Annotated in this window: 85 protein-coding genes (1 of these 85 running past the window's edge); 38 read left to right on the forward strand and 47 right to left on the reverse strand. The window is 67.8% G+C overall.

The window, feature by feature from the left end:
- Positions 1-260 (forward strand): hypothetical protein (locus D187_RS57215; RefSeq protein WP_043432495.1); only part of this gene is annotated, 260 nt, incomplete at its 5' end.
- 148 nt (positions 261-408) lie between these two features.
- On the opposite strand, the gene D187_RS32165 is transcribed toward D187_RS57215, so the two are convergent.
- Positions 409-1,593 (reverse strand): hypothetical protein, encoded by a 1,185-nt coding sequence (locus D187_RS32165; protein WP_155893735.1) that lies wholly within the window; start codon positions 1,591-1,593, stop codon positions 409-411.
- Positions 1,594-2,095: 502 nt separating this feature from the next.
- Between D187_RS32165 and D187_RS32170 the strand changes: the two genes are divergently transcribed.
- The gene (locus D187_RS32170; protein WP_155893737.1) at positions 2,096-2,749 is read left to right on the forward strand and encodes a hypothetical protein; all 654 of its coding nucleotides are present in this window, start codon (positions 2,096-2,098) and stop codon (positions 2,747-2,749) included.
- Between the two features lie 122 nt (positions 2,750-2,871).
- Here the strand turns inward: D187_RS32170 and D187_RS32175 are convergent, their stop codons facing one another.
- Positions 2,872-3,483, reverse strand: coding sequence for a DUF2243 domain-containing protein (locus D187_RS32175; protein ID WP_245591875.1), 612 nt, complete (start codon positions 3,481-3,483; stop codon positions 2,872-2,874).
- A gap of 315 nt (positions 3,484-3,798) precedes the next feature.
- On the opposite strand from D187_RS32175, the gene D187_RS32180 reads away from it, so the two are divergent.
- A complete protein-coding gene (locus D187_RS32180) occupies positions 3,799-4,047 on the forward strand; it encodes a hypothetical protein (RefSeq protein ID WP_043432498.1) in 249 nt (82 codons plus the stop codon).
- Between the two features lie 106 nt (positions 4,048-4,153).
- Here the strand turns inward: D187_RS32180 and D187_RS32185 are convergent, their stop codons facing one another.
- Positions 4,154-5,836, reverse strand: a complete 1,683-nt coding sequence (locus D187_RS32185; RefSeq protein WP_002627900.1) for a type 2 periplasmic-binding domain-containing protein — start codon at positions 5,834-5,836, stop codon at positions 4,154-4,156.
- A gap of 655 nt (positions 5,837-6,491) precedes the next feature.
- Here D187_RS32185 and D187_RS32190 point away from each other — a divergent pair.
- Positions 6,492-7,658: a glycoside hydrolase family protein gene (locus tag D187_RS32190; protein ID WP_155893739.1), complete on the forward strand. Its 1,167-nt coding sequence runs from the start codon at positions 6,492-6,494 to the stop codon at positions 7,656-7,658.
- 152 nt (positions 7,659-7,810) lie between these two features.
- Complete coding sequence (locus D187_RS32195; RefSeq protein ID WP_245591876.1) at positions 7,811-9,676, forward strand: AbfB domain-containing protein; 1,866 nt, start codon at positions 7,811-7,813, stop codon at positions 9,674-9,676.
- A 121-nt stretch (positions 9,677-9,797) separates the two neighbouring features.
- Here the strand turns inward: D187_RS32195 and D187_RS32200 are convergent, their stop codons facing one another.
- The 4 genes from D187_RS32200 to D187_RS32215 all read right to left on the reverse strand — a co-directional run bounded on the left by D187_RS32200 (position 9,798) and on the right by D187_RS32215 (position 18,668).
- Positions 9,798-10,301, reverse strand: a complete 504-nt coding sequence (locus D187_RS32200) for a DUF2243 domain-containing protein (RefSeq protein ID WP_002627904.1) — start codon at positions 10,299-10,301, stop codon at positions 9,798-9,800.
- Complete coding sequence (locus tag D187_RS32205; protein ID WP_043432502.1) at positions 10,291-10,527, reverse strand: hypothetical protein; 237 nt, start codon at positions 10,525-10,527, stop codon at positions 10,291-10,293. The genes D187_RS32200 and D187_RS32205 overlap by 11 nt, the downstream gene beginning before the upstream one ends.
- Positions 10,528-10,605: 78 nt before the next feature.
- The gene (pbpC, locus tag D187_RS32210) at positions 10,606-12,969 is read right to left on the reverse strand and encodes a penicillin-binding protein 1C (protein WP_002627906.1); all 2,364 of its coding nucleotides are present in this window, start codon (positions 12,967-12,969) and stop codon (positions 10,606-10,608) included.
- Positions 12,969-18,668, reverse strand: coding sequence for an Ig-like domain-containing alpha-2-macroglobulin family protein (locus D187_RS32215; RefSeq protein WP_002627907.1), 5,700 nt, complete (start codon positions 18,666-18,668; stop codon positions 12,969-12,971). Before D187_RS32215 ends, pbpC begins: the two co-directional genes overlap by 1 nt.
- A 308-nt stretch (positions 18,669-18,976) precedes the next feature.
- On the opposite strand from D187_RS32215, the gene D187_RS52845 reads away from it, so the two are divergent.
- From D187_RS52845 to D187_RS54240, 8 genes are all read left to right on the forward strand, one after another.
- Positions 18,977-19,558 (forward strand): DJ-1/PfpI family protein, encoded by a 582-nt coding sequence (locus D187_RS52845; protein WP_002627908.1) that lies wholly within the window; start codon positions 18,977-18,979, stop codon positions 19,556-19,558.
- Positions 19,531-20,250: an RNA methyltransferase gene (locus D187_RS32225; RefSeq protein WP_002627909.1), complete on the forward strand. Its 720-nt coding sequence runs from the start codon at positions 19,531-19,533 to the stop codon at positions 20,248-20,250. The genes D187_RS52845 and D187_RS32225 overlap by 28 nt, the downstream gene beginning before the upstream one ends.
- Positions 20,251-20,396: 146 nt before the next feature.
- Complete coding sequence (locus tag D187_RS32230) at positions 20,397-20,609, forward strand: hypothetical protein (RefSeq protein ID WP_245591877.1); 213 nt, start codon at positions 20,397-20,399, stop codon at positions 20,607-20,609.
- Positions 20,610-20,653: 44 nt separating this feature from the next.
- Positions 20,654-21,469: a pseudouridine synthase gene (locus D187_RS32235; RefSeq protein ID WP_002627911.1), complete on the forward strand. Its 816-nt coding sequence runs from the start codon at positions 20,654-20,656 to the stop codon at positions 21,467-21,469.
- A 284-nt stretch (positions 21,470-21,753) separates the two neighbouring features.
- On the forward strand, positions 21,754-23,868 hold the full coding sequence (gene fusA / locus D187_RS32240) for an elongation factor G (protein ID WP_002627912.1): 2,115 nt from the start codon (positions 21,754-21,756) through the stop codon (positions 23,866-23,868).
- A 149-nt stretch (positions 23,869-24,017) separates the two neighbouring features.
- Positions 24,018-25,478 carry a DEAD/DEAH box helicase gene (locus D187_RS32245; RefSeq protein ID WP_002627913.1) on the forward strand — a complete coding sequence of 487 codons (1,461 nt, stop codon included), beginning with the start codon at positions 24,018-24,020 and terminating at the stop codon, positions 25,476-25,478.
- Positions 25,479-25,520: 42 nt separating this feature from the next.
- Complete coding sequence (locus D187_RS32250; RefSeq protein ID WP_002627914.1) at positions 25,521-27,449, forward strand: ABC-F family ATP-binding cassette domain-containing protein; 1,929 nt, start codon at positions 25,521-25,523, stop codon at positions 27,447-27,449.
- A 581-nt stretch (positions 27,450-28,030) separates the two neighbouring features.
- Positions 28,031-33,034: an SIR2 family protein gene (locus D187_RS54240; protein ID WP_020918420.1), complete on the forward strand. Its 5,004-nt coding sequence runs from the start codon at positions 28,031-28,033 to the stop codon at positions 33,032-33,034.
- 512 nt (positions 33,035-33,546) lie between these two features.
- On the opposite strand, the gene D187_RS32255 is transcribed toward D187_RS54240, so the two are convergent.
- The 5 genes from D187_RS32255 to D187_RS32275 form a co-directional block, all read right to left on the reverse strand.
- Positions 33,547-34,959, reverse strand: coding sequence for a serine/threonine protein kinase (locus tag D187_RS32255; protein WP_043432504.1), 1,413 nt, complete (start codon positions 34,957-34,959; stop codon positions 33,547-33,549).
- A gap of 217 nt (positions 34,960-35,176) precedes the next feature.
- On the reverse strand, positions 35,177-35,758 hold the full coding sequence (locus tag D187_RS32260; RefSeq protein WP_043432506.1) for a hypothetical protein: 582 nt from the start codon (positions 35,756-35,758) through the stop codon (positions 35,177-35,179).
- Between the two features lie 1,538 nt (positions 35,759-37,296).
- Positions 37,297-38,211: a fructokinase gene (gene mak, locus D187_RS32265; protein ID WP_002627918.1), complete on the reverse strand. Its 915-nt coding sequence runs from the start codon at positions 38,209-38,211 to the stop codon at positions 37,297-37,299.
- Between the two features lie 34 nt (positions 38,212-38,245).
- Positions 38,246-38,731: a hypothetical protein gene (locus D187_RS50685; protein ID WP_002627919.1), complete on the reverse strand. Its 486-nt coding sequence runs from the start codon at positions 38,729-38,731 to the stop codon at positions 38,246-38,248.
- A 336-nt stretch (positions 38,732-39,067) separates the two neighbouring features.
- Positions 39,068-40,555: a hypothetical protein gene (locus D187_RS32275; protein WP_043432508.1), complete on the reverse strand. Its 1,488-nt coding sequence runs from the start codon at positions 40,553-40,555 to the stop codon at positions 39,068-39,070.
- Positions 40,556-40,743: 188 nt separating this feature from the next.
- Here D187_RS32275 and D187_RS32280 point away from each other — a divergent pair, with 188 nt between their 5' ends.
- The gene (locus tag D187_RS32280; RefSeq protein WP_002627921.1) at positions 40,744-41,505 is read left to right on the forward strand and encodes an SDR family oxidoreductase; all 762 of its coding nucleotides are present in this window, start codon (positions 40,744-40,746) and stop codon (positions 41,503-41,505) included.
- Between the two features lie 50 nt (positions 41,506-41,555).
- On the opposite strand, the gene D187_RS32285 is transcribed toward D187_RS32280, so the two are convergent.
- Positions 41,556-41,774, reverse strand: a complete 219-nt coding sequence (locus tag D187_RS32285) for a hypothetical protein (protein WP_043432511.1) — start codon at positions 41,772-41,774, stop codon at positions 41,556-41,558.
- A 375-nt stretch (positions 41,775-42,149) separates the two neighbouring features.
- Here D187_RS32285 and D187_RS32290 point away from each other — a divergent pair, with 375 nt between their 5' ends.
- The 3 genes from D187_RS32290 to D187_RS32300 are packed head-to-tail and all read left to right on the forward strand — an operon-like array spanning position 42,150 to position 47,332.
- Positions 42,150-44,465: a family 2 encapsulin nanocompartment cargo protein terpene cyclase gene (locus tag D187_RS32290; RefSeq protein ID WP_043432513.1), complete on the forward strand. Its 2,316-nt coding sequence runs from the start codon at positions 42,150-42,152 to the stop codon at positions 44,463-44,465.
- 3 nt (positions 44,466-44,468) lie between these two features.
- Positions 44,469-45,881 carry a family 2B encapsulin nanocompartment shell protein gene (locus tag D187_RS32295; protein ID WP_002627926.1) on the forward strand — a complete coding sequence of 471 codons (1,413 nt, stop codon included), beginning with the start codon at positions 44,469-44,471 and terminating at the stop codon, positions 45,879-45,881.
- Positions 45,882-45,922: 41 nt separating this feature from the next.
- Positions 45,923-47,332 (forward strand): family 2B encapsulin nanocompartment shell protein, encoded by a 1,410-nt coding sequence (locus D187_RS32300; protein ID WP_002627928.1) that lies wholly within the window; start codon positions 45,923-45,925, stop codon positions 47,330-47,332.
- 66 nt (positions 47,333-47,398) lie between these two features.
- Here the strand turns inward: D187_RS32300 and D187_RS32305 are convergent, their stop codons facing one another.
- Positions 47,399-47,971 (reverse strand): TetR/AcrR family transcriptional regulator, encoded by a 573-nt coding sequence (locus tag D187_RS32305; RefSeq protein WP_002627930.1) that lies wholly within the window; start codon positions 47,969-47,971, stop codon positions 47,399-47,401.
- A 227-nt stretch (positions 47,972-48,198) separates the two neighbouring features.
- Between D187_RS32305 and D187_RS32310 the strand changes: the two genes are divergently transcribed.
- The 3 genes from D187_RS32310 (at position 48,199) to D187_RS32320 (ending at position 52,653) form a co-directional block, all read left to right on the forward strand.
- Positions 48,199-49,509: a glycosyltransferase gene (locus D187_RS32310; RefSeq protein WP_020918422.1), complete on the forward strand. Its 1,311-nt coding sequence runs from the start codon at positions 48,199-48,201 to the stop codon at positions 49,507-49,509.
- Positions 49,510-49,540: 31 nt separating this feature from the next.
- Positions 49,541-51,280, forward strand: a complete 1,740-nt coding sequence (locus D187_RS32315; RefSeq protein WP_002627934.1) for an MDR family MFS transporter — start codon at positions 49,541-49,543, stop codon at positions 51,278-51,280.
- Between the two features lie 71 nt (positions 51,281-51,351).
- Positions 51,352-52,653, forward strand: coding sequence for a UDP-glucose dehydrogenase family protein (locus D187_RS32320; protein WP_002627935.1), 1,302 nt, complete (start codon positions 51,352-51,354; stop codon positions 52,651-52,653).
- On the opposite strand, the gene D187_RS32325 is transcribed toward D187_RS32320, so the two are convergent.
- The 3 genes from D187_RS32325 to D187_RS32335 form a co-directional block, all read right to left on the reverse strand.
- Entirely contained in the window at positions 52,650-53,300 is a 651-nt protein-coding gene (locus tag D187_RS32325) for a hypothetical protein (protein WP_002627936.1), read from the reverse strand. The two genes, D187_RS32320 and D187_RS32325, sit on opposite strands and share 4 nt — an antisense overlap.
- A gap of 176 nt (positions 53,301-53,476) precedes the next feature.
- Positions 53,477-54,484, reverse strand: a complete 1,008-nt coding sequence (locus tag D187_RS32330) for a hypothetical protein (protein ID WP_155893744.1) — start codon at positions 54,482-54,484, stop codon at positions 53,477-53,479.
- A gap of 77 nt (positions 54,485-54,561) precedes the next feature.
- Entirely contained in the window at positions 54,562-54,975 is a 414-nt protein-coding gene (locus D187_RS32335) for a winged helix-turn-helix transcriptional regulator (protein ID WP_002627938.1), read from the reverse strand.
- Between the two features lie 168 nt (positions 54,976-55,143).
- Here D187_RS32335 and D187_RS32340 point away from each other — a divergent pair, with 168 nt between their 5' ends.
- Positions 55,144-56,766 carry an ABC-F family ATP-binding cassette domain-containing protein gene (locus tag D187_RS32340; RefSeq protein WP_002627939.1) on the forward strand — a complete coding sequence of 541 codons (1,623 nt, stop codon included), beginning with the start codon at positions 55,144-55,146 and terminating at the stop codon, positions 56,764-56,766.
- A 27-nt stretch (positions 56,767-56,793) separates the two neighbouring features.
- Here the strand turns inward: D187_RS32340 and D187_RS32345 are convergent, their stop codons facing one another.
- Complete coding sequence (locus tag D187_RS32345) at positions 56,794-58,164, reverse strand: FAD-binding oxidoreductase (RefSeq protein ID WP_002627940.1); 1,371 nt, start codon at positions 58,162-58,164, stop codon at positions 56,794-56,796.
- Positions 58,165-58,208: 44 nt separating this feature from the next.
- Between D187_RS32345 and hflX the strand changes: the two genes are divergently transcribed.
- Positions 58,209-59,690, forward strand: coding sequence for a GTPase HflX (gene hflX / locus D187_RS32350; protein ID WP_002627941.1), 1,482 nt, complete (start codon positions 58,209-58,211; stop codon positions 59,688-59,690).
- 6 nt (positions 59,691-59,696) lie between these two features.
- Here the strand turns inward: hflX and D187_RS32355 are convergent, their stop codons facing one another.
- Entirely contained in the window at positions 59,697-60,563 is an 867-nt protein-coding gene (locus D187_RS32355) for a hypothetical protein (RefSeq protein WP_438356969.1), read from the reverse strand.
- A 280-nt stretch (positions 60,564-60,843) separates the two neighbouring features.
- Between D187_RS32355 and D187_RS32360 the strand changes: the two genes are divergently transcribed.
- From D187_RS32360 to D187_RS32380, 5 genes are all read left to right on the forward strand, one after another.
- Positions 60,844-66,120 carry a trifunctional serine/threonine-protein kinase/ATP-binding protein/sensor histidine kinase gene (locus D187_RS32360; protein ID WP_002627943.1) on the forward strand — a complete coding sequence of 1,759 codons (5,277 nt, stop codon included), beginning with the start codon at positions 60,844-60,846 and terminating at the stop codon, positions 66,118-66,120.
- A 225-nt stretch (positions 66,121-66,345) separates the two neighbouring features.
- Positions 66,346-67,074, forward strand: coding sequence for an SDR family NAD(P)-dependent oxidoreductase (locus D187_RS32365; RefSeq protein ID WP_002627944.1), 729 nt, complete (start codon positions 66,346-66,348; stop codon positions 67,072-67,074).
- A 194-nt stretch (positions 67,075-67,268) separates the two neighbouring features.
- Positions 67,269-68,276: a gluzincin family metallopeptidase gene (locus tag D187_RS32370; RefSeq protein WP_155893745.1), complete on the forward strand. Its 1,008-nt coding sequence runs from the start codon at positions 67,269-67,271 to the stop codon at positions 68,274-68,276.
- The gene (locus D187_RS32375; RefSeq protein WP_002627946.1) at positions 68,273-68,794 is read left to right on the forward strand and encodes a hypothetical protein; all 522 of its coding nucleotides are present in this window, start codon (positions 68,273-68,275) and stop codon (positions 68,792-68,794) included. The genes D187_RS32370 and D187_RS32375 overlap by 4 nt, the downstream gene beginning before the upstream one ends.
- On the forward strand, positions 68,791-69,522 hold the full coding sequence (locus D187_RS32380; protein ID WP_002627947.1) for a hypothetical protein: 732 nt from the start codon (positions 68,791-68,793) through the stop codon (positions 69,520-69,522). The genes D187_RS32375 and D187_RS32380 overlap by 4 nt, the downstream gene beginning before the upstream one ends.
- An 89-nt stretch (positions 69,523-69,611) precedes the next feature.
- Here D187_RS32380 and D187_RS32385 read toward each other — a convergent pair whose 3' ends face one another.
- Entirely contained in the window at positions 69,612-70,940 is a 1,329-nt protein-coding gene (locus tag D187_RS32385; RefSeq protein WP_162159723.1) for an APC family permease, read from the reverse strand.
- A gap of 350 nt (positions 70,941-71,290) precedes the next feature.
- On the opposite strand from D187_RS32385, the gene D187_RS32390 reads away from it, so the two are divergent.
- Positions 71,291-72,886 (forward strand): hypothetical protein, encoded by a 1,596-nt coding sequence (locus D187_RS32390; RefSeq protein ID WP_020918423.1) that lies wholly within the window; start codon positions 71,291-71,293, stop codon positions 72,884-72,886.
- Positions 72,887-72,935: 49 nt separating this feature from the next.
- Here D187_RS32390 and D187_RS32395 read toward each other — a convergent pair whose 3' ends face one another.
- The 7 genes from D187_RS32395 to D187_RS32425 all read right to left on the reverse strand — a co-directional run bounded on the left by D187_RS32395 (position 72,936) and on the right by D187_RS32425 (position 80,920).
- Entirely contained in the window at positions 72,936-73,277 is a 342-nt protein-coding gene (locus D187_RS32395) for a polysaccharide deacetylase family protein (protein WP_051256642.1), read from the reverse strand.
- A gap of 256 nt (positions 73,278-73,533) precedes the next feature.
- Complete coding sequence (locus D187_RS32400) at positions 73,534-73,809, reverse strand: hypothetical protein (RefSeq protein ID WP_002627951.1); 276 nt, start codon at positions 73,807-73,809, stop codon at positions 73,534-73,536.
- Positions 73,810-73,827: 18 nt separating this feature from the next.
- Complete coding sequence (locus tag D187_RS32405) at positions 73,828-74,403, reverse strand: redoxin domain-containing protein (protein WP_002627952.1); 576 nt, start codon at positions 74,401-74,403, stop codon at positions 73,828-73,830.
- Entirely contained in the window at positions 74,403-74,990 is a 588-nt protein-coding gene (locus D187_RS32410) for a protoglobin domain-containing protein (RefSeq protein WP_002627953.1), read from the reverse strand. The genes D187_RS32405 and D187_RS32410 overlap by 1 nt, the downstream gene beginning before the upstream one ends.
- A gap of 231 nt (positions 74,991-75,221) precedes the next feature.
- Positions 75,222-77,864 (reverse strand): TonB-dependent receptor, encoded by a 2,643-nt coding sequence (locus tag D187_RS32415; protein WP_051256643.1) that lies wholly within the window; start codon positions 77,862-77,864, stop codon positions 75,222-75,224.
- Positions 77,865-77,958: 94 nt separating this feature from the next.
- Positions 77,959-79,647 (reverse strand): amidohydrolase, encoded by a 1,689-nt coding sequence (locus D187_RS32420; RefSeq protein ID WP_002627955.1) that lies wholly within the window; start codon positions 79,645-79,647, stop codon positions 77,959-77,961.
- Positions 79,648-79,762: 115 nt separating this feature from the next.
- Positions 79,763-80,920: a hypothetical protein gene (locus D187_RS32425; RefSeq protein WP_002627957.1), complete on the reverse strand. Its 1,158-nt coding sequence runs from the start codon at positions 80,918-80,920 to the stop codon at positions 79,763-79,765.
- A gap of 235 nt (positions 80,921-81,155) precedes the next feature.
- On the opposite strand from D187_RS32425, the gene D187_RS32430 reads away from it, so the two are divergent.
- Positions 81,156-82,211: an Rpn family recombination-promoting nuclease/putative transposase gene (locus D187_RS32430; protein WP_076606269.1), complete on the forward strand. Its 1,056-nt coding sequence runs from the start codon at positions 81,156-81,158 to the stop codon at positions 82,209-82,211.
- Between the two features lie 266 nt (positions 82,212-82,477).
- The gene (locus tag D187_RS32435) at positions 82,478-82,756 is read left to right on the forward strand and encodes a hypothetical protein (RefSeq protein WP_002627959.1); all 279 of its coding nucleotides are present in this window, start codon (positions 82,478-82,480) and stop codon (positions 82,754-82,756) included.
- Positions 82,757-82,885: 129 nt separating this feature from the next.
- On the opposite strand, the gene D187_RS32440 is transcribed toward D187_RS32435, so the two are convergent.
- From D187_RS32440 to D187_RS32455, 4 genes are all read right to left on the reverse strand, one after another.
- The gene (locus D187_RS32440) at positions 82,886-86,155 is read right to left on the reverse strand and encodes an alpha-L-rhamnosidase-related protein (protein ID WP_051256644.1); all 3,270 of its coding nucleotides are present in this window, start codon (positions 86,153-86,155) and stop codon (positions 82,886-82,888) included.
- Positions 86,156-86,231: 76 nt separating this feature from the next.
- Positions 86,232-86,651 (reverse strand): sterol desaturase family protein, encoded by a 420-nt coding sequence (locus D187_RS52865; protein ID WP_002627961.1) that lies wholly within the window; start codon positions 86,649-86,651, stop codon positions 86,232-86,234.
- 331 nt (positions 86,652-86,982) lie between these two features.
- A complete protein-coding gene (locus D187_RS32450; protein ID WP_281171805.1) occupies positions 86,983-88,206 on the reverse strand; it encodes a sensor histidine kinase in 1,224 nt (407 codons plus the stop codon).
- 5 nt (positions 88,207-88,211) lie between these two features.
- Positions 88,212-89,018, reverse strand: a complete 807-nt coding sequence (locus tag D187_RS32455) for an alpha/beta fold hydrolase (RefSeq protein ID WP_002627963.1) — start codon at positions 89,016-89,018, stop codon at positions 88,212-88,214.
- A 530-nt stretch (positions 89,019-89,548) separates the two neighbouring features.
- On the opposite strand from D187_RS32455, the gene D187_RS32460 reads away from it, so the two are divergent.
- Genes D187_RS32460 through D187_RS32475 form a run of 4 tightly spaced genes read left to right on the forward strand, consistent with a single transcriptional unit; the run spans position 89,549 to position 93,223 of the window.
- Positions 89,549-90,208: an HAD family hydrolase gene (locus D187_RS32460; protein WP_002627964.1), complete on the forward strand. Its 660-nt coding sequence runs from the start codon at positions 89,549-89,551 to the stop codon at positions 90,206-90,208.
- Positions 90,209-90,216: 8 nt separating this feature from the next.
- A complete protein-coding gene (locus D187_RS32465; protein WP_043432571.1) occupies positions 90,217-91,020 on the forward strand; it encodes an STM4013/SEN3800 family hydrolase in 804 nt (267 codons plus the stop codon).
- The gene (locus D187_RS32470) at positions 91,017-92,333 is read left to right on the forward strand and encodes an STM4012 family radical SAM protein (RefSeq protein ID WP_002627966.1); all 1,317 of its coding nucleotides are present in this window, start codon (positions 91,017-91,019) and stop codon (positions 92,331-92,333) included. The genes D187_RS32465 and D187_RS32470 overlap by 4 nt, the downstream gene beginning before the upstream one ends.
- Positions 92,330-93,223: an STM4011 family radical SAM protein gene (locus D187_RS32475; protein WP_043432572.1), complete on the forward strand. Its 894-nt coding sequence runs from the start codon at positions 92,330-92,332 to the stop codon at positions 93,221-93,223. The genes D187_RS32470 and D187_RS32475 overlap by 4 nt, the downstream gene beginning before the upstream one ends.
- On the opposite strand, the gene D187_RS32480 is transcribed toward D187_RS32475, so the two are convergent.
- Genes D187_RS32480 through D187_RS32535 form a run of 12 tightly spaced genes read right to left on the reverse strand, consistent with a single transcriptional unit; the run spans position 93,190 to position 107,162 of the window.
- The gene (locus D187_RS32480; RefSeq protein ID WP_002627968.1) at positions 93,190-94,314 is read right to left on the reverse strand and encodes an STM4014 family protein; all 1,125 of its coding nucleotides are present in this window, start codon (positions 94,312-94,314) and stop codon (positions 93,190-93,192) included. The two genes, D187_RS32475 and D187_RS32480, sit on opposite strands and share 34 nt — an antisense overlap.
- A gap of 12 nt (positions 94,315-94,326) precedes the next feature.
- Positions 94,327-95,691 carry a WGR domain-containing protein gene (locus D187_RS32485; RefSeq protein ID WP_002627969.1) on the reverse strand — a complete coding sequence of 455 codons (1,365 nt, stop codon included), beginning with the start codon at positions 95,689-95,691 and terminating at the stop codon, positions 94,327-94,329.
- Between the two features lie 24 nt (positions 95,692-95,715).
- Positions 95,716-97,137 carry a hypothetical protein gene (locus D187_RS32490; RefSeq protein WP_002627970.1) on the reverse strand — a complete coding sequence of 474 codons (1,422 nt, stop codon included), beginning with the start codon at positions 97,135-97,137 and terminating at the stop codon, positions 95,716-95,718.
- A complete protein-coding gene (locus D187_RS32495) occupies positions 97,134-98,189 on the reverse strand; it encodes an AAA family ATPase (protein WP_002627971.1) in 1,056 nt (351 codons plus the stop codon). The genes D187_RS32490 and D187_RS32495 overlap by 4 nt, the downstream gene beginning before the upstream one ends.
- A complete protein-coding gene (locus D187_RS32500; protein WP_002627972.1) occupies positions 98,186-101,428 on the reverse strand; it encodes a DUF8586 domain-containing protein in 3,243 nt (1,080 codons plus the stop codon). The genes D187_RS32495 and D187_RS32500 overlap by 4 nt, the downstream gene beginning before the upstream one ends.
- Positions 101,428-101,694 (reverse strand): hypothetical protein, encoded by a 267-nt coding sequence (locus D187_RS32505; RefSeq protein ID WP_002627973.1) that lies wholly within the window; start codon positions 101,692-101,694, stop codon positions 101,428-101,430. Before D187_RS32505 ends, D187_RS32500 begins: the two co-directional genes overlap by 1 nt.
- Positions 101,687-103,804 carry an AAA family ATPase gene (locus tag D187_RS32510; protein WP_002627974.1) on the reverse strand — a complete coding sequence of 706 codons (2,118 nt, stop codon included), beginning with the start codon at positions 103,802-103,804 and terminating at the stop codon, positions 101,687-101,689. The genes D187_RS32505 and D187_RS32510 overlap by 8 nt, the downstream gene beginning before the upstream one ends.
- Positions 103,801-104,367 carry a hypothetical protein gene (locus D187_RS32515; RefSeq protein WP_002627975.1) on the reverse strand — a complete coding sequence of 189 codons (567 nt, stop codon included), beginning with the start codon at positions 104,365-104,367 and terminating at the stop codon, positions 103,801-103,803. The genes D187_RS32510 and D187_RS32515 overlap by 4 nt, the downstream gene beginning before the upstream one ends.
- Before the next feature lie 6 nt (positions 104,368-104,373).
- A complete protein-coding gene (locus D187_RS32520) occupies positions 104,374-104,865 on the reverse strand; it encodes a hypothetical protein (RefSeq protein WP_002627976.1) in 492 nt (163 codons plus the stop codon).
- Positions 104,862-105,911: a hypothetical protein gene (locus tag D187_RS32525; protein ID WP_002627977.1), complete on the reverse strand. Its 1,050-nt coding sequence runs from the start codon at positions 105,909-105,911 to the stop codon at positions 104,862-104,864. The genes D187_RS32520 and D187_RS32525 overlap by 4 nt, the downstream gene beginning before the upstream one ends.
- Positions 105,908-106,510, reverse strand: coding sequence for a 4Fe-4S single cluster domain-containing protein (locus D187_RS32530; RefSeq protein WP_043432575.1), 603 nt, complete (start codon positions 106,508-106,510; stop codon positions 105,908-105,910). The genes D187_RS32525 and D187_RS32530 overlap by 4 nt, the downstream gene beginning before the upstream one ends.
- Positions 106,511-106,556: 46 nt before the next feature.
- Positions 106,557-107,162: a Uma2 family endonuclease gene (locus D187_RS32535; RefSeq protein WP_002627979.1), complete on the reverse strand. Its 606-nt coding sequence runs from the start codon at positions 107,160-107,162 to the stop codon at positions 106,557-106,559.
- A gap of 97 nt (positions 107,163-107,259) precedes the next feature.
- Here D187_RS32535 and D187_RS32540 point away from each other — a divergent pair, with 97 nt between their 5' ends.
- Positions 107,260-107,901, forward strand: a complete 642-nt coding sequence (locus D187_RS32540; protein WP_043432522.1) for a GNAT family N-acetyltransferase — start codon at positions 107,260-107,262, stop codon at positions 107,899-107,901.
- 15 nt (positions 107,902-107,916) lie between these two features.
- Here D187_RS32540 and D187_RS32545 read toward each other — a convergent pair whose 3' ends face one another.
- Positions 107,917-108,522, reverse strand: coding sequence for a Uma2 family endonuclease (locus D187_RS32545; protein WP_051256645.1), 606 nt, complete (start codon positions 108,520-108,522; stop codon positions 107,917-107,919).
- Between the two features lie 127 nt (positions 108,523-108,649).
- Between D187_RS32545 and D187_RS32550 the strand changes: the two genes are divergently transcribed.
- Complete coding sequence (locus tag D187_RS32550) at positions 108,650-109,966, forward strand: DUF418 domain-containing protein (RefSeq protein WP_002627982.1); 1,317 nt, start codon at positions 108,650-108,652, stop codon at positions 109,964-109,966.
- Positions 109,967-109,975: 9 nt separating this feature from the next.
- Here D187_RS32550 and D187_RS32555 read toward each other — a convergent pair whose 3' ends face one another.
- Both D187_RS32555 and D187_RS32560 read right to left on the reverse strand, forming a co-directional pair.
- Positions 109,976-110,362 (reverse strand): VOC family protein, encoded by a 387-nt coding sequence (locus D187_RS32555; RefSeq protein ID WP_002627983.1) that lies wholly within the window; start codon positions 110,360-110,362, stop codon positions 109,976-109,978.
- 66 nt (positions 110,363-110,428) lie between these two features.
- The gene (locus D187_RS32560) at positions 110,429-111,043 is read right to left on the reverse strand and encodes a hypothetical protein (protein WP_002627984.1); all 615 of its coding nucleotides are present in this window, start codon (positions 111,041-111,043) and stop codon (positions 110,429-110,431) included.
- A 354-nt stretch (positions 111,044-111,397) separates the two neighbouring features.
- Here D187_RS32560 and D187_RS32565 point away from each other — a divergent pair, with 354 nt between their 5' ends.
- Positions 111,398-113,182, forward strand: a complete 1,785-nt coding sequence (locus D187_RS32565; protein WP_002627985.1) for a M20/M25/M40 family metallo-hydrolase — start codon at positions 111,398-111,400, stop codon at positions 113,180-113,182.
- A 21-nt stretch (positions 113,183-113,203) separates the two neighbouring features.
- Here D187_RS32565 and D187_RS32570 read toward each other — a convergent pair whose 3' ends face one another.
- Complete coding sequence (locus D187_RS32570) at positions 113,204-114,739, reverse strand: Do family serine endopeptidase (protein WP_002627987.1); 1,536 nt, start codon at positions 114,737-114,739, stop codon at positions 113,204-113,206.
- Positions 114,740-114,829: 90 nt separating this feature from the next.
- Between D187_RS32570 and D187_RS32575 the strand changes: the two genes are divergently transcribed.
- Positions 114,830-115,343 carry the 5' portion of an alpha/beta hydrolase gene (locus D187_RS32575; protein ID WP_043432525.1) on the forward strand. 125 nt of this gene lie beyond the right edge of the window, so 514 of the gene's 639 nt are visible here — the first part of the coding sequence; the start codon lies at positions 114,830-114,832; its stop codon lies off the right edge, out of view.

Raw genomic sequence — 115,343 nt, forward strand, 5'->3', positions numbered from 1 at the left:
CTGGCGCACACGAGTCGTCTGACACCCATCTTGGCTTGCGCCCCCGGTCCAAGGCCACCGTCGACGGAGACAACACCTCGCGACTCACCGCTCCCGCTCCCCGAGCACATACGCTCCATGACGCGGACCGTGCACAGCGGCGGCTCGGCTTTCGCTGCCGCACCGACTTCGCCGCGGTGCTCGACGCCCTCCGCGAGGACCGGCCTCTGCCCTTCGCGCACGACCCGTCCTACGTCTCGCCCGAGGAGCCGAGCCGGTGAGCGCACCTGCCTGGAACCTGTGGCCGAAGTGGAACCACGTCCGGGTGCCACACGCGTCCCACACCCAAAAAGCCCACCGCGCCCGTGTACACCGGCGCGCCGATTGGGTCGCCGTGGGGATGGGGCGGCTCACGTCGGTCCGAAAGGGTCATTCGCAGAGGCCGCGCGTGATCAGACTCGGAGGAACCAATTGAACTTGCACGCTGACGGCCACGGGCTTCGGGGATGAGGGGAAGGGAAGCTTCCGCACGCGGTCGAGGACGCATGCGCGGACCTCGGCGCTTTGCGTCTGGTCTTCGCCGAGACACGCGTCCGCCGTGCGGCCAGTCCTGCCCATCTTGAGCGACAGCGTGACGCGTCCTCCGAGTGAATCCGGCGGAAGCTTCGCAGCGCAGGAAGCCACCTCCTGCCGGATCTCATCCGAGACGCGGGCAACGGTCGCGGGGTCGTATCGACCGGGCACCGTCCAATAATGCTCGCCATTCTCGCAACGTCCGGGTTCCTCGACGAAGCCATCAGGCTCCCGAGCGTTGACCCATGTCGCGGGGACGTGGTCGTCTCGACCGAGGAAGACACCAAAAACGACCGGGCCCGCTGCGCCATCGGTCCAGTCGAGGACGTCGCGGACGCGATCGAGCGGCACGTCACGTTCCGCCGTGACGATCACCGCGTCAGCGTTCGGGATCATACCGCGAACGACGTGGAGATTCTTCTCATCGATGGTCGTTGCCGGGCCCTCACTGATGCCCTGGTTTGTGGCTATCGAGAAATAGATGGCCTTGTCCGTGACGGAGACAACCGGGACGATGCCGAGGCGAATCCGTTGCGGCAACGGGCTCAGCGCGACGAGCATGGACCCGTTCCCGACGACCCCGAACGGCGTCGCGAGCGCGACACGACCGATGAATGGAGCCGCCTCGTCGAGGTCGATGGGGGCCGTCTTCACGAGCGACGGCGTGAGGTTCGCCTCGAGCCGGTAGCGCCCGTCGGCCCCCGCACGAAGCCCGCAGCGCGCGTCGGAGGCTCGCTCACTCGCCTCGACTTCCGCCGCGCTGGCGACGAGATCACCGAACGTCGCCGCGTCCGGCAACTCACGTGTCCTCGCGGCGCGCGCCGTCGTCGTGGAGGCAGTCGGGCTCGCCATGGAGACCACCGGGCCGCCACCCTCCGAAGCAGGTGTCGGCATTTCTACCCGAGCTCGCTCGAGCGGTGGCGCGGACGTGCCGTGCTCGGTTCTGCATGCGAGCAACGCCGTCAGTGTCCAGGCACTGCGGGTCAAAAGGCGACGCGTCATGCGGCGCGCGCGGTCCAGGGTCGGCACATGTATCATCATGACTCAGGGCTCTACGCGAGATTGAACTCGGACCAAAGCTAGCATAAGGCGGGTTAGCGTTCGAACCCATCGAGGCGTTTCAAAACGCGTCCCGCGACAAGTTCCTCGAACGCGGGGATGGCACCGGGAGGAGGATAGCCCGCGCGACCATCGCCATCGACGCGAACGGATTGCGCCGGAAACAAAGCTACCTCATCGGGATCGTCACACAGAATGGCCAGCCGAAAACCGAGCGGCGCTGTCCACCTCGGGGAGAGCTTTTCTGCCGGCTTGCTCGGGCGCATGGCGAGCCTGGCTCTCGGGCTGGGCGTCGCCTTCGACCAGCAAAGACAGCGCTGACTCGGTCCGCCACCGCCTTGCTCGGTGCGCTTCGAGATGAGCGATACGCCCTGATCTCTCCCACTTACCGGGTGATCGGCGGGTCGACGAGGCTCTCGTAGACAGTCCGAAGTGACCAGGATAGAAGCTCCCGATGATGCCATTTCATGTCGGGATTCGCTCCATGCAGCCGAGGATGCCGCGCCTCCTGTTTGCAAGCGCTGTGGCCATCGTGGTGGGCGCCTGCACACCGTTCGCCACGACCCAGGCGGGGAAGGACTACACGGCAAACTACAACCGGGCCGTGGCAGGTGAGCAGGCCACCGACGCCTTGACACTGCGCGAGGCCTATCGAGCCTCACGCCAGTGTGGCGAAGCCGACTACGCCGTCAGGGAGCACGCTGGTGAGCAGCTGTCCACCGTGAGTGGCCCCCTGACGATGAAGGCCGCCTCCCAGCGGTGCCAGGCCCTCACCCAGCAGCTCCGTCAGAAGCCGATCCAGGGGTGCGGAACTCGCGAATTCACCGTGTTCAGCAAGATCCAGGGGGACGGAACCTGGACCCCTCCTGCTGTCCTCTTCTTCTCCAAGAGCGAAGAGAAATCGTATGTCCCGGTGGCGTGCCCCGAGGTGCCTCCGCCGCCTCCTCCTCCGGTCTCCGAGCCCGGATTCGACAAGGTCGTGGCGGCCCTGCAGGAGAAGTGCGGACCCGAGGCCCAGATCCACATCCCCGGCGAGTGGTCCCTCAGGACGAACGAGAGAGGGGTCGTCGTTCGCCGGGAACGGACGGTCGACTGCTTCGTCAAGGGCACTCGTTCGGATTGGTGGCTCGAGCCTTGATGGCAAGAGACGCGCTCCTCTCCTCCCATGGGACATCCGGGCCGGCGTGGTGGCAGGCCCCCCTCGGCGGCGTCGCACCCCGGACTTAAACACCCAGCGCGCGTCCAGCATCAGGCCGTCGATCAGCGCCGCCGGACGCAGCGACGGCGCCTGCTCGGCCGCTCGCGCGATGCAGCGCGCGTCGGCGATCGCCGCCATCCGGTTGGTGCGAGGAGCGTCGACCACCGCGCGGTAGGCGAGCGCCTCGGCCTGCGCGCGCCGCCCGAGCAGCCGCGGCCCGCGCGCACGAGCGCACCGCCTCCCACGATGAGCAGTGCCCCGAAGAGCAGGAAGCCGATGTCCCAGGCCCGCTGTCCCTCCCCCGGGTGCACGTGGTGGATGCCGAGGAGCTGATGGTCGATGAGTCCCTCCACCACGTTGAACGCGCCCCAACCGATGGACAGCGAGCCCAGGAAGGTGCGCGTCGACCAGGGCACCTCGGGGCGCTGGCCCGCGCGCCACAACATGCCCAGGCCAATCGCCGTCATCAGCCAGGTGAAGGCGTGGAACAGGCCGTCCCAGAACATGTTGATCTTCATCGGCACCAGTTCCGTGGGCGGCAGCCGCGACGAGAGCATGTTGTGCCACTGGAGGATCTGGTGCAGGAGGATTCCGTCGACGAAGCCGCCCATCCCCGTGCCGAGCAACACGCCCGCCGAGATGAGCGCTCCTTGATGCCGTGCCTCACCCGCCATGCTCCTGCCCTCTCCCTCCACTCGGCCCCCATCCCTCCTATACGCAAAAAACATTTGAGAGCTTGGACGGCGTTCGGCGTTCGAAGGCAGCGGAGATGGCTGGTCAAGTGACAATCAAAGCGGAGATCCTTGGGTCCGGTGGGAATCCCAAGACCGTGATCGACGCGAGCACGAATTCAAGTCTTCAGCGATGGCTGAGCACGCTGAAACAGACTCTGTCTGGTTCATCAGCTCCGCCAATTCTCGTGCGGCCGGGGACAAGAGGCACACCGAGTCCAGGCGTCACGGTAGAGTAGCAGGTGTGGGAGGCAACCTGTGATTTCAAACTTGAAAAGTAGAAACGCGCTCTCCGCCATCAATGCCGTCTTGGTCTTGGCGAGGAGCATGGCTCATGAGGGGAGGAGTGGTGATGTCGCCGCGGTGCTGGACGTTGCGGAGTACCTGCCGATGCTGATGCTGGAGCCCGCCGATCGAACGGAGGAATTTCGTAATCAGCTGGCCGATCTAGCTCAGCGCGACTCGGCATTCGCGCTCGCCCTCGCCCGTTTCGATTCGACAGAGTGAGCTGCACGCAGACCACGCGTTGTTCCCGGGAGTCCGTCTCGCTGGAGTGGCCCCCGCGCTCGCGTCAGGACAGCTCGTCGCCGTCCTGCGCGAGCACGTGGGGGAACTAGGGCTGGGGCGTCGCCAGGTCGGGCAGCATGGGCACGCGGCGCGCGCCGGGGCCGTTGGGCGTGGCGGCGCTGTTGTTCGTCACCCGCCGCAGCAGCGAGCGCAGCTTCGCCGCGTCCTTGCGGAGGTTGGCCGCGAAGGTCGAGGGCGCCGTCGGCTCCACGTAGAAGGTCACCGCCCCCACTGTCGCGTCCGTCACGTAGGCGCCGTGGTCCTGGAGCGCCTGCGCCACCATCTTCCCGTCCGCCGTCAGCCCCTGCGCGTTGATGTCCACGGAGGGCGGAATGGCGAAGTACGCCCCCATGGGGACGTTGCCCTTGTAGTTCCACTCGCTGTTCCAATCCTGCTCGGTGGCGGGCCAGACGTAGCCCTTCGCGGTGCCGTAGCCCTTGGAGTCGTAGCCGCTGGACCCGCCGCTGTAATAGAGCTGCGCGCGGTCCACGGCCAGGGCGATGGCGTGCTGAATCTTCCCCGTGTACTTCGGGTGCGTGGGCGTCGTCTCCCACGCGCGGATGAGGCCGCCCACCGCGGCGCCGCCGTAGGCGCGCACGCCGTTCTGCGGGCCCAGGCCGCTGCCGTAGAGGTCAATCTTGTGGTGGCGCCCCACGGTGTACGCCGTGGTCGACTGGCGCGTGGTGGCCCAGGCCTCGTCGATGTACGTCCGCGAGGGGTTGACCACGTGCATGTGCTTGTCGCTGCCGTTGGCGATGGTCGCGGTGGCGGGCACGTTGTAGGTGCCGTTGCGCGACGAGTCGTTGAAGTCCGACACCGTCGCCAACGGGTCCGTGGTGGACGCGAAGCTGATGGGGTGCGAGTACTCGTTCCAGTTGGCCCAGGCGTTGATGGTCCGGTTGTCGAACCAGGTGGCGAGGAAGTCGCGCGTCGCCGGGTCCGTGGTGCTCGCGTACACCGCTTCCTGGCCGATGGGCAGGTTCCACACCGAGTTCGAGGTGAAGGGCTGCAGTGTGGCGTCACGCGTGCCCTGCGTGTAGACCTTGAACTCGTCGAAGCGCGCGAGGTTGTCCTGGCTCGCGAGCAGGCCGACGCGGGTGGCGTACTGGTGCGAGGCGTCGTTGACGCCTCCCTTGTGCACGCCGTTGATGTACACGTCGATGCGGGTGCCGGACGTGCGCACCTCGAGCACGTCCCCCGCGACGGGCGCCTGCTCGATCTGCAGCGGGAAGTACTGCGTGTAGCCCTCGTACTTCGTGAGGAAGTACTTCCGCGCGCCGAGGTCCGTCGCCAGCTTCCAGCAGTTGCCGCGGTCGACGTGGCGGAAGGTGAGGCCGGAGAACTCGCCCAGCGCGGCCAGCGTCACCATCACCCGGACGTTCGCGCTGCCGGGCACCGTGGCGTAATGGTCCATCCAGGTGCCGTCGTCCTTGGAGAGGTACGCGCGGCCCGACATGATGCCCCAGGCGCTGCCCCAATAGGGATTCGGGGTCCACGCGTGCACGCCCTGCTCGAGGCTGTACAGGCGGGAGTCGTGGTTGGCCCGGGTGAACGAGTCATACAGGTTGGCGTCCGAGGCGCCCTGCTCCTGGGTCATCACGGGCTCCTCCCGCGTGTCGTCCAGGGGCGGCTCGCCACAAGCCGACCCCAGCCACAGCATGGGGAACAACGCCGGGAGGAGGGCGGCACGCGCCGCCCGCTGAGTGCGTCCAGAGGTGCTCTTCATCATCGCTTCTCCTTGTTGCCGCGACTGGGAACTCCAGCGCGGCCGACAAGAGTACAGGTGAAGAATGTAATTCATGAAACATCAGAATTCAATGAATTTTCAATATTCCAGCGGCTGGGGGGCCGGGGATGATGTCCGGCGATGTCGGGGTCGACGTCACCCCTCGCGCTGGCGCGGCAACACCCGAGACTGGACACCGGCTGGTCCTGTCCGCCTCAACCCCTCCCAGCACTCCACCCCTGCCGTGCCTTCATTTCGGCTGACTACTTGAGTCAGCTTCTCGCGACAACTCCGTTGACACTCACGATCGAAACCCGGTTCAGCATCGCAAGCTGGCGCGCGGGGATGAAATGGCTTGCGCCGCCTGGCTGGGTGCCGATCGCGCATTGACGCGCCTCGCGCGGCGACCGGCTCGGGTCCGAAGCCATGTCGCGCGTTCCAAGATCGCCGTCACATGAAAGCGGCTTATAACATCAAACACTTTATTCCTTTGCTGGCCCGGTCGGTGTATAATGTGCCGTCCGACCTGCCCCGGCTGCCCTGGCGACGGGCGGAAGCGCCTTGAGCGACGGTCAGGCTGGCCGGTTGCTGGCGGTGCACACAAGCGCGGCGGCTGCATGGCGCGCAACAATATGGAGGGAATGTCATGCGAAGGATCATGAACGAGATGATCAGGCGAATGGGGATTCGGCGCGGTTTCGCCCGCGCACTCGTCCGGGTGACGTGGCTGGCGGCGGGGCTGGCGCTGATCGGCATGACGGGCTCCGCCGCGCAGGCGCAAACGCTGCTCACCGCCTATGCCAAATATCCGCGCATCCGCCTGTTGCCGAGCGGTGAGCTGATCGCGTCGGTCCTCGCGTTCGACGGCGGGGTCGAGAAGGTGAAGATCTTCTCCAGCACCAACAACGGCGCTTCTTTCACCCATGTCGGCACGATCAACGACGCGAATTTCACCGCGCTCGGATCGAGCAGCCCCAGCCTGTTCTACGTGGAGCAGCAGGTGGGCACCGCGCTGCCGAAGGGGACGCTGATCCTGGGGATCGTGGTCGACAAGAAGGAATGCACTTCATGTCGCGCCAGGATCAATATCTACAAGAGCACCGACACGGGCCGGAGCTGGACCTTCCTGAGCGAAGCGGTTCGCTCCGCCACCTCCGGTGGCCTGTGGGAGCCCGATTTCTCGCTGGCCAAAGACGGGTCCATCGTGATGCATTACGCAGACGAGAGCAGCCCCTGCTGCGACCAGAAGCTGGTGCGGCGGCGCACCTCTAATGGCGTCGAGTGGGTGGGCCATAGCAATACGGTCGCCCTCGGCACATCGTCCAAGGATTATCGGCGGCCCGGCATGCCGGTGGTGTCGAAGCTGAACAACGGCAACTACCTCCTGACCTACGAGATCTGCGGCGCGGGCCACAACTGCGACCATTACTACAAGATCTCTTCCGACGGCTGGGACTATGGCGCGACCGACACCGAAGGCACACGGATGCAGGATGCGCTCGGGCGCTATTTCACCAACACGCCCGTGAACAAGGTGCTGCCGGGCGGAGCGATCCTGTGGATCGGACAGTATCTTCGGGTGCAGAATGGCAACGCCTCCAACAATAACGGGCTGACCATCTTCAAGAGCGCGAACGGCAGTCCCAACGGGCCCTGGACGGAAATTCCGGCGCCGGTCACGCTGCCCAATCCCGTCACCGACGGTTGCGAGGGCTTCACGCCGGGGCTGCAATGGGTGAATGGCGGCGCCACCCTGGTGCAGTTGCAAACCCGCGCCGAGAACGGCACCTGCAACGTCTATTTCGGCACCGGCCCCACCAACTGAGGGCGCTCACCATAACCAGGAATTCGATTCTTCCGGCGCGTCCCCCCCAGAAGGAAGCACGCATGCCCCCCACTTCGAGAACCCGGCGCCTTTCGCCCATTCCCGTGCCGTTACTGTTGCTACTCTCGAGTCTTCTCCCCGGGCTTCTTCCCATGGCGAGCGCGGCCACGGGGGATGGCTCCCCGAGCGATCCGAACATCGTGTATGTCGGACGTTGGGACAAAGGCAACGCGAGCGTCTATCGCAGCAATTGGTCGGGAGCCTACTTCCGGGTCGACTTCACCGGCACGAGCGTGAAGCTGCGGCTGGCCGCGGCTGCCCACGTCTATGTCAGCATCGACGGTGGCGCCGAAGCCAGCTACCCCGGTGCCACCGGGACGATCAACCTGACGCCCACCGCGTTGGCCTCGGGACGCCACACCCTGCGGGTCGCCAGCCGGGAGCAGGATCTCATTCAGTTCCAGGGGTTGGTGCTCGACGGCGGCGCGAGCACCCTGGCGCCCGTCCCCCGCGCGAAGCGGCTCGAGTTCATCGGAGACTCCATCACCGCGGGGTGCTGCGCATTGAGCCAGGGCGCGTTGAGTGACTACGCCTGGCTGGTGGGCGAGTTCCTCAACGCGGACCACACCCGCGTCGCCTATTCCGGCATCTGCTTGGAGAATGTCTCCTCCTGTAAGGGAGGCATCGGGATGAGCCGGCAATACTTCAAACTCCAGACGGTGGAATACCCGTCCTCTCCCGACTGGAACTTCAGCCAGTACCAGCCCGACGCGGTGGTGATCAATCTCGGCACCAATGACCAGCACTTCGGGGTCTCCGATGCCGCGTTCCAGAGCACCTACACCACGTTCCTCCAGAACGTCCGGGCCCGCAATCCCAATGCCTTCATCTTCGTGCTGCGCACCTTTGGTGGATTCAAGGTCGCGCCCACCCAGGCGGCGGTGAGCGCCCGGGTCGCCGCGGGGGACAAGAAGCTGTACTACGTGGACACGGCGGGCTGGGTGACGGTGGGCACCTCGGATTACTCCGACACCGTGCACCCCTCCAACAGTGGCCACCTGAAGATCGCCCGCTTCCTGGCGCCCTTCATTTCCAAGACCGCTCGTTGGGAGAGCCCCTTCGCGGATGACTTCAATGATGGCAACGCCACGGGCTGGCAGGCCTATGGAGGAGCCTGGTCCGTCGTCAATGGACAGCTCGCCGTCGGGGCCGATGCGGGCGCCAAGGCTCTCGCGTCCGGCTCCCTGTTCTCCAACTTCACGTACGACGCCGACATCACTCCCGGCCCGTCCGGCAACCCCGGGCTGCTGTTCCGCGCCAGCCGTCCGACCACGGGGGTGGATTCCTATCAGGGCTACTACGTGGGCATCGATGGCAACCAGGTGCGCCTGGGCAAGGCCAACAGTGGCGCGTGGACGCAGCTCGCGGTCGCGGCCCTGCCATCCATGACGGGCACGTCCCGGCACCTACGCGTCGTGGCCGTGGGCTCCTTGCTCGAGGTCTATGTCGACGACCTCGCGACCCCCAAGCTCTCGGTGACGGATGGCTCCTATGTGTCCGGTGCCATCGGCGTGCGGACCTACCAGTCCCAGGCGAGGTTCGACAACCTGTCGGTCCGCGCCTTCTCCCGCTTCGAGTCCCTGATCCAGGGCTCCTTCATACGGCATCGTAAGGCGCGGGGACGCATCGATCACAGCCTCCTCACGGCGGAGGACGCGGAGTGGAGGGTCCTCCCCGGACTGGCGAACGCCTCGGCCTTGTCGCTGGAGTCCACCAACTTCCCGGGCTACTTCCTGCGGCATCGCAACGGCGAGGTGTGGCTGGACCTCGATGATGGCTCCAGCCTGTTCAAGGCGGATGCGACCTGGTGGAGACGGGCGGGACAGGCCAACAGCGCGCTCATCTCCTTCGAGTCCTTCAACTTCCCGGGCTACTTCCTGCGTCACCGCGAGGGTCTGCTCTACTTGAATGGGCTTTCCACGAGCACGGATCGGAGCGACGCGACCTTCCGTGAGTGAGTGAGCGGCGGAGCGGTTCTTCCACCCTCCGGAAGGATTCATCCAGAATCATCCTCGCGCCCCTACTTCACGGCCTGTTCGAGCCTCGACCGCGAGGATTCCGGCGAGGGCCTTCCGTGCCTCAGAGCACGGGCGGGACGACGCCTCGCGGCAGGGTGTCCTCGCGGCCCGCGCGCACGAGCGAGCCACCTCCCACGATGAGCAGTGCCCCGAAGAGCAGGAAGCCGATGTCCCAGGCCAACTGTCCCTCTCCGGGGTGCACGTGGTGGATGCCGAGGAGCTGATGGTCGATGAGTCCCTCCACCACGTTGAACGCGCCCCAGCCGATGGACAGCGAGCCCAGGAAGGTGCGCGTCGACCAGGGCACCTCGGGGCGCTGGCCCGCGCGCCACAACAGGCCCAGGCCAATCGCCGTCATCAGCCAGGTGAAGGCGTGGAACAGGCCGTCCCAGAACATGTTGATCTTCATCGGCACCAGTTCCGTGGGCGGCAGCCGCGACGAGAGCATGTTGTGCCACTGGAGGATCTGGTGCAGGAGGATTCCGTCGACGAAGCCACCCATCCCGGTGCCGAGCAACACGCCCGCCGAGATGAGCGCGCCTTGATGCCGTGCTTCACCCGCCATGGTCTTCTCCTTGCCGCCCCGTCAGGCCCACTCGGTACAGCAGCGCGCTGAGAAAGCCGATGAGCAGGAAGGGCACGCACACCATCACCAGCGCGTCCACGAACCCGACCTCGACAATCGCGCGCCGCACCACCCGGCTGGTGGGGCAATCCGGACAGGCGGACGCGATCGTCGTCACCACGAAGCTCCCCCAGGCCGCGAGGGGAGGAAGTGAGCGCAGTCTCATGCCGCCCAAGCTAGAGCCTCCCCACTTCGAACCTCCGGCGAACTGGAGCCGAACGTCTGGGAGTGTCCAGTCGCGGGCCTACCGCCGCTCGCGCACCTTCAGGATTCGTCGGGCAGTGAGCCCCCGGTCATCCGAGACGACGATCTCATGCGTCCCCTCGGAGGGCGCCCACCACACCCGCTCGTCCGCTCGCGCCGAGGCCAGGAACTCCCCGTCCACGAACCACGCCAGCTCGCGGTCTTCCTCCGACTCGGCCTCCAGCGGCACCTCCTGTTGATCCGCCGGGAGGCCGGGAATCAACAGCGTCACCTGCCCCGCTCCGGGCGAGATGATCTGCGGAGCCCGCCGCGCGCCGCCGGGCTCGCACCCGGGCGCGAAGGCGGGAGGCTGGGGCAACAGCCGGTGCTGCTCGTCCAGCCACCGCCGGACGCTCGCCGGCCAGGAGAGGAACACCCTCATCTCGGTGCGCCGCCCGGCCCGGCACGCCGGACTCACCGCCAGCCCCGTGGCCACCTCCACCTCCACCTGCTGGTGATAGGGACAGACCGCCGTGGGCACGTGGCTGCGCTCGGCGTACACGAGCTTGCGCTGGGTACAGGCCTCGGTGGGCAGGTGGCCCGACCAGGCGCAGACCTCCACCTGGGTGAGATCCGGGGGCACGGCCAGATCGGGATCCTCGGTGCGGCCTCGGGGCGCGAGCCCCTCGAGGATGTCGAACAGCAGGGGCCCCGACGTCTCCGCCCCCACCAGGTGCACGCTGGGCGAGTTGTCGAAGTTGCCCGTCCACACCACCGCGGTGTGCCGAGGCCCGGAGCCGGCCGCCCACGCGTCGCGGTGGCCGAAGCTCGTCCCCGTCTTCCAGTGCACCTGGGAGGGCAGCCCCGTGAGCTGGCGCCGCGCCGGGAAGTCCGGTCGGTCCCTCAAGGACAGCGCGCGCCGGGTGAGCCACGCCGCCCCGCGCGAGAAGAGCTCCTGGGCCTCCCCGGGCGCGTCCTCTGCCAGCACCCTCAGGGGCCGCGCCTGGCCGTTCTCGGCGAGCGCCAGGTAGAGGCCCGCCACCTCCAGGGGCGTGAGCTCGATGCCGCCCACCGACGCGGACAGGCCGTAATGCCCCGGCTCCGGATTCAAACTCGTCACGCCCGCGAGCCGCAGCGTGCCGAGGAAGCGCTCCACCCCGAGTTGCTGCAACAACTTCACGAAGGGCAGGTTGAGCGACTGCGACAGCGCGCTCTCCAGCCGCACGAGCCCCTGGAACTTCCCATCGAAGTTGCGCGGCGCGTAGGTGCCATACGCGGCCGGGATGTCGGCCACGCGCTGCTCGGGCCCGGCCAGCCCCTCGTCGATGGCCAGGGCATAGATGAAGGGCTTGAGCGCCGAGCCGGGTGAGCGCGCCGTCGCGAAGCCCGGAATCTGTCCGCCATGCGCGGTGTCGAAGAAGTCGAGGCTGCCCACCAGGGCGACCACCTCGGCGCGCTCCCGGTCCACCACCACCGCCGCGCCGTTGTGGATGGCCTGGGCACGAAGCCCGGGAGCGGCCTCGCGCATCACCCGCTCCGTCAGCCGCTGCGAGCCCGCGTCCAACGTCGTGCGCAGCACGAGCTGTCCCGGCCGCTGGGCGCGCAACCACGCCGCCGCATGGGGCGCCTCGCGCGGAAAGGGCATGAGACGCGACGGCAGGGGCGTGGCACGCACCTCCGCCAGCACGGCCTCGGGCGTCACCCGCGCCTCGGGCGACCCGAGCGGCAGTGCCCCGGCGTCGAGCAACCGGCTCGCCACCGAGTCCCGCGCCGCCTGGAGCCGCGCCACGTTCGCCGGAGAGGGAAAACGCCGGTTGGGGTTCTGCGGCACCGCCAGGAGCGTGGCCATCTCCGCCGCGCTCAGGTGAGTGGCCCGGTGGCCGAAGTACGCCAGCGCCGCCGCCTCCACCCCTTCCATGTTGCGCCCATAGGGCACGAACTGAAGATAGGCCGAGAGGATCTCCCGCTTGGACAGCCGCAGCTCGAGCTGGGCGGCGCGCAGGGACTCGACGAGCTTGGACGAGAAGGTGCGCGGCCGGGGCTCGAGCACCCGCACCAGTTGCAGGGTCAACGTGGAGGCGCCGGACACCCGCCGCCCCCGGAGCACGTTCGTCATCGCCGCGCGCACCACCGCCAGGGGATCCACCCCGGGGTGCCACGCGAAGCGCTTGTCCTCCAGCGCCAGCAGGGCCTGGACATAGGCCGGGTCCACCTCCTCCAACACGGTGGGGACCCGCCAGCGCTCGTCCGGCGCCAGGAAGACGTGCGCCACCGTGCCGTCCCGGTACTCCACCACCACCGAGTGCTGCTCGAGGAGGCGCTCGGGCAGCGGCACCCACCACGCCGCGGCGAGCGCGGCGAGCAGGAGGGACAGCACGGCGAGAGCCCCCTGGAGGGCCCTCTTCCTGGAGGGACGCGGAGCCATCAGAGCAGGAAGTCCGCCCAGGGTCCGGAGATGAGCACCGAGCCACCCGCCTCGCGCGCCCAGATGCGGGGGTCGTACATCGCCTCCGCCTCCACGGGGGGCAGCGTGAACGCACCGGACGTCACGGCGCGCACCGCGTACACCACCGTCTTCGACTCGCCCGCGTTGAGCGCGCCGAACACCTCCACGCGGTCATCCCGGAGGTTCACGTAGTCCGCGGCCCACTGGTTGTCCGCGGAGGCCCACTCCACCGAGCCTCCCCGTCCCAGCCGCGCGTTCTCGATCTCCCAGCCCGCGGGCAGCCGGTCCACCAGGGCGATGTTCTGGATGCGCTCGCCCGAGTTGTTCTTGATGATCACCTCCACGTAGACGAGGTCCGCCAGGTTCATCTGGCCGCCCTTCACGTCGAGCACGTTGCCCTCGAGGTTGCGGTACTGGCGCGTCAGGGAGAGCCCCTGGCCCCCGGTGCGGTACACGCCGTCCGCGCGCACGCCGTCGCTGGCGAGCACCAGGTACAGCTTGCCCTCGCCCTTCTCCGGGACCTTGAGCGTGAGGCCCTTGCGCTCGCTCGCGCGCACCAGCGCCCACGTCCGGTCGCTCGCGCGCTGCTTCGTGCCCACCTGGGGCGCCAGCTCCTTGCCCTCCGCGGTGAGCACCGGCGGCGAGAACGAGGAGGCCGCGCCCGCCACGCGCTTGCCCAGGCCGGTGATGCCCCAGACCAGCTCCTGCGTGGTGTAGTACTCGCTGCGCTCGTGCTGGAGCGCCTCGGCCACGCGCTGCGCGAGCGGCTCGCCGGCGGCGTCATTGCCGAACAGATCCTGGAACGTGCTCAGCATGAGGCCGCGCCGACGCCGGTCCGAGTAGAAGGACCAGGAGTTCCACCGCTCCTCGGTCACGGCCGAGACGTCGGGGTTGCGCAGGTCCTTCTCGTAGCGGCGATCTCCGGCCAGGTACAGCGCGGCCTTGAGGAGGTAGTCCTGCTCGGCGCGCTGGTTGGCGCTGTAGAACTTCCGGCTGCCCAGCTCGTCGATGAGCTTCTGCACGCGCGCCTTCTGGCCCTTGCCCGCGAGCGCCAGCACGTATTGCACGTAGGCCTCCGAGCCGTCGTCGTAGCCGTAGTGGTTGAGCCGCTCGGGGTGCTTGGCGGCTTCCGTCATCCACTTGATCGCGTCATCGAGCCGGTCCTGCGGCACCTCGTACTTGCGCTTCTGCGCGTCCAGCAGCATGTGCGTGGCGTAGGCCGTGCCCCAGGCGACGGGCTCGGACTGGCCCGGCCAGTAGGCGAAGCCACCCGAGGACGTCTGCATGGAGAAGACGCGCCGGATGCCCGAGAGCACCATGTCCTCCACCTTGGCGTTGGCCGTGAGGCTCGGATCCACGCTGTCGACGAACTCGGAGACATAGAGCAGCGGCCGGGTGGAGGACGTCGTCTGCTCGATGCAGCCGTAGGGGTAGCGCACGAGATAGGACAGGTGCTGGAAGGACTGGGCGTAGGGGTTGGTGGTCACCCAGAACGAGGAGCGCTCGCTCGTGGGCAGCCAGCCCTGGAGCAGGGGCGCCAGGTCCAACGTGCCCGCCGCCAGTTCAATGCGCTGCACCTTGCGCTCGCGAGGACCCGAGGGGAGGAAGGGTACGTCGAGCTGCTCGAACGAGGTATGCCCCCCGCCCTCGGCCGTCACCTTGAGGCGCGCGGCGCCCACCGCCTGCACCGCCTTGCCCTGGAAGACGAACGTGCCCGCCTTGCCGTTCTCCAGCCGCATCCGGCCCTCGCTCTTGCCGAGCAGTTGCAGGGGCGAGGCCTGCGCGCCGGCGGGCATGGCCATGCCGGGCACCGGGAGGTTCTCCGCGGACAGGGACACCTTCACGTCCTGCGCCTTGCCGGACAGGTTGGTGACGAAGACGGGGATTTGAATCTCGTCGCCCTGGCTGAGGAAGCGCGGCAGCGTGGTCTGGAGCACGAGCGGATCGCGCACGAGCACCTGCTTGCTGGCGTGGCCGATGCGCTTGGGGCCGCTCGTCACCACCATGACGCGCACCGCGCCGCGGTACTGGGGCAGCTGGAAGGGGACGCGCAGCTTGCCGGAGGCCGGCACCGGCAGCACGCCACTCCACAGGGCCACGGGCTTGACGGGCTGCACCCGGCCCGAGGCGCCTCCGTCACCGTCACCGCCCGTGGAGCGGCTGGCGCCCGCGGGAGGGATGAGCAGCGTCCATCCGAGCGTCTCGTAGGTCTGCACGCCCAGGGCGCGCTTCTTGAACAGCTCGGTGATCGGATCCGGGCTCTCGAAGCGCGTGAGCGAGAGGATGCCCTCGTCCACCACCGCCACGGTGGCGAAGGTGTTCGGCTCCACCGCGCCCAGCTCCAGCTCCACCGGCAGGGAGTCGTTGGAGCGCACCTCGCCGGGGACCTTCAGGGTGACGGCCTGGGTGTAGTCCACCGGCGTCACCTTCACGCTGGCCACACCGAAGGCGCGGTCCGGCATGAAGGCCTGGGCGGACTCCAGATGGGGGTCCTTCACCAGGAAGGCGCTGACGTACACGTTGGGCGCGAAGGCCGAGGGCGTGAAGCTCCACGTCGCCTCGCCCGGCTCCACGGCCTTCCACTCGGCGGCCTGCACGCCGTCGGTCTCGGCGGTGAAGAGGATGCGGCCGCGGTAGGGCACCTTCACCTTCACGGCGAGCGCCTCGCCCACCTTGGCGGCGGCGGGCAGCTCCAGCACGAGCGAGGTGGGCCGGGCCGGACGCGGCGTCTGATCCACCCGCGAGGCCCCACCCCACCAGGCGTAGCGGCCCTGGCCCTCCAGTTGGAGATCCGTCTGCGCGGCGCCGGAGCGCACCCGCACCACGTAGCCCGCGGAGTCCGTGGAGGGCGTCACCTGGACGGTGAACTTGCCGCCCTCGGGCTTCACGGTGGCGCGGCCCTCGCGCACGGCGCGCAGGTGGCGCTGGTAGCGCTCCTCACCCGACTCCTCGTCGTAGAAGTAGCCGTACTCCTCGTCCAGCCGCAGGTACTCCACCTCGAGCGGCTTGATCTGCTGGCCATACGGCGCGCCCTGCCAGTCCACCACCACGCCGGAGACGCTGAAGGGCTGACCGGCGCGCACCTTCTGCACGTTGGCCTGGAGGCCCACGTAGTAGGCCTCGGGATGCACGGGCACGCTGGCCGAGCCCACCGTGGAGCGGCCACTGCCGGCCTCGAAGACGCTCGCCAGGGCCACCAACTGCGCGGGGCCCTTGAAGCCGCCCACGGACTGCTGCGCCGGGCAGCGCACGAGCACCTGGCCCTTGTCATCCAGCTCGCCCTTCACCTGCCCGAGCACGCTGCCCTTGGCCTCGGACTCCTCCGGGCGCCACACGCCATAGGCGTACTGGCCGTTCTCCTTGGGGCGGAAGACGGACGGCTCCAGGCGGCACGTCACCTCCACGGGGCTGCCCTCGGCCGAGCCACCGAAGAGGTAGGCGGCCTGAACCGTCACCGGCACCTCCTGGCCCTGCACGTACCCGGGCTTGTCCGCCTGGGCCGTCACCTTCATGCGCTCGGGGACGAACTCCTCCACGTTGAGGCCGTAGGTGGCCACCTGCTTGTCGCCCACGCTGAGCACCACGCGGTAGGCGCCCGTGTCCTGGTAGGCCTCGAAGGGCACGTCCAGCGACACCAGGCCCGCCTCGTTCGTCTTGAGCGTCAGCTTGCGCAAGTCGCGCTCGCGCGGGTCCACCACCTTGAGCTCCACGGGCACGCCCGCTGGCGGCGCCACGTCCTCCTGGGTGCGCAGCAGCGCGACGACGTGGGCGGTGTCACCCGGGCGGTACACGCCCCGGTCCGAGTACAGCGCGGCGCGGTAGGGCTGCTGCGCGCGGTACGGCTCGCCCTGCACGTCCGAGTTGGCGATGTCCGTCTGGAGCTCGCTGTACTTGAGGTAGGTGAACTCCTCGCCCTTGCGCGCGAACAGGGCGAAGGGCTCGGCGGTGTCCACGGTGTCCACCGGCACCGAGAGCTTGCAGCCCTCCGCGCCTCCGGTGGTGCAGCGGGCCACGACCTGGCCGCTCTTCTTCACGAGCGACACCTCGACGCCCGACAGCGGCTCGGTGTTCTCCATGCCCAGCGCCCACGCCCACACTTCCTCCTTGGCGTTGGAACCCTTGGGGGCCAGGCCGCGCTTGGCCACGAGGCTCAGGTCCGTGAGGAGGATGCGGGAGGCGGCCGACTTGGCGCCGCCCTGGGCGGTGATCTCCACGAGCCCGCGGGTGGTGGCGGGCACGAGCGAGCCCACGTCCAGCCAGGTGGTGGCCAGGCTGTCCTGGGGGCCCTGCACGGGCAGCGACTTGCGCGCGATGATGTTGGAGGTGCGCTCGTTGGCGGCCTCGCGCTCGTCATCGCTCATCCAGAAGAGGAGGTTTTCCTGGGGGACGTGGCGCACCACGAGCTCCACCGCGTCCAGGTTGAGGTGGTTGAGGGGGAGGTTGCGCCAGGCGGAGCGCGGCAGGTAGCGGCCGGTGGAGCCGAAGCTCAACTGGGCGCTGCGCGCGGAGATGGAGAAGGACTTCTCGTAGGTGGACAGCAACGTGCCGCCCGCGTTCGAGGTGGCGCCCGCGTCGATCGTCATCGCGTAGGTGCCGCGCTTGAAGTCGCCGAGGATGCGGAAGCCCCAGCGCGAGGCAGACACGGAGAAGGCCACGGGCGGACTGAAATGGATGGTGTCCGCGGCCGAGTCCTCGTCGAGGCTGCAACGGTCGCCCGTGTTGCCGTAGTAGTAGTACTCCTCCTCGCCCTCCTCCTCGCTGGGCGCATCCTCGCCGGCGCGCTCGCGGCAGCGCACCTCGATGTAGTGCCCGGTGGTGCCCTCCTGGACATAGGCGCTGGTGATGTCCAGGCGCTTGCCCACGTGCAGCGAGAACGAGCCGGAGCCCGCGGCGGCCGGAGCGCTCTTGGAGCCCGAGGGCAACAGGCCCGCCTTGAGGGAGAAGCCCACCTCGGCGCCGGGGCGGAGGCTCGCGCCGCCGAGGGTGGCGGTGACGGTGTGGGGGTTGTTGGGCTGGGAGCGCAGCTTCACGTCGGACAGGGCCTTGCCGTCCACGGAGAAGGAGGCGAGGCGGCGCACGTTGTTCACGTCCACGGGACCGGAGAAGACGAGGTCCACCTCCACCTTGCCCTTGCGCGCATCCACCTGCCGGGGCGCCAGGCGCAGGAAGGCGAAGGCGGGCGTGGTGAAGGTGCGGCTCCACTTCCCGGAGGCGGAGGGCTTGAGGACGGTGCCGTCCTGCAGCTCCAGCGCGTCGAGCGAGACGGTATAGGAGGTGTTGAAGGCGAGCGGCTTCTGGGGGGTGAAGACGAGCGTGGAGGGGCCCTTGAAGCTGAGCAGGCCGGGCACGCTGGGCTCGACGGTGACGACGGTGCCCTTGCGGACCTCCTGGTCATCGGGCCGCACGGCGCGGGGGAATTCGATCACCACCTCGCGCGGCAGCATGCCCTGGGGGCCGAGCTCATAGAGGGTGGGCAGGAGGGACTGCGCGGTGGGCGCGGGGCTGGACGGGGAGGCCGGGCCCGGAGCTCCGGGAGTGGGGCTCGTCGTGGAGGGGGGCGGGGCCTGGGGCTCGTCCTTCTTGCAGGCGGAGAGCGTGCTCACGAGCAGCGCCGCCAGCAACCAGCGCGAGCTGCCCGCGCGGGGTGGAAGAGGCTTGGGGACGGACTGCGGATTCATGGTTTCTCCGAGAGGGGTGCGGCGAGTGATTCACGCGGCATGCCAGGGGGGCCGCGTGGGGGGAGCTGAGAGGAATGGAAGGGAAGAACCGGGGCCCGAGCGCGTCCCCAGCGCGGCCGAGCGCCCACACGGTGGCCAGCGAGCCACGGACACATCCGGAAGCCAGGCTGGACGGGTGAGACCTGTGGGCAACCCTAGGAGGGCATCCGGGCGGCGGTCAATGACGCCCCCTGGCGCCACCCCACGGCCCGCGGCGCGGTGGGGCCCGGCTCCAAGGACCGCGCGGCCCGCCGGAGGGCCTGGGGAGGTTGTCCGAACAGCCGGATGAAGACCCGGCGCATCCGCTCCGGATCCGAGAAGCCAGCATCGACCTGTCCCATGCCGTCCTCGACGAGACCTATCTGGCGGCGATCCGCCGGCTGGCCTCCACGGCGCGCGATGTCACGTCCGTGTGCTCGGGCTCGTTGATCCTCGGCGCCGCGGGGCCGCTCGAGGGGCGGCGCGCGGCCTGCCACTGGCTCATGCGCGAGAGCCTGACCCTCTTCGGCGCCATCCCGGATCCGGGCCGCGTGGTGCGCGACGGCAACATCCTGACGGGCGGCGGGGTGACGGCGGGAATCGACTTCGCGCTGACGCTCGCGGCGGAGCTGGCCGGGCAGGCCGTCGCACAGACGCTCCAGGTCGGCGTGGAAGACGCGCCCGAGCCGCCCTTCAACGCCGGGCGGCCCGAGACGGCGCCCGCGGAGTGCGTGGCCTTCGTGCGGAGCATGGAGCCGCCCGAGCACCGTGCCTGGCTCCAGCGCGCGGCGGAGAGACTCCACCCAGGCCCGTCCCGCCTGAAGCGAGTTAAGGTGCGCGGCCCATGTCCCTGCCCATCCGGCTGGTGTTGATGCGCCCGCGCAACGCGGAGAACCTGGGGGCCGCCGCGCGGGCCCTGAAGAACTGCGGCCTGGCCGAGTGGACCTGGGTGAACCCCGAGGCGGAGGACCTCGCCCCCGCACGCCGGCTCGCCGTGCACGCCGAGGACGTGCTGGAGGGCTCGGGCCGAGCGGACTCGCTCGACGCGGCGGTGGCGGACTGCGTGTGGGTGGTGGGCACCAGCTCGCGCAAGGTGGAGGGCAAGCGGCGCCTGTCCCCGCGCGCCGTGGGCGAGGAGCTGGTGCGGCGCGCCGCCCAGGGCCCCGTGGCGCTCGTCTTCGGGGACGAGCGCAGTGGCCTCACCAACGCCGAGGTCGAGCGCTGTCACGATCTGTCCGCCGTGCCCACCGCGCCCGAGCAGCCCTCCATCAACCTCGCCCAGGCGGTGCTGCTCTACGCCTACGAAATCCGCATGGCCAGCCTCGCGGCCGCGCCGCCGCCGCCCGCGCCCCTGCCCGTGGCCGCCACGGACACCGAGCTGACCCAGGTGGAGTCCGCCCTGGAGGCGGCGCTCGTCTCCGGCGGCTTCCTCGTGGACGCGCACACCCGGGGCCGCCCCGCCCTGCGCGAGCTGTTCGCGCCCCTGCGCCGCTCCCGCCTCACTCATAAGGAGGCACGGCTGTGGCTCGCCGCCCTGCACACCCTGACCAAGCGGCTGCGATAGCCCAGGCGGCCAGCCATCCGCCGTGAGGCCCCCTCCCCCACCCTCCGGAGGGAGGTGCCCGAAAGGAGCGCTCCACCCGGCGCGGTCCCCGCTTCCGCCCGCGTCCCTACATTGAGGGGACATTCCATCGCGGAAAGGAGCGAACCATGAGTCACCAGCCCGATGAACGAAGGGCCGTGAGGAACGGACCCCAGGACGCCACGGAGAACGCCCCCTCGAAGGACGCGGCCTCGCGGGGTGACCACGCGCGCACGCCCCAGTCCGCGGAGGGACTCGACGGCGAGGAGCGCCAGGTGCCCCAGGGCGAGCCGGGCCCCACGCCGGGCTCGGCCGAGGGTGAGGACTTCGACGAGGAGTAGTCCTCGCGGCACCGAGGCGCCGCCGCTACAGTGGCCCGCTCGCCATGTCCCGAAAACCCCCGCCCCGCCGCACCGCGCCGTCCCTCGCCAAGAACGCCAACCCGGGGCGCTGGGAGGGCAAGGCCAAGCCGGACTGGCTCTCCCGGGCCATCGCCCGCGCGGGGGTGATGCCCCAGGACGAGGCCCAGGAGGCCATCCAGGCCGGCCGGGTGACGGTGAACGGCCGGGTCGTCAAACAGCCCCTGGCCCCCGTGCCCCCCGGAGCGACGGTGCGCGTGGACGGCGCGGCCCTGCCCACGGCGGCGCCCACCCGGGTGCTCGCCTTCCACAAGCCCGCGGAGTTGCTCACCTCCACCGTGGGCCAGCACCGCGTGGGCACCGTCTACGAGGTGCTCCTGCCCCAACTGCCGCCGGACCTGGCCCGCTTCACCTGGCACGCGGTGGGGCGGCTGGACCGGGGCACCACGGGCCTCTTGCTCTTCACCAATGACGAGAAGCTCGTGGCGCACGTGACGTCCCCCGACACCCGCCTGCCCAAGCGCTACGTGGCCACCGTCTTCAGCGAGGCGGACGAGGAGAAGGTGGAGCCGCTGCGCCAGGGCCTGAAGCTGGAGGATGGGCCGGTGCGCCCGGCGACGGTGAAGCTGCGCGACGCGCACACGGTGGAGGTGACCGTCACCGAGGGCCGCAACCACCAGGTCAAGCGGATGCTCGGCGCGGTGGGACTGCCCGTGCGCGCCCTTCACCGCGAGGCGGTGGGCGGCGTGCAACTGGACGTGGCCGAGAGCGGCTACCGGCTGCTCACCGACGCGGAAATCGCCGAGGGCCTGCGCTACCCGCCTCCCGACGCCCCGGGGTAGGACACGGGCCCCCGCCACCCCGCCCGTCCCCTGGACGGCCCCCGGCGCCCGGGTGGGGAGGCCGAAGTTTTCCCGTCACCGGGCCGTTACACCCCCCGATGTAGGCATCCCGCCTCCAGCAGCTACCTGGCCCTGGGGGGCTTCCCCTCGGGCCCGAGAGGGAGTAGACGGCTGCCCGGCTCCATGCCGAATTGGCTGGAAACTCAAAGCTTCGGGAAGTAAGGGCGCCCCCTGCCCTGTTCCCGCTGGACTTTCAATCAGCACAAGAAGAAGGACCGACTCACGTGGCCTCCCAAGTTCCCATCGAAAAGGTTCGCAACATCGGTATCTCCGCCCACATCGACTCGGGCAAGACGACGCTCTCCGAGCGCATCCTCTTCTACACGGGCCGCATCCACGAGATTCACGAGGTTCGTGGCAAGGACGGCGTGGGCGCGAAGATGGACTCGATGGACCTGGAGCGTGAGAAGGGCATCACGATCCAGTCCGCCGCCACCTACGCCATGTGGGGCGAGTACAACATCAACCTGATCGACACCCCGGGACACGTCGACTTCACCATCGAGGTGGAGCGCGCCCTGCGTGTGCTCGACGGCGCCATCCTGGTGCTCTGCTCGGTGTCCGGCGTGCAGTCCCAGTCCATCACGGTGGACCGGCAGATGAAGCGCTACAAGGTTCCGCGCATCGCGTTCGTCAACAAGATGGACCGCGCGGGTGCCAACTATCAGCGCGTGGCCGCTCAGCTGAAGGAGAAGCTGAACCACCACCCGGTGCGCCTGCAGCTGCCCATCGGCGCCGAGGAGAAATTTCACGGCCTCATCGACCTCATCCAGATGAAGGCGTTCTACTTCGACGGTGAGTCCGGCGAGAACATCCGTGAGGAGGAGATCCCCGCCGAGCTGCTCGAGCAGGCCAAGGCGGACCGCCAGGAGATGATCGAGAAGGTCGCCGAGGTCGACGACGCGCTCGGTGAGCTCTTCCTGTCCGACAGCGCCATCACCAACGAGCAGATCAGCGCCGCGGTGCGCCGCGCCACCATCGCCCTGAAGATGACGCCGGTCATGTGCGGCTCGGCCTACAAGAACAAGGGCGTGCAACTGCTGCTCAACGCCATCTGCGCCTACCTGCCCAACCCCGCCGAGGTCACCAACGAGGCGCTGGACCAGAAGAACAACGAGGCGAAGGTCATCCTCGAGTCCAACGCGGACAAGCCGTTCGTGGGTCTGGCGTTCAAGCTGGAAGATGGCCGCTACGGTCAGCTGACCTACATGCGCGTCTACCAGGGCAAGGTGAGCAAGGGCGACTTCATCTTCAACCAGGCCAACCAGAAGAAGGTCAAGGTCCCGCGCATCGTTCGCATGCACTCGAACGAGATGAACGACATCAACGAGGGCTACGCCGGCGACATCATCGCCCTGTTCGGCGTGGAGTGCGCCTCGGGCGACACGTTCACCGACGGCACCGTGCAGTACACGATGACGTCCATGTTCGTGCCGGACGCGGTCATCTCGCTCGCCGTCTCCCCCAAGAGCCGCGACGCCCAGGCCAACTTCTCCAAGGCCCTCAACCGCTTCACCAAGGAAGACCCTACCTTCCGCGTGAACCGCGACGAGGAGTCCGGTCAGACCATCATCCGCGGCATGGGTGAGCTGCACCTGGAGATCTACATCGAGCGCATGAAGCGCGAGTACAACTGCGAGGTGGTGGCCGGTAAGCCCCAGGTGGCCTACCGCGAGACCATCTCCCAGAAGGGCGAGTTCGCCTACACGCACAAGAAGCAGACCGGTGGTTCGGGTCAGTTCGCGCGCGTGTGCGGCTACGTCGAGCCCCTGCCCTCCGACGCGGTGCAGCAGTACGAGTTCGTGGATGACGTCGTGGGCGGTTCCATCCCCCGCGAGTTCATCCCCGCGTGCGACAAGGGCTTCGCCGAGGCGGTGAAGAAGGGCTCGCTCATCGGCTTCCCCGTCGTGGGCATCCGCGTCGTCATCAACGACGGCGCGTTCCACGCGGTGGACTCGTCCGAAATGGCGTTCAAGACCGCCGCCATCATGGGCTTCCGCGAGGGTTACGCGGCCGCCAAGCCCATCATCCTCGAGCCGATGATGAAGGTGGAAGTCAGCGCGCCCGAGGACTTCCAGGGCTCGGTGGTCGGTCAGATCAACCAGCGCCGTGGCACCATCCTCGAGTCCGGTACGGCCGAGGGCTACGTGACGGTGGTGGCCGAGGTGCCGCTGAACACCATGTTCGGCTACTCCACGGACCTGCGCTCCGCCACCCAGGGCAAGGGCGAGTACACGATGGAGTTCTCCAAGTACACGCCGGTGCCCCGCAACGAGGCCGAGGCCCTCATGGCCGCGTACAAGGAAAAGCTGGCGGCCGAGCAGGCCGCGCGCAAGTAATACTCCGCGCGCCATGGCCTGACAGATCAGGCTGTTGAAGGAAGGCGCCTCCCCCGGAGGCGCCTTCTTTGTTTTTTCCCGGGTCCGGCGGGCGCACCGCCTGGTTCGCCCGGACCCTCCGGGGACATTCCCCCCATTCTCGAGAATCCATGACTTTCGAAGACCTGAAGCTCGCCGAACCCCTGCTGCGCGCCGTGAAGGAAGAGGGCTACAGCACGCCCACCCCCATCCAGCAGCAGGCCATCCCCTACGTGCTCGAGGGCAAGGACGTCCTCGGCTGCGCGCAGACGGGCACTGGCAAGACGGCGGCGTTCACCCTCCCCATCCTCCAGCGGCTCTCCGTGGGCCGCCCCCCTCCGCCCGCGCGGGGCCGTCCCATCCGCGCGCTCGTGCTCAGCCCCACGCGTGAGCTCGCCGCGCAGATTGGCGACAGCGTGCGCGCCTACGGCCGCTACACCGGCCTCAACTCCGCCGTCATCTTCGGCGGCGTGGGCCAGAACGCCCAGGAGCAGACGCTCCGCCAGGGCGTGGACATCCTCGTGGCCACCCCCGGCCGCCTGCTGGATCTCATGAACCAGGGCTTCGTGTCCTACAAGGCGCTCGAGGTGTTCGTCCTCGACGAGGCGGACCGGATGCTCGACATGGGCTTCATCCATGACGTCAAGCGCGTCATCGCCGCGCTGCCCCGGCCCCGCCAGACGCTGTTCTTCTCGGCCACCATGCCCCCGGAGATCCAGGGCCTGGCCAACAGCATCCTGGTCAAGCCCGTGCGCGTGGAGGTGGCCCCGGTGTCCACCACGGCGGAGACCATCGATCAGCGGCTGTACTTCGTGGAGAAGGAGCAGAAGCGCGGCCTGCTCGTGCACCTGCTCAACAGCGATCAGGGCATTCAGCGCGCGCTCGTCTTCACGCGCACCAAGCACGGCGCCAACCGCGTCGCGCGGCACCTGGAGTCCGCGGGCATCGGCGCCGAGCCCATCCACGGCAACAAGAGCCAGAACGCGCGCGAGCGGGCGCTGGCGGCCTTCAAGTCCGGCGCGTGCCGGGTGCTGGTGGCCACGGACATCGCCGCGCGGGGCATCGACATCGACGGGATTTCGCACGTCATCAACTTCGATCTGCCCAACATCCCCGAGACGTACGTGCACCGCATCGGCCGCACGGGCCGCGCGGGCGCCGCGGGCATCGCCCTGTCCTTCTGCGACACCGAGGAGCGCGCGTACCTCAAGGACATCGAGCGCACCATCCGCCGGCGCGTGCCGGTGGTGGAGGCCGGGGTGCACCGCTCCGCCCTGGTGTCCCCGCCCGAGTCGGACGAGCGTCCGCCCCGGCGCGACTCCCCTCCCCGCCAGCAGGCCCGGCCCGTGTCGTCGGGAGGCGGCTCGCGCCCCAACAGCCCCCCCCGGGGTGAGCGCGGCGCGGACAACCGCAATGGCGGCGGCCGGGGTGGTGGCCGCCGGGGTGGACGAGGCGGCGGTGGCGGCGGTGGCCGGAGCCAGGAGACGCGTTCTCCTCTCCGCAACGACCGGCCCCAGCAGGCCCAGCCGGAGCAGCGTCCCGCCGCGCCTTCCGCCACTTCTCAGAGGCCACGCCCCTCCAAGTGGTTGTAGAAGCACCCGCGACGAGAACCCCTCTCTGCACCCGAGACACCCGTGACCCTGCTCCGCGCCGCCGACGTCCAACTGTCCTTCGGCAGCCGTACCGTCTTCGAGGGGCTGACCTTCACCATCGAGGAGGGTGAGCGGGTGGGCCTCGTCGGGGTGAACGGCTCCGGCAAGTCCTCGCTGATGAAGATATTGGCGGGGGCGGCGCGGGCGGACGCGGGGGAGCTGCAGCTGCGCCGCGGCTCACGCGTCACCTACCTGCCGCAGGAGCCCGAGTTCGCCCCGGGCGCCACGGTGGCCTCGGAGCTGAGCGTGGCCCAGGGGCCGCTGAAGGAGGCCCTGGCCGCCCAGGCCGAGCTCACCCGGCGCCTGGAGTCCGCGCCCACCGAGGCGCACGAGAAGTTGATGGAGCAGCTCGCCGCGGTGTCCGATCGCATCGAGCAGCTGGGCGGCTGGGACACGGAGCACCACGCCAAGACGCTGCTGGACCGGCTCGGCGTGAAGGAGTGGGACCGGCCGGTGGCGGAGCTGTCCGGCGGCCTGCGCAAGCGCGTGGCCATTGCCCGGGCGCTGCTCACCCGGCCGGACCTGCTGATGCTGGACGAGCCCACCAACCACCTGGACGCGGACACGGTGGACTGGCTCGAGGACGAGCTGGACAAGCTGCCCGGCGCCCTGCTGCTGGTGACGCACGACCGCTACTTCCTCGACGGGCTGGTGGATCGCATCGTGGAGATCCAACCCGGCGCGGGCCTCACCTCGTACCCGGGCAACTACGAAGCGTACGTGGAGCAGAAGCTGGTGGCGCAGGAGCAGGCGGGCCTGGCGCAGCACAAGCGCGAGCGGTGGATCGCCCAGGAAGTGGCGTGGTTGCGCAAGGGCCCCGAGGCACGGCGCACCAAGAGCAAGGCGCGCATCGAGCGGGCGCGCAAGCTGATGGAGGAGAAGGGCTTCCAGCGGCCCAAGGTGGCGGGCCTGCAGGTGATGCAGGCGCCCCGGCTGGGACACACCGTCATCGAGGCCGAGGGCGTGCAGAAGTCCTACGGCGAGCGCAACGTGCTGCGGGGCGTGAACCTGCTTTTGCAGCGCGGCGAGCGCGTGGGGCTCGTGGGGCCCAACGGCGTGGGCAAGACGACCTTCCTCCGGGTGCTGCTCGGCGAGCTGCCGCCGGACGCGGGCAAGGTGGTCATCGGGAAGAACACGAAGGTGGCGTACTACGATCAGACGCGCGCCTCGTTGGATCCCGAGCAGACGGTGTACGAGGCGGCCTCGCCGCGTGGGGATGACTGGGTGGAGCTGGGAGACCAGCGCGTGGCGCTGCGCGACTACCTGGATGATCTGCTCTTCCCGGTGCCCATGCAGCGCATGAAGGTGAAGGCGCTGTCGGGAGGCGAGCGCAACCGGCTGCTGCTCGCGCGGCTGTTCCTGGAAGGCGCCAACGTGCTGGTGCTGGACGAGCCGACGAACGACCTGGACATCGTCACGCTCAACATCCTCGAGGGGCTGCTGCTCAACTTCACCGGCAGCGTGCTGCTGGTGACGCACGACCGGTACTTCCTCGACAAGGTGGCCACCTCCATCCTCGCCTTCGAGGGCGAGGGGAAGGTGACGCGCTACGAGGGCAACTTCGGGATGTACCGGCGGCTCAAGGAGCAGCAGCAGGCGAAGCTGGCCGCCGCGGCGTCCGCCCCCGCCGCGAAGAAGTCCGAGCCCGTCGCGACGGCGGAGCCGAAGCAGGCGCGCAAGCCGGGGAAGCTCTCGTACAAGGAGCAGCGCGAGCTGGACGGGATGGAGGCGGCCATCGAGGCGGCCGAGACGCGCAAGAGCGCGCTGGAGGCACAGCTCCTGGATCCGGCCGTCTACTCGAGCGCGACGAAGGCGGCCGGGGTGCAGAAGGAGCTGGAGGCCACGGCGGCCGAGGTGGATCGCCTCTACGGCCGCTGGCAGGCGCTGCAGGACATGGCCGCGGGCGGCTGAGCTCGGTGCAGCGCGGGGACTTCAGGATACGCTCCCGCTCTCGGATGATCTCCAGGATCGTTGCCTCCGTCTCCCGAGTTTTCTCGACGAGATGGAGAGGGAGCAGAGGATGACTGCCTAGTGGCAACAGGGTCGTAAGCAGTACCGTGTTGGTCCATTGGGGCTTACTCACGCGCTGGCCCTGTACCAGAAGTGAAGCGGAGTGCCTGGACGAGTTGATGGGATGGCGGTTAGAGCAGGGGTGAGCCGTAAGGGCCTACATGGCCAGAGTAACCGGCACGACACATGGCCCGATTGTCAACCCGCAGCGATACTCCTCTTATCCTCCTCCGCAGCAGTCCTCCGACAGCAGGAGGGAAATAACCCGCAAAGCTATGGCGAGAGATGAACCTAGGGGTCAAACGGCGAAAATCCTTCCCGCCCCTCTAAACGTAGGACCAGATACGACATTGCCCAGTAATTAGAGAGACGGGACACTCAAGTAGGTCGATTCATCAACAAACCATGTGTCGGCAAACCGCCAGAACAACTCTCACTACGCACTCGTGTCCACCAACGCTCTGCACTCAAGAGGTACTCACGTGTCCGACAACAACAGCACCCCTAACTTCAGTTTTCCGCAAGGGCTTCTAGAAGCACGAGAGCAAGGACGCCTCATTCCATTCATTGGTGCAGGAGTGTCAATGGCGGTGCAGGGCCCAAACGGTCGACTGTTCCCCAACTGGAAAGAGTTGCTCCTAGCAGCAGCAACCAAACTCGAAGCCGAATCATTAAAAAATGAAGCCACCCTTGTGCGAGCCAATCTTGGAATCACGCCTCCCAATTACCTAGAAGCAGCCGGATTTGCACGAAAATTCTTAAAATCACATTGGGCAGCATTTCTTCAAGAAGAACTCGACCCTGATTTCGAATCAGTCAAATCAGACAGCTTGGAGCTTGCGCGTTCGATTTGGAATCTAGGCTCTAATTTCATCATAACAACAAACTACGATCGCGTCCTGGAGTGGGCTTGTCCGCGACCGAAAAACATTCGAACACTCGACATCGAGTCGCCCACGCAATTCAACGAGGTGTTAAAAAACGCGGTGAAACACCCCACTGTCTGGCATCTACATGGACATATAGGAGAACCCACAAGGATCGTACTAACACCTGAAAGCTACAAGGAACTTTACCCAGAGAAAGATAATTCCACCACTAATTACGATGCAGCGTTACATACGCTACGCTCTCTAGTCTCAAGCCACACGTTTTTGTTCATAGGATTCAGCCTAGACGACGAACATGTAGTTTCCGAGATAAAGAGGATTGCCGAAATATTCAGTGGAACGGGAAGCACACATTACGTATTAGCGCGGACAGCGGAAATTGCCTTGATGCGTAACACTATCGGGCAGTTACCCATTCAAGCCATCGAATTTTCAGATTTCGGAGAGCCTCTCCTGGCATTGCTTCGAGCCTTGGGCGGAAAGATCACACCACCGTCGTCCGGAGGATCTACGCCAACTCCAAGTTCCGGCAAAACTCCTTTCCAAGAGCAAACATCACCCGATGGGCCACTAGGCCTTGATGCTGATTTAAAATTAAACCAAGCCTCCGAGGCGCTACTTACTTGGCCTCAGCTTCTACCTGGAAATCACTGGCTAGAACGTCCAGAAATGAACCGAATAATAACGACACTCAAAACAAAAACCAACAGTCAAACTGTACTGCTTGGCCCACCTGGAAGTGGCAAGTCCGCACTATTGTCTCGGCTGGCGTCCAAATTAAAAGAAGCAACCAGGACGTTTATCTTGGCAATAAAAGCGGACATGGTTCCCGTGGAGGTGGACTCCCTCATCAAGCTCCAGGCATCACTTAACTTGCCAATGGAGCCAGCAACTTACTTGGAGCGCTTAAGATATTCCCATCGAATCGTATTGATTATAGATCAACTGGACGCGCTAAGCGACCTTATCGATCTCAAAACCAAGCGACTCGATGTCCTCCTTTCGTTAATAAAAGCGCTTACAGGAAAAGACAATATTCACATATTAATTTCATGCCGAGAGTTCGACTACCACCACGACACTCGCCTGCGAATGCTTGCCGCAGACGAAATTGTTTTTCAACTCCCCTCATGGACCGAGATTGAACCACTTCTACAGCAAAGAGGTTTTGCGACAACAGGTTGGCCCCAAAGCTTCCGCGAAATACTGCGCACACCACAGCATCTTAAAATCTTTCTCGCTCAGAGTAGAGACAGTGGGGCATTCGAATCGTTTGACTCCTACCAAGCAATGCTTGAGGCTCTTTGGCAGCGCAATGTGCTCAATGACAATGGCCTACCAGGTCGAGCCCAACTGGCTGCCGATTTGGCATCCACGATGGCGGACCAGGAGACTCTTTGGCTTTCTGCGGCTCGTTACGACAAACAGCGCTCCGAGCTAATGCAACTCGTGTCAGCAGACATATTGCGTCTAGACAACTCAGGGCGCAGTATTTCTTTCTCCCATCAAACGCTTTTTGATTTTGCGCGTGCACGCGCGTTCGCAGCAGGAAGCGGACACCTTTCTGAGTACGTCTTGGCTCGACAAGATGCGCTCTTTGTAAGACCGAAGTTGTGGAGTAGCTTGGTGTATTTACGCGGAGCTGAGCCTGCAACATATCGTTCTGAGTTCTCCAAACTCTGGAACGAGCCATCGCTTAGGGCACATATCCGTTCGCTCCTGGTAGAATTTCTTGGACAACTACATACACCCAATGAACAAGAAGCGGCATGGCTCCTTCCTCTACTAAGCACTCCTTCTGAACGCTCAAAAACCTTGCGTGCGATGCAGGGTAGCCGCGGATGGTTCGAACGATTGTCTAGGCTTCACCTTCCAGCACTCATGGCGGAAGAGCCTGAGCTTGCAAGCGGAGTGCTGTTTATAATTCGCCACGCATGGATCTTTGATCGAGAACGCATACTTCGGCTCATCGAGGAATACTGGATTCCTTATCAAGAGAAAAGCCACTTGGCATGGAGAGCATTCGAAAGCTTGACCATATGGGATGAGCGCGCTGTTAGCAATGCTGTGAAGCTCATAAAAACTGCAGGTATTACTCTTTTTGCAGCAAACCGACTCACATCCATAATTGCAGCGACTTCTCCAGAAATGGCGCCTAAACTAGTCCGTGCGTTCCTGGAGCAGGCAGTTGACAAGAAGCATCTTGAGGAAGTCACACTCTCTACAGAGGCCGAATCAAAAGCGGGATCAACCGAAACAAGAGAGGACTCAATTCGAGCTTCTCTGGAACAAGCTTTCGATGATTCACAGAGCGAGAACATCACTCCTATAGAAGAGAGCCGGATTCAGCACCAAATAGATCGCCATGAGTCTTACTCAAAAATAATAAGCGATTCAGACTGGTACGGAATTCGCGATATTGCTGCGGCAAGCCCCAAGAGCTTTCTTCTTGAGGTCTGGCCCTGGCTCGCCAAGTTCATAGAGACACTCACAGACAAGCACCCCTCTCTCACTAACAGATACAACAAATCTTCTCTGATCGCATTCGAGTCCGATCTGGGCGATGATTTCGAAGATGACTTTTTATCAGCTATTGCCGATTCAATCGCCAGCCTAGCCAGAAACGAACCGCAATACTTCATTAACTTTATTGGCGACTGGATGAATACTGAATGCTTGGAGATTCATCTATTCCTATCGCGTGGGCTGATCGAACTGGCAGATACTCATCCAGTAGAAGTTTTGAATTACCTACTCAAGGACCCGCGGCGCTTCGCTCTCGGCAATTCACAAAATGAGCATCGCACAACTCAGGAGTTGATAGGAAGAATCGCTTCAAAGCTAAACAGCAACGATCTGATTCGGCTAGAGAACGCCATCATTAATTGGCATTACTATACCTCTATTCCCAAGGAAGTCACAGGCGCAAAGGCATTGATGTGGAGAAAATGGAGCCGACAACATCGACTGCGTCTTATGCACGCAATGCCTGAATCACAAAGGAGCAACCGATTCAATCGCCTTGTTCAGGAGGAAGTGTTGGCCCTTCCGGACTACGAAAGCGAAGATTGGAGTGTGAACGTCGGCTTCATCAGAAGCCCGATGTCCTCCGAGCAAATGCTAAAGGCGAAAGACGAGGACATACTACGGCTTTTTGAAACTCTCAAAGATGAGAAAACTGTTGTAATGGAGGCCGCTCGCGAATTTGGCAAGCTTGGCACTCAAGAACCACAGCGCGCTCTAGAACTCATAAACAAGCTCTCTCCTGGAAGCCAAGAACGCCCAATAGCAGAATTTCTTGATCAAATCACCGAGATTGACAGCAGTACCCTATCCCACATTATTGCTCTACATCAGCGCGGATTCCATTCGGATAGATTCCATGAATCAGCAGCTAGAGCGCTGACCAAGCTTGCCCGGCATTCACAGGGCCTTCCTGATCATGCAATACCTCTACTGACGAGTTGGCTAAAAATCACAGCCAAAAACAAAGACACCACTCCCCAAGAAAAAGAAGACAAGAAAACAGACAAAACGAGACCTATTTTATGGCCTCCATTCATCCCGAGTTCGATCCCCCAGGGTAATTACCCAATACTGGAGGCGGTTTACTTCGGTTTGATGCTACGCACGCCCCCAGAGGCAAGTCGGACTTTAGATATTTTCGTGAAGCATCTTGAGCAAGATAACGAACCTGCCACTTGGAAATATATATGTCGTTCGCTGCTCGCTCCGATACTAGCCAGAGTGGAGCAACAGCGTGCCGTGGTTTTCCTTGAGAGGCTTTTTCAGAAAATTCCAGATGTTTTTTATAGCAAGGAAACGGTGGTATTCATCGCCAAATCTTGGCGATGGCTGCCCGTCGAGAAACTTCGATACTGGCTCTTAAATTTCAAAAACTCCCACTGGCCTGCAGGGAAACAAGCTTTTGGCGAATTGCTGGGCCTACTACTCGCCTCGCCAGACAAACATTGGACACAAAGTCAAATCCAAGTCCTCATTAGCGACCCCAGCATCCACAACGAGAGCGAACTCAGTTCGATGCGCATGGGATTGGCTCATGCTGCGGTTTACGAGCTTTGGAATCAGCCGCACCTCCGGGGAATCGCCGCTAACACCTTGATTCAACTAATGCCTGTCGCCAACTTCGAGCTGGCAAAAATAATAACGAAAGCCTTCCGCATTTCGGACACACAGCCGAACGACAAGCATCTACATTCTATGCTGCGGGCAATCAAAGAGCACCCAACCGTCTTGCTCGCATGCGACTTCCGCTTCACCGAAAATCTATGTGACTTGGTTGATGCACACCCTGACATGGTGCTTGACTTGAGCAACTCATTAATCGAAAGATGGAAGAATGCTAGCGATGCCGAACGGCGATTCGCACAACTCAACACAGCACATCTGGTCGATATAGCTATAACGCTTCAGCGCCTGGAGCCCACGAGAGTTGCAGGCCTTTCTCTCTTCGAAAAATTGCTCGACCTCTCAATAGATGAGGCCCAAGCCGCACTTTTCGAACTGGATGCGCGTCCGCATCAGTGGACTGTACCAACCCCCCGTAGAGTAAGTCGACAAAAGCGTCCATCCTAATCCTAACTGGTTGGCACAGGGCGGGAGGGCTTCGGCACTGACCAGAGGCATTTGCCTTTGTATGCGACCATCTGTGGTGGGCAATTGGGCGGCCATCGCTCAAGTGAAAGCCAGCACACACCGGACAGCTCATCTTTAAGTCATTCGGTACAGGGAGCCAGCTTCTGATTTCTCGCTGGTAGGGGAGCTTGTTCGAACCGGGACTGTGCTAGGTCGACCCGCACATCCGTGACCCGCTCCTCATCGGGAGCAGGGACACTCTGCCTGACTGGTGAAACTCGCGCCACAGGCAGCAGAATCAGAAGCACCGCCGTGGTGAGCACGAGACTCCTGAACCAGTGACTCCGCCGCTCTACCTGCAGAGAAGCGGCAGGCGTAGCACGGCAGGAGGGCTTGTTTCGGGGGCCAAAGGATATGGAGCATGGGGATGCCATCCTCATGAGTCGGTGGAGGCTCGATAGAGACCACCTAGCCATCATTGCGGCACTACTCCCATCGCTCTGTCCTCCTACTCATTTCGCATCGGGAGTCCCGCCATCCACGCTCGTCGGAACAGGACGGGATTTTGGCACTGGCAAGAGACATTGGCCTTTGTACGTGACGGTCTGCCGTGGGCATTCTGGAGGCCGTTGCCTAAGTGAAAGCCAGCACGCGCCGGACAGTTCCACTTCAAGTCCTTCCGTACAGGGGGCCAGCTTCTGATTTCTCGCTGGTAGGGGAGCCTGCTCATATCGAGACGGTTCCGGGTCGACCCGCACATCCGTGACCCACTCCTCGTCTGGCGCATGGACACCCGGCGCGACTGGCGGAACGCGCGCCATGGGCAGCAGGAGCAGCAGCACCGCCGTGGCGAGCACGAGACTCCTGAACCCGTGGCTCTGTCGCTCCACCTGCACGGGAGCGGGCGGCGGCGCAGTCCAGGAGGGCTTGGGTCTCGGGGGCCGGAGGAGGTGGCGCTCCGGGGTGCCCCCCTCCTGAGTTGGCGGCACCTCTTCCCACTCGAAGATGCTCGCGTCCCACGCCGCATCCTCATTGGAGAGCGCCGCGACCAACGCCGCGTCGAGCGCCGCGCCACTCGGATAGCGCTCCGCTGGGTTTTTCGCCAACAGCCGCACAATCACATCACTCAGCGCCCGAGGAACCCGAGGATTGACGAGCACGGGCGCCAACGGCTGCACGTGAACGATGGCCAACTGCAACATGTCCAACGGCAACCACTCGGAGAAGGGGTAATGACCGGTGGTGGCTCGGTAAAGACAGATGCCCAGGGCATACAGATCATCCGTGGATTGAAAGGCATAGTGAGTTCCAGGACGCTCGGAACTGCGCCACAGGAAGCTCACCGCCTCGGGGCTGAGCTGAAACAGGGTCGCCGGAGGCAGGGGGCCAGTGGTGAGGGGAGCCGCCCCCTCGTACCAGGCCACGCCGAAGTCGAGCAGCACGGGTTGCCCATCCGACTCCCGAATGAGGATGTGCTCGGGCTTGAGGTCACGGTGCAGAACCCCTCGGTCATGCAGTTCGCCCAGGGTGCGAGCCATCGTGGCGCCCACGGTGGCGAGTTGCCGGAAGGTGGTGCCGTCCTTCTCCGCCCACACGTCCAGGGCAAGGCCAGGCACCCAATCCATGACGAAGCCCAGCCAGCCCTTCCGGGGGTGAGGCCAGCGGGCACAGCCATGAAACCGCACCACATGGGGATGCGCCGCCCGGGTCATCATCAGAGCCACCTCGCGCTCGGCCCGCCCGTCGCGGGCATACAACGCGAGCTTGAGCGCGTAGAAGTCACCGGGGCGGTCGATGTCCTCCACGCGGTAGACGGCGCCCTGGCCACCCACGCCCAACTGCTCCACCACGCGCCAGCGGCCCACCTGCGTCCCCGGTGGTAATGCGTCCGGGAACAGCCTCTCCGCACCAGGGTTCGTGGACACCCTCGCACCTCCGCGTTGGTCCGACCGACAGGACGCGACCCTATACTACGAGAGCAGGGCGGAAGTAACCTCGGATGTCGGGCCATGTCACCAGGGAAAGGTGACACGGAAGGTCACATTGGAAGGAGCAACCGAACGGATCAGGACACCTGGGGCAGACGTGGCACGAAAGCACTGATCCCGACTCCTCTCCCCTCTGTCCCCAGGTAACGTCGTGTCACGGGATGCTACTTGGCGCGTTCGTGAAAAGCGTATGGAAGAGCGTGGTTTCTGGAGGCTCGATCAATCCGGCGAAGAGAGGCACGGGCGTTTCCGCGATCTCGCGAGAAACCGCGCTGAAGCCAAACATCTTCTCGATCGTCCTGGCGACCACCTGAGCTGGCCAGGACATATCGGGCGGAGGCTGTTCGAAGCTGGCTTCATGATTCCGCAAATGACTCTCGATATAATCATACTGCACGCCGTACACGAAATAAACGGGCGCCAATATACTCACACAGCCCACAACAGCCCAGTTGGATGCCGGCGGCTCTAAATCCTTTAGCGGGTAGACCATGCAGCGGAGTCCGCCATCATCCGTTGAGCCCGTCTCCCCGATGTTGAAGTCAGGAAGCACGCGCCTCAACTCGGCTCTGAATGCCTTCCAGGGGCCCATGTTCTCAATCATCTGAGTCCACAGTGCTTGACGCCGCTTTGTCTCCGGGCCCGTCTCGGCCGTCGAAAGAAAGTCGTTACTGGACTCATAATATCTCCGGACGATGGCAATCAGGTCTTCTTTTGAAGGAGTCATGGAGGCCATTCAATCAATGTCCAGGTGCTGGAACGCCAAAAACAACTGGTTTCGCCCTGGGGTCGCAAGTAGACCTTACTCGAGAGCCTGGAACGGCGGCACGAAGCCTCAAGTCATATGCGGCTCTGACACTCCTACACAGGGTGTAGAGTGGTGGCGGGGGTGGCTCGGTCATCGCGGAGAGTACGGAATATGCGGCGTCATTGGCGCAGTCCGCCGCGATGCGCTGGGCAAGGGGGGTGGATATGGGGCCGCCCCTGCTTTCAATTGGCATCTCAACGCCGATGATGCAAGAGTATGGCTCCCTTGTATCTCCGTTGGTGATCTGCGCGTGAACACACGCCGCGCGCCATCCGCCCTCGCCGGGTTCTGTGTGCGGTACAATCGTGGTAAATTGGAAGTGCGCGGGTTCTATCCTACCTGTTACGGCTGACGCGCACCCAAAAGACAGAAGGGCCAAGGGTAGAAATGCGGTCAGTTGCGCAAGCCGTTTGGACGCGACTGCCGCGCCGCTCCATCGTAAGCGCAAGGCCGCGGCAACAGTCCGGTGATTGGGCTTGAATGCTGCGATACAGATGTAGGTGATCCTCGGGGCCCGAGCTACCGGCTCTTTCGGACTCGGCTCCGTCCGCATACCGGCTGCGCTGCTCGCTTGAAAACGCATGCCCACCTCTTACGGCAGGAGGATTCCTCCGTTCAAGAATTGAACGGAGGAATGTAGGATGATGTCAGCACGAATTGATGGCGAAGATGATCCGTGCGTGCCGACGTCCATTGGTCCGGTCTGAACGTACGGCGGAGGATGTGAGTACCCGTCCGAAGTCTTCATCCAACTCGGAATGATTGACCTCATGCTCCGGCGCATCGCCTGACTGCTCCACTTCAACACCCTCTCAGAAGTAGGACTGGCCTTCCAGTTTGGTCTCTCCATACGGACCCAGGTAACTGACGAAATAATACGCCTGGGTGCTCACGGGCTTCTCGACCCATACCGAGAAGCCCGTGTCGTAGCCTGCGCAAGAGCCAGCAGCATAGACATCGGCACGAGTCTTGACCTGGGAGACCGGGAGAACAGCCAACCTGGTACGGGGACCATTGAGGCTCGTCGCATAGTAGATGGCGACACTCGTCGGAAGCACGCCATAGTCATTCAGACCTGGACGAACGCAGGCCCATCCATGAAAGCCTAGCGTCGTCGTTGGCCCGGCGATGGGACCCGGGTACGTGTGAGTATCAATCAAGTCGACCCACCCGCGTTGAGCCGCGTCCAGAGGCCAAGCATACGAAAGCTGGGGTCCGAGGAGAACGACCGCGCCAACACTGCCCGCGAGAAAACCCTTGAGACTCATGCGCCACCATTTCCTTTATTCGGAACACACGAGAAGTCACATCAACAACACTCGCAGCATGCATGACCTTCAGGCGCGCCGTCCACCCTCAACTTGCCTTTGAACGGTCTGGCGGGTGCTATGCCTGTTTCCACGTGTGCATACCAAGCAAGCGCTCATGCGAGCGTTGGGTTTCTCTTTCATCACCCGAGGCGAGGCCTACGAGCCAGCCGCCTCACCGGGCCGCCACAGCCAGGCGGCGCCGCGCACGCCACTCGAGTCGCCGTGCAACGCGGGGCGCAGGGGCGTGTCGACCTCTCCCCCAAAAACCCAGCGAGGCAACTGCTCTGGCACCAGCCGGTACAGGGCGGCGACATTGGACATGCCTCCGCCGAGCACGATGACGTCCGGGTCCAGGATGTCGATGACGTGGGCGAGGCCGCGCGCCAGCCGGTCCGCGTAGCGCTCGAGCGTGGTGAGCGCGGCGGGCTCACCGGCCTCGGCGCGCGCGGCGATGTCCGGCCCCCGGAGGCGGGTCCCCGTGAGCCGCGCGAAGTCATTCTCGAGGCCCGTGCCGGACACCCACGTCTCGAGGCAGCCCCGCTTGCCGCAGTAGCACTCCGGGCCGGGAGTCTCCTCCGGCGTCGCCCAGGGCAGCGGGTTGTGGCCCCACTCGCCCCCCACGCCGTTGCGGCCCTCGTGCGGGCGCCCGCCGAGTGCCACGCCCGCCCCCGTCCCCGTGCCCAGGATGGCGGCGAACACCACCGCCTGACCGGAAGCGGCCCCATCGCTCGCCTCGGACACCGCCAGACAGTTGGCGTCATTGGCCAGCCGGACGGGACGGCCCAGCACCCGGGCGAGATCCTGGTCCAGGGGACGCCCGTTCAACCACACCGAGTTGGCGTTCTTCACCCGCCCCGTTCGCGAGGAGAGGGTGCCCGGAATGCCCACGCCCACGCTGCCGCGCTGGCCCGTCTGCTGCTCCAGGCGCGCGCACAGCCCGGCGATGGTCTGGAGGATTCCCTCGTAATCGTCACGCGGCGTGGGCACCCGGTGGCGCCCCAGCTCGCGCCCGTCATCGGCGAGGGCGAGGGCCTCGATCTTGGTTCCGCCGAGGTCGATGCCAATGCGCACGTCCTGTCTCCCGGGGCAGGTGGATGCCGTGACTTCAAGGCGGACCCGTTCTTATCACCCACGGAGGAATGCATGACGAGCGCGTCCCCGCTCGGAAATCGAAGGAGATCGCCCAGCCGCGCAGCGGGAGGGGGATGTACGTCTGGAGCTGGCCATCGGCGGCGGGGCCTCGCGGATGACGGCCGCGGGTGAGGAAGCCCTGCGTCTCGACCAACACCCTGCGCTCCGGACCATCCATGCGGGTCCTCGGAATCAGCACCGTGAAGAGGAGCTCGCCCGCGTCGGCCTCCGGCTCGAGTGTCACGGTCACCAGCGTGCCGAGCTCCGTCTCCACCTGACGAATCTCCTCTCCCCTCACGTTCACCTTCCGGCGGCAGTCCTGGTAGTCGAACCGCGGCTCCCCCGTGAAGCTGGTCATCGAGAAATGGACCGACGCGTCCCAGCCCTCCAGCTCGAAGTCGTTGGGCGTGAGGGGCTCGAGGGGTGTTTCTGGCTGGGCGTGTACGGATACGGCTTGCATGGTGCTCCTCCTTCAAGGCCAGCAGGGTGCGGCCCGGGGGCCGCGACAGAGAGGGAGGAGTCCTTTCCGAAGTGTGACGAGACCGCCCGCTCGCCGGCCATTGAAGGCATCGCACCGGAAATCGTCACAACGCGCCCGAGCCCCATCCATCCGGATGAGACTCGCCACGAAAGACACGGGATGCGGTGTGGGGTGCGGAGGTGGCCGTGAGCACGGGGCGGGTTGACCTGGGGAGCGTGGGGTCGTGGCGCCCGCCCTCGCGAGCCTCAGCACGAGTGGGAACGGCCCGTCGCCCGCCCGGGTGGTGGACGGCGGAGCCGCTTCCCGCTCGGGCAGTCAGCGCAGGTCCACCCGGAGACCACCAAAGGTCATCAGGTCCGTGCGCCCCCCGTCTCCCGAGTGGGTCATGGGCGCGTCCGCGAGCCCCACCGCCAGCACCGTGTCTCCCCTCACCTCCACACCCAGCAGGTGGAAGTGCCGGTCCGGACTTCCGGTGGACAGGCGCCGGCTCAGCACCTGGCCGCCGTCCTCCGGAATGAGCGCCAGGAAGGGCTCGGCGGCGCGCGAGACGCTCATGCCACTGTTCCACCGGTCCCAGCCCGTCGCCCCCACGGCGAGCAGCCCCTCCTCCGTCCAGCGCAACGCCGCGACATGGTCTCCCCGGCCCTCGGAGACATCGAGCGCGCGCGTGGAGCGGAGCGCACCCGTGGCCACGTCGACCACCGCCACGTAACCATCGTAGGGAACCATGAGGGCCGGCTCGCCGGGCGCGGGGGGGTAATAGGGCAGGTTCTCGTCGTCCCGTGGGCGCACGGAGGCGGTTCCCCCGAGCGCGAGCTCGCCGCCCCGCAGGGCCATGTCGAACACGAGGAACTCCTCCATCTCTTCCGGTGCGAGGACCCGGGTGCCCTCGCGTGCCCCCGTGGGCGAGAACGCGGTGTAGGCGAAGGGCACGTACCGATGCGGCGTCCCCCGCTTCAGACGGGAGCACTCCTGGCTCGAGATTTCCTGGAAGACCCGCGCGAGGGCGCCGCAACGCCCCGCCCCCAGGCCCCTTCCCACCACCACCCGGCCTTCCGGACTCACGGCGAGCAGGGGCTGTGTCGCCGCATCCCGCCAGTGGAACTCGTCGTACTCCCAGGACACCTGCAGCAGGGCATGTTCCGAGTCGACGACGCGCGTCCACTCCTCCCCATAGTGCTCGCCCGACCACCGCGCCGCCATCACCCCGGAGACCAGTTTTTGATAGCCGAAGTCTCCGTCGGGCACGTCCACGAACGTGAGGAACGCGAGGACCACATCCTCCCCGCGCGCCTCGAGTCGCAGCCACGGCAGCCACTTGTCCACGAGCCCAGCCGTCGGCTCGGACCGCATGAGGAAGGGAGCCGTGGGAAGCCCGACCAGGTCGGACGCGGGCAGGGTCTCGGCCCGGGGCACCGGCTGCCGCACCCGCACCGTGCCCTCGGCCGACAGGCGCACGAGGTCATAGGTCTCCCGGGCATCCGCCGTGCGCTCGACTCCGAGGGACACGTCTCCGGAGGGATGCACGGTGAAGTCGGTGAAGCGCTCCTGGGGCTGCTCATCGAGCCGCCAGAGCACCTGCTCCGACTCCCCATAGGCCACGAAGCGGCGGGACTCCGTGGAGTCCGGGCGACGGGTGATCTCCAACACGTACGTGCGCTCTCCACTCGCGCGCAGCTTGAGCCCGGCGTAGCCCTCACGGGGCGTCGCCCGATGCGCCAGCGTGCCCTGCCCGAAGGCACGAACGAGGCTCGCCTCCCCGGGAGCGGGCTCCGGTTCGGAACGGCAGGCGGACGTGAGCACGAGCGTCCAGATGGCCACTGAGAGTAGGTGTAAAGATAAAGGGTGAGAGGAACGTGACATGGGTAGGAACCAGAGGGTCTTGCTTCGCGGAGGACCAACGGGCGAGGCCGCTTGAACAAGCTTCGCCGCCGCGCGGCGCGGGATAGAGTGCGCGCGCATCCCATTATTCAATCCATGAGGAGTGTCGCATGAGTCGTTCACTTTCCGGCCAGGTCGCCCTGGTCACCGGCGCGGCCGCCGGCATTGGCCGCGCCACGGCCCTGGCCTTCGCCCGGGAGGGTCTCAAGGTGGTGGTCTCCGATGTCGACGCGGCCGGCGGTGAGGGCACCGTCGCGCAGATCCGCGCGGCCGGCGGCGAGGCCCGCTTCATCCGCTGCGACGTCACCCGGGAAGCCGAGGTCCGCGCGCTGATCGAGGGCACCCAGGCCGCCTATGGGCGTCTGGACTACGCCTTCAACAACGCCGGCATCGACATCGAGAAGACCAAGCTGGCCGATGCCCAGGAGTCCGAGTTCGACGCCATCATGGGCGTGAACGTCAAGGGTGTCTGGCTGTGCATGAAGTATGAAATTCCCCTGATGCTCGCCCAGGGCGGCGGCGCGATCGTCAACACGGCCTCCGTCGCCGGACTGGGCGCGGCACCGAAGATGGGCATCTACTCCGCGTCCAAGCACGCGGTGATCGGTCTGACCAAATCCGCCGCGGTCGAGTACGCGAAGAAGAACGTGCGCATCAACGCGGTCTGCCCGGCGGTGATCGACACCGATATGTATCGCCGCGCCATCGAGGCCGAGCCGCGCAAGGCCGAGTATGCCAAGACCGTGCATCCGATCGGCCGGGTGGGCAAGGTGGAGGAGATCGCCGCGGCGGTGCTCTACCTGTGCAGTGATACGGCGGGCTTCACCACGGGCATCGCGCTGCCGGTGGACGGCGGCGCCACGGCCGTCTGAGGGTCGCCAGGGAGCCCCTGCCACCGTGCTCCCTGGCCCCTGCCTTCCATCTACTCCTGGGAGGGATTGAAACAGGCCCGGATCTGCGTGCACGACCCCGCGCCCCGGCGCGTGCAGTCCAGGGTACTCGAGCACTGCGAACAATCCACGGTGCAGTACCCCGAGGCAAACTCGGAGTCCTGGGACGTCCACGTCGAAGCCAAGGCGCCCACGCTGGCCGCCATCAACATGGTCACGACGAGGGATGCACTCTTCACCATCTTCTTCATGTCGCCTCCTGGGTTCGCGGGTCTCGAGACCCGGCAGGGAGACAGCCTACATGATGGCGGCGGGCTGGCTCCGACAAAGTCCCCTGCCCCCCCTCGTCGCTCTCCTGGCGCGCCATGAAGAGCCGATGCCGATTGACGTGTCGGTTGACACGCCAGCGGACATGTCAGCCCGGCACCTGGTTCTCTCCACGGGGCATCTGACACCCCACCGTCACATCCTGGAGACAAAGCGTATCCGGGCACGGCCCTTGCTGTTCATGCGGCTCGTGCCGACACCGCATCCAGATCGTCTCGAGAAATCAAATCGGAGTTCAAGAATTTGTGGCCTCGTGACTCCCACCCTACAGTTGTTGAATGTCAAACAGGGGGCAGCACATGGCTGAAGAACACAGGAAACAACCCTTTGAGCTGCCCGCGTTCTATGTCCCCTGGCCGGCACGCCTGAATCCCAACCTCGAGGGAGCCCGGACACATTCCAAGGCCTGGGCACGAGCGATGGGCATCCTGGATCCTCCCAAGGAGGAGGCCAAACCGGAGATCTGGACCGAGGCGAAGTTCGACGCCCATGACTATGCCCTGCTCTGCGCGTATACCCACCCGGAAGCGCCAGGTCCGGAACTCGACCTGGTCACGGATTGGTATGTCTGGGTTTTCTTCTTCGACGATCACTTCCTCGAGGTCTACAAACGCCCCCAGGATCAGGTAGGCGCGAAGAAATATCTCGACCGGCTGCCCTCGTTCATGCCGGTGGACCTCTCCGCCACTCCGCCGGAGCCGACCAACGCGGTGGAGCGGGGTCTGCTGGACCTCTGGAACCGGACGGTCCCCACCAAATCCCCGGAATGGCGCAAGCGCTTCTTCGAGAGCACCAAGGCCCTGCTCGAGGAGTCGACGTGGGAGCTGTCCAACATCAGTGAGCACCGCGTCGCCAACCCCATTGAGTACATCGAGATGCGCCGCAAGGTGGGGGGCGCGCCCTGGTCGGCGGATCTCGTCGAGCACGCCGTCTTCGTCGAGGTTCCCGCCCGGATCGCGGACACCCGGCCCATGCGCGTGCTCAAGGACACGTTCGCGGATGGCGTGCACCTGCGCAACGATCTCTTCTCCTACGAGCGGGAGATCCTCGAGGAAGGAGAGCTGTCCAATTGCGTCCTGGTGATGGAGCGCTTTCTCGACGTCGATACACAACGCGCCGCCAACCTGACCAATGACATCCTGACGTCCCGGCTCCAGCAGTTCGAGAACACCGCCGTGACGGAACTTCCCTCCCTGTTCGAGGAGTACGGCCTGACCCCGGACGAGCGCGCCAGCGTGCTCGTCTACATCCGGGGGCTCCAGGACTGGCAATCCGGCGGCCACGAGTGGCACATGCGCTCGAGCCGCTACATGAACCGTGGTGGCGAGAGTTCGGCGGCGGCCGCCTTTCCGCTCGGCCCGACGGGCCTGGGGACCTCGGCGGCGCGTCTGGCGCGGTTGCCCGGCACCCTGGGCTTGGGGCGATTCAAGAGCTTCACCCACGTGCCCTACAAGCCCGTGGGTCCGGTGACGCTGCCCCAGTTCTACATGCCGTACACGACGAGCGTGAACGCCCACCTGGATGCCGCGCGGAGAGATTCCAAGGCGTGGGCTCGCCGGATGGGGATGCTGGATTCCCTGCCCGGCGTTCCCGGTGTCTACATCTGGGATGATCACAAGTTCGATGTCGCGGACGTGGCCCTCTGCGGAGCGCTGATCCATCCGGCGGCGTCCGGCTCCGAGCTCAACCTGACGGCGGGCTGGCTCGTCTGGGGAACCTACGCCGACGACTACTTCCCGGCGCTCTTCGGCAACACCCGCGACATGGCCGGCGCGAAGCTCTTCAACGCCCGGTTGAAGGCCTTCATGCCGGACGATCCCTCCACAATGACCACGGTTCCCACCAACCCGGTGGAGCGAGGTCTGGCCGACCTGTGGGCGCGGACGGCCAGCCTCATGACCCCGAGCGCGCGGAATCTCTTGCGCCAGGCCCTCCAGGACATGACCGGGAGCTGGCTGTGGGAGCTCGCCAATCAGACGCAGAACCGCATCCCGGATCCGGTCGACTACGTGGAGATGCGCCGGAAGACGTTTGGCGCGGATCTCACCATGAACCTCTCCCGGCTGTCCCTGGGCGACGAACTCCCCCCCGAGGTGTTCTACTCCCGGCCGATACGGGGACTCGAGAACTCGGTCGCCGACTACGCCTGCCTGACCAACGACGTCTTCTCCTATCAGAAGGAGCTCGAGTTCGAGGGTGAACTCAACAACGGCGTGCTCGTCATCCAGCGCTTCCTCGACCTCGACAAGGCGGGAGCCGTCGAGGTCGTCAACAAGCTGATGACGGCCCGGATGCAGCAGTTCGAGCACACCGTCGCCATGGAACTGCCGGCCCTCGCCGACAACTTCGGCCTGGACGCGAGCGCCCGGGAGAAACTGCGCGGCTACGTCAAGAGAATGCAGCAGTACATGGCCGGCGTGCTCCGTTGGCATCAGGCCGTGGATCGCTACAAGGAATTCGAATTGAAAAACACCCGGAAGCCCGGTCAGCCCTCCCTTCGCCCCACGGGCCTGGGGATGTCCGCCGCGCGCATCGCCTCGCTGTTCGGCGGCACCCGGTCCAGCATCGACAACCGTGAGAAGGACGCTGTTCTCCAGCTTGAGAGGAAGAGGTAGGCCATGACGAATCCAGTGAAGCCGGGTGGTGAAGAGGAAAAGCAGCAGTTGAGCCTCGCGACGCTCGCGGCGCGCCAGCTGACGACGACGACCAAGTCCGTTCCGCAGATGCAGGGAATCTCGTCCCGGTGGCTGCTGAAGCTGCTGCCGTGGGTGCAGGTCTCGGGCGGCACGTTCCGTCTCAACCGCCGCATGAGCTACACCGTGGGCGACGGCCGGGTGACCTTCTTCAACACCGGTGCGAAGGTCCAGGTCATTCCCCAGGAACTCCGTGAGCTGCCGTTGCTGCGCGGCTTCGAGGACAACGAGGTACTGACCGCCCTGGCCAACCGCTTCGAGCAGAAGGAGTTCAAGCCCGGTCAGGTGATCACCGAGGCCGGCAAGGAGGCCGACTCCATCTGCCTCATCGCCCACGGCAAGGTGAACAAGATTGGCAAGGGCAAGTACGGCGATGACACCGTGCTCGAGACGCTGGCGGATGGCGACCACTACAGCTACGAGGTGCTGCTGGAGTCGCAGGACTACTGGCAGTTCACGACCAGGGCCGTCACCGCCTGCACGGTGCTGATCCTCAAGCAGTCCGACTTCGAGTCGGTGCTCGCCCTGTCTCCGTCGCTCCAGAAGCACGTCGAGGGCTTCAAGGCCCTGAGGAAGAAGAAGACGGACAAGACGGGCGAGGCCGCCATCGAGCTGGCCGCGGGCCACCACGGCGAGCCGACGCTGCCCGGGACGTTCGTCGACTACGAGACCCATCCCCGCGAGTACGAGCTGAGCGTGGCCCAGACCGTGCTCCAGATCCATACCCGTGTCGCCGACCTGTTCAACGACCCGATGAACCAGACCGAGCAGCAGTTGCGTCTGACCGTCGAGGCGCTCAAGGAGCGCAAGGAACACGAGCTCATCAACAACCGGGAGTTCGGACTGCTGCACAACGCGGATCTCAAGCAGCGCATCCACACCCGCGGCGGGCCTCCGACGCCCGACGACATGGACGAGCTGCTCGCGACGGTCTGGAAGGAGCCCTCGTTCTTCCTGGCCCACCCGCGTGCCATCGCCGCGTTCGGTCAGGAGTGCAGCCGCCGGGGCATCTACCCGACCAGCATCGACGTGGGCGGCAACATGGTCCCCGCCTGGCGCGGCATCCCCATGTTCACGAGCAACAAGATCCCCATCAGCGAGACGCGGACCAGCTCCATCCTCCTGATGCGCGCGGGTGAGAAGAACCAGGGCGTCGTCGGCCTGCATCAGGCGGGCATCCCGGACGAGATCGAGCCCAGCTTCAATGTCCGGTTCATGGGCATCAACGAGAAGGCGATCATCTCCTATCTCGTCAGCACCTACTTCTCCGCCGCCGTGCTGGTCCCCGACGCGCTGGGCATCCTGGAGAGCGTCGAACTCGGCCGTGCCCACGAGTAGGCGACTCACCCACAGCTCAGACACGATCCAAGGGACACCTCATGGCGAATACGACGAATCCAGCGGGCGGTAGCGACGCGGAACAGCATCAGTTGAGTCTGGCGACGGCCGCTGCCCGCCAGTTGACGACGACGACCAAGTCACAGCCACAGATGGAGGAAATCACTCCCCGGTGGCTGCTGCGGATACTGCCCTGGGTCGAGGTGTCCGGCGTGTATCGCGTCAACCGCCGGTTGACCTATACGGCGAGTGATGACCGCCTCGAATTCAGCAACATCGGCGCCAAGGTGGAGCTCCATCCCCAGGAGCTGAACAAGCTGCCGCTGCTGCACGGCTTCGCGGACGTCGACAACCTGGTGCTGAGGGCCCTGGCGAACCAGTTCGTCCAGAAGGAGTTCAAGGCCGGTGAGCTCATCGTCGAGGCGGGCCAGCCCGCCGAGCATGTGATCCTGCTCGCCCATGGCAAGGCCCACAAGCTGGGCGCGGGCAAGTATGGCGATCAGGTCATCCTCGATTCACTGGCCGACGGCGACCACTTCGGGGATCAGGCCGTGGTGGAGTCGAACGACCGGTGGCCCTTCACGGTCAAGGCGCTCACCTCCTGCATCGTGCTGATGCTGCCGCAGCGGCTGTTCGAGGGGGTGATCATGCAGTCCCCCGCGCTGCACGCGCACGTCGAGCGCTACAAGGCGCGCTTGAGGAAGCCCCAGGACAAGCAGGGGCAGGCCGCCATCGAGCTGTCCGCGGGCCACCACGGCGAGCCGACACTTCCCCAGACGTTCGTCGACTACGAGATCAAGCCCCGCGAGTACGAGCTGAGCGTGGCCCAGACCATCCTCCGGGTGCACACCCGCGTGTCGGATCTGTTCAACGATCCGATGAACCAGGTGGCGGAACAGCTCCGGTTGACCGTCGAGGCCATCCGCGAGCGGCAGGAATACGAGATGATCAACAACCGGGAGTTCGGGCTGCTGCACAACGCCGACCTCAAGCAGCGCATCAATCCGCGCAGCGGGCCTCCCACTCCGGACGATCTGGACGAGCTGATCAGCCGGCGCAGGAAGTCTCGCTACCTCCTGGCCCACCCGCGCACCATCGCCGCGTTCAGCCAGGAGTGCAACCGCCGCGGCATCTACCCGACATGCGTCGAGGTGCAGGGCAGACCGGTCATCGGCTGGCGCGGTGTTCCCCTCCTGCCCTGCGACAAGATTCCCATCACCAAGGAGCGCACCAGCTCCATCATCGTGATGCGCACGGGCGTGGACGATCAAGGCGTCGTCGGCCTGCACGAGACCGGCATCCCGGACGAGATCCAACCTGGCCTCTCGGCCCGGCGCATGGAAGTCAACGACAAGGCGATTACCTCCTATCTCGTCAGCGCCTACTACTCGGTGGCCCCCCTCGTGCCCGACGCGCTCGGAGTCCTCGAGAACGTCCAGCTCGGGCGCTGACCGCGACCACCGGGCGGACGCGGGAGCCCTCCCCGCGTTCTCCCCCCACGTCCGCTGACGCGTCCCTCACTTCCTCCTGTCGGGCGCCAGTGCGCCCAGCAGGAGCAGATCGGCCAACTGGACGAGAAAGCCCTCGTCGACGTCCTGGCGCTCCATGAAGAGCCGATGCTGGAGCGCCCCCGCGAGGGTCTTGAAGAGCAGCATGCTGTCGAAGCCTGGCACGAACTCGCCCCGGGCCCTCGCGGCCTCGATGACGGGCAGCGGCAAGGCATCCATCGATTCGCGCAGCTGCTGGGCGATGTCCGTGAACTCCGGGTTGCGCTCCTCGGCGATGAGGATGCGCCGGAGCGCCTGCCCTTCCGCTGAACCCATGACCATGGCCATGTGGCGCCCGATCCCGAGCAGATCGCCCCGGAGCGAGCCCGTGTTCGGAGGGACGACCCGCTCGGCGGTGACCGACCGGAGCGCCACCGCCACCAGTTCCTGCTTCGTTGGCCAGCGCCGGTAGATGGTGGTCTTGTTGACCCCGGCCCGCGCGGCCACGTCCTCGATGCGCAGCGCCCCGTAGCCGACGGAGGCGAGCTCCTCGCGCGTGGCCTCGAGAATGCCTCGCACCACGGGCTCTCCGCGCACGAGCATTCGCTTCTTGCAAGCTTTTCGTTTTGCTCCCACTTGACCGCTCACTCGGCGACCACTGCACCACACCGCTCCACCTCCAGCAACCCTGGTTTCCAAGAGATTGGAACATCGCAACTTCCTGTTGCGATGCGCCAGCGGGGAGTCTATATCCATCGCAACTAGAAGTTGCGGTTTATCGCGTACAACGCGCGATTCCTCCCTCCCCCTGATTCCAAGACGGAACGAGCATGACCTCGACGACTGATGCTTCCCGAAAGCCCGCGACGTTCCTGCTGACGAGCACGACCGCGCCGGGACACTTCCTGCGTGTCCTCGATCTCGCGCAGCAGCTCACCTCCCGCGGCCACCGGGTGCTGTTCAAGGCGAAGGCCAACATGGCGGCCGAGGTGAAGGCCGCTGGCGCGGAACTCCTGCCCTACGAGCACATTATTGATCTCCAGGACTTCGCGACTCTCACTCCCCACGCCAGCCTGCCGGCCTGGATGCCGACGATTCCGTTCGGCTTCGCGCACGTCCGCCGCCTCATCCTGGCGAACAACGTCCAGCTCGCGATGGAGCTCGAGCCCGTCCTGCGGCGGGAGCAGGTGGACTGCGTGGTCTACGACTTCTTCGAGGTGGGCGCGGCCTGGGCCGCGGAGCGCGCCGGCATCCCCTTCGTGAGCGCCGGAAACATGGGCAGCACCGTCAACCGGGACGAGCTGCCACTGATGTTCAGCGTGCAGCCGAAGATGCGGCACATCAGCCGGATCCCCGCGCTGGCGCACGGGCTGCTCGGCCAGTTGTTCTCCCTGCGTGAGCCAAGAGCGAAGCTCGGACTGCCCCCCTATACCGGCCGGGCAGCGGACATGGTCCAGGGAATGATCTCCCCCCGACTCCACATCGTCATGGGTCCCCAGGGCCTGGCCGGGGACATCCCGCTGCGCGACCGTCAGCTCTTCGCCGGGCCGACGACCTTCAACGTGCCCTCCAAGAACCAACCGCCGCGAGAGGCAGTGCGCATGGAGCCCGGCACGGTGGTCATCAGCACGACGACGACTCCTGGGGACAACGGCCTGTTCCGGCGCGTGCTGGAGGCCGTCGCGCCGATGAACGTCCCCGTGCTCGCCACGTCCGCGGGCGCCCAGGACATCCCCTCCGGACTCGGTTCCCATATCCGCATCGAGCGCTACGTCCCCCACGACGAGGTGTTCCCCCAGGCCCGTGCGCTCGTCACCCACGGCGGATGGGGCACGGTGGGACGCGCGCTGACCTACGGGCTGCCCCTGCTGGTCATTCCTCTCTTCGGCGACCAGTTGTTGAACGCGGCGCTGGTGGAGCGCGCGGGGCTCGGGCGCTACCTGCCCCTGGACAAGGCGACGCCCGAGACGATCCGCGCCGAACTCCAGAAGCTCCTGGCGGACGAGGGCATCCGCAACCGCATGAAGAAGATCTCCGCGGACATCAAGCAACTCAAGAGCGAGCAGGTCGCCGCGCAGGCGCTCGAGAAGATCGCCTTCGAGGGCAAGGTGGACGTCAAGGCCCGCGCCACCGCGGCCTAACGCTGCCCCTCTCCCTGGACACACACCACCCATGAGCACCCTGACCGCCACCGCCCCCGCGACGATGCCCGGCGAGCGCATCGACTACGCGAGCACACTCACCCCCCGCACCAAGGCGCTCGTCCTGGCCGGCGTGATGCTGGCCCTGTTCCTGGCCGCGCTCGATCAAACGATCGTCACCACGGCCCTGCCGCGCATCGTCTCCGAGCTCCAGGGCATGGAGTTCTTCGCGTGGACCTCGACGTCCTACCTGCTCGCCAGCACCACCCTGATACCCATCTACGGCAAGCTCTCGGACAGCCTCGGCCGGAAGACCATCATCCTCGCGGGCATCGCCATCTTCCTCGTGGGCTCGGTGTTGTGCGGCCTGGCGGACTCCATGCTCGCGCTGGTGGTGTACCGGGGCATCCAGGGCATGGGAGCGGCGGCCATCACCTCCACCGCCTTCGCCGTCCCGGCGGACCTGTTCGTTCCCTCCGAGCGGGCCCGTTACCAGGGCATCTTCGGCACGGTGTTCGCCGTGTCCAGCATCGTCGGCCCGCTGCTCGGGGGCACGCTCACCGACACGGTGGGCTGGCGCTGGGTGTTCTTCATCAACCTGCCGCTGGGTGCCATCGCGGTCGCGTTCATCTGGCTCAAGATGCCGCGTCTGCACAGCGGCGTGGCCAGCAAGGTGGACTGGCTCGGCGCCCTGCTGCTCATCGTCGCGACGGTGCCCTTCCTGCTCACGCTCCGGGGTGATCGGCCGCTCGCGGCGTGGCTGTCGCCCGGGGTGCTCGGGATGCTCGCCCTGTCGCTCGTGGGGCTCGTGCTGTTCATCGTCGTGGAGCGGCGCACCCCGCATGCCATCATCCCGTTCACGCTGTTCCGCAACCGCGTGTTCTCGCTGGTGAGCCTGGCGTCGGTGTGCAACGGCGCGGCGTTCTTCTCCGCCCTGCTCTTCCTGTCGATCCTCGCCGTCAATGGACTGGGGGCCACGGCGAGGGAGGCGGGCATCGCGATGATGCCGCTCACCGCCGCCGTGGTGCCGACGTCGCTCGTGACGGCGCGCTGGGTGAGCCGCACGGGACGCTACAAGGTGGTCATCGTGAGCGGCTTCGTGTTGATGTGCCTGAGCCTGTTCCTGCTCGGCCGGCTCACGGCGGAGAGCACCCTCTGGGACATTGGCGTGTGCACCTTCATCTTCGGCTGCGGCATGGGCCCCCTGCAGCCGATGCTCACCCTGTCCGTCCAGAACGCCGTGGAGCTCCACCAGGTGGGCACCGCCACGGCCGGGCGGCAGTTCTTCCAGCAGCTCGGGCAGGCCCTGGGCAGCGCCGTCTTCGGCCTCATCCTCACCGCCTCGGTGACGCATTCGCTCACGGACTCGCTCCGGCCCGTGCGTGAGCAGGTCCCCGTGGCCCTGCAGCAGCGGTTCGATGCCTGGTTCGACACCGAGCGCATCCGCAAGGGCGGCGGCACGCAGGAGGGTGCCAGTCAGGACCAGGGCCCGGCGGGTGGAGGCCTCACGGCCGAGGTGCATGCCCGTTATGACGCCCTCCGGCGCGAGCCTGGCGCCAACCAGGCGGCCCTCGAGCAGGAGGAAGCACGGATGCTCGAGGCCGTCCATGCCGGAGAGCGCGCGGTCCGCGCCTCGTTCGTCCAGGGCGTGACCCACGTCTTCGGCTGGTCGCTGCTCGTGGGCCTGTTCGCGCTGCTGCTCGCCGTGTTCACGCGGGAGATTCCCCTGCGCAAGACGAACCGTCCCGCGACTCCGGTCGCGAGCGAGTAGCGCCTCTTCCGTCTCTTCACCCCCACGCGCGGACGGGAAGCCGCCACGCGCTCAGCCGTAAAGGAAGCCAGATGAAGCTCACAGTCATTGGAACGGGGTATGTCGGTCTCGTGGCCGGCGTGGGGTTCGCCGACGTCGGCAATGACGTCGCTTGCGTCGACGTGGATGCGGCCAAGATCGCGCGCCTCGAGCGCGGCGAGGTTCCCATCTACGAGCCGGGGCTCGACACCCTCATCACCACCAACGTCAAGGCCGGGCGCCTGACCTTCTCGACGAACATCGCCGCGGCGATCCGCGCCGCCGAGGTCGTCATCATCGCCGTGGGCACGCCGCCCCAGGCGGATGGCTCCGCCAACCTGTCCGCCGTCTTCGCCGTCGCCGAGACGATTGGCCAGAACATGAACGGCTTCAAGGTGGTGGTCACCAAGAGCACCGTGCCGGTGGGCACCGCCGATCGCATCGAGGAGATCATCGCCCGCTACACCGACCAGCTCTTCGGCGTCGCGTCGAACCCCGAGTTCCTCAAGGAAGGGGCGGCGATCCACGACTTCATGAAGCCCGACCGCGTGGTGCTCGGCTCCAACAGCGCGCGCGCGCTCGAGGTGCTGCGCGAGCTGTACACCCCGCTCGTGCGCTCGAGCGAGAGCATCCACACGATGGACGCGCGCTCGGCCGAGCTGACCAAGTACGCGGCCAACGCCATGCTCGCCACGCGCATCTCGTTCATGAACGACCTGGCCGTGCTCAGCGAGAAGCTGGGCGCGGACATCGAGCAGGTGCGCAAGGCGGTGGGCGCGGATCCCCGCGTGGGGCCCAAGTTCCTCTACCCGGGCGCGGGCTTCGGTGGCTCGTGCTTCCCCAAGGACATCGCGGCGCTGCAGCACATCGCCAAGGGCGTGGGGCACGAACTCGAGGTGGTGCGCGCGGTCGAGTCCGTGAACCACCGGCAGAAGCGGCTGCTGTTCGAGAAGCTCCGCCGTCACCTGGACGGCGAGCTCAAGGGCCGGACGGTGGCGGTGTGGGGGCTCGCCTTCAAGCCCAAGACGGACGACATCCGCGAGTCCCCCGCGCTCGTGCTGATCCACGATCTGCTCGAGGCGGGCGCCCGGGTGCGCGCGCATGATCCGGTGGCCATGGACAACGTGCGCGCGCAGCTCGGCGAGCGCATCACGTATTGCCAGGACATGTACGAGGCCGCCGAGGGCGCCGACGCCGCCGTGCTCGTCACCGATTGGCAGGACTACCGGCAGCCGGACTTCGCTCGCCTCAAGGGCCTCATGCGCGCCCCCGTGCTGCTCGATGGCCGCAACATCTGGGAGCCCCAGGAGCCGCGCTCCTTCGGCTTCTGGTACAGCGCCATCGGGCGGCCTTAGAAGCTCGCGCCGATGCGCAAGAGATTGACGTTGAGATCGAAGACCCACTTGTCTTCGCGCGAGCGCTGAGGCCAGTCGAGGAACGAGGCGAAGAGGCTCGTGCTGGATTGCGGCACGTTCCAGCCCTGGCCCACGCTGCCGCCCAGCGCGAACGTCAGGAAGAGGTGCTCACTCTTCACGCGGTAGCCCAGATCGAGCCCCAGCGAGAGCTGGCCTCCCGTCTCCGTCCACGAGCCGGCGTCGGAAAAGCCCACGTCCTGGGACACGAGCCCCGTCACCTTCGGCAGGATGAAGAAGCTGCCTCGGGAGGAATGGGGCGACAGGCTGAAGGCGCTCCCCACCGACAAGGCCAGTGCTCGCGTACGGCAGGGGCCCTCACAGTCCTGGCGGCTCAGGAAGGGCGTGACCTCGAACACCAGCTCCTGCGTGGGGCTCAGGGGCACGTTCATTCCCACGGGGAGCATGAGGTACGAGTTGCCCGAACCCAGCAGCGGCCCCCCGAGCCCGAACGCGAGCGTGCCCAGGGGTTGAATCCAGACAGACACCGAGGGTTCCGATTCGTCATCCAAGGAGGGCGAGACGGCCTCGGACTGTGCCCACGCCGTTCCCGTGAAAAGACATGCCGCCAGGACCCAGAGCTTCTTCATCGATGACTCCCGTGCACTTCGAGTGTGCCGGGCCCGATAGCAAGCACTGGACCAGTCCCCGTTTCCCCCCGGGACACGCTCTTCTGGGAACGCGTCTTGTCTGACGTCTCCGCCCCGTGCCGCTCGGAAATCCGAGACCCTGACAGACATGACGCGGTTTCGCGCCACGCCCGCTGTCAGTGCAAGGTCTCCAGGACGCGATCCTGCTCCCGTCGAATCTCCTGGACCTTCTCCACCGTCTCCTTCGCTTCGTTGATGAGCTTCGAAGGCGGCGTGAGCTGGGGGGGAAGCCCCGGGAGTTCCTTGGCGAGCTCGGGCGGGAGTTCCTCCTTCGGGGGCGGCGCGGGGGCCTGGGGCTTGGAGGCGGGCTTCACGGTGACCTCGCCCCGCACCCTCGCGGCCCGGGAGCGGTAGCGCTCGGGGATGTCGTCCACCGAGTTCACCACCCGCGTCGTCCCCCGCTCATCCGTGTACCGGTACAGGCCCTCCTCGGCCACGAAGGCGCGCGCCTCCTCGGCCGGCGGAGGAAACCCGGTGCCGTCGAAGCCCAACCGGAACGTCTTCCCCTCCACGGTCTCGAACTCGATCGCCCGCCCATCGTCGGTGTACTTCGGGGGGGTTCCCGGCAGGCCCGCCGTCCCCTTCACCCAGGCGAGGCCGGAGAACGGCTCGCGCCGGACCTCCGGAGCGAGCACGGCGGTCCCCGCCCGGAGGAACTTCAGGCGCAGCCCCTGCTCATAGAGCGTGACCAGCTCCAGCCCCCGCCAGTCCTGTCCGACGAGCCCGGGCAGGGAATCGAGCACGATCAGGTGCTGGCCCTCCGGGGAGACGAACTTGAGTTGCTCCCGGGTCGCCACGCAGGTGTCCCACTTCCACATCACCTCGGTCCGCTCGAACGGAGTGGAGAGCGTCGAGCGGGTCGTGCACCGCGAGTCCTTGCCCCCGGGCAACCGCGTCTGCCGCACCTCCGCGCGTCCATCCGCGGAAAGGGCGCTCCATGACAGCTCGGGCTTTTCCTCCGCCAGGCCGGGAGTGTCATTCCCCTCCGCCGCGCGCGGGGAGGCGGGCGCCACCTCCGAGCCGCCATCGAGCGACAACTCGATCACGTCCGCCGGAGCCACGGGCTCGGAAGAGCGCTGACAGCCCACGAAGACCAACACCACCGCCAGACACTTCCCTCGCACACTGCCCCCTTTGAAGACTTCGGTGAGCGCTTCGGGCCGGACAGGGAGGAAGCGTACCCGAACACCGCCGCGCGGGCTCAACCGCGCTCCGCCAGGGCCGGGGCTTTTCGCAGCGCCGCCCAGTCCCTCAGCGCCCGGAGCGTGGGGAGGAGCGCCTGGCCGAAACCCGTCAGGCTGTACTCCACCTTCGGCGGCACCTGCGGATGAACGGTCCGCACCACGAGCCCATCGCGCTCCAGCTCGCGCAACTGCTGGATGAGCATCTTCTGCGACACGCCGGGGATGCCTCGCTCGAGCTCGGAGAAGCGCAGGACCGGCGTGTGGAGCAGGTGGAAGAGGATGACGAGCTTCCAGCGCCCTTCCAGCAGCCGCAAGGCCTCCTCCACCTGGGGCAGGGAGCAACCCGGCGAGCCCGGGCCCGTCTCCTCGGCGGCGCTCGGAGGGGGCTTTCTTTTCGGGGAGTACCCCGCCTTCTCGGGTGTTCTGGGCATCGCGCCAGCGTAATCGCTGGCTCCCGTGTGGGGCAATCACGGGCCCGGTGGCATGGGTCCCACGGGGAAGGGCCAGACCCCCTGATAACCTCTGGACGAAACCCCTCCTGGTCTGGGAGAGGGGCGGGAGTAGATGAGGAGGGATTCTTCGCCCCTCCCCGAGGTCTCATGATTCGTCTCGACAACATCGGCAAGCAGCACGGCCAGCAGATCCTCTTCGTGGAGGCCTCCGCTCAGCTCAACAAGGGCGAGAAGGTGGGCCTGGTGGGCCCCAACGGCGCGGGCAAGTCCACCCTCTTCCGCATGGTCGTCCAGCGCGAGCACCCGGACGAGGGCCAGGTGTCCGTCGACCGGGGCGTCACCATCGGCTACTTCGACCAGGACGTGGGCGAGATGTCCGGCCAGAGCGCGGTGGCCGCGGTGATGGACGGCGCGGGGCCGGTGTCGGAGATCGCCTCGGAGCTCAAGGCGCTGGAAGCGGCCATGGCGGACCCCGAGCGCATGGACGAGATGGACAAGCTCGTGGAGCGCTTCGGCGTCGTGCAGGGCCGCTACGAGGAGCTGGGCGGCTACGCGCTGGAGGGCAAGGCGCGGGAGATCCTCGCGGGCCTGGGCTTCAGCGAGGAGATGATGGACGGCGACGTGGGCGCGCTGTCGGGAGGTTGGAAGATGCGCGTGGCGCTCGCCCGCATCCTGCTCATGCGCCCGGACGTGATGCTGCTCGACGAGCCGAGCAACCACCTGGATATCGAGTCGCTCATCTGGCTGGAGAGCTTCCTCAAGAACTTCGAGGGCGCCCTGCTGATGACGAGCCACGACCGCGAGTTCATGAACCGCATCGTGACGAAGATCGTCGAGATCGACGGCGGCGAGCTGACCACGTACTCGGGCAACTACGACTTCTACGAGCAGCAGCGCGCGCAGAACGAGAAGCAGCAGCAGGCGCAGTTCGATCGCCAGCAGGCGATGCTCGCCAAGGAGCTGAAGTTCATCGAGCGCTTCAAGGCGCGCGCCTCGCACGCCGCCCAGGTGCAGAGCCGGGTGAAGAAGCTGGAGAAGATCGAGAAGGTGGAGCCGCCCAAGCGCCGCCAGACGCTGCTGTTCGACTTCCAGGCGCCGCCGCGCTCGGGTGACGACGTGGCGAAGCTCGAGCGCGTGGTGAAGGGCTACGGCAAGCGCCGCATCTACAACGGCCTGGACTTCCTCGTGCGCCGCGGCGAGCGCTGGTGCGTCATGGGCGTCAACGGCGCGGGCAAGTCCACCCTGCTCAAGCTCATCGCCGGGGACTCCAGGCCGGACGACGGCGCGGTGACGCTGGGCGGCAGCGTGAAGCTGGCCTACTTCGCCCAGCACGCCATGGAGATCCTCAAGCCCGAGCTGACCGTGTTCGACTCGCTGGTGGACAGGTTCCCCCGCGCGTCCCAGGGCTCGCTGCGCGCGCTCGCCGGGTGCTTCGGCTTCTCCGGGGAGGAGATCGAGAAGAAGTGCCGCGTGCTCTCCGGTGGCGAGAAGGCCCGGCTGGTGCTGGCGCAGATGCTCTACGATCCGCCCAACTTCCTGGTGCTGGACGAGCCCACCAACCACCTGGACATGGCCACCAAGCAGATGCTGATCACCGCGCTCGCCAACTACGAGGGCACCATGCTCTTCGTGAGCCACGATCGGCACTTCCTCGGGGCGCTGTCCAACCGGGTGCTGGAGCTGACGCCCGAGGGTCCCCACCTGTACGGCGGCGGCTACACCGAGTACGTGGCGCGCACCGGCCACGAGGCCCCGGGCCTGCGCAGCTGAAGCACTCCCCTGCCCCGGCATCCCTCGTCAGAGGAGCTTGCCGGGGTTGAGGATGCCGAGCGGATCCATCGCGGCCTTGATCGTGTGATGGAGCCGCGTGGTCTCGGCACCGAGCTGCTGGGCGAGGAAGGGGCGCTTGAGCAGCCCCACCCCGTGCTCGCCGGTGATGGTGCCCCCCAGGTCGAGCACGGCGCGCAGGATGTCGTCGAACGCCGCATGGGCCCGCGCCACCTCGTCCGCGTCGTTCCGGTCGAACACGAGCGTGGGGTGCATGTTGCCATCCCCCGCGTGGCCGAACGTGCCGATGAGAACCCGGCGCTCCGCGGCGATGCGCTCGACCGCCGCGAGCAGCTCCGCCAGGCGAGACACGGGCACGCAGACGTCATCCAGCAGCGTCGTCCCCTGCTTCTCCAGGGCGAGGAAGGCGAAGCGGCGCGCGGCGAGCAGGGACTCGCCCTCGGCCTCGTCGGAGGACTGGATGACGAAGGTGGCGCCGGCGGCCTCGCACACGGCGGCCATGCGCGCGCACTCCGCCACGCCCTGCTCTCCCCCCGCGTCCGAGCGCGCCAGGAGCAGCGCCGCCGCGTCCACGTCCAACCCCAGCGGCATGTGGGCCTCCACGGCGCGCACGGTGGCGCGGTCCATCAACTCCAGGAGCGAGGGCCGGGTGTCCGCCACGATGTCGATGACGGCCGCGCCCGCCGCGACGAGCGTGGGGAACGAGGCCACCAGGGTCGTGGCCTTGGGAGGACGGGGGCGCAGCCGCAACGTGGCCTCGGTGATGATGCCGAGCGTGCCCTCGGAGCCGACGAACAGGCGGGTGAGATCGTAGCCCGCCACGTTCTTCACCGTGCGGCCGCCGGTGCGCACGACGGAGCCATCCGCGAGCACCACCTCCAGCCCGAGCACGGCGTCTCCCGTCACGCCGTACTTCACGCAGCACAGGCCCCCCGCGTTGGTGGCGAGGTTGCCGCCGAGGGTGGAGAACTCCCAGCTCGCCGGGTCCGGCGCGTACCACAGCCCCACTTCCGCCGCGGCCACCTTGAGCGCGCCGTTGATGACACCGGGCTGGACGACGGCGAACAGGCTCTTGCGGTCCAGCTCCAGGATGCGGTTCATCCGCGTGAGCGAGAGGAGGAGGCAGCCGTCCACGGCGTTGGCGCCACCCGACAGGCCCGAGCCCGCTCCCCGGGCGACCACCGGGACGCGGTGGGCCGACGCCACCCGGAGCACCGCCTGCACCTCGGCCGTCGACGCGGGGCGGACGAGGGCACGCGCCACGCCCGCGGGGGCCCAATCGGCTTGATCCCTCCGGTGGGCCTCGAGCACGTCGGCGTCGGTGACGAGTCCCTCGGGCGGCAGCACGGCCGCGAGCTGCTTCAACCAGTCCACGCTCATGGGCGCGACGCTACATCGTCCAAGCTCCGTGGTAGGAGGGATGCATGTCGCAATCCGCTCCAGAGCGCCCCCTCGCCGTATTGGTGGGCGTCCAGCTCCCCAACGTCTCGGACACCGAACACGCCGCCGACCTCGCCGAGCTCGGCCGGCTGGTACATACCCTCGGCTACGAGGTCGTCGCGACCGTGAGCCAACGCCGCGACGGCATCGCGGCGGGAACGGTCCTCGGAACCGGAAAGCTCGAGGAGCTGGCCCGACTCACCGGAGGCCACGGCACCGTGCCCTCGGGAGCGCGCGCGCGCAAGTCGAAGGCCCGCGAGCGCTGGGAAGCCGAAACGGAGGAGGCGGAGGAGGCGGCGGCCGAGGCCGCCCCCGAGGCACCACCAGAAACCGGGGCCGAGGAGGCCGAGGAGGCCGACGAGGCCGAGGAAGCCGAGGAGGCCGAGGAAGCCGACGAGGCCGAGGAAGCCGACGAGGCCGAGGAAGCCGACGAGGAGCGCGCCGGGGCGAGGCCCACCGTGGTGGTGGTCGACCATGAGCTGACGCCCAGCCAGTTGAGCAACCTCGAGCGAGCCACCGGCGCCCAGGTGCTCGACCGCACCGGCGTCATCGTGGACATCTTCCACCGTCACGCGCGCAGCCGTGAGGCGCGGATGCAGGTGGAGATCGCCCGGCTCAACTACCTCGCCCCCCGGATGCGCGAGTCGACGGGAAGCCGCGAGCGCCAGCAGGGCCGGGGCTCGGGTGATTCGGCGATGGAGCTGGATCGCCGCAGGATCCGCGACCGGCTCGCCGAGCTGCGCGCGGGGCTCGCGTCCATCCAGCAGGACCAGGACAACCGGCGCTATGCCCGGAGGGACCAGCTCCGGGTAGCGCTGGTGGGCTACACCAACGCGGGCAAGTCCTCGCTCATGCGCGCCCTGACGGGCAGCGAGGTCCTGGTGGCCGATCAGCTCTTCGCCACACTCGACACCACGGTGCGGGCGCTGAAACCGGAGACCCGGCCGCGGATCCTCGTCTCGGACACCGTGGGCTTCATCCAGAAGCTGCCGCACGATCTCGTGGCCTCCTTCCGCTCCACGCTCGACGAGGCGCTGGAGGCCTCGCTGCTGCTCTACGTGGTGGATGCCTCCGACCCCACGTGGCAGGCCCAGCTCGAGGTCACCCGCTCCGTGCTCCGCGAGATTGGAGCGCAGAGCGTCCCGAGCCTGCTGTTGTTCAACAAGGCGGACCGGCTCTCCGCCGAGGCTCGCGAGGCCCTGCTCCAGGAGCACCCCGAGGCGCGCGTCCTCTCGGCGCACTCGCCCGACGACGTCGCGGCGCTGCGCCAGGGCATCGTGGAGTTCTTCGAGCGCTCCATGATCGAGGCGGACCTGGTGATTCCCTATGCGCGCCAGGGACGCCTCGGCGAGGTGTACGAGCATGCCCGGGTCCTCACCGAGTCCTTCGACGAGAACGGCCGGACCCTGAGGATCCGGGCGCTCCCGGCGGCGATCGCCCGGCTCACCCACGCCTTCGGGACGTGAGCCCCATCAACGCGGGCCGCAGCCGATGCGCTGCGTGCCCACGGCCAGGTCATCGATCCACCAATCCGTGGGCACCGACAGGCCCTGGTAGAGGAAGACGCCGGTTTCCATCACCGTGAAGTTCTCGGCCTTCTCCCGCACCGGCCGCGTCGTCGTGGGGGGATCCGAGAAGACGAACCGCTCGGGCCACTCGAGCTCGACTCCGTTGAGCCAGACACGGGGCTCGGCCGCTTCCGGTTCACTCCCGTTGGCTCCATCGAAGAGCCATTCGAGGCACGTCCACTCATCCAGCACGAGCGGCGTGCCCGAGACCTGCACCCACTCGGGAAAGCCAGGCGGCTCGGGCGGGTGCCAGATGGACATGTACTTCTGTTGATAGGTGGCGACCTCGTACCAGTCGAGCGTGTCGAAGGCGCGCTCGGTGCTTCCCGGCCGTGGGTAGCGCGCGTTGAAGAGCCCCGCGTGGGAGACGGGACGCTCGGGAGTCGTGTAGACATACGCCCGACCCCAGAGCACGGGGCCGAAGCCGGCGGGCAGCTCGAAGCGGATCGTCTTCTTGGGCCCCCCCTGCGAGCCCTCCTTGCCGCCAACCAGTTGCCTGGCGTGCAGCGCGTACCGGCCCTGGTGCGCACGCGTGTCATCCACGAGCAACTGGCCCTGGAACTCGTCGCGAGCCGCCGTCCAGCCAGCCGGCATCGTCCCTTGCTCGAAGTCCCAGCACAGGGTCCCCGAGGCCGCGCACCCGGTGGCGGCACCCGGGCCTTCGCCACCACTCCCCCGGCTCGCCTGACCTCCCGCACAGGCGGCGGCGAAGGCCAGGATCAGCAGCGAACTCGAACTCCATGATGCGATTCGGATACGCAATCCGGTCACCTCTTTCGAAAGTCCACCGCGCACCCGGTGGGGCCTGGCGTTGTTCTCCCGGTAGCAGTGACAAACACTGAGCGGCTGCGTAGACGCGTTCCCTCTTCCCGCTCCTGTAAGATGTAGAACAGAAGAGGGGGAACCCATGAAACGCCGAGACGGGCCAGAGAAGCGATGGACTGTCGGCGCGACGGGGCTCCGGCTCCAGGCGCGACGTCCCCGCGCGAGCCGCTCCTCCGCCTTCCGTCCCACGAGCCTGAGTTCATCCAGAGACACGGAGCCCCCCGACATGCTCACCATCCCAGGCTACACCCTACGAGGGGCCCTCAAGGCCACCGGGACCAACCTGCTCTTCCACGCCCTGCGGGACGTGGATGGCCTGCCACTCATCGTCAAGACGCCCGTGGCCGCCGTCGGGCCGCGTGAGAGCGAGCGCTATCGCCGCGAGTTCAACATCCTCCAGCGCATCCGCGACGTGCGGGGCGTGCTTCGGGCCCATGCCTGCGAGCAGCTCCAGGATCGGCCGAGTCTGTTGTTGGAGGAGGTGGAAGGAGAGGTGCTGTCCGCGCGCACGGGCAAGCCCTTCCCCGTGCGCGGCGTGCTGGACATGGCCATCTCCCTGACGACCACCCTGGCGGAGATCCATCGCCGCGGCGTCATCCACAAGGACATCAAGCCCTCCAACATCATCCTCACGCCCTCGGGGGAGGCGCGCCTCATCGACTTCGGCACCGCCACCCTCCAGATGGTCGAGCACGTGGACGCGGCGCCGACCACGCTCGTCGAGGGAACCCTGGCCTACATGTCGCCCGAGCAGACCGGGCGGATGAACCGCTCGGTGGACTACCGCACCGACTTCTACTCGCTGGGTGTCACCCTCTATGAGCTGCTGGCGGGCATGCGCCCCTTCCATGGGCGTGACGCGCTCGAGTGGTTCCACGTCCACATGGCGGTGGAGCCCCAGCCGCTCACCGAGCGCGTCGCGGACATTCCTCCCGTGCTGTCCGCCATCGTGCTCAAGCTGCTGGCCAAGGTGGCCGAGGAGCGCTACCAGAGCGCCGATGGGCTGAAGGCGGACCTGGAGCGCTGCCGGGACAACCTGCTGCGGGGCCAGCACGAGGACTTCCCTCCGGGGATGTACGACTTCCCCACCCGCTTCCAGCTCCCCCAACGTCTCTATGGGCGCGACGCCCACGCCGCCGCGCTGCTCCAGGGCTTCGAGCGCGTCGCCCGGAGCGGACAGCCCGAGCTCATCCTGGTGCGCGGCTATTCCGGCAGCGGCAAGTCCGCGGTGGTGCACGAGCTGCACAAGCCCGTGGTGCGCCACCGCAGCTTCTTCCTGCGCGGCAAGTTCGAGCAGTTCCAGCAGGCCAGCCCCTACTCCACCCTGGCGCAGGCCATCCGCGGGCTGACGCAGCAACTGCTCGCGGGCAGCGACGAGTCCCTGGCGTACTGGCGCGGGCGCCTCCAGGAGGCCTGGGAGGGGCAGGGTCAGGTGCTCGTGGACGTGGTGCCCCAGCTCGAGCTCGTCGCGGGCAAGCAACCCCCCGCTCCGGAGCTGCCTCCCTCCGAGGCCCAGCAGCGCTTCAACCGCGTGTTCCGCGAGTTCCTCGGCCTCTTCGCCACCTCGGAGCACCCGCTCGTCCTCTTCCTGGATGATCTGCAGTGGGCCGATCCCGCCAGCCTCCAGCTCCTCCTTCACCTGCTCACCCACGCGGACACGCCGCCCATCCTGCTCATTGGCGCCTACCGCGACAACGAGGTGGGCCCCTGCCATCCCCTGGCGCGCGCGCTCGAGGAGATGCGCACGGCCGGTGCGCGCACGCGGGACGTCCAGCTCGAACCCCTGGGGCTCGAGGAGGTGCGGCAGCTCGCCACGGACGCGATGCCCGGCGCGAACGAGGGGCTCATCGCGCCGCTCTCGGCCCTGGCCCTGGAGAAGACCGGAGGCAACCCCTTCTTCCTCCTGCAGTTCCTGCTGACGCTCCACCAGGATGGACTCCTGGTGCACGCCCCCGACGGCACCTGGAGGTGGGACGAGGACGGAGTCCGGGCCCGGGGCTACTCGGACAACGTCGTCGACTTCATGGTGGGCAAGCTGCGTCAGTTCCCCGCCGGCACCCAGCACCTGCTGCGGCTGGCCGCCTGCGTGGGCAACTCCTTCCCGCTCCAGATGCTGAGCGCGCTCCGCGGCGACACGGAGGCCGCCGAGCTGGAGCGGAACCTGGAGCCCGCCTTCCAGGAGAACCTGCTGGTGCGCACCGGCGCGGATCAAGGCCGGTTCAGCCATGACCGCATCCAGCAGGCCGCCTATGCCCTCATCGAGGAGCAGGAGCGCAATCTCGTCCACCTGCGGATCGGCCGCATGTTGCTGGCGAACCTGTCCCCGGAGGCCCTGCAGGAGAAGCTCTTCGATGTCGTGAGCCAGCTCAACGCCGGAGCGGAGCTGCTCCACGATGACGCGGAGCGCCTGCGCGTGGCCCACCTGAACGCCGAGGCGGGCCGGCGGGCCAAGGCCTCGATCGCGCTGCGCTCGGCCATCACCTACTTCACCAAGGCCTTCCAGCTCCTGCCCGGCGATCCCTGGGAGACGGAGCCCGTGCTCGCCATCAAGCTGAGCCTGGAGCACGCCAGCTGCAAGTTCATGAGCGGCAATGCCGCCGACGCCCTGCAACTGGTGGAGGGGTTCCTGGGCCGCGCCCGCACCCGCGCGGACATCGCGGCGGTGTACTGCCTGAAGACAGACATCCTCATCGGCATGGGCGACATCCAGACCGCCGTGACCTGCCTGCTGGAAGGATTGGCCCTGGTGGGCATGCCCATGTCCCCGCACCCCACCTGGGAGGAGGTGGAGGCCGCCAACGCGGAGGTGTGGGCCCTGTTGGGAGAGCGTTCCATCGAGAGCCTCGTCGGGCTGCCGCCCATGACCGATCCAGACATGGAGGCGGTGATGAGCCTCCTGGGCGCCATGTATGCGCCCGCGTTCGTCACGGACACGAACCTGCTCATCCTCCATCTCAGCCGGATGGTCGCGCTCAGTCTCCGTCATGGCAACACGGCCGCCTCCGTGCACGGCTACTCCTGGTATGGAGTGGTGCTCGGCTCCGCCTTCAAGCGCTACCCGGAGAGCCTCGCCTTCGGCCAGCTCGCGTGCGACCTCGCCGAGAGCCGGGGGTTCACCGCCCTGAGGGCCAAGGCGCTCTACGGCCTGGAGATCATCAGCTACTGGACCCAGCCCCTGTCCATCGGGCTGGGGCTCGTGCGCGAGGCCTTCCAACAGGCGCTCCAGAGCAGTGACAGTCAGATCGCCGGCTACTGCTGCAACCACATCGTCACGGACCGCTTCCTGCTGGGGCACGATCTGGAGGAGGTCTACCGGGAATCGGTGGCGAACCTGCACTTCACCCGGGGAGCCGACTTCCTGGACTCGGGCGACATCATCTACTTCACCCAGCGCCATGTGCAGCAGCTGCGCGGTCTCACGGCCTCGTTCGGCACGATGAATGGCGAGGACTTCGACGAGGAGACCTTCGAGGCCGGATTGACGCCGCAACGCATGAGCACCATGCGCTGCTGGTATTGGCTCATCAAGGCACAGTCGCGCTACATGAGCGGCGCGTACCAGGAGGCGCTCGAGTGCGCCAACAAGAGCGAGGAGCTGAGCTGGTCCTCGCTCGGTCACATCCAGCTGATGGACCTGCACCTCTTCCGCGCCCTGGCCCTGGCCGCCTGCTACGCGCGGATGACGCCCGAGAAGCGGCAACAGGCGCTCGCGGAGATACGGCGGCACCAGCAACGACTGGCGGAGTGGGCCCACCACTGCCCCTCGACCTTCCTCGCCCCCGAGCGGCTCGTCGCCGCGGAACTCGCCCGGCTCACGGGCCAGCGGGACGAGGCGCTCCAGGCCTACGAGCACGCCGTCCAGTCCGCGCGCGAGCACGGCTTCCTCCAGCGGGCCGCCCTCGCCTACGAGCTGGCCGCGCGCTTCTGGCGCGAGCAGCGCATCCCCACCCTCACCGAGGCCTATGCGCGCAAGGCCCGCGAGGCCTGGCTGCGCTGGGGGGCGCTGGGCAAGGTGCAGCAACTGGACTCGGAATGGCCCTTCCTGGCCACTCCCGAGGCCGGCGCGCCGAACGTCACGGACACCAGCTCGACGCGGATCGACGCGCTCACCCTGGTGAAGGCCCAGCAGGCCATCTCCGAGGAGATCGTCCTCGAGCGGTTGGTGGCCTCGCTGTTGCGCATCGCCATGGAGAACGCCGGGGCCCAGCGCGGCGCCTTGCTGCTGCCGCAAGGCGACAAGCTCGCGCTCGCGGCGCTCTCGGGCACCGTCTCCGGACAGCCCACCACCGGCGGCTCCGAGTCCCACCTGCCATGGACCGTCATCTCCTACGTCAAGCGCACGCGCGAGCACGTGCTCATCGGTGACGCCTCCCAGCCCCATCCCTTCTCGTCCGATACCTGGCTCGAGCAGAGCCACGCCCGCTCGGTGCTCTGCCTGCCACTGATGCGCCGGGAGGAGTTCCGCGGGGTGCTGTACCTGGAGAACACCCTGGCCACCAATGCCTTCACCCCGGGCCGCATCGCGCTGCTCGGCCACCTGGCCTCCCAGGCCGCCATCTCCATCGAGAACGCGCGGCTGTACGCCGACGTGCAGAACGCCGAGGCCGCCCTGCGCCGCTCCAACGACGAGCTGGAGAAGCACGTGGAGGAGCGCACGCGCGAGCTCAAGCGCACCCAGGTGCGCCTGGTGGACGCCGCGCGCGCGGCGGGCATGGCGGAGATCGCCGCCAACGTGCTGCACAACGTGGGCAACGTCCTCACCAGCGCCGTCATCAATCTCCAGATGGTGCGCGAGACGATGAACGCCTCGCGCCTGGGACGGCTCAAGCAGGTCACCCAACTGCTCGACGAGCACCACGGCGACCTCCCGGGCTTCTTCGCCCGGGATGTCCGCGGCGCGCAGCTCCCCGGCTACCTGTCCGCGCTCTCCGAGGAGCTCCTGCGCGAGCGCTCCTCGCTCCAGGAGGGCATGGCCGCCATGGACAAGCACATCGAGCACATCCGGGCCATCGTCCAGGTCCAGCAGACCTATGCCCACAGCACCCTCGTCACCGAGGAGTGCGACCTCGGGCGGCTCGTGGAGGATGCCCTGAGCCTCCAGCGGGCCTCGCTCCAGCGCCACGGCATCACCGTCACCAAGGAGCTCGCCCCCGTCCCCAAGGTCTGTCTGGACAAACACAAGGTGTTGCAGATCCTCATCAACCTCATCAGCAACGCCAAACACGCCATGAACCCCATGCCCGAGCCGCAGCGTCACCTGCGCGTGCGGCTGGACACGGAGGGCAACACCGCGCGCATCCAGGTCGTCGACAACGGCATGGGCATCATGCCGGAGATTCGCAACCGGCTCTTCGGCCAGGGCTTCACCACACGCACCGGGGGGCATGGGCTGGGCCTGCACTCCAGCGCGCTGGAGGCGCGCATCCTCGGGGGAAGCATCAGCCTGGAGAGCGAGGGCCCCGGCAAGGGCGCCACGGCCACCCTCAAGATTCCCCTCTCCTGAACGCGGGGCCTCCGGACCGGGGGCCCCGGCCACGGAGAAAGGGAAACCCCTCCTGCTTGGAAATCATCCCTGCTCGCGGATTCCACTCGCTGTGCGGGCAACCCGCGTTCCTCCGTCATTCCTGACACCGCGTCTGGAGTTCGGTCCGCGCGTCCAGAACGTGGTGTCTTGCTCTTGTTCATGATATGTTTTGAAGACTCCCACTTTCACCAGATGGAGAGGATTATGGGCTCATTGGAAGGGAAGACCGCCCTCATCACGGGCGGCGGCTCGGGTATTGGTTTCGCCATCGCGGAGCGCTACGCGCGGGAGGGAGCAGAGGTGGTGCTCGCCGGGCGGAGCCAGCAGCGGCTGGACAAGGCGGTGGAAAAGCTTGGCCGGGCCGCACGCGGCGTGGTGACGGACGTCGCCGACGAGGCCCAGGTCGAGCGGCTCATCGACTCCGTGCCCCGGATCGATCTGCTGGTGACGTGCGCCGGAGGCGCGGTGTTCGGGCCAGTGGAGCAGGTACCGCGCAAGTCATGGCGTGACCTGTTCGACGCGCGCTTCTTCGGCCAGCTCTCCGCCTGTCATCACGCCGTCCCGAAGATGCCCCCGGGCAGCGCCATCGTGCTGTGCTCGGGCGTGGCGGGTCATGCGGCCCTGGTGAACTACTCCGGAGGCGCGGCCCTGTGCGGCGCGGTCAACGCCATGGGGCGTTCGCTCGCGGTCGAGCTGGCCCCCAAGGGCATCCGGGTGAACGTCCTCTCCCCCGGACTGACACGTGGCACCGACATCGACTGGCAGGTGGCCCCCGAGAAGATCGACGCGTTCATGTCCAGCCTCATGGAGCGCATCCCCATGAAGCGCACGGCGACGGCGCGCGAAATGGCGGATGCCGCCTTCTTCCTGGCGACGAATGCCTACGCCACCGGCGTGGTGCTCGACATCGATGGGGGCTGGACGGCGGTCTGAGCCCCGCTCGGCGCCGGGGGCGCCAGTCATTTCCCAGCCACGTGGGAAATGCTATCCACCGCCCCCCCATCATGAAGAACACGAATTCCGTCGAACCCTCTCGCCCCTGGAGAAAGTGGAGGGGCCTGCTCGGCCCGGCGCTCCTGGGACTCGGAATGCAGGGCTGCGCCCCGGAGGATGCCTCCGGGACGGTGATGGCGTACGTCTTCGCGCGCGACGAGGCCACGGGCCAGTACGCGCTCGGCCGGCACCCGGTGGAGAACCTGGAGTCCCTGCGGGAGCTGCGCGGTCGCGACGTCGACTTCCGCAGGGGCTCCGAGTTGATGACCTCCAGCTACGAGCGCGGCTCGCCCTTCGCGCTGGAGTACACGCGCGAGGCGGACGGCACCCTCGTCCCGGCGGACATGCACTCGCTGTATGCCCTCAGCCTGTACCGGAGCATGGATCGCACGGCCACGCTGCTGCGCGCCCACGGCCACGTGCCGCGGCGCCGCCTGGACGTCCTCTACTACCCCCGCCTGGACAACATCCTCATCGGAGATGGCCGCGCGCAGCTCACCGACAACGCGGCCTACTCCTCCGTGGGGCCGTGCTTCCTCATCGTCCCCTCCTTCCTGATCAACGGCCTGCCCATGATGCTCAACGAGGGCGTGGTGGCGCATGAGTTCGGGCACGCCGTCATCCAACAGGAGATGTTCGGTGACGCGGAGAGCACGCCGGGGGAGGGCGACGCCTCCTGGGACACCACCCGCCGCGACCTGTCCGCCATGCACGAGGGCGTGGCGGATCTGTTCGGACTGATTGCCACGGGAGACCCGGACTTCGTGCTCGCCACCATCGACGCCGACCGCGACATGGCCGAGCCGCGGGACTACACCCAGACGAGGCGGGAAGAGGTCGTCCTGGGAGAGGACTTCGAGCCGCATGCCCACGGCTCGCTGCTGGCCCGGGCCGTCTACGAGCTGTGGCCCAAGGACGCCCAGGGCCGCATCTCCCCGGAGGGCCGCTCGCGGCTGCTCACGGCCACGCTCGCCACGTTGCGTGAGCTGAAGTTCGAGAAGGACACCTTCACCCTCGCCTCCTTCGCCAACACGCTGGTGACCCACCTGAGCCTCGAGGAGCGCGAGGCCGCGTGCGCCGTCCTCCTGAAGCGGATGAAGCCCCTGAGCGCCACCCTCACCTCCTGCGAGGTGGCGCCATGAGCCGCTGGTTCTTGCTCGGCGGGGTGCTGCTGGCCGGACAGGCCGGTGCCGTTCCCCTTCGCGCGGGCGTGGACGTGGCGCTGCTGCTGCGACAGGAGGCCCCGGGCCATCGCACGGGGCTGCTCAGCGGAGGCCCGCGCGTCGTGTTCGAGCTGGGGCGCTACCTGGCCCTGTCCGGCGACTACCGCTTCGCCTGGTCCTCCGAGGGCACCGTGGCCCCCGTCGTCACGCGCTACCACCGCTTCAGCGTGCGTCCAGAGCTGCACCTGCCCGTGCGCACCACGGACTTCGTGCTCGCCGCCGGCCCGGCCCTCACCGTGTTCCACTCCTCGCTCGGCGGCGGTGGCACGCACGTGTCCACCACCGCCGCGCGGATTGGCCTCTCCGGCGGCGCCGCGGTGGACATCCACCTCGAGCCCCTCACCCTGCGCACCGGCCTGGATCTGGTGTGGGCCGCCCAGCGGATGGATGTCTCCGTGGGCATCGGCGCGCTCTTCACCTTCGGAGGGGAACCGTGAAGGCCCTCGCTCTCGTCCCGCTGCTCCTGTGCTCGCCCGCGCTCGCCGCCACCCCACGCAACGCCCTGCTGGACGTGAGCGCGGACGTGCTCGAGCCCGGGGAGTCCCAGCTCGATCTCTTCTTCGGCCAGCTCGCGTTCGGCGTCCTGCCGCGCGTTCAGCTCTCCAGCCAGGTGGCGCCCTATCTCCTCACCCTGCTCAACCTGTCCGCCAAGGTGCAGGTGTTGGATCGGCCGGAGCTGCGCGTGTCCGTGGAGGGCGGGGCGTACTGGCTGGCCATCGGCCGGCTCGTCGACGCCAACGTGCTCTCCATTCCCGTGGCCGTGCGCGGCACGGTGCCCCTCTCGGACAACCTGAATCTCCACCTGGGGGCGGGCTACCATCGCTTCGCCTTCGACTTCGCCGGGACGTCGACCGATAGCAACGCGCTGCACGTGGAGACCACGCTGGCGCGTCACGACTCGCGCGGCGCCTTCCTGCTCACCGCGAAGGCACCCCTGCTCAACATCCAGCACGCGCGCTCCCAGAGCGCCATCGACAACCGGCCGCTGGAGGGCACGCTCGCGCTGGACGGCATCTCCTCCTGGAGCGTGATGCTCGCGCGCGATCACCTCTTCGGGAAGACAGGCCACGTGCGCTTCGGCATCGGCTATCGCCATCGGCCCGGCATCCTCCTGGTCGAGTCGATCGGGCCCGTGGTGCTAAACTTCAACCTCTACTGGCGCTGAGCCCCCGGAAAGAGCGCGGCTCATGCCGCCCCAACTCCCTGTCCCAGGCAGCCAACTAGAGGGTACCCGCCCCCTTGAGTCGAACCCACTCACTGGGGACCGGTCCGCACCTGCCGGGCAGCGCTCCGCGCGGCCATGGCTCGGGCCACCGCGTGAAGCAACGCGCCCGTCCCCACCACCGTGGCGGTGGCGAGCAACTGCGTACGAGAGCACCCGGCGAGCAGCAGCAGGCACAGGGATGTCCCGAGCACTGGCACGGCCGCTCCACCCGGCACGGTGAAGACACGCCGCGCATCCGAGGCCGACTCGCGGCGCAGCGCCAACACCGCCGCGCAGCTCGTTCCGAAGACCATCAATCGGCCCACCGAGCTCGCGGCCGCGAGTGCCCCGAAGTTGGACGAGAGCGACAGCGCCCAGGCACACGCCGCGAAGAGGGCCACCGCCACGTGCGGGGTGTGGAAGCGCGGATGCAGCCGGGCGAGCACCGCCGGGAGCTGTCCATGGGAGGCCAGGGCGTGCAACAGCCTCGGGGCGACGAGCAGATTCCCACTGGTGGTGCCCAGCGTGGAGATGACCGCGCCCAGTCCGATGAGGAGGGCACCCGGGGCTCCGAGGAGCGCCTCGGCCGCCGTGGCCAGGGGAGCCGGGGAGCGGGCGATGTCCGGCACCGCGCGCTGCGCGACGAACTGGATGGACGCGTACACCCCCGTGGTGAGCAGCAGGGACGCGACGAGCGCCACCGGCAGGTGTCGGCGCGGTGACACCATTTCCTCCGTCGGAATGCTCGCCGTCTCGAAGCCCCCGAAGGCGAAGACGAGCAGCAGCGCGGCGTCCACCGCACCGCTCGGGGACGGCAGCACCGCCGGGCTGGGTTGCGCGGCCGGCGCGGAGCACAATCCCACCGCCACGAAGAGGCCGAGCGGCAGCAGCTTGCCGATGGCCAGCAGCACCACGGCCAGCGCTCCCTGGCGGACGCCAAGCACGTTGAGGCCCGTGAGCGCGAGCAGGGTGAGCGAGATGTACAGCCCCCGCCCCAACGGAGTGGCGAGCCACGGGAGGAGGTGGCCCGCGTAGGCCGCGCTGGCATGGGAGATGGCCGCCACCGACGCCAGGCGGCTGAGCGCGAAGACCCAGCCCGTCTGGAACCCGATGAAGGGGCCGAACGCCTCGCGCGCATAGAGGTACGGGCCTCCGTCGCGCTCGAAGCGGCTGCCCAATTCCGCGAAGCACAGGACGATGGCCAGCGTCACCAGCGCCACCCCGAAGTAGGACACCGGGGCCGCCGCGCCGAACAGCCCCGCCACCTGCGCGGGGAGGGCGAAGATGGCCGAGCCAATCACTCCATTGAGCGCGAGCGCGAGCAGACCGCCCAGGCCGATGGCGCGCGTGCGTCTCGCGAGAGGGGGAGAAGGCGTCATGGAGGCGCTCATACTACCTCGAGGGGCCGCGCGGCCTCTCCACCGACCGGGCGACGGCGTCTACCTCGCTCCTCCTGGAGCGTGATGCTCGCGCGTGATCACCTCTTCGGGAAGACGGGCCATGTGCGCTTCGGCATCGGCTATAGCCACCGGCCCGGCATCCTCTTTTTTCGGGTTTCCGTGCAAGAACCGCGAGCTGCCTGCGTCCAACAGGGAGAGGGCGAGCGGGGCCACGGGTGGCCGTGGTCGAGGTGCGCGCTCGCGCTTGTGTCCCTGCGTCCATCCTTCGCACGCGGGGAGACAGGCATGGCCAAGAGCCGCCTACGGGTGGCAACGCTGGAGTGTTCGACATGAATCCTGGTTTGAAGTGCGACATGGTGGTGTTGAGGGCGGCGCTGGTGTGCCTCGCCTTGGTGGGCTGTGGCGGCGGAACGGCCGACAGCGGCACGCCTTCTGGCTCGGAGCCACTCCCCGAGTCCGCACCACCGGCAGCCGAAGCCGTGCCCGACTCCGAGTCGGCTGGCTCCGCACTCGCCGCGGAGGGATGGGAGACGGTGGCGAACCAGTATCAGACCTTCACGCTGGACAAGCCGTCGACGGTCAGATTCGGTCTAGGTGATAGTTGGGTCACTCGAGAGTTGGCCGCGGGCAGCGTGTATTGCTTCTTCAATCCGGACCCGGCGCCTGGTCAGTTCAAGACGTGCCAGCGCAGCACGCAGCCTGCTCCCGTGCCGGAGCAGGCGCTCAGCCCCGCGTGTGCCTCGTTCTATGCCCCTGACTTCGCGCTCACCAGCACCCGCCAGGCCAACCCCATTCCCACGGTGGCGAAGCCCGCCAAGGGCGTGGCGGTTTCGGAGCCCACCTACAAGACATGCGTCGTACGCGCCACCGACCACACCGCTGACGGCGTGTCGGGCTTTGCCCGAAACGACTACTCGCGCCGGCAGGCCTTCAACGCGAACAGCACGAAGCAGCTGGTGGCCGCCCTCGATGGGTATTGGCATGTGTATGACGCCAACACCCACGTGCGCCTGAAGAAGCTGTCGGGCCCGGGGGGTGACGCGGAGCCGCAATGGCACCCGACGAATCCGGACCTGCTGTACTACCTGCCCACCGTTGGCATCGGCATGAAGCTCCACGAGCTGAACGTCTCGACCGGGACCTCCCGCGTCGTGGGCGACTTTGGCGCACGGTTGAAAGCCAGGTGGCCGGCCGCGATGGCGGCATGGACGAAGTCGGAAGGTTCCCCCTCGGCGAACGGACGCTACTGGTGCTTCATGGTCGACGCGAACGACTGGATCAGCGCTGGCGTGTTCACCTGGGACCGCGACACCGACACCATCCTGGGCACGTACGACACCCAGGGCGAGCGTCCCGACCACGTGAGCATGTCCCCCAGCGGTAACCACTGTGTGGTGTCCGGCGACGGTGCACGGGGCACGGTGGCGTTCTCGCGGGACTTCAGCACGAAGACCCAGCTGCTCGCGATGTCCCAGCACTCGGACCTCGCGCTGGACGCCAATGGCGACGATGTCTACGTGGCCATCGACTACGGCTCCAACGCGGGCGACGTGTTCATGGTGAACCTGCGCACGGGCGTGCGCACGGCGCTGTTCTCGACATACCTGAGCGGCACTGCGACAGCGTTGCACGTCTCGGGCAAGGCGTTCGCCAGGCCCGGCTGGGTGGTGGTCAGCACCTATAGCGACGGTGGCGGCTCGCTGCAGTGGCTGCACCGCAAGGTGATGGCCGTGCAGCTGAAGGCCAACCCGACGGTCTACACGCTGGCGCACCACCGCTCCACGCCGAACGGTTACTGGACTACGCCGGTCGCCAGCGTCAACCGCGACTTCACCCGGGTTGTCTTCAACTCCAACTGGGGCAGTGGCAGCGACACGGACGTCGACACGTACGTGATCGAGATTCCGGCGGGCGCGTTGAAGTAATGCCGCGGCACGTTGCCAATGCAGGAGGGCCCCTCGGGGCCCTCTTTTCCTATAATCCTTTCGCAGCCAGCGCGGCGATTTCGTAATCGCCGTCATCTACCAGCCGTTCCCATCCCTCGAGCCTGCCGAGGCCCAGCACGCGGGCCATCGACAGCAGCAGGCTTTGCCCTGCGACCGGACGATCCGGCGCGAGCGCATATATCGGGTCGGCGAACGCCGCCTGCGGCGTGGTGATGGTCCACCCCATCTGCCTGAACATCGCAATCACATCGTCCAGCCACATCGCGTTGATCAGGTTGTGGTGCATGAGAATCACCTGCGCGATATCCCGGCCCTGCAGCTTCCGCGACAAGTCGCGATAGGCGAGGGCTCGCTGGCGGATGTGACTCAAATAGGCATCTCTAGATCGATACCGTCGCTTGCGCTCATCGTTCCTCCTGGGCCGCGTGGCGAGACCGGCTGGGAAACTAGCAGAGACGCAAGTGGGAACCGCTCAGCCCTTGGGCGGAGAGCCCGTTGCCACCGGCGCTCCCCCGGTCGGCACCGTCACGTTGTCGTTGGACGTGCGGCACCTGTGCCTGGTGTGGAGGCAGGCGCCGGGTATTGGCGTACCTGACGACACCCGACGCCGCGACGCGGACGGCCGGCTACTGGATGTTGCCCGTGACGCTCGCGTTGCCCGTCAGCGTGAAGGTGCACGAGGTGCGCTTCTGACCGCCGGAGGAGCACGCGCCGGACCAGATGGCCGACCGGCCGCTGTCCACCGACAAGGTGATCTGCCTGCCCGCGACGAACGTCCCCGAGCTGGGAAGCCCCACGGAGGAATAGATGCCCGTCGGGTTCGAGGTGATGGTGGGACCCGAACGTCCGGTGGCGGTGACGGACAGGGTGGCGTTGGTCGGCGTGGCGTTCGCGACGGTCACACCGAGCAAAAGGCCGTGTCAGTCCGGCGCGGCATCCGAGGGCGCAGCACAGCCGCTGTCGTCACAGGCAGCGGAGGGAAGCACCTGGGTTTTAGACCGCCGCACATCGAACGCCGGGCCCGGATGAGCCTCGAGCAGCAGGGACTGCAGCTCGGCGCCTAGCCACAGGTCGTCATGAACACCGAAGATCTGCCGGCGAAGACGTCCCTGCGCGTCGATCAACACCGTCGTCGGCGTTCCCCGCATGGCGTACGCGCTCATTGTCTGCGGGATGGGATCTCCGGCTTCGCCCGGTGCGTCCACGCCCACCGGGAACTTCACCCGGTATTCGTGGAGGAACGCCCGAAGGGACTCGAGCTTCATGGCCTCGTGGTGCTCGAAGACCGTGTGCAGCCCGACCACGACGAGCGGCGCGCCCGCGAAGACTTCAGCGACGCGCTGTGCCTGCGGAATGCCTCGGGCGACGCAGCCAGGGCAGAGCATCTGGAATGCGTGGAGGAGGATGACCTTGCCGCGAAGTCGCTCGAGGGAGAGCGGCTGAGGCGTGTTGAGCCAGGCGGTCGTCCGCCACGCGGGAGCGGGGCGCAACGTCATTAGAAGTCCCCGTCCTTGACGTAGGGGTGGGCCCAGAGCGTCACCTGCAACAGGCAGGACTTGAGCCACGCCGCGGACATCTTCTCGACGTCCTCCGCGGAATGGCCCTGCCTGGCCAGGAAGGGGCGCAGGGTAAAGGTCACCGGGAAGATGAGCGCGAACAGGTCCCGAAAGGGCACGACGTCCGTCGAGGGGGCTCCGTCGGTCTTGTTCTTCTTCACCCGATGGTGGCGCAGGCCGATCTCGTGCTGGTAGTCGAGCCAGGCCTGGTCGTACTGGGCAAGCGACGTATCGAGAATCCACTGGCCGAAGCGCTTGCGGACGAGGCCAAGGTAGTCGCCCAGGGGCTTGCCGTCCTTCTTTCCACTGAACGAGGCGAGCAGATGCGGCTGACTCCCAACAAACCCGTACCAGACGTCGAGGATCGCCTCGACGTGCCCCTTCACGATGTCGTGCGACATGCGGAGGTACTTCACGTCCTCTTCGCCGAACAGGACGCTGGCCTTCATCTTCTCGAAGTCGGTGAGGGACACAGGTGAACGCGCAACGGACGGGGTGCCATGGGTATAGCCGGGGATGTCGCTCATTTCTTCGTCTCCTTCGTGGAGCAAAGCTCCGCTGTCGCCGTCGGCCGGAATGGCCGCGAACTGTGTGAGACGGAAGGTAGAGCGCTACCGGCACCCTCGAAAGAGCCGGTTTCACGAAGCAGACTGGGCCGGTGTTACGTCCCTGGAAGTCGATCCGTCCTCGCCCGTGCCGCCAGGAGAAGGAAGGTGAAGACGGCATCCCACGGCTTGAAGTACGACAGGAAGACAGGGTCAGAAGGTGTAGCGGAGACCGAGGCGCACCTGCCGGGGCGCCTGGTACGCCAAGGGCCGCTTGAAGTTCCGGTTGACCTTGTCCGGGGTGAGCGGCTCGCCCCCAACCGTCTTGATCATGCCTGGAGTGACGAACCCCCCGTCCGGCACCGGCGTCTCGAGCGGCAACACGTGCTCATTGGCGTAGAGCTCATCCACCCGCGTCGCTCGTTGGAAATTGAAGAGGTTGAACACGTCCAAGGTGAAAGACACCACCGTGTCCCCACCGAGGCGGTAGTTCACCCCCACGTTGGAGTCGATGTTGTGAACCCACGGGGTACGCTCCCCGGATGAGCCGCGCGGCAGGATGAAGACCTTGTCCCGCCCGTACATCGCGTGCCCGCCCAGGTAGTTGATGGGAGTGCCCGAGCGGCCGAGATAGGACAGGCCAAGGCTGGCGGACACTTCACGGGTGAGGTGGAACACCCTGGCGCCGAAGAGCTTGAGAGTGTGCGGGCGGTCATACGGCAGAAGACCTCTCTGGTTCTCCAGCGGGTAGCTGAAACCGAGGTCGGACGGGAAGACCGTCCCGTCCTCCCTGACGGGGCCGACATAATTGCCATACAGGCGCGACCAGGTGTAGCTGGCTTGGGCCAGCCAGCCATCGCGGAAGGTGCGGCTGAGCACCAGCGTCACCCCATCGTAGGTGCGCTCCGCCTTCGGCAGGTGGTCGGCGAGCCCCAGGCCCGGGTTGCCCAGGAAGGCGGAAGCGTAACTGTCGATGTCCAGCACCTCGATGGCCGAGTCGAGACGGCGGTGGGTGTAGTAGGCGCTCAGCCGGGTGTCGGAGAGCACCTCGTACTCGGCGCCCGCGACGAGCTCGGTGGACGAGGGCGGAAGGAGGGAGGGGTCGACCGGCATCAAATCCCCTGCGCCTGGTGGGAAGGCCACCTCCATCAGGCCGAGCGGCAACTGGCCGCGGTACTTCGCGTAGTGGGCGAAGAGCTTCATCCCGCCCTGGGCCAGCGGCTCCACGACCAGGCCGATACGCGGTGAGAGCTGGTCGCGGAGCGCGAAGGTCAGCGCGCCCTCCGGCGTGTCGTAGCGGACGCCCGCGTTCACCGTCACGCGGTTGGACAGCGTCCAACTGTCCTGCACGAAGCCACCGAGGAGGTTGTTGGTGTAGCGCTCTTCCGGAGAGAGCGTGCTGTCCTGGAGGAAACCCGTGGCCCTGTCACTCCGAATGATGACCTCCCCTCCACCCGGCAACGACGAGACCCGGTCGAACTCCCCGTCCACGCCCCACCTGAGCACGTGAGTGCCAGCGAGTTGCAGCAGCCAGGTGGCCTGGGCGCTGGCCTGGTAGCGCTCCATGACCTCGCGGTCGACGGTGGCGTTCTCCGAAACGGGCTGGATGTCGGTCGTCTGCTGGGACCCACCCAACCAGGCATCGACCCGCAGCCGCTTGTTCAGGAACACACCGGCATACTGGAGTTGGGTCGTCGTGAAGTTGTTGTCTTCGGGCCCTCTCAAGCTCGCGACGGGACCCTCGACCCCCGTGGGTGCGCCCGGCACCTCCTCTATCCCTGAGCGGCCCGGCGTGGTGATGACCGACAGCGTCACCTGGTGGTCCTGATTGAACAGATACGTGAGCTTGCCCATCGCCTGGAGGCGGCGATCCTCGAGGAGGTACATGCGCGAGGAGCCAGGAATCGGTGTGTTCGTGCCGAACTTGGTGAAGGCGCGCGTGTACTCGTAACGGGAGAGCGCGGGAGCCACACCGGCGAAGAACCACAGCTTGTCCTTCACGAGCGGGCCGCCCAGGGTGGCACCGACGTCGCCCTCGTGCTGGAGCGCCCTGCGCCCGGAGACGATCGAGTTCAGATCGGAGACGGGCGTGCGGAGCCCCTCCAGGAAACCCGGCACCCAGTTGCTGAAGAGCGAGCCGTGGAACTCGTTGGAGCCGGACCGGGTCCGCGCCTGGAGGAGGCCTCCCATGGCGCGGCCGTACTGAGGCATGTAGCCGCCGGTGATGACCTCGAAGTCCTGGAGGAACTCGACGCTCAGGGGGCTGGCGTTGGCACCGAACTCCAGGTCCTGGGTGGAGAGGCCGTCCACCACGTACCCGTTCTCCCAGGGAGAGGACCCATGGATGGAGAAGCCGCCCCCTTCGGGCTGCGTGCCCGGGACGAGCCCGGCGAGGGACCCGAAGGAACGCGACGCGCCGCTCACCGACGGCGGGCTCACCGCGAGGTGATGGATAGAACCCCACTCGACAGCCTGGCCCGTGGTGGCCGAGGACACATCGAGGGTGGGCGACCCGACGTACGGGAGCACGATCTCCCTGGCGTCTCCGCCAGACAACTCCGCGTTGACCTGGACGGTCTGCTCCGGGCGCAGGTCAATCTCCGTGTGCCAGAACGGCTCGAAAGACTCCTTGTCGAACCGAAGGAGGTAGACACCCGGCGGCAGGGCGGGAATGCGGAACTGGCCCTGGGCATCCGTCACCACGACCCGCTCGCCCTCCAGGGCTTCCGAGGTCGCGGTCACGACCACGTCCGGGAGCGGCTGCTTCGTCCCGGTGGCGAGCACGGTCCCCGTGAGCTCGGAGTCCGTGAGAGCCGCGGCCGTGAACGACAGGCCCACGACCAGGATGACTCCCATTCTCCAAAGCATCCGCACCAGGTGCATGCTGACCCCCGACAAGAAAGACAGGAGCTTAGCCAAAACCCCTGGCTTTCAATGTCGGAAGTGCGTCCTACGGGGCCCGGTAGACCTCGGTGCCGGCCACCACCGTGAGCTTCACCCGCCCCTCGAGCAGGTCCGCCGGCGGCGCCTCCACCGGGTCCACCGAGAACGCCACGAAGTCCGCGTCCATCCCCGGCTTCAGCCGCCCCCGCTCGTTCTCCGCGAACGCCGCCCAGGCCGCTCCCACCGTGAAGCCCTCCAGCGACTCCTCGCCGCTCAGCCGCTGCTCGGGAAACCATCCGCTCACGGGCTGGCCCTCGGCGTCCTGCCGCGTGCGCGCCGCGTACAGCCCCCGCAGCACGTCCGGGCGCTCCACCGGGAAGTCGCTGCCGAGCGCCAGCGGCGCCCCCGACTCCTTCAGCTTCCGCCAGGCGTACGCGCTCTGGATGCGCTCGGCGCCCACACGCCGCTCCGCCCACGGCATGTCGCTCGTCGCGTGCGTGGGCTGCATGCTCGCCACGAAGCCGTTCTGGCCCAGCCGCTGAATGTCCTCCGGCCTCATCACCTGCGCATGCTCCACCCGGTGCCGCAGGTGGCGCGTCCCCGTGGCCTCGGCCTCGCGCAGCAGCGTCTCCAACACCAGCGTGTTCGCCCGGTCCCCAATCGCGTGCGTGGCCACCTGGAAGCCACGCGACATGAAGGCCTTCACCCGCGCCTCGTATTCCTCGGGCGTCAGCAGCAGCAGCCCGCGGTGGCCCGGCTCGTCGCTGTACGGCGCGTGCAGCGCGGCGCCCCGGCTCCCCAGTGCCCCGTCCAGCACCAGCTTCACCGAGCGCATCGTCAGCATCCGGCCCTGGAAGGGGCCCTCGCGCAGGTACGTCTCGCGGTCCGCGCCCTGGCCCTCCGCCATCGCATAGACGCGCAACGGCAGCCTGCCCTCCTCGTCCCAGCGCCGCAGCAACCGGTAGGTCCGCAGGTCCATGCCCGCGTCGTGCACCCCCGTCAGCCCCACCTCCGCGCAGCGCGCGAGCGCCGCGGCCAGCCGCGCCTCCCACTGCGCGTCCGTGGGCGGCGGCAACACCGCGAGCACCAGGTTCATCGCGTTGTCCACGAGCACGCCCGTGGGCTCACCGTCCGGCCCTCGCAGGATGCGGCCTCCCGCCGGGTCCGGCGTGTCCTTGCCAATCCTCGCGCGCCGCAGCGCCTCGCCATTCACCCACAGCGCATGGCCGTCCACGCGCTCGAGCACCACGGGCGTCCGCGGCAGCTTCGCGTCCAGCTCCGCCCGCCCGGGGAAGCTCTTCTCCGGCCAGTCGTTCTGGTCCCACCCCCGGCCCATCAACCAGTCGCCCTGCCACGCCGAGGAGGGGGCGGCCGTCACGCGAGCGAGCACCTCCTCGCGCGACGCCGTGCCCTCCAGGCCCACCGCGGCGAGGCTGGCGCCGAGGCCCGACAGGTGCCCGTGCGCATCGGTGAGGCCGGGCACCACCGTCACGTCGCCCAGGTCCACCACCCGCGCCCCCGCGCCCGCCGCGGCGAGCACCTCGTCCCGGGTGCCCACCGCGAGCACCTTCCCCGCGCGCACGGAAAGCGCCTCGGCGAGCGGCCGCGCCGCATCGAGCGTCCGTACACGCCGCGCGACATACACGGTGGGAGTGGAAGAAGAGGAGGCCTGCTTCGCTTCCGGCGCATGCCGGGCACAACCGGCCGCGCACGTGACGAGGAGGACCGCGCCCAGAAAGGACTTCAAACCGTGCATCGCTCACCTTTCGCAAGGCCCCGGAGGCCGGGGCCGGTGGCGGCGCACTCTGGCGCACTCTGGAGCGAAAGCGAGAGCCACGTCACCGCGGCAAGCCCACTCGCCAGGCCGACTGCTACCTCACGCGCAGCACCGTGAGCCCCTGCTCGGTGAGCGCGAGCACCATCGCGGGACGCAGGCCGTCGTCCACCATCAGTTGCAGCACGCGCTCACCCGCGACGCCCTCCACGCGCGCGAGCGTGCCATCCGGCGCGCGACGCCACAGGCCTCGGTCCTCGGTGCCCACCAGCAGCGCGCCGTCCGGGGTGGCGGCGAGCGCGCGAATGCGCTGGGTGGGCAGGCCCTCGAGCCGCTCGTACGCGCGCGGGGAGGGGGTGAGCCGCCAGACGCCGTACTTCGCGCTGCCCAGCCAGTAGGCGCCGTCCTTCGTCTGCACGAAGCCGCGCCACAGATCCATGTCCTCCTGGCTCCCCAGCGCCTCCACGTAGGTGTCCAGCTTCCAGGGCACCTTCGCGAGGTCGTCCCAGTCGCCGAGCGAGGCGGGCGGGGTGACGATGCCCACCTTCCACTCGTTGCCCACCAGCACGTCGCCGTCCTGTGCGAGCCCCACCGCGTAGGTGTACCCGATGCGCAGGGAGCCGCTCGCGTTCTTGAAGACGGGGTGGCGGTGCGCGTTGTAGTCGAGCCCGCGCACGCGCGTGACGCCGTGGTTGGTGCCCAGGTAGAGCTCGCCGCGAAAGGCCCCGCGCGCCACACGCACGCAGGTGAGCACCGAGCGGTCCTCGTCGTAGTGCGGGTCGTTCGTGTTGCGGATGACCAGGTGCTGCTCCAGCGCCACGCCGCCGTCCGGCCGCAGGCGCACCACGTCCAGGTCGCCCTCGAGGAAGACGGGATCGTCCAGGTCGTCGCGACGCGGCTGCTCAAGGTCCTCGGCGAGGTAGCCCACGTAGGCGCGCCCCGCGCCGCCGCCGCACACCACGCTGGAGCGGAAGCCCTTGCCCGCCTGGCCCACGCCGGAGGTCCAGGTGGGCTGGCTGTCTCCGGGGCGCAGCACGCCCACTCGCGCGCCGTCCAGGAGCCAGAGGTTGCCGCCCTCGTCCAGGCCCACCGACTGGGGCGTGCCCACGGCGAACTGCTTCGAGTAGTCGAGCACCGCCTCCTGGCTCCAGGGCCCCGCACTGTCCACCGGCAGCGCGCCCTCGCCGCCGCCGTCCCCCTCGCCGCAGGCGCACAGCCACGCGCCCAGCAGCAGTCCCCACGCGCCCTCTCGCATCCCTCCCCTCCCTTTCCGCGCGCAAGAGGGTCTGCACGCGGCGCCAGCGCGCCCAGGGAGGTGGAGGTAGGAGTTTCCAGCGCAGGACAGACGCGTGATGATCGCGCGCGATCACCTCTTCGGCGAGACGGGCCACGTGCGCTTCGGCATCGGCTATCGCCACCGGCCCGAAGAAGGTGTCACAGGACTCGTTCCGGAGACATTGGCCCGCCGCATGCTTGGAGCGCGGCTCGCCATGTCTGGACCGCATGACCTCTTCGCCCGCTACACCTTTGGCCACCCCGAGCGGGCGGCGGCCGAACTGCGCGCCGTCCTGCCCCCGCATGTCGTCTCCGAGGTGGATTGGGCATCCTTGCGGCGAGAGCCCGGCAGCGTGGTGGACCCGGAGCTACGCGAGACCGAGAGCGACCTGCTCTTCACGGCTCGACTGAACACGGGTCGCCCGCTGCTGCTGTACGTGCTGCTGGAGCATCAGTCCACGGTGAACAGGTGGATGGCGCTGCGCATGCTGCGCTACGTGGTGCGCCAGGTGGAGCGCTGGCACCAAGAGCATCCGGAAAGTGCGCTGCTCCCCCTCGTCATCCCACTCGTTATGTACCACGGGCCAGACGGAGCCTGGACGGCTCCGCGCCGGGTGGAAGACCTCTTCGACCTTCCGGATGGAGAGGAGGAACAGCGAGCGCGGTGGCGAGCGCTGGTGCCGCGCTTCGAATACCTCTTGGACGACCTGACCGCCGAGCGGGAGGAGGCGCTGAGGGCGCGCCCAGGCCCACCGCTGGCCCGGTTGGCCTGGCTGGTGCTGCGCTACGGGCGTACCGAGGAGCTGGCCCAGAAGTTGCCTGAGTGGGTGGCGCTCTTCACGCAGGTGCAGACAGCCCACGAGGGGGCCGAACACCTGGTGGTGCTCATCCGCTACCTGCTGTGGATCGGGGACGCGGCCGTCCATGAAGCCACCGGGCGGGTGTTACATTCGGTGCTGGATGAGCAACGAGCGGAGGAGCTGATGCGGAGCTATGGCGAGGAACTCATCGAGCGTGGTCGCCAACAAGGTCTGACGAAGGGCCGGGAAGAGGGCCGGGAAGAGGGCCGGGAAGAGGGCCGGGAAGAGGGTCTGATCCGAGGGCGTGCCGAGTACGTCCTGCGGGTTCTCGCCACGCGGGGTCTGTACGTCGACGAAGCGGCCCGGCAGCGCATCCTCACCTGCACGGAGCTGGCGACCCTCGACCGCTGGTTCGATCGGGCCCTGAACGCCACGACCCTCGCCGACGTGCTGGACGACCTGACGCAGTAGAGTTCTCAATCCGCTCACCGGCCACCGTGTCGTTCTCCAGCGCCCCTCTCTGCGTCAGGAGGACTTCCAGGCCTTCCTCCAACTGTTGCGAGCGCACCATCCCGGGCGCCCCCTCTTCCTGCTTCTGGACAAGGCCGGCTGTCCCACCGCCGTTCGTTCTCTGCAACTGGCTACGTGCTTCACGCGTGGGCACTCATGGCTCAGGCCCAACCAACTCGTGTAAACTCGTATCAGGCAGAAATACCTGCCCAAAAGGAACTCCAACGATGCTGCGAAACACCCTTGTTCTGCTGGCGATGTCCTTGTCCCTGATGGCGTGTGGCATGAGCCAGGAGGAGCTCGAGACGCCGGCCGCCGCCGAGGCCCCCGCCGCGAATGTCGAGACGCGGGAGCAGAACCTCTGTGAGCCGGGCCCGTCCTCGAACTGGTGTGAGAACGTCGCGGGCAAGGCCTGCTCGACCACCGTCAGCCGTCGCTGCTACCTCCCCAACTACTGCGAGTGGCTCTATTGCCGGTGCATCGGCGGCACCTGGCAGTGTGAGTAGGCTTCAGGCCAGACCTCACGCGGAGTCGAGCCGGCGGGGGCAAGGCCCCCCCCCCGCGGAGCCCGCCCGGACCGCGACCTGCTCCGAGGCGCCGTGCAGCTCAAGTTCTTCGACACCCTCTCGGAGGTGTCATTGCGCGACGAAGCGCCAGGTTCCAGGGGTGACGTTGAACTTGATGTACGCGCTGTCGGCGCCAGCCTGGCTGACCCCGGCTGCCCCATCCACGAACTGCCCCTGGCGCCACACCGTGACACCGTTGACGCTGACCGACGTCCAGGGCTGCTTGCTGGGGATGCCCACCAGGGCCTGCGTGCCGGCCGGTGACGTCAGGTTCAGCACGTAGCTGCCAGCCGACAGGGTATGCGCCACCGTGATGGACCCCCGCGGCGACGGCACCGTCGCGGACACCGAGGTGAGGGTGCCGAGCAGCGGCGTGACCTGGTACGAGGTCCATCCCGGCGCGGTGGGCCTGACCCCGGCCACGAAGGCGCCGAGGAGGTAGGCGGGGCTCGCCGCCCAGGCGTGGTTGTTCGTGTCTTCCGAGCTCCCCATTCGCTCCCACATGGTCTGCGACCACGAGTCGATGTCCGGCTGGTAGTAGCTCAGCATGCGGTTGATGGCCTCGGTGTCGCTTCCCGCCTGGAACATGGCCTCCTCGATGAACCGCTCCTGGTACGGGCTGGCGTTCACCTTCGTCCTCAGCACTTGCAGGACCCCGGGAAGCCGGGAGGCATCCGCCGTGCCGGCGAGGATGGCCCAGGCGCTGGAGCGGTCATCGATGGTTCTCGACTGCACTCCGTTCAGGAGGCCGAAGACGTACGCGTTGGAGCCGCTGCTCCAGAAGTACTGGTTGAAGCGCGCCCTCACCGCGTCTTGCAGTGACTGGTAATAGCTCACGTCGGAGCTGTTCCCAGTCGCCTGTGCGAGCAGCTTGCCGGTCTCCAGGAGCCGGACGAACAGGCCGTTGGCGACCGTGTTGGCGCTCCCGGTCTGCACGTCGAGGTTGGAGCCCCAGTCGATCCAATTCCAGACTCCGCTGCGCAGCACCAGCAGGCCGTCAGTGTTCCGGGCCGTCGCCACGTACTGTTTGATGAAGGTCGCGACCTTCGGGTAGAGCTCGGCCACCAGCGCCCGATCGCCGGTGTACAGGTAGTACAGCCCGAGCGCGTCGACGGCCGCCATGTTCTGGTCCGGGAGATGGAAGAGCGTCCCCGGCGCGGTGGTGTACAGCGAGCCGTCGGCCTTCTGGGTGTTGAAGAGCTCACGGAACCCCTTCTTCGCGAGCAGCGCGGCCCGGTCGTCGTACAGGTAGAACGAGTAGAGGATCTGCTCCGCGACGTCGCCCCACCACTGGCCGCGTTCCCGATCCGGGCAGTCATAGAACTGGTCGCGCATGCACACGTAGGACGTGTTCCGGCTCTTGGCCCAGAGCGTGTTCAGGCGCGGGTTGCTGCTCGAGAAGCTGCCGATCGGCTCGGTGTTGTAGCCGAGCGGCCGGTACTTGAGCTCCAGGAGCTGCACCGGGCCGGTGACGTTCGTGAACGAGTACTCGACGCTGTGCTTGGACCAGAGCTGTCCGTTCGTGTTCTGCCACTGATACGTCGTGTACTCCTGGACTCCCCCCCGGGTGACATACTGCTCCTGGTAGTATTTGTTCATCCGGAGGGTGATGGTGACCCCGGCCGGCGCGTTCACCTTCAAATAGGCATTCACCTGGAGGTTGTTGCCCACGTCGGCCGTGAAGGTGGTGTTGGACGACAGCGACGTCGGGAGGCTCGCCTGGTTGGTGTATGGCGTCAGCCCCGAGTTCTTCAGCATCGGGATGGTGCGATGGACGAGCCTGTTCCAGGGCGCGGAAGGCGGCGTGCCCCGAGGCGTGGCGGACGACCAGATGCGGTCGTCGTACGAGAGCGCGGTCCAGTCCCCCGGCTCATTGCGCGCATCGTAGACCACCGGGTACTCGACCCACTTGATGTCCTGCCACTGCTGTTGCTGCCCGGTCCGGGCGAACGACGGGTGCTTCGCCACCTTCCACGTGCCGTCCGAGACGATCTTCGCGGGCGTCGCACCCGTCAGGGCGGCCTCGAAGAGAAACCCGCCGTCGCTCGTCATCTTCTGCGAGTAGCCCTCGAGCCCGCCCTTGTACCAGACGAGCGCGGCGATGACGTTGTCACCGGCGTTCAGGTAGGGGGCGATGTCCAGCGCGTCGTAGTAGGTGTTCGTGAGGTCCGGCCGCAGGTCGAGCCCGCCATCGGGGACCACGAGCTGTCCGTTGATGTACAGCCAGTACTTGTTCTCCGCCGCGAGCCGGACGGAGGCGCTGGTCGGCTTCTGCGAGAGCGTGACCTTCTTGCGCAGGCGCATCCAGGTGTTGTTCGGACGATCCTGGGGCAGCCAGATCCACTGCGCGCTCCAGTCGCCCGTTCCGGCGCTGGCCGCCCGGTAGTAACCCGCCTTGGTCTGGTTGGGCGCCGGATCGCCGAAGTCCGGGTTGTCGAACCTGACCGTTCCGGAGACCCCGTACTTGTAGGCGAAGCCGCCGTTGGCACCGTAGGCCACGTCCACGGGCTGGGTGAACGAGCAGGTCCCGCGCTCGTCCGCGCACCACGTGAACCCGGCCGGGCCGTTGCGCGTGGCGGAGACCCGGTAGTACGCCGACTTCGGGACGTTCGAGATGGGGTCGCCGAAAGTGGCGTTGTCGGCGGTGATCGCCCCGCTGACGCCAGACTTGTAGAAGAAGCTGCCGTTCGCGCCATACGCCACGTCCGAGGTCGCGCTCAGCTTGCACGTCTCGTTCTCGTCGGCGCACCAGGTGTATCCGGCGGGACCCCCGGAGTTCCGGTAGTAGGCGGCCTTGACCGACCCGAAGATCGGATCGCCGAAGTTGTCGGTGCTCGCGACGACATTGCCCGTGACACCACATTTGTAATTGAACAGGCCGTGCGCCCCGAAGGCGACATCCACGCCGCGACTGAAGGAGCACGTGCTCCCCTCGTCTCCGCACTTCGTGTAGCCCGCCGGACCCCCCGCGCTCCGGTAGTAGCCGGACTTCGCGACGTTGGGGCTGGGATCGCCATTGAAGGTCGTGCTGTTGAAGGTGATGGAGCCCGTGACGCCATCCCGGTACAGGTAGCTGCCTTTGGCGCCGTAGGCCACGTCCACGGGCTGGGTGAAGGTGCAGGTGCCGTTCTCGTCCGCGCACTTCGTGTATCCCGCCGGACCGCCACCAGAGACCCCCGACTCCGCCACCAGGTTGAGGCAGTTCCCGGCGGCGAGCATGGCCTCCTCTCGCGCGAGCGGCACGTCAGGTTCAACGTTGCCGCCGCAGGCCGCCACGACCACGAGCGCCACGAGGGGGATGGTCGCCACGAAACGCGAGGGGACCCAATGAGACTGCATGGTGCCTCCGGGAAAGTGCGCGGTGAACCAGGCCACCACACGGACCGTGCACCATTGACGAATGGGCGGGGAAAACTCAAGCCGAAATAAGTGCTTTCCAAGAATTAACCGACAAAGTCGACCAACCCATGGCTCGTCCCCGTGTCTCCTTCGTCCAGACGGGATGGGCATCCCCATCAGGGGATTCTGGTCTCATCCACCGCCGGGTCTGCTCGACGCGCGCATGGTGCCAGTGGTGCAACTCGGGTGCGCCGAAGAGTAAGCCCAGTAGGCCCAGCGGCAGCCGCACATTGGAGTGGATGAAGATGGCCCACATCCCCCGGAAGGCGGCCACCATGGTCAGTGGCCCCAACGGGATGCCCAGCACGAAGGCCGGCAGGTTACACACCCACTGCGTGGTGAGCCCATCCAGCGGGTGCTCGCGATGTGCCGCCACCCAGTCCAGGTGCTCCACCGAGTGGTGCACGGCATGGAAGCGCCAGACGGTGCCCAGCACGATCAGGGTCGTGCCCGCTGTTCAGCACCACGATGCTACCGCGCTGCCGATGGCGAGCCCCCTGAGCACCTTGATTGCCACGTTCCTGGCCATGCCGCGAATTGCTCCTTGAATCACGGAAGCCAGCGGCCCGCTGAGCGCTGGCTTCGTACGGGCTCGTCGGATGTTGATGCCCTGGAGTGGAATATAGGACGAAGCCCTCACCGATAGGATGGTGGAGAGTCCCACCGAAACTTCGGTGTCGATGGTTCCACCGATATTTCGGTGAGGCCCGAGGGAGGGGGGTTCAGCACGGTGAAGAGGGCGACGCGCTTCCAGGGAGGAGCGTCACTCACCCGGGCGCACTGCTCTGTTGCTTCAAGGGCAGGAGGATCGTGAACTGGGTACCGCGACCCGGCTCCGACTCGACCGAAATGGAGCCGTTGTGGTTCTCCACCACCTTGCGGCAGATGGCGAGCCCGACCCCTATGCCGGGAGTATCCGGGTTCATCTTCCTGAGCACCTCGAACACATGGCCGCGGTGGAGGGAGTCAAAGCCAATCCCATTGTCCGTGAAGGTGATCCGCGCGAAGTCCGTGTAGTGATACTTGTCCTTCATGGACCGGAAGCTGTTGTGCTGGATGAGCTGGCACCCGATGTCGAGCCGGGCTTCCCCGCGGGGTTTGCGGAACTTCGCCGCGTTGTCGAGCAGGTGGAAGAAGAGCAGCATCAACTGACGCCGCCGGCCCTGGATGACGGGAAGGGGATCGCACCGCAACGCCAACGTGGGGGGCCCGCCCATCTCCAACACCCGATGCCGGGCACTGCCCAGGATCTCGAGCAGATCCACGTCCTCGATCGGCTCGTCGAGCACGTCCAGCGCCATGAACTGATGCAGCCCCATCACCAGCTGCTCCATCTTCACGCTGACGGTCTTGATGCGCTCGAGCGAATGCTGGCCCGTCACCGACAGCCCCTCCCGATCCTCCCGGGTGAAGAGACAGGCGAACATGGCCAGCTGCCGGGCGGGCTGCCGCAGATCCTGCGCCAGGGCGGTGCTCACGCGCGTGAGTTCCTGGTTGCGCTGCTCCAGCTGGCTGATCTTCTGGTCGAGATCCCGGGCATGCACCTCCACGGCCTGCTGGGCCCGGTTCAGCGCATCGTTGCCCCGCAGCGCCTCTTCCGCCTTGCGCTTGGACTTGATCAGCTCGTCCTCGTACTTGCCGCGCTCGCGCACCGACATGAACGCGCAGTGATGGAGCACGCCGTCCTCATGATCCTTGCGGACGGCGTTGAGGAGCACGGGGATGGACTCGCCCCCCTTGGAGCGCAGTGGGATCTGGATCTCGTCCGCCCGGCCCTGCATGCGCAGCAGCGGGAAGACGTGGGTCTCGCAGAACATGCGGCCCGCGAGCGACAGGAGCTGGGTCATGGGACGGCCCAGCAGCTCGTCGCGGGTGTAACCCAGGAGGTCCAGCACCGTGTCGTTGACGGCCACGAGCGCGCCATCGCCGTTGTACGAGAAGAGGCCGCACGGCGCGCAGCGCAGCAGCTCCTCCATGGGGAAGGTGGGCATGGGCTTCACGCCGAGCACAGGTACTCCTTGATGAGTCCAGAGGTCTCCTCCGGATCGCTCATGTGGGGGCAGTGTCCCGTCGCCCGCATGATGCGCAGGGTGCTCCGGGGCAGGTGGCGGTGGACGTATTGGCCCACCGAGACGGGCGCGAGCAGATCCTCCGAACACTGGAGGATGAGCGAGGGCACCGTCAGATTGGGCAGATCCCGCCGGTTGTCCGCGAAGAACGTCACCTCCGCGAACCGCCGGGCGATGATGGGATCCGTGGAGCAGAAGCTCTCGTGGAGTTCCGAGGTGAGCTCCGGCCGGTCCGGGTTCCTCATGACGAGAGGCGCCAGGAGGCTCGCCCAGCCGATGTAATTCCTGTCCATCGTGTCCAGGAGTTCCTCGAGATCCTTGCGCTCGAAGCCGCCCACATAGTCGGGGGGCTCGTTGACGTAGCGGGGCGAGGGACTCACGAGGACGAGGCGGTGGAAGCGCTGGGGCTCCTTGACGGCGGCCAGCAGGGAGATCATGGCGCTGACCGAGTGCCCGACGAGGATGACGTCTTTCAGGTCGAGCGCCGCGCAGATGTCGAGGATGTCCTGCGCGTAGCCGTTCAGGTTGGAGTAGCGCTCGGGGTTGTAGGCCCGGAGGTCCGAGCGGCCCGAGCCGACGTAGTCGAACAGGACGAGCCGGTAGTCCTCGGCGAAGGACGGGGCCACGAAGCGCCACATGTTCTGGTCGCAACCGAAGCCATGCGCGAACAACATCGTGCGCGACCCCTGGCCCATGAGCTTGACGTTGTTTCTAACGAGAATGTTCGAGTTCATGTCGTTCGAGGCCCGGGGGAGCCCTCCCCTTCACGGGGAGAGAAGATGTTTGTGCTGCAATCCGGCCGCGTTGTGAACCGGAGGCGTGAAAAATTGTGCGATAGGGAGCACTCCTTCCACTGACTGGTCGACTTCTTCAACTCATTCACTTTTCTCAATTCCTGCCGGATTGCCCACCTGACAGTCCGAGAGCCGCAGTTTCTGTCGTTTTCCGGAAAAATTTCAACCCAGGTCAACCTGGAATACCTCACCTACAGCGCGGCACTCACCCGCCGCTACCTGGGCCTCGTGCAGGGGCTCCAGCGCTTGATGGTCAGCCCGGGCCTGAGCGTGTCCGTCCTGTCCGGCTCTCGAGGCTTCTCGTCAAAGCCAGACAACACTCGGGCCGGAAACAGGAGTGCAGAGACAACCGCGCGGACCCAGCTGATGCACCGGAATGGCGGGTGCACTGGCATTGACTCGTGACGAACTGGCCGGGACCACGAAGCGCGGCGTATCCTGGGCCTCCCCTGGAGGGAGGAGCTTCACTGATGCGGCCCCGGGCCGTCTTTTTCGATCTCGATGACACCCTCATCGACCGTGCCGGAGCCTTCGCGCGCTACCTCGAGGATCTCCGCTCCCGCCACCCGGCCGCCTTCCCCCCGGAGCGCCGGGACACGGATGTGGCCACCCTGCACGCGCTCGATGCGAGGGGCCACACCGAACGGACCCTCTTCTTCCGCCAGGTCACCCTCGCCTTCCCGGGCCTGTCCCTCTCCGCGGAGGCGCTCGGGGAGGACTTCGCCCACCGGCTGCCCTCCTTCGTCCAACCCCAGCCGGGCATCCGCTCGCTCGTGGAGTGGGTGAAGGCCCGCTTCAAGGTGATCGTGGTGTCCAACGGCTCCTCGCGCATGCAGCGCGCCAAGCTCGCGCGCGCGGGACTCGAGGACGTGCTGCCCGATGTCTTCCTCTCCGGCGAGGTGGGCGCGAGCAAGCCGGACCCGCGCATCTTCACCGCGGCGCTCGCGCACGTCGGCTGCGCTCCAGCGGAGGCGCTCCACGTCGGGGATGACCCGGTGCGCGACATCGCCGGGGCGACCCTTGTGGGAATGGCCTCCTGCTGGGTTTCCGGCGGGCGCGACTGGCCCAGAGGGCTGCCTCCCCCCACCCTCACCGTGAGCCGTGTCGACGAGCTCCTCCAGGTGCTCTAGTGCGGGACATGAACGCCCTGGTCGGCACGCACGACCTGCTCTTCCTCACCCTCGACACCCTGCGCCTCGACGTGGCCGAGGAGACGCTCGCCCAGGGCAGGACGCCCCACCTCGCGGCCCTCCTCCCCGACGGACTCTGGGAGCGGCGGCACTCGCCCGCCAGCTTCACCTACGCCGCCCACCACGCCTTCTTCGCCGGCTTCCTCCCCACCCCCGCCGAGCCTGGCCGCCACTCCCGCCTCTTCGCCACCCGCTTCCAGGGCAGCGAGACCACCGACTCGGGCACCTGCGTCTTCGATGCGCCGGACATCGTCTCCGGCTTCGCCGGGCGCGGCTACCACACCGTCTGCATCGGCGGCGTGGGCTTCTTCAGCAAGCTCAACCCCCTGGGCAGCGTCCTCCCCGGCTTCTTCGCCGAGAGCCACTGGAGCCCCGAGCTGGGCGTGCGCGACCCCCGCTCCACCGAGAACCAGGTAAGCCTCGCCGTGCGGCTGCTCGACTCCCTGCCGCGCGAGCGCCGGGTGTTCCTCTTCCTCAACGTCTCCGCCCTGCACCAGCCCAACTGCTTCTACCTGCCGGGCGCCACCGGGGACTCGCGCGACTCGCACGCGGCGGCGCTCGCCTACGTGGACAGCCAACTGCCCCCCCTCTTCGCCGCCCTGCGCCGCCGGGGGCCCTCCTTCTGCATCGTCTGCTCGGACCACGGCACGGCGTACGGGGAGGATGGCTACTCCGGTCACCGGATCGGCCACCCGGTGGTATGGACGGTGCCCTACGCGGAGTTTCCGCTGCCGGGAGAGCCCGAGTCATGACGCGCCTGGAGACGATGCTCGGAGGATCGCCCTACGTGGCATACCTCTATGGCTATCCGCACAAGACGGCCTACCGGCCCCTCACGCCCGCCCCCTCCCTGGAGTCCGTCTGGGCCCGGGAGCGGCGCGAGGCCCTCTTCCTCTACCTGCACGTCCCCTTCTGCGAGATGCGCTGCGGCTTCTGCAACCTCTTCACCGCCGCCGGTCCCCGGGAGGACGTCGTCCAGGGCTACCTCCAGGCACTGGCCCGGGAGGCACGCCGGGTGAAGGAGGCGCTCGGGCCCACCACCTTCGCGCGCCTCGCCGTGGGCGGAGGCACCCCCACCCTGCTCGATGTGGCCGGGCTGCACACCGTCTTCGATCTCGCCGAGCAGGTCATGGGCGCCGACCCGCACCGCCTCCCCGTCTCCGTGGAGGTCTCTCCCGAGACGGTGGACGCCGCCAAGGTGGCCGCCCTGCGCTCGCGCGGCGTGGACCGGGTGAGCATCGGTGTGCAGAGCTTCCTCGAGTCCGAGGTCGCCTCGGTCAAGCGACCCCAGAAGACGGCCCAGGTGGAGTCCACGTTGGACCTGCTGCGCTCGGCGGGCTTCCCCACGCTCAACATCGATCTCATCTACGGCATGGAGGCCCAGACCGAGGAGACGTGGCTCGCCTCGCTGCGCGCCGCCCTGCGCTTCTCCCCCGAGGAGCTCTACCTCTACCCCCTCTATGTCCGGCCCCTCACCTTCCTCGGCAAGAAGGCGCGGGCCTGGGATGACCAGCGGCTCGCCCTCTACCGCGCCGGCCGCGACTTCCTGCGCTCCGAGGGCTACACCCAGGTGTCCATGCGCATGTTCCGCGCCCGCCACGCCCCCGCCGCGGACGGACCCGTGTACCGCTGCCAGGAGGATGGAATGGTGGGGCTCGGGTGCGGGGCGCGCTCGTACACCGAGCGCATGCACTACTCGTCCGAGTACGCCGTGGGCTCGCGCGAGGTGCGCTCCATCATCGCCGCGTACAGCGAGCGCACCGAGGACTCCTTCGGCGAGGTGGGCTATGGCTTCATCCTGGATGAGGCGGAACAGCGTCGGCGCCACATGATCCTCTCCCTGCTCGCCGAGGGCGTGGAGTTCGCCGCCTACCGCCAGCGCTTCGGCACCGAGGCGCTCGCGGACTTCCCGGAGCTGGCCGAGCTGGAGACCCATGGCCTCGCGCGGCGCACCCCGGAGGCGCTGCGCCTCACGGACGCGGGCGTGGAGCGCTCGGATCTCCTCGGCCCCTGGCTACACTCGGAACCGGTACGCGCGTTGATGGAGGGGTACTCGTGGCGATGAAGCTCACCGTGCTCTACCGGGGTCCGCTGTCGAGCTGCAACTTCGGCTGCGAGTACTGCCCCTTCGGCAAGTGGAAGCAGGACGACGCGGAGCTGGCCGAGGATCGCGCGGGCGTCGAGCGCTTCGTCGGCTGGGTCGAGTCCCGCCCCTACCCCGTGTCGGTGTTCTTCACCCCGTGGGGCGAGGGCCTCATCCGCCCCTGGTACCAGGAGGCCCTGGTGCGCCTCACGAACCTGCCCCACGTCGAGCGGGCCGCCATCCAGACGAACCTGTCCTGCACGCTGGAGTGGGTGGAGCGCTGCCAGCCGGAGAAGCTCGGCATCTGGGCCACCTTCCACCCCGAGTGGATGAAGCGGCGGCGCTTCGTGGCGCAGTGCGAGCGGTTGAGCGCCCTGGGCGTGCGCTACAGCGCGGGCATGGTGGGCTTCCGCCGCTTCGCCGAGGAGGCCGAGGCCCTGCGCCGCGAGCTGCCCTCCGACGTGTACCTGTGGATCAACGCCGTCAAGGACGGCAAGGAGGAGCGCTACACCCCCGAGGACGTGGAGCGCTTCTCCCGCGTCGATCCCCTCTTCCCCCTCAACAACACCCACCACCCAAGCCTCGGCAAGGCGTGCCGCACCGGGGAGAGTGTCATCTCCGTGGACGGGGCGGGCTCGGCGCGCCGGTGCCACTTCGTGCGCGAGTTCCTCGGCAACATCTACGAGCCCGGCTTCGAGCAGGCCCTCCGCCCGCGCCCCTGCGCCAAGGCGACATGCGGGTGCCACATCGGCTACGTGCACCTGGACTACCTGGAGATGGACCGGGTGTTCGGCTCGGGCATCCTCGAGCGCGTGCCGGTGGAGCCCCTCTGGCAAGCTCAGCGCAGCGCCTCGCGGATCTCCCACTCGTAGACGGAGAGCCCGTCGCGCCGCAGGTTGGGCAGCAGGTCTCCGAAGGCGTTGGCCTCCAGGACCGCGTGGCCCTGGAAGTACGCCTCGTACATGAGATCGATGCCCACGTGCAGGCAGTCATGGGCCCGCGCCACCTGACGGCACGTCTCCATCGCCGCCTCCAGCTCACGCGGAGGCACCGCCGCGAGGAAGGCGTCCATGTCACCGCGCTTGCCCCCCAGGTGCAGGTTGGTGATGGGGTGGCGGCTCTGGCGGATGACGGTGAAGGCCGGCTCGCCCCGCACCGCCAGCACCCGGCAGTCGAAGAACTCCCCGCGCAGCCGCGCCTTGGGCAGGGCCCGCTCCACCTGAGAGCCCTCGCGCAGGAGGAACTCCAGGGCCGCCTCCACCCGCCGGGGCTCCCGGAGGCGGCGCACCTTGAGCGAGTTGTACCAGCCGGTGTCCGTCTGCTCGAGGGTGGTGAACAGGGACTCGTCCGAGCGGCCCAGCCGGAAGATGCCCAGGCACGACGCCGAGGAGCCACACGAGAGCTTCACGAACGCCTCGCGCCAGCCCTCCTCCCGCATCCGCGTCCGCAGCGACTCCACGTCCGTGATGCCCTCGAACGATGGTGGCACCGGGATGCCCCGCGCCGCGTACTTGCGCGAGGTGAGGCGCTTGTCGAAGAGCTCCGCGATGCTCGCGGGCGAGGAGAGCACCCGCCAGCGGGGGTGCTCGGCGAAGATGGCCTCCAACTGGCGCAGGGTCCGCAGGAAGCCCAGGTGGTACTGCCTCGGGCAGAGGATGCGCCCGTGGTCCTCGGGGAGGGCGTCGATCTGCTCGGGCGTGAGCACGGCGCACCCGAGCGCCCGCGCGTCCTCGTGGCCCCGCTTCAGCAGCGCCTTCTCCACCTCGAAGCTCTCACCGGCGGCGTCGATGCGCACGAGCCGCTCGGTGTCCGGCAGGTCCGCGAGCACGGCCGGATTTCTCAGCAGCTCCCGCCAGGGCACCACGTGCGCGGGAGGAAGGCCCCGGGCGGCCAGGGCCGCCTGGAAGAGCGTGACGCGCCGGTTCTCCGGATTGCCGATGAGCAGGAACGGCGGCGCGCCCACCCGGAACTCCCGCTACTCGCCCACCGCCACGTAGCGGTAGTCGTCGTCCTCGTCGTAGTCGTCACGCTGGTTGCCGTGCGCCACGTACTCGCCCAGCTTCGCCACCTGCTTCTGGGCCTCGTCCGACAAGAGGTTCTCCGTCACGTCCAGGCGCTTGAGGTGCTTGAAGGCCGCCGCGTTCGCCACCAGCGCCTCCGCGCCCTCCTTCGTCATCGTGCCCATCGACAAGTCCAGCGTCTCGAGCTGGGAGAGGATCTTCGCCCGCGGCAGCGCCTTGCACAGCTCGTTGGTGAACTCCGCGTTGCGCAGCCCCAGGTGCTTGAGCACCGGCACGCCCTTGCCCTCGAGCAGGGGCTGGATGTCGTCCACGCCGCCTCCCGCGCCGTAGTTCTCCGAGCCGAACCACACCTCCAGCCGCTCCAGCTTCGGCCAGTTCGCCTTCACGATGGACTTGACCGCCTCCAGCGGCAAACCGCCCGTCTCCACGGTGAACTCACGCAGCTCCGGCAGGTTCACCTCGCCCAGCCCGAGTTCGCCTCCGCGTACCTTCAGCGAGCGCAGGCGGGGGAAGGCCTTGTACACCGGCGAGATGTCTTGCAGGTGCGTCCAGGAGATCTCCGTCTCGTCCGGATACTCGAAGTCGCCGATGAAGAGCGTCTCCAGCGTGGGGCACGTCGTCCCCGCCAGCGCCCCGATGGCATCGCTGTAGTCGTTCTCCTCGTAATCCGCCATGCCGAAGGTGAGCTCACGCAGGAAGCGGGCCGAGGGCAGCGCCATCAGGTGCTTCACCGCCTCGGCGGAATCGAACTCCGAGTCGAAGTCCCCCCGGGCCAGGCGGGCGCTCTGGATGAAGCCGAAGCGCCACCCCACTTCCACCTCGTTGTCCTCCTTGTCCGCCAACGCCCCCAGCAGGTACTTCTTGTACTTGCGCACCAGCGCCGACGCCTGACGCTTGAGCTTCGTGGCCTCCTCGCCCGACGCCTGATGCGCCGCGCACTGCAGGGCGATCAACTCGCCGCGAGGGTCTCCCTGGCTCTGCAGCCAGTCGCCGTAGACGAGGTAGCCCTCCACGTTGTCCGGAGCCTTCTCGATGGCCGCCTCGAGTTCCGGATTGCGTTTGGCCAGGTTCGCCGAGTCGCCGCCCTCCTCGTCCTCCGCGGGCGCTTCCTGGCCCTCGGCCAGCTCGTAGCCCTTCTTCGTCTTCTCGGCGACGAGCTTGTCGTGCTCGCGCCTGGCCTCGATGGCGTTGGAGAAGCTCTGCGTCTTCTCCTGGCCCTTGGTGCCGATCTTCCCCCAGCGCGTGGTGAAGCTGTTACCCGAGAGGGTGATCTCCCAGAACTTGCTGGAGCTGCCCTCCTTGAACTCGTAAAGCGGCATGTGGTTCCCCTTGGCCCGGCGACGCTAGAGGAGCCCCCGCGCAAGCTCAAGCGTCACCCCACGCCATGTGGCCCAGAGCTCCTCCCCGGGAGGCTCGGGAGACGAGGCGGGCGAAAGCCGAGGCACCGGCTGGGAGACGTCGAGCAGCGACAGGCCCACCTGGGACGGAGCGGGAGGTACCTCCCGGCCCCCCAGGAGGAGCACGTCCGTGCGGGCCCGCTTCGCGTCCACCACGGCCTGGGTGAGGACCGACTCCATGCGGTCCGCCACCGTGACCTCGGCGTGACCTCGCGCGAGCCACTCGCGCAGCAGCAGCTCGCACAGGCCCCGCTCCGCCTCCAGCCCCTCGCCCACCACCACCACCCGGAAGCGCAGCTCCTCCTCCCCCAGCCACACCGAGAGCCGCCGCACCAGGCTCAGCACCAGCCCCAGCACCAGCACGCCCCGCTGCCAGCGCAGCCCCGCGTCCTTGACGCGTGCCTCCGTCAGCCCCGGCAGCAGCGCGAACGTCACCCGCCTCCGCCGCCGCACGACGAGGCTCTCGTCCCGCGTGTAGTAGAGCAGCTCGCCCTCCACGTAGCGCATGTCGAACAAGTCCAGCCCCGCGTCGTCCTCCATGTAGACGAGCTCCGAGGTGACCAGGTTCTCCAGGCTCCCCACGTTGGACACCGAGGAGAAGCCTCCCTGGGGAAACGCCGCGTCGTCCTCCAGGTGAGAGGGCGTCTGACCCGAGGCGGGCTTCCGGGGCCGCGCTCGCGTGGGCAGGGCCTCGGCGAGCGCCTCCGCCGCCTCCACCGCCTGCTCCAGCGCCAGCCGCCGCGCCCGGCCCTGGAGCCGCTCCAGGTTCTCCAGGGTGAAGACCTCCGCGTCGCCCAACAGCGCCCGCGCCCGCCGGGCCGCCCCGCCCAGGGCCTCGTAGGCCTCGGCCAGCCGCTCCACCTCCGCGCCCCGCTCGCGCAGCGCCGCGTGGCCCGTCTGGAGCAGTTCGGCGGGAGGATGTTCGAGCACCCGCCGCGCCAGCCCGGGATTCACCGCCGCGCCCCCCGTGAACCCGAGCCGCGTGAGCACCCGGGCCACCAGGAAGGCCACACCGCGGGGCCGCAGCTCCGCCGGCATGCGGGCCAGCGCGTTCACCACCGCCTCCAGGTGCGGCTCGGCGGCCAGCCGCGCGAGCAGGTGGTCCTCATAGGCGCGCACCGCGGCCCGCAGGGAGGGCTCGGTGTCCGGCACCGGCCGCGAGGACTCGAGCGGCGCGCCCAGGGCCAGCCTCCCGAGGTCCACCACCACCCCCAGGGGAGGCAGCGCCGGAAGCTCGGCGTGGGTCGCAAACAGCCAGGGCACGGCTTGCGCCACGGCCTCGGGGGACGTGCCCTCCAGCCGCGCGAGGCACAGCCCCGCGCACAGCCACCGCTCCGCCTCCTCGGGTCCACGTGGCTCCGTCGTCATGTCAGCCCGAGCAGCCGCGGCACCTTCTCCTCCAGCAGGTCGATCTCCTCGCGCGTCTCTCCCAGGAAGGAGAGCAGCACCAGATCCTCCCGCTCGACGGCGCCCCCATGGAAGATCCACGCCCGCGTGCGCAACAGCCGGTAGAGCTTCACCAGCTTGCGATCACTGATGAAGACACCGTCCTCGCGGGTGAGCGTCTGCACCACGCGGCGGAACTCACGCAGCAGCTCGTCCCGGAAGAACAGCTCCCGGTCGCGCAGCTCGCGCCCCTCCGGCCCCGGCTCGCGCCGGCTCATCACCAGCGTCAGGTAGCGGTGCGCCTTGAGGAAGTCCTCCAGCGTGGCGTGGCCCTCCGCCCAGGGCTTCTGGTTCAGCTCGCGCTGCGTCTGCGACTCCAGGCCCGAGTCGAGGAGCTCGAGGAAGTAGCGGTCCTGCACCGAGCGGCACGCCGCCTTCAGGCAGAAGCGATCCTTGAGCGCCCCCAGCTCCGCGTGCTCGGGCAGCTCGTTGGTGGCCGCGAAGAGCACCTTGAGCCGCACCGGCTGGGGCGCGCCATCCTGGTAGAACTTGCGCTCGTTGATGACCGTGAGCAGCGCGTTGAGGATGGCCGAGCTGGCCTTGAACACCTCGTCCAGGAAGACGAGCCGCGCCGTGGGCAGCTTGCCCCGCTCGCGCCGCATGTAGCGGCCCTGCCGCAGGAGGTTGATGTCGATGGGGCCCAGCACCTCCGAGGGCTCGGTGAAGCGCGTGAGCAGGTACTCGAAGTAGTCCTCGTCCCCGATGCGCAGCGCGTCCTTGAACTTGAGCACCAGCTCGGACTTGGCCGTGCCCGGTGGACCCACCAGCAGCAGGGGCTCCTGCGCCACCGCCGCCACCGTCATCAGATCCACCAGCGTCTGCTTGCCCACGAAGTGCCGCCCCAGCGAGAGCCGGAAGCGGTTGATGCGCTCGCGCAACGCCTGCGACTCGCGCGAGAGCGCCTCGTGGGACAACTCGGCGATGGGGTCGACGGCGCTCCGGCCGTCCGCGGGCTCCCGGGTGGGAACGCTCATGGATGCTCCTCCAGCTCCCGGTGGATGCGGCGCCGCACCAGGAATTCGTCCTCGTCCAGCCAACGCCGGGTGCGCTCACCCGACCCCTGCCCCACCCCCACGTGCCCCAGCACCAGCACGTCCGCGAACTCCACCACGGACAGGCAGAAGTGGCTGTTGGTGTTGTAGCTGTCCGTCACCCCGGGGAGCTGCTCGGACAGCCGCTCCAGCGCCGGCAGGGCCACGTCCACCGGGGCCTGGGACAGCGCCCCCGCGAGCCCCCGCGCCAGGGTGAGCCGCTCGGGCAGGGGCCCCTCGAAGTGGGCCAGGGTGGTGAAGGCGCGATCGAACACGGCGCTGGCCTCCGGCAGGTGTCCGAGCAGCGCGAGCCCCGCGGCGATGCCGAGCTGGGTGGACAGGGGCACCTTCTCCGGACGGGCGAGCAGTTGCTGGCCCGGCTCGAGCAGCCCGGTGGCCTCGCGGATCAGCCCCAGGCGGCGCAGGTCGCGCAGGGACGCGCCGAGGATGCCATGGCCCCAGGCCGCCGCCCCGGGAGGGAGCCCCACCAGCAGGGCACGCAGCCGTGCCACCAGAGCCTTGACGTGATCCTCCCGGCCGAAGTGTCCCGCCACCGTGAGGGCATCCCCCAGCAGCAGGGCGTGGGCCTCGTCGGGCAGGCCTTCCATGGAGGGCACGAGCCGGGTCAACAGCGGCAGGGCGCGGGCCGGAGGCAGCCGCGGAAGGGTGTCGAGCAGACCTTCCAACAGCCGCTGGCGCTCGGGAGCCGGCGTGAGCAGGGAGAGCGCCCGGGCGGCGAGCTGTTCCACCGCCGTGGCGAGCCGCTCCACGTCCTTCTCCTCGCGCAGGACGGCGAACTCCTCGCCTCGCGGATCCCGCTCGCCCCGTCCGAAGGAGCGCGCCGGATCCAACCGCTCGCTCGGCTCGAGAATCGTGGAGGCCTGCCGGAGCCGGTCCACCTTGTACCGGTGGAAGCTGCCCAGGGCATGGAGCTCGGTGGCCAGCTCGTGGGGAAGCGGTGTCTCGGAGGGCAGGCCCTCGAGCGCCTGCGCCACCCGCGCCGCATAGGCCCGGCCGAGGTAGCCATGCACGGGGTCCTTCCCCTCCAGGCCGGAGGTGGCGCTCGCCATCAGTTCCCGCGCCCGGTCCGCGTGCCCGAGCCGCGCGAGCCCCCAGGCGAAGACGAAGCGCACATAGGACCAGGTGAGGGCGACGGGGGCCTCGAGGGCGGAGCGGTGGCGGGGCGTGCGCTCGAAGCGATCCAGCAGCGCGTCGAGCTGGGCGCGCAGCCGGAAGGCATGGGCCGCGTCCACGTTCGCGCGCAGGAAGGTGGGCACGTCCCGCGCCCGCGAGAGGCCCCGGTGCAACAGGGCGAGGACGCGGTCTCCCGCCTGAGCCAGTCCGAGCGCATCGCCCCCGGAGAGCCGCGCCAGCGCGGCGCGGGTGAGCCAGAGCGAGCGCACGTCGAGCGCTCCATCGTGCCGATCCAGCCAGCGCTGCACCGCGGGAACGTCGAGCGGCTCGCCGGAGCCATGAAACACCCGCAGCACGTGACTCGCGAGGGCGCGGACATCCGCGTCGGAGGGCGCGGCGAGGGCCAGCCGCTCGGTGGGCGAGGCCCCTTGCGACGTGGCCTCCGACCAGCGAGCCGCGAGGGACGCCGCCTCGGAGCCCGAGGTCTCCCACAGGGCTCGGCTCCAGCACAGGCTCGCGTCGCGCTCGCGTCCGAGCAGGCCGTTGAGCTCCGCCATGCGCACCCACGAGGGCAGGCGCTCGGGCGCGTCCGCCGGGGACTCCAGCGCGAGGAAGTCCATCTCCCGCGTGGTGAGTTCCCGCTCGACCTCGCTCGTCCGCGCGGGCGTGAGGGGCACCAGACGCATGGGTGGGGGCCGTGGCGCCTCCACCCGGGGAATCCGTGGCGCGGCGATGGGCTCGGAGGCGGGCGCGGCGACGGGACGGCGGCGGGAGGAGCGACGCTCGGGCTCCTCCTCCTTCTCCGACGGCGAGGACTCTTCACGCGGCCCGGTGTCCGTGGCCTCGAAGGCCGCGAAGTCGAATGTGGCGCCACGCACCCAGGGCTCCAGCGCCACGGCGCCGGTATCGAGGACGTACTCCACCCACTCGTCGAGCGGCTGGAAGGCGCGCTCCGGGAGGCGCTCGGCGCGGAAGGCCCCCTGCCCCGTGGGGTGCAGCCAGGTGACGGTGTCCGCGTCGGGCGTGAGCAGGGCGCGCAGCCGGTCCCCGCGCAGGGGCGGCTCCAGCAGCGCGTCGCAGGGAAGGTAGAGGGTGGGGAGCTGGGGCAAGGGAGCGTAGGCCGTCCCGGACAGTCCGAGCTCCGGGGGCTTCTCCCGTCCCGGCCGGGCGCGGAGGACGACGTGGGGTGCCTCGGGAGGGCCCGAGACGGCGAAGCGCAGCTGCGCGAGCAGCGCCTCCGGCAGCGAGTGCACGAGGGACTCGACCTGGGCCACGGCGTTCTCGCGCAGCACCCAGAGGCTGGCGGGCTCCACGCGCGCGGCCTGGTGGAGCCGCAGGGGCACGGAGAGACGTCCGGGCACGGGGCGAGGCACCCAGTCCTCCACGGGCTGGGGCAGCGCGAGGTCCACGAGCTGGTACAGGTCCAGCCAGGGCCCGTCCGGCGCGGACATCCAGCTCCCCTCCCCCGGCAGCAGCAGCAGCGTCCCCGGAGGAGCCCGGAGCGCGCGGGCCAGCGGATGGGTATGGCCCAGCTCCATCCACACCCCATTCAGACCGGCGGTGACGGGCACGAAGGCGCGCAGTCCCGCGATGCGATCGATGGCGCGCGTGAGGGTGAAGTACGGCGGAGCAACGGCCCGCAGGAGCGCCCGGCGCTCGGAGCCACTTCCGGCGAGGCACAGCTCCTGTCTGTCACACCCGAGCCGCAGCATCTCTCCGGCCAGGGGCAGCAGCTCGCGCTCGTGCGCGGCCAGGAAGAGCACCGGACCGGTGGGCACGTCCAGCCCGGGCATCCGCCGGACCGGGAGCAGCTCCGCCCAGCAGCTCACGGCCGCGCCCTCTCCGAGGGCTTGCTCGTCGAGGCGGATGCCGAGTTCCCCGAGCGCCTTCACCTGCGAGCGGGCCAGGGGCGCCTCGGGCGTGACGAGGAGTCCTCCCGTCCCGGTGCGGTGGACGCGCGCCCGAGCCACCTGGACCTCGGTGGGAACGAGGCCCGAGGTCAGCGCGAGCCGCAGGACTTCCTCGGTGGGGAAGACGAGCGTGGGCATCAGGCCTTCCGCGCGACGCGTCCGGAGACGTCCTCGGAGGCCGGGGCCTGCTCGCCGCTCGTACTCGCGGGCGTCTCGCGCTCGACGACGATGCGCCCCACCTCGGAGGCCTTCAGCGCGCCGCCCGCGATGAGCTTGTCCACCAGGCGGCGATGCTCCTCCTCGTGCTCCATGGGCAGGGCATCGGCATCGCTCTCGTACTTGACGAGGATGTCCTTCTTGCCCGTGGTGGGATCGATCTGGAGACGCAGGGTGAGGCTAGCCACGAGGGGGCTCCTTGGGCGCCGCGGAGGGCATCAGGTGGGCGAAGGCCTCGCGGTCGAGCACCTTGCGCTCGAGCAACAGATCGCGCAGCGCGAGGAGGCGGTCGCGCTCGCGTTGAAGGATGTCCCGGGCCCGCTTCCGCTGGGAATCGAGCAGGTGCCGCACCTGGGCGTCGAGCTGCTCGAGCGTGGCATTGGAGAGCGGGAGCGAGGGCTCTCGCGGATCGTGAGGGGCGAAGCGCTGCACCGCGAGCGCGTCGCCCTCGCCCATGCCGAACTCCTGCACGAGCGCGCGGGCGATCTCCGTGGCCTGCTCCAGGTCCTGCGCGCTGCCGATGGAGATGTCCTCCAGGAGGAGCGCCTCGGCCTCGCGGCCACCGAAGAGCACGCAGAGGTTGTCGAGCAACTGGCCCCGGGTGACGACGTAGCGGTGGGCCCGGTCCGCGTACTGCACGAAGCCGAGCGAGCCGGCGAGGTCACCCCGGATGGAGATGCGATCGATGGACGGAGCGTGGGGACAGTGCAGCGCGCAGAGGGCATGGCCAGCCTCGTGGGTGGCCACCACCTTCTCCTCGGCGGCGGTGAGCTCGGGCCGATCGAGGTACTCGGTGAGGGCGCGCTCCACGTCGAGCGGCTCGATGGGCCCCAGGTGGCCCTCGCGCAGCCGTCGCCGCGCCAGCGCCCGGCACAGCGCCTGGAGGTGATCGCCGGAGTAGCGCGAGCCGGTGCCCTCCACCAGATCCCCCGTGCGCTTGACGGCGTACTCCATGGCCCGCTCGGACAGGCCCAGGCCGAGCTTGCGGTCATAGATGGAGAGGATGGCACGCCGGTCCGTGCTGTTGGGATAGGGAATGCACAACTGGAACTCGAAGCGGCCGGGGCGCAGGAGCGCGGGATCCAGCGACTCGACGAAGTTGGTGGTGCCCACCACGAAGACGAGCTCCTCCTTGCGAAAGCCGTCCATCTCCGTGAGGAGCTGGTTCACCATGGAGTGCTCCACCCCCGAGCCCGTGTACGTGCCGCGCGCCGAGGCGAACGAGTCCAGCTCGTCGAAGATGATGATGCTGGGGGCGGCCTGGCGGGCGCGCACGAAGATCTGCCGGAGGTTCTCCTCGCTCTCGCCCACCCAGCGGCTCTTGAGCTCGGGGCCGCTCACCACGGTGACGGCCGCGCCGAGCGCCGAGGCCATCGCCTTGGCGAAGAGCGTCTTGCCCGTGCCGGGAGGGCCCCAGAAGATCATCCCGCGCGGCAGCAGCGACTCCACCTGCTTGACCTGCTCGGCGTCCCCGAGCGCCTCCTTGTGGGACAGCACGTCCAGCAGCTCGCGCTGGAGCCGCTCCTTCACCTTGGCGTAGCCACCAATGGCTCCGTACAGGTCCAGGTCCGGCACGCTGAGCGAACCGGACAGGGTGGCGGTGCGCAGCTGCGTGTACGCGGGACGAGGATCGGCGGGGTAGTCCTCTCCGGTGATGGCCCCGAGCAGGCGCCGCAGGCGGACGGCATTCACGCCGGACACGTGCTTGTAGAGCGCGTAGGGCTGAAGTCCCCGGCCGAACTTCCGGCTCTCGCGCTGGGTGACGAGGTAGCGCAGCCGCTCGCGGCTCACGCCCAGGATGCTCTCGCGGTGGGGGAAGAGGTTCTCGATGACACGCGGCAATGGGAAGGAGGGATCCTTGAAGCCCACCCACACCATCTCCGGGTTCTCGTAGAGCAGGGGGATGACCTCGCGCGCCTCGGTGGTGAGCCCTCCGCTGCTGGTGGTGAGCAGATCCAGGTGGGGCAACACCACGATGCGCTCGCGCACGGCGCCGCGCACCGCATCGCGCAACTGGGCGATGAGCGTGGACATGAGGCTCGGCGCCGGCATGCCCGGAGGAGGCTCCTGGGCGGCGCGGCCATCCAGGTAGAGGAACTGCTTGCCCTCGCGCTTGAGCCGATCGCGCAGGCACTTGTAGAAGAAGGGTGTCAGCTCCTTGTCGGCCTCGACCATGACGGGAAGGCCCCGCTGCAACGCCTCGCACACGCGGCCCAGCTCCGCGGGGTAGGCCGCCTCCACCGCCGCGAAGGGGGACAGCTCGACGGGCAACTCCTGCTCGGGGATGAGGGCGCTCACAGACGGACCTTGATGGTGAGCGAGCCGGTGGCGGGATCCTCGCTGATCTCCTCCACCGTGCCGAGCTGCCGCGCCCGGACCTTGAGGGCCTCGGCCGTCACCTTGTTGGTGACGGAGTCCAGCTCCTGCTTCAGATCGCGCAGCCGGGACTCCAGACGGCGGGTGAGGTCCTCGCGCAGGGACTCCCGGGCGACGCTGGCCCGGTCCTCCAGCCGCGCGCGGGCCTGTTCCCGGGCCTGCTCCTGGGCCTGCTCCTTCTCATCCTCCCGGGCGTAGCTGCGCTGCGCCGTGGCCTGGAGTTCCACGGCCCGCTCGTCGGCGAGCGTGACGCTCACGTCCCCGGTCTGCACGTCGATGGCCAGCCGGACACCATCGGCCTCGGTGCGCAGGGCGACGGGGCCCTCGCGCGTGAAGCCGCGGCGCGCCAGCTCCTCGGCGAGCAGTCCCCCCAGTTCCTCCTGGGAGAGGATGGGCAGCAGCTCGAGCTTGGAGCAGACACCATCCTCGGCCTGCACCACGCGGTTGAGGGACTCGGAAACGGAGATGCGGTAGGCGCGGCTCATCGGTACTCACCCTTCGAACACAGGATAGCCTCGGAGATGGAGCACCCAACAGAGCACGAGGAAGGCCAGCAAGGGCACATCCAGGCACAGCAACCGTCGGAGGGAGGGGCCGAAACGCACCGTGTGCCCCAGGGCTACCAGGAACAAGAGCCCGAGCAAAGCACCGGTGAAGAACGGATGCAGGGTGGTGCGATAGGACGAGAGGCCCGACTCGTCCCGATCCCGGATGAAGGCATGGGGCTCGAGCCAGCCCATCACCCCGGCGCCCACCACGATGAGCCAGCCGAGTGACAGCACGAGGAACTGGAGGGCGCGAGGCGCCAGGAGCCGTGGCAGAAAGCCCGCGGCCACCAGCCCCACGCAACACGACACGAGCAGCAGCGCCTGCGCCTCCAACCCTCCGAGCGGTCCCCAGGAGATGCCCAGCAGGGAGACCAGGGCCACGCCCACGACATAGCCCAGCGCGCCCAGCCAGGGCCTGAGCCGCGAGCCTGTCATGACACCCCGGACTCGATGGAGCCAAGGGACGCGAGGGCCCGCTCCCGCTCCGCCGCGAGCCGAAAGCCGGCCTCGCCGAACGCGCTCCACTGGGAGAGCAGGAGCTGGGCCGCGTCGTAGTCATCGTCGAAGAAGCGCACGGCACGGTGCTCGGCATCCCAGCGGGCGAGCCGGGCGAGGCTCCGAAGCCAGGCGCCCGCGGCCCGGGAGGCCTCGGCACGGGCGCGCAGCGAGGCGAGCGGGGAGAGTCCTTCCACCCAAAGTGTGGCGGGGCGTTCCACCAGCCCCCTGCCCGCCTCCAGCAGGAAGCCGGCGAGCTCCCTCCGCCGGGCGGCCTCGAGCGCATCCAGGAAGGCGGAGAGCACCACCTCCTGAGCCGAGCCGAGTGCCACCATGTCCGCGGGCTCGGAGACACGGCGCTTGGACTCCTCGAGGCGGAGCCAGCGGCGGGCGAGGTCCGCCTGCAAGGCCTCGAGCACGAGTCCCTCCTGTGCGAGCAGCGGCGTGAAGGCCGAGGCGTCGAAGCCGGGCGGAGGCGCGCCGAGCAGCTCGGGAAAGCCGAGCCGGCAGAGCGCCGAGTGCCGGAAGAGGGGCTGGGCGCCCACGGAAGGCCCACAGGGCGTGCCCGCCACGAGGTGACAGCAGAGGTAGAGGAAGAGCTCGTCGGCGAGCGTGAGGGGCGTCTCCACCTCGAGCGGCTCGCAGTCGAGCCGTCCGAGGGGCTGGGAGGTGAGCCACTGAAGGGCCCGCACACAGGCGGACGAGAAGTGCAGCGGAGGGGCGGCGTGCCGTTGCCACAGCCGGCCCTCCACGCCCTGTCCCTCGTGGAGGTGACGCCGCCGCCGCCAGCCCCCGCGCCGGACGAGGGCGAGGACGATGCCCTTGGCGAGCAGGTCGCGCAGCACCTGGAGCGCGCTTGGGCCGAGCTTCGGGGGAACGGCGCGGCGGGTGAGCAGGAGGTCCTCGACGGAGGCGTACTGCCCCGAGTCCACGATGGCGCGGCCGAGGGAGAGCAGGGCGTATTCGCTGGGGGAGACGGACATCATGGCCGCAGCCGGTTGGCGAGCTCGGGCCAGCCGTTGATGACGAGCTTGCCGTCCACGAAGTGGATTTCGGCGGTATTGGGAGCGGAGAACCGGGGGTCGTCCGGCGAGTAGCGGGGGGTGAGGAAGTGCAGGACCTGGTTGCGCGAACCAATCCAACGGCGGCGCGTGTCCGGCTGGTCCTTCTCGTAGCGGCCGTCGACGAGCAGGTCGACGGTGGAGAGGAGCCGGTCCACCTCCGGATTCGACTGGGCGCGCAGCTCGGCGAGGGTGTAGCCGCTGAAGATCATGATGGAGAGACCGGCCTCGCGCAGGCGCTCGCACAGGGCGGCGGCGGGACCGGGCTGGGCGAAGGGCTCACCTCCGAGGAGGCTGAAGCCCTCGATGTCCGGGGTGGCGAGGATGCGCCGGGCGAGCTCCTCGACGGTGACGAGGGGGCCGCGATCGGGGGCGAACATCTCCGGGTTGCAGCACCCCGGGCAGCGCAGGGGGCAGCCCTGGAGCCAGAGGGCGAAGCGGTGACCGGGGCCCTCCGCCTCGGTGCGGGGGACGAACTGGGCCACCCGGAGGGCGGGATCTGGAGGCCGCGGGACTTCGGTCATGGATGCCCCCAGCATGCCAGCCCGGAGGCCGCCAGACGAGGGCACCTCACTCGGACCAGAGCAGCGGCAGCTCGAACTCGATGGCCTCGAACGGCTCGGCCCTCACCCGCTCCTCTCCCGAGAAGGACTGAGCGAGCACCCACTGGCCCTCCGTCCGCCGGTAGATGTCCAGCGTGCGGGCCAGCGGCTCCACCAGCCACAGGTGCCTCACCCCTTCCCGAGCGTAGATGCGCATCTTCGGGCCCTTGTCCCGGCTGCGCGTGCGGTCAGAAAGAATTTCGCACGCCCAATCCGGGGCCAGGCCGTAGTGCGCCGGAGCATCGGCGCCACCAACGGCACGCGGCAGTCGCTCACGCGTCCACCCGGCCAGGTCCGGCACGAGCTTGTCCGGGCGCGGACCGAGGTGCAGTTGCGGCTCATTGAGGATGACCCATCCCCCCGGCCCTCCCCTGCCAAACTTGAAGGGCCCTCCAATGAGGATGCCCAGGTTCGACGCCACGTTGGCGTGAGGACGGGCCGGACGCGGACTGAGGTGCAGCACCCCCTCCAGGATCTCCGCCACCATCTCCTCGGGAGCCGCCTGGAAGGCCGCCTCCACGGACGGGTCGTTGGGTTCGGTGGACTCGGAGTCGGGAGGGCGACGAGTGACCATGAGAGAAGAGTTTCGCATGGCCCTCTCACGGTGCAACGTCGGGACCATTGAAGGACGAGGCGGAAGACATGCCAGCCCGGACATAAACTCCCACTTCATGACGACGCCTGTCGGCCCCCTCGCCACCAGACCTCCCTACCTCTTGCGAACGCCCCGCCTCGTCTTGCGCTGCATGGAGCCCTCCGACGCCGCGCTCCGCAAGGACGCGGTGGACTCCAGCGGAGCGTTCCTCAAGCACTTCTTCCCGCCCACTCCCGAGGGACACATGTCCCTGGACGCCCACGCCGCGCAGATCCGCAAGCTCCGGGCCAGCTTCGATCTGGATCAGGATCGCGCCCATGGAGCCTTCGAACCGGAAACCGGCAGGATGATTGGCGAGGGCGGACTGATCACGCGCGCTGGCATCGAAGCGCTCGAGATCGGCTACTGGTTCCGCCGCGACGCGACGGGCCAGGGCCTCGCCACGGAGATGGCCTCGGCGCTGGTCAAGACCGCCTTCGAATTCGACAAGGTGAAACGCATGGACCTGTTCTGCGCGCCAGACAACGAGCGGAGCGCGGCGATGGCCCGTCGGCTGGGCTTCACCTTCGAGGGACGACTGCGTGACCGGCAGCTCGCGCCGCACCACCCGCGCGGCGACCTGCTGAGCTTCACCCTCCTGGCCTCCGAGTACCCCCAGACCCGGGCCCATCAACTCCCGCTCGAGGCCTTCGACTTCCTCGGACGGCGGCTCACCTGAGCCACGTCCCGCGACTCACTCGGACCAGAGCAGCGGCAGCTCGAACTCGATGGCCTCGAACGGAGCAGCCCTCACCCGCTCCTCTCCCGCCAGGGACTGGGCGAGCACCCACTGGCCCTCGGCGAGCCGGTAGATGTCCAGTGTGCGGGCCAGCGGCTCCACCAGCCACAGGTGCCGCACTCCTTCCCGGGCGTAGATGCGCATCTTCGCGCCCTTGTCCCGGCCGCGCGTGCGGTCAGAAAGAATCTCGCAGGCCCAATCCGGCGCCAGGCCGTAGTGGGCCGGAGCGTCGTCTCCGCCGACGGCACGCGGCAGTCGCTCGCGCGTCCACCCGGCCAGGTCCGGCACGAGCTTGTCCGGGCGTGGGCCGAGGTGCAGCTCCGGCTCATCGAGGACGACCCATCCTCCCGGCCCTCCCCTGCCAAACTTGAAGGGCGCGATGAGGAGGCCCCCCAGATTCGACGCCACGTTGGCGTGGGGACGGGCCGGACGCGGGCTGAGGTGCAGCACGCCCTCCAGGATCTCCGCCACCATCTCCTCGGGAGCCGCCTGGAAGGCCGCCTCCACGGACGGGTCGTTGGGTTCAGTGGACTCGGCTTCAGGCGGGCGACGAGTGACCATGAGAGAAGAGTTTCGCATGACCCTCGCGTACTGCAACGACAGAGCCATCGTCTGGTAGAGGGACGCCCCCTCGTACGACGGGGAGGGTCGGATTGACGGAGGAGGCACTCGGGCATCTGCTGGACGCATGTCCGAGCCCACTCCTCCCGCGCCGCTCTCCGGAGCCCACGCCCGCCCGGTGGACGTCTCCGAGCGAGTGCTCCTCCTGGACGTATTGCGAGGCTTCGCGCTGTGCGGCGTCTTCGTCTCCAACAGCTTCTCCTGGTTCAGCGGCCGTGCCCTCCTGACACGCGAGCAGACCCAGGCGCTGTCGGCGCCTCCGCTCGAGGCCGTCGTCACCGCGCTCTACTACTTCTTCGTCAACCAGAAGTTCGTCGTCCTCTTCTCCTTCCTCTTCGGGCTGGGCTTCTCCATCCAGCTCACGCGCGCCGAGGCCCGAGGCGTCCCCATCGTCCCCCTGTACTCGCGGCGGCTGCTGGTGCTGCTGGGCATCGGCGTGACGCACCTGTTCGCGCTCTGGGTGGGCGACGTGCTCTCCACCTACGCCCTGGTGGGCTTCGCGCTGCTGCTCTTCCGCCGGAGCTCGGATCGGGCGGTGCTCACCTGGGCGCTGATGCTGATCGGAGGAGTGCCGCTGCTCGTCTCCGCCCTCCAGCACTTCGGCCCCCTCCTGATGGACGGCACCCAGGCGGCGGCCGAGGCGGCGAAGGCCAGCGAAGCACAAGAGGCCCAGGCGCGGACTCGCTTCCTGGAGGGACTCTCCAGCGGCTCCTTCCGGATGGCCCGGGAGGCGAACGCTCAATACGCCGTCTTCATCCTCCCTCAGCTCAAACGGCTGCTCTGGATGAGCGTCACCCTGGGCCGCTTCCTGCTGGGCCTGCTCGCGGGGCGACACCTGTTGCTCCAGGACGTGGAGCGCCACCGGGCCTTGCACCGCCGGCTGCTCGTCTGGGGAGGAGCGGTGGGCCTGCTGGGCAACGGCACCTGGCTGGTGGTGCAGCGCCTGCGCATCGCGGGGGTCGTGGATCCGGCGAAGGACCACTGGATGTTCGCCCTGCCCACCCTCCAGGAACTGGGCTTCCTGGGTCTGGCCGCGGTGTACGTGGCCGCCTTCGCCCTGCTCTTCCAGCGCGAACATTGGTGGAAGGTGCAGGAGGTGCTCGCACCGGTGGGCCGCATGGCGCTCACGAACTACCTGCTGCAGACCGTGGTGAGCCTGTGCATCTATGACGGCTGGGGACTGAGCCTCGTCGGCCGGATGCCGCCGTCGCGCTGCGTGGCGCTCACGCTCACCCTCTTCGCGCTCCAGGTGCCCCTCAGCCAGTGGTGGCTGTCACGCTTCCGCTTCGGCCCGGCCGAGTGGTTGTGGCGCTCGCTCACCTACGGACGGGCACAGCCCATGCGTCTGGCCCCCCGGAGCACCGTGGAGCCCTCGGTGGGCTGATGCGCGAACTCAGCCGCCCTGGACCATCATGATGAGGTTGCCGCACGTGTCCTCGAAGGACACGACGGTGACCGGCCCCATCTTCTTCGGCTCGCCACGGAACACCACGCCCAGCTTCGACATCCGCTCGTACTCCGCCTGACAGTCATCGACGGCGAACGACGTCAGGGGAATCCCCGCGTCGAACAGGGCCTTCTGGTAGACCCTGGCGGGGGGAAAGCCCATCGGCTCGAGCAGCAGTTGGGTGCCCTCCGGGGCCTGGGGCGACACGACGGTCAGCCACCGGTGCTCGCCCATCGGCTGGTCCACCTTCGTCACGAAGCCCAGGACCTCCGTGTAGAACTTCAGGGCCTTGGCCTGATTATCCACCACCACGCTCGTCAGGTTGATCCGCATCGACGTCTCCAGGAAACCCACGCCGCGCGCGAAGGACCGCGCGCGGGGTGTTGGAGTCTCACACGCTCACAGGGTGACATTCACCTGGAACTCGCCGCCGGTGGAGGACTTCGCGGTTCCCGTGACGGTGGTGCTGCCGGCCTTGCGGCGCACCTTGCCGGTTCCATCGTCCTCGATCTGCCCGGACAGGCTCAGGTTCAGCGTGACCTCTCCCTCGATGTCTCCGGTCATCTGGAAGGAGCCCACGAGCGTGCCCGTGAAGGTGCCGTTGGGGATGTCACGCAGCGAGAGGGTCAACGCCGGCTGGGCCGCCGCGTCGGTGGTCGTCTGGTAGGTGATCTCCACCGGCGCCTCCTCCTCGGCGACGGTGACCTCGCCGTCGGTGTAACCCTTCATCCCGACGCGCAGCCGCATCCCCTTGTTCGCCGACGAGCCCTGGTCCACCTGCCCGGTGATGTCCAGGGTGCCCCCGGCGTCTCCAGTGGTCGACTGGGGCGGGATGTTGGCGCTCGAGGCGGCGTTGAAGCCGGCGAAGCCGAGTTGGAGGGACTTCTCGACGGATTTGTCCAACCCGAGGTACGCGCGGCGGGCCTGCTCATCGGAGCTGATCTCGTCGCTACAGGCGGACAGGAGGGCCGTGACGGAGAGGACGGCGAGGACACGAAGGGAGGGAAGGTGCATGGCCCCTATGTACTCCGACTCCTTGGAGGCACACGACCCTCCGGCCTGGCAGTGGGAGGAACCACACTCCTGGAAGCCTTGCTGCCACGTTCCAGTCATCACTCGCGGGGCGCAATCCGGGGTCGGAGCAGACCTCTCGTGTCTGAACTCACGACAGGCGGTGAACGGGACCTGAAACCGCCGTTTCTCGATGGGTTCGGCGGGCCGGGTGCAAAGCCCATTTACACGTCCGCGCACGGTCGATGCCGCCCCCATGCGCCAGTGCGCTTTCCAAGAAAGGGAGAGCCCCTCGAAACAACGCGGAGCCGTGGATCCGGCACGTATCCTGCTCCGCCATTTCCCGAGGAGATTCCCATGAAGATGAGCAGCTGGAGTTCCGTCGCCGTATGGCTCGCATGCGCCATGCCCGTGTGGGCGGCGGCCCCGAGAGAGAAGGAAGTATGGCTCACCATCGGCACGGACGCGCTGGAGCCGGTACGTGGTGCCTTCCAGGCCAGGGGCATGACGCTGGCGGCGCCCACGTTCCAGAAGGGCGGCGTGGCGGTGCTGCGCGTGCGCGAGTCCCAGGTGGAACAACTGGCGCTGGCGATGCACGACGAGCTGCACCGGTGCGCGGGCTTCATCGCCCATGACACCCAGGGCGAGGCCTTCGCGGCGCTGGAGGCCAACAACGCGCCCCAGCCCGTGGCCCCGCTCCTCCACTACACCCTCAACAACGGCCCCTCGGTGCAGGCGCTGATGGACGAGGTGCGGGAGGTGGAGCTGCGCGACACCATCCAAGCGCTGTCCACCAACTGGACCAACCGCTACTACAACGTGCAGAACGGCGCGGACGCGTCCACCTGGCTCGAGAACAAGTGGAAGACGATCACCGCCGGGCGCCCGGACATCACGGTGGAGCTCTTCGCGCACACCTTCAAGCAGTCCTCCGTCATCGCCACCCTCCGGGGCACCACGCTGCCCGACGAGGTGGTGGTGCTCGGTGGGCACCTGGACTCCATCAACCAGAGCAACGCCACGACGGGCACGGCGCCGGGCGCGGATGACGACGCGTCGGGCGTGGCCTCCATCACCGAGGTGCTGCGCGTGGCGGTGCTCGAGGGCTACAAGCCGGCGCGCACCGTGAAGTTCATGGCGTACGCGGGCGAGGAGGCGGGACTGCTCGGCTCCAAGGCCATCGCCAACTCGTTCAAGGCCAACGGGGTGAACGTGGTGGGCGTGTTGCAGTTGGACATGACCAACTACCAGGGCAACACCTTCGACTTCGGCCTCGTGTTGGACAGGACGAACGCGACCCTCAACACGCAGGTGCGCAACCTCATCTCCACGTACCAGCCGGAGCGGACCGTCGCCAACATCATGTGCGGCTATGGCTGCTCGGACCATGCCTCGTGGACCAACGCGGGCTACCCGGCCGCGATGCCCTTCGAGGCCTCGCTGAGCACGATGAACCCGACCATCCACGGCGCGCAGGACACCCTGGCGTTCCTGGGGGACACGGCGGAGAACTCGGTGAAGTTCGCGAAGCTGGGCGCCTCGTTCATGGCCGAGCTGGCCAAGGGCGCCACCGAGGGCAACACCCCGCCGCCCGTCGGTGTCGAGCCCGGGACGCTCCAGACCGCCGCCTTCGATGCGACGTACTGGGCGCCGGCGTGTTCGCAGGTGGGCTCGGGCTGCGACTCGGGCACGCTGCTCGACGGCCGCGGGGGCGTGGGCCCCGAGCAGAACCAGCCCAACACACTGCGCAAGGGCTGCGCGGATGGCGCCTCGGGCACCTACCACGCGGATGAGTCACTCGACCGGCTCCAGGTGAGCACCCTGGATGGGACGATCCTCTTCCCGGGCAAGACGGTGAAGATCGAGGCGAGCGTGTACGCCTACTCCACCACGGAGGACAAGCTGGACCTGTACTACTCGGCGAGCGCCACCAACCCCTCGTGGCAGCTCATCGGCACGTACAGCCCGAGCCACACCGGCGTCACCACCCTCTCCGCCACGTACACCCTGCCCGTGGGCGGCGTGCAGGCCATTCGCGCCAACTTCCGCCACGCCGGTCCCGACGGTGCCAACAGCGCCGCGCGGGTTTGCAGCGGCGGCGGGTACGACGACCGCGACGACCTGGTCTTCACGGTGCCGTGAGGCCCCGCCCCCGGCGGCCGGTCACCGCTCCTCGGGAATCGTCAGGGCACGCAGCAGCCGGCTCTCGCCCAGCTGGATGCGCAAGAGCAGCACCGAGCCCGGGGCCTGTCCGCGCACCGCCTGGGCGAACTCCCGTGGGTTGTTCACCGGCCGGCCACCGGCCTCGACGATGACCATGCCCGGCTGGAGTCCGGCCCGCTCCGCGGGCGAGCCGGGCTCCACCTCGATGATCAGCGCGCCCCGGATCGCGCCCGGCACGAGGCGTGGATCCACGTCCTGCAAGCGCATGCCCAGCCGGCGGCCGGACTCCTCGCGCTCGTCACCGGGGGGCTGGGTGGAGAAGCCCTCGAGGTCCGGCCGCTCGGCGAGCTTCACCCGCACCTCGCGCGACTGGCCCGCGTGGTAGACGGTGAGCTTCACGGTCTCCTCCGGCGGGCGGAAGCCGATGTCGCGCGTGAGGGCACGCGCGGATTCCACGGGCTCGCCATTCACGGCGGTGATGATGTCGTCCTGCTGGAGGCCGGCCCTGGCCGAGGGCGTGTTCTCCTGCACGCCGGTGACGATGGCGCCCTTGTCCTGCGGCACCTTCAGGGCCCGGGCCAGGTCGGGCGTCAGATCCTGCACCGACACACCCAGCCAGCCGCGGCGGATCTTCCCCTTCTGGAGTTGGGGCAGCAGCGCCTGGGCCGTATTGGAGGGCACGGCGAAGCCGATGCCGGCGCCCCCACCGACGATGGCGGTGTTGATGCCGATGACCTCGCCCCGGGCGTTGAACAGCGGCCCTCCCGAGTTGCCCGGATTGATGGCGGCGTCCGTCTGCAGGAAGTTGTCGTAGGGGCCCGCCTGGATGTCACGCGCCCGGGCCGAGAGGATGCCGGAGCTGACGCTGGAGGTGAGCCCGAACGGGTTGCCGATGGCCACCACGGGATCGCCCACGCGCACCGCGTCCGAGTCACCGAGCCGGACGAAGGGCAGATCCTTCACGTTGCCCTGGAGCTTGATGAGCGCCAGGTCGGTGAGGGGATCCCTCCCGAGCACCTTCGCCTCGTACTCGCGGCCATCGTCGAGCCGCACGCGGATGGAGAAGGCGTTCTCCACCACGTGGTTGTTGGTGAGGATGAGCCCGTTCGGGTCGATGATGAAGCCCGAGCCCTCCCCCTGCTGGACGCGCTCGCGCGGCGCGGGGCCGTCCTCGGGGAGTCCCGGCATGCCGAAGAAGCGCTCGAGCAGATCCCCATGAGCCTCGAGCCCAGGGGCCCGGACCTGGACGTCCACGTTGACCACGGAGCTCTTCACGGCCTCCACGAGGTCCGCGACGGAGACCAGTTGCCCGGAACCGCCCGTGGCCTGCTCCTCTTGCGGGAGGGGCCTGGCTGGCTGGGCCCCCTGCTGCACGGGCCGGGGGGCGTCCGGTGCCGGGGCGGGCGCCTGGCTCACGGCGGGAGGTGGAGGGAGGGCCGGCTCGCGTGCGCGGCGCTCACAACCGGTGGAGACGCTCAGCAGGAGCGCGTTGAACAGGAAGAGGCGAAACCAGAAGGCCGGGCGGGCGTGGGTCATCAAGGGGACTTCCTCCATGGAGGGAAGATGCGGACCCTGTCCGCGCATGCCCACCCTGGACATCGTCATGGGAGAGGAGCACGAACGGAGATGCCGGACATCGAGACACCAGGGGGCCAGGCGAGTCTGGAACCACGGCCCTTCACGCTGCCGACGAAGCGAGGGCCGGTGGACGTGTTGTTGTACGACTCCCCCGGAGCGAAGGCGGGGGTGTTGCTGGCGGGAGGCGTGGGCGGTGGCTTCGATACGCCGGCCCTCCGGTTGTACCCGCGGCTGGGCGAGGAGTTGCTGAAGCACGGCCTGTCCACGCTGCGGTTGAGGTATCGCCACCCGACCGACCTGACGGAGTCGGTGCAGGACGTGCTCGCGGGAGTGGACTTCCTCGTGGAGCGAGGGCTCGAGCGGATCGCCCTGGTGGGGCACTCGTTCGGTGGGGCGGTGATGATCCGGGCCGGGGTGCGCTCTGCCTGGGTGAAGACGGTGGTGGGGCTGGCGCCCCAGAGCTACGGGACGGAGCCGGTGCCGGAGTTGCATCCGCGCTCGTTGCTGCTCGTGCACGGCACGTCGGACACGGTGCTCCCGCCGCGCTGCTCGCAGTCCATCC

The sequence above is a fragment of the Cystobacter fuscus DSM 2262 genome (assembly GCF_000335475.2).
Classification (GTDB): Bacteria; Myxococcota; Myxococcia; order Myxococcales; family Myxococcaceae; genus Cystobacter; species Cystobacter fuscus.

Coding starts and splice junctions, on each gene's coding strand:
- D187_RS32165 (WP_155893735.1), bottom strand. CDS start 1,593: ATGATGATACATGTGCCGACCCTGGACCGCGCGCGCCGCATGACGCGT.
- D187_RS32170 (WP_155893737.1), top strand. CDS start 2,096: ATGCAGCCGAGGATGCCGCGCCTCCTGTTTGCAAGCGCTGTGGCCATC.
- D187_RS32175 (WP_245591875.1), bottom strand. CDS start 3,483: ATGGCGGGTGAGGCACGGCATCAAGGAGCGCTCATCTCGGCGGGCGTG.
- D187_RS32185 (WP_002627900.1), bottom strand. CDS start 5,836: ATGATGAAGAGCACCTCTGGACGCACTCAGCGGGCGGCGCGTGCCGCC.
- D187_RS32190 (WP_155893739.1), top strand. CDS start 6,492: ATGAACGAGATGATCAGGCGAATGGGGATTCGGCGCGGTTTCGCCCGC.
- D187_RS32195 (WP_245591876.1), top strand. CDS start 7,811: ATGGCGAGCGCGGCCACGGGGGATGGCTCCCCGAGCGATCCGAACATC.
- D187_RS32200 (WP_002627904.1), bottom strand. CDS start 10,301: ATGGCGGGTGAAGCACGGCATCAAGGCGCGCTCATCTCGGCGGGCGTG.
- D187_RS32205 (WP_043432502.1), bottom strand. CDS start 10,527: ATGAGACTGCGCTCACTTCCTCCCCTCGCGGCCTGGGGGAGCTTCGTG.
- pbpC (WP_002627906.1), bottom strand. CDS start 12,969: ATGGCTCCGCGTCCCTCCAGGAAGAGGGCCCTCCAGGGGGCTCTCGCC.
- D187_RS32215 (WP_002627907.1), bottom strand. CDS start 18,668: ATGAATCCGCAGTCCGTCCCCAAGCCTCTTCCACCCCGCGCGGGCAGC.
- D187_RS32225 (WP_002627909.1), top strand. CDS start 19,531: ATGTCCCTGCCCATCCGGCTGGTGTTGATGCGCCCGCGCAACGCGGAG.
- D187_RS32230 (WP_245591877.1), top strand. CDS start 20,397: ATGAGTCACCAGCCCGATGAACGAAGGGCCGTGAGGAACGGACCCCAG.
- D187_RS32235 (WP_002627911.1), top strand. CDS start 20,654: ATGTCCCGAAAACCCCCGCCCCGCCGCACCGCGCCGTCCCTCGCCAAG.
- D187_RS32245 (WP_002627913.1), top strand. CDS start 24,018: ATGACTTTCGAAGACCTGAAGCTCGCCGAACCCCTGCTGCGCGCCGTG.
- D187_RS32260 (WP_043432506.1), bottom strand. CDS start 35,758: ATGGCCTCCATGACTCCTTCAAAAGAAGACCTGATTGCCATCGTCCGG.
- D187_RS50685 (WP_002627919.1), bottom strand. CDS start 38,731: ATGCAAGCCGTATCCGTACACGCCCAGCCAGAAACACCCCTCGAGCCC.
- D187_RS32280 (WP_002627921.1), top strand. CDS start 40,744: ATGAGTCGTTCACTTTCCGGCCAGGTCGCCCTGGTCACCGGCGCGGCC.
- D187_RS32285 (WP_043432511.1), bottom strand. CDS start 41,774: ATGAAGAAGATGGTGAAGAGTGCATCCCTCGTCGTGACCATGTTGATG.
- D187_RS32290 (WP_043432513.1), top strand. CDS start 42,150: ATGGCTGAAGAACACAGGAAACAACCCTTTGAGCTGCCCGCGTTCTAT.
- D187_RS32295 (WP_002627926.1), top strand. CDS start 44,469: ATGACGAATCCAGTGAAGCCGGGTGGTGAAGAGGAAAAGCAGCAGTTG.
- D187_RS32300 (WP_002627928.1), top strand. CDS start 45,923: ATGGCGAATACGACGAATCCAGCGGGCGGTAGCGACGCGGAACAGCAT.
- D187_RS32305 (WP_002627930.1), bottom strand. CDS start 47,971: ATGCTCGTGCGCGGAGAGCCCGTGGTGCGAGGCATTCTCGAGGCCACG.
- D187_RS32310 (WP_020918422.1), top strand. CDS start 48,199: ATGACCTCGACGACTGATGCTTCCCGAAAGCCCGCGACGTTCCTGCTG.
- D187_RS32315 (WP_002627934.1), top strand. CDS start 49,541: ATGAGCACCCTGACCGCCACCGCCCCCGCGACGATGCCCGGCGAGCGC.
- D187_RS32320 (WP_002627935.1), top strand. CDS start 51,352: ATGAAGCTCACAGTCATTGGAACGGGGTATGTCGGTCTCGTGGCCGGC.
- D187_RS32325 (WP_002627936.1), bottom strand. CDS start 53,300: ATGAAGAAGCTCTGGGTCCTGGCGGCATGTCTTTTCACGGGAACGGCG.
- D187_RS32335 (WP_002627938.1), bottom strand. CDS start 54,975: ATGCCCAGAACACCCGAGAAGGCGGGGTACTCCCCGAAAAGAAAGCCC.
- D187_RS32340 (WP_002627939.1), top strand. CDS start 55,144: ATGATTCGTCTCGACAACATCGGCAAGCAGCACGGCCAGCAGATCCTC.
- D187_RS32345 (WP_002627940.1), bottom strand. CDS start 58,164: ATGAGCGTGGACTGGTTGAAGCAGCTCGCGGCCGTGCTGCCGCCCGAG.
- hflX (WP_002627941.1), top strand. CDS start 58,209: ATGTCGCAATCCGCTCCAGAGCGCCCCCTCGCCGTATTGGTGGGCGTC.
- D187_RS32360 (WP_002627943.1), top strand. CDS start 60,844: ATGCTCACCATCCCAGGCTACACCCTACGAGGGGCCCTCAAGGCCACC.
- D187_RS32365 (WP_002627944.1), top strand. CDS start 66,346: ATGGGCTCATTGGAAGGGAAGACCGCCCTCATCACGGGCGGCGGCTCG.
- D187_RS32370 (WP_155893745.1), top strand. CDS start 67,269: ATGGCGTACGTCTTCGCGCGCGACGAGGCCACGGGCCAGTACGCGCTC.
- D187_RS32375 (WP_002627946.1), top strand. CDS start 68,273: ATGAGCCGCTGGTTCTTGCTCGGCGGGGTGCTGCTGGCCGGACAGGCC.
- D187_RS32385 (WP_162159723.1), bottom strand. CDS start 70,940: ATGACGCCTTCTCCCCCTCTCGCGAGACGCACGCGCGCCATCGGCCTG.
- D187_RS32390 (WP_020918423.1), top strand. CDS start 71,291: ATGAATCCTGGTTTGAAGTGCGACATGGTGGTGTTGAGGGCGGCGCTG.
- D187_RS32405 (WP_002627952.1), bottom strand. CDS start 74,403: ATGACGTTGCGCCCCGCTCCCGCGTGGCGGACGACCGCCTGGCTCAAC.
- D187_RS32410 (WP_002627953.1), bottom strand. CDS start 74,990: ATGAGCGACATCCCCGGCTATACCCATGGCACCCCGTCCGTTGCGCGT.
- D187_RS32415 (WP_051256643.1), bottom strand. CDS start 77,864: ATGGGAGTCATCCTGGTCGTGGGCCTGTCGTTCACGGCCGCGGCTCTC.
- D187_RS32420 (WP_002627955.1), bottom strand. CDS start 79,647: ATGCACGGTTTGAAGTCCTTTCTGGGCGCGGTCCTCCTCGTCACGTGC.
- D187_RS32425 (WP_002627957.1), bottom strand. CDS start 80,920: ATGCGAGAGGGCGCGTGGGGACTGCTGCTGGGCGCGTGGCTGTGCGCC.
- D187_RS32430 (WP_076606269.1), top strand. CDS start 81,156: ATGTCTGGACCGCATGACCTCTTCGCCCGCTACACCTTTGGCCACCCC.
- D187_RS32435 (WP_002627959.1), top strand. CDS start 82,478: ATGCTGCGAAACACCCTTGTTCTGCTGGCGATGTCCTTGTCCCTGATG.
- D187_RS32440 (WP_051256644.1), bottom strand. CDS start 86,155: ATGCAGTCTCATTGGGTCCCCTCGCGTTTCGTGGCGACCATCCCCCTC.
- D187_RS32450 (WP_281171805.1), bottom strand. CDS start 88,206: ATGCCCACCTTCCCCATGGAGGAGCTGCTGCGCTGCGCGCCGTGCGGC.
- D187_RS32455 (WP_002627963.1), bottom strand. CDS start 89,018: ATGAACTCGAACATTCTCGTTAGAAACAACGTCAAGCTCATGGGCCAG.
- D187_RS32460 (WP_002627964.1), top strand. CDS start 89,549: ATGCGGCCCCGGGCCGTCTTTTTCGATCTCGATGACACCCTCATCGAC.
- D187_RS32465 (WP_043432571.1), top strand. CDS start 90,217: ATGAACGCCCTGGTCGGCACGCACGACCTGCTCTTCCTCACCCTCGAC.
- D187_RS32470 (WP_002627966.1), top strand. CDS start 91,017: ATGACGCGCCTGGAGACGATGCTCGGAGGATCGCCCTACGTGGCATAC.
- D187_RS32475 (WP_043432572.1), top strand. CDS start 92,330: ATGAAGCTCACCGTGCTCTACCGGGGTCCGCTGTCGAGCTGCAACTTC.
- D187_RS32485 (WP_002627969.1), bottom strand. CDS start 95,691: ATGCCGCTTTACGAGTTCAAGGAGGGCAGCTCCAGCAAGTTCTGGGAG.
- D187_RS32490 (WP_002627970.1), bottom strand. CDS start 97,137: ATGACGACGGAGCCACGTGGACCCGAGGAGGCGGAGCGGTGGCTGTGC.
- D187_RS32495 (WP_002627971.1), bottom strand. CDS start 98,189: ATGAGCGTTCCCACCCGGGAGCCCGCGGACGGCCGGAGCGCCGTCGAC.
- D187_RS32500 (WP_002627972.1), bottom strand. CDS start 101,428: ATGCCCACGCTCGTCTTCCCCACCGAGGAAGTCCTGCGGCTCGCGCTG.
- D187_RS32515 (WP_002627975.1), bottom strand. CDS start 104,367: ATGAGCCGCGCCTACCGCATCTCCGTTTCCGAGTCCCTCAACCGCGTG.
- D187_RS32520 (WP_002627976.1), bottom strand. CDS start 104,865: ATGACAGGCTCGCGGCTCAGGCCCTGGCTGGGCGCGCTGGGCTATGTC.
- D187_RS32525 (WP_002627977.1), bottom strand. CDS start 105,911: ATGATGTCCGTCTCCCCCAGCGAATACGCCCTGCTCTCCCTCGGCCGC.
- D187_RS32530 (WP_043432575.1), bottom strand. CDS start 106,510: ATGACCGAAGTCCCGCGGCCTCCAGATCCCGCCCTCCGGGTGGCCCAG.
- D187_RS32535 (WP_002627979.1), bottom strand. CDS start 107,162: ATGGTCACTCGTCGCCCTCCCGACTCCGAGTCCACCGAACCCAACGAC.
- D187_RS32540 (WP_043432522.1), top strand. CDS start 107,260: ATGACGACGCCTGTCGGCCCCCTCGCCACCAGACCTCCCTACCTCTTG.
- D187_RS32545 (WP_051256645.1), bottom strand. CDS start 108,522: ATGGTCACTCGTCGCCCGCCTGAAGCCGAGTCCACTGAACCCAACGAC.
- D187_RS32550 (WP_002627982.1), top strand. CDS start 108,650: ATGTCCGAGCCCACTCCTCCCGCGCCGCTCTCCGGAGCCCACGCCCGC.
- D187_RS32555 (WP_002627983.1), bottom strand. CDS start 110,362: ATGCGGATCAACCTGACGAGCGTGGTGGTGGATAATCAGGCCAAGGCC.
- D187_RS32560 (WP_002627984.1), bottom strand. CDS start 111,043: ATGCACCTTCCCTCCCTTCGTGTCCTCGCCGTCCTCTCCGTCACGGCC.
- D187_RS32565 (WP_002627985.1), top strand. CDS start 111,398: ATGAAGATGAGCAGCTGGAGTTCCGTCGCCGTATGGCTCGCATGCGCC.
- D187_RS32570 (WP_002627987.1), bottom strand. CDS start 114,739: ATGACCCACGCCCGCCCGGCCTTCTGGTTTCGCCTCTTCCTGTTCAAC.